General features: G+C 43.9%; 92 protein-coding genes, 3 tRNA genes and 4 pseudogenes (2 of these 99 only partly in view). 63 read left to right on the top strand and 36 right to left on the bottom strand.

Features of this window, described 5'->3' with window-relative positions:
* Positions 1-799 carry the 3' portion of an HlyD family secretion protein gene (locus C9I89_RS04605; RefSeq protein WP_107282319.1) on the top strand. The gene continues 83 nt to the left of window position 1, outside the view, so the window shows 799 of its 882 coding nt (coding positions 84-882); its start codon lies off the left edge, out of view; it ends in the stop codon at positions 797-799.
* A gap of 13 nt (positions 800-812) precedes the next feature.
* Positions 813-2,969: an FUSC family protein gene (locus C9I89_RS04600; protein WP_107282170.1), complete on the top strand. Its 2,157-nt coding sequence runs from the start codon at positions 813-815 to the stop codon at positions 2,967-2,969.
* A 536-nt stretch (positions 2,970-3,505) separates the two neighbouring features.
* Here C9I89_RS04600 and yidA read toward each other — a convergent pair.
* The 3 genes from yidA to C9I89_RS04585 form a co-directional block, all read right to left on the bottom strand.
* Positions 3,506-4,315 carry a sugar-phosphatase gene (yidA, locus tag C9I89_RS04595; RefSeq protein ID WP_107282169.1) on the bottom strand — a complete coding sequence of 270 codons (810 nt, stop codon included), beginning with the start codon at positions 4,313-4,315 and terminating at the stop codon, positions 3,506-3,508.
* A gap of 236 nt (positions 4,316-4,551) precedes the next feature.
* On the bottom strand, positions 4,552-6,699 hold the full coding sequence (locus C9I89_RS04590; RefSeq protein WP_170107614.1) for a glycoside hydrolase family 3 protein: 2,148 nt from the start codon (positions 6,697-6,699) through the stop codon (positions 4,552-4,554).
* A gap of 389 nt (positions 6,700-7,088) precedes the next feature.
* The gene (locus tag C9I89_RS04585) at positions 7,089-7,985 is read right to left on the bottom strand and encodes a LysR family transcriptional regulator (RefSeq protein ID WP_107282167.1); all 897 of its coding nucleotides are present in this window, start codon (positions 7,983-7,985) and stop codon (positions 7,089-7,091) included.
* Between the two features lie 165 nt (positions 7,986-8,150).
* On the opposite strand from C9I89_RS04585, the gene C9I89_RS04580 reads away from it, so the two are divergent.
* Both C9I89_RS04580 and C9I89_RS04575 read left to right on the top strand, forming a co-directional pair.
* Positions 8,151-9,407 (top strand): adenylosuccinate synthetase, encoded by a 1,257-nt coding sequence (locus tag C9I89_RS04580; protein ID WP_107282166.1) that lies wholly within the window; start codon positions 8,151-8,153, stop codon positions 9,405-9,407.
* A 587-nt stretch (positions 9,408-9,994) separates the two neighbouring features.
* Positions 9,995-10,924, top strand: coding sequence for a carbamate kinase (locus C9I89_RS04575; RefSeq protein ID WP_107282165.1), 930 nt, complete (start codon positions 9,995-9,997; stop codon positions 10,922-10,924).
* Between the two features lie 128 nt (positions 10,925-11,052).
* On the opposite strand, the gene C9I89_RS04570 is transcribed toward C9I89_RS04575, so the two are convergent.
* The 3 genes from C9I89_RS04570 to C9I89_RS04560 form a co-directional block, all read right to left on the bottom strand.
* Entirely contained in the window at positions 11,053-11,904 is an 852-nt protein-coding gene (locus tag C9I89_RS04570; RefSeq protein WP_107282164.1) for a hypothetical protein, read from the bottom strand.
* Between the two features lie 132 nt (positions 11,905-12,036).
* Positions 12,037-12,477, bottom strand: coding sequence for a thioredoxin TrxC (gene trxC / locus C9I89_RS04565; protein WP_107282163.1), 441 nt, complete (start codon positions 12,475-12,477; stop codon positions 12,037-12,039).
* A 198-nt stretch (positions 12,478-12,675) separates the two neighbouring features.
* Entirely contained in the window at positions 12,676-12,873 is a 198-nt protein-coding gene (locus C9I89_RS04560; RefSeq protein WP_107282162.1) for a PA3496 family putative envelope integrity protein, read from the bottom strand.
* Positions 12,874-13,290: 417 nt separating this feature from the next.
* On the opposite strand from C9I89_RS04560, the gene C9I89_RS04555 reads away from it, so the two are divergent.
* The 5 genes from C9I89_RS04555 to C9I89_RS04535 all read left to right on the top strand — a co-directional run bounded on the left by C9I89_RS04555 (position 13,291) and on the right by C9I89_RS04535 (position 18,301).
* Positions 13,291-13,381: transfer RNA gene (locus C9I89_RS04555), tRNA-Ser, on the top strand.
* A 481-nt stretch (positions 13,382-13,862) separates the two neighbouring features.
* Positions 13,863-14,939, top strand: coding sequence for a tetratricopeptide repeat protein (locus C9I89_RS04550; protein ID WP_170107613.1), 1,077 nt, complete (start codon positions 13,863-13,865; stop codon positions 14,937-14,939).
* Positions 14,936-16,630 (top strand): lipoprotein N-acyltransferase Lnb domain-containing protein, encoded by a 1,695-nt coding sequence (locus tag C9I89_RS04545; RefSeq protein ID WP_107282160.1) that lies wholly within the window; start codon positions 14,936-14,938, stop codon positions 16,628-16,630. The genes C9I89_RS04550 and C9I89_RS04545 overlap by 4 nt, the downstream gene beginning before the upstream one ends.
* 15 nt (positions 16,631-16,645) lie before the next feature.
* Positions 16,646-17,758, top strand: a complete 1,113-nt coding sequence (locus C9I89_RS04540; protein WP_107282159.1) for a hypothetical protein — start codon at positions 16,646-16,648, stop codon at positions 17,756-17,758.
* Between the two features lie 285 nt (positions 17,759-18,043).
* Positions 18,044-18,301 carry an HP1242/YdcH family protein gene (locus C9I89_RS04535; protein WP_107282158.1) on the top strand — a complete coding sequence of 86 codons (258 nt, stop codon included), beginning with the start codon at positions 18,044-18,046 and terminating at the stop codon, positions 18,299-18,301.
* Positions 18,302-18,470: 169 nt separating this feature from the next.
* Here C9I89_RS04535 and C9I89_RS04530 read toward each other — a convergent pair whose 3' ends face one another.
* The 5 genes from C9I89_RS04530 to xdhA form a co-directional block, all read right to left on the bottom strand.
* On the bottom strand, positions 18,471-19,784 hold the full coding sequence (locus C9I89_RS04530) for a sensor domain-containing diguanylate cyclase (RefSeq protein WP_170107612.1): 1,314 nt from the start codon (positions 19,782-19,784) through the stop codon (positions 18,471-18,473).
* A 276-nt stretch (positions 19,785-20,060) separates the two neighbouring features.
* Positions 20,061-21,362 (bottom strand): nucleobase:cation symporter-2 family protein, encoded by a 1,302-nt coding sequence (locus C9I89_RS04525; RefSeq protein ID WP_107282156.1) that lies wholly within the window; start codon positions 21,360-21,362, stop codon positions 20,061-20,063.
* Positions 21,359-22,168, bottom strand: coding sequence for a xanthine dehydrogenase accessory protein XdhC (gene xdhC / locus C9I89_RS04520; RefSeq protein ID WP_107282155.1), 810 nt, complete (start codon positions 22,166-22,168; stop codon positions 21,359-21,361). Before xdhC ends, C9I89_RS04525 begins: the two co-directional genes overlap by 4 nt.
* 17 nt (positions 22,169-22,185) lie before the next feature.
* Entirely contained in the window at positions 22,186-24,600 is a 2,415-nt protein-coding gene (gene xdhB, locus C9I89_RS04515; protein WP_107282154.1) for a xanthine dehydrogenase molybdopterin binding subunit, read from the bottom strand.
* Entirely contained in the window at positions 24,593-26,035 is a 1,443-nt protein-coding gene (gene xdhA / locus C9I89_RS04510) for a xanthine dehydrogenase small subunit (RefSeq protein ID WP_107282318.1), read from the bottom strand. Before xdhA ends, xdhB begins: the two co-directional genes overlap by 8 nt.
* 205 nt (positions 26,036-26,240) lie before the next feature.
* Between xdhA and C9I89_RS04505 the strand changes: the two genes are divergently transcribed.
* Positions 26,241-27,125, top strand: coding sequence for a LysR family transcriptional regulator (locus C9I89_RS04505; protein ID WP_107282153.1), 885 nt, complete (start codon positions 26,241-26,243; stop codon positions 27,123-27,125).
* A 7-nt stretch (positions 27,126-27,132) separates the two neighbouring features.
* Here C9I89_RS04505 and C9I89_RS04500 read toward each other — a convergent pair whose 3' ends face one another.
* Complete coding sequence (locus C9I89_RS04500; protein WP_107282152.1) at positions 27,133-28,020, bottom strand: LysR family transcriptional regulator; 888 nt, start codon at positions 28,018-28,020, stop codon at positions 27,133-27,135.
* Positions 28,021-28,327: 307 nt separating this feature from the next.
* Here C9I89_RS04500 and C9I89_RS04495 point away from each other — a divergent pair, with 307 nt between their 5' ends.
* The gene (locus C9I89_RS04495) at positions 28,328-28,819 is read left to right on the top strand and encodes a phenolic acid decarboxylase (protein WP_107282151.1); all 492 of its coding nucleotides are present in this window, start codon (positions 28,328-28,330) and stop codon (positions 28,817-28,819) included.
* Between the two features lie 409 nt (positions 28,820-29,228).
* On the top strand, positions 29,229-30,095 hold the full coding sequence (locus C9I89_RS04490; RefSeq protein ID WP_107282150.1) for an MBL fold metallo-hydrolase: 867 nt from the start codon (positions 29,229-29,231) through the stop codon (positions 30,093-30,095).
* A gap of 150 nt (positions 30,096-30,245) precedes the next feature.
* On the opposite strand, the gene C9I89_RS04485 is transcribed toward C9I89_RS04490, so the two are convergent.
* Together C9I89_RS04485 and C9I89_RS04480 are read right to left on the bottom strand one after the other, a co-directional pair.
* Entirely contained in the window at positions 30,246-30,923 is a 678-nt protein-coding gene (locus C9I89_RS04485) for a ChrR family anti-sigma-E factor (protein ID WP_107282149.1), read from the bottom strand.
* Positions 30,916-31,533, bottom strand: coding sequence for a sigma-70 family RNA polymerase sigma factor (locus C9I89_RS04480; protein ID WP_245905399.1), 618 nt, complete (start codon positions 31,531-31,533; stop codon positions 30,916-30,918). Before C9I89_RS04480 ends, C9I89_RS04485 begins: the two co-directional genes overlap by 8 nt.
* Positions 31,534-31,760: 227 nt before the next feature.
* On the opposite strand from C9I89_RS04480, the gene C9I89_RS04475 reads away from it, so the two are divergent.
* The 16 genes and pseudogenes from C9I89_RS04475 to C9I89_RS04400 form a co-directional block, all read left to right on the top strand.
* Positions 31,761-33,116 carry a DUF4397 domain-containing protein gene (locus C9I89_RS04475; RefSeq protein ID WP_107282148.1) on the top strand — a complete coding sequence of 452 codons (1,356 nt, stop codon included), beginning with the start codon at positions 31,761-31,763 and terminating at the stop codon, positions 33,114-33,116.
* Positions 33,117-33,297: 181 nt separating this feature from the next.
* Positions 33,298-34,248: a YbgA family protein gene (locus C9I89_RS04470; protein ID WP_107282147.1), complete on the top strand. Its 951-nt coding sequence runs from the start codon at positions 33,298-33,300 to the stop codon at positions 34,246-34,248.
* A 112-nt stretch (positions 34,249-34,360) separates the two neighbouring features.
* Positions 34,361-35,815: a deoxyribodipyrimidine photo-lyase gene (gene phrB / locus C9I89_RS04465; protein WP_107282146.1), complete on the top strand. Its 1,455-nt coding sequence runs from the start codon at positions 34,361-34,363 to the stop codon at positions 35,813-35,815.
* A gap of 34 nt (positions 35,816-35,849) precedes the next feature.
* Positions 35,850-36,287 carry a nuclear transport factor 2 family protein gene (locus C9I89_RS04460; protein ID WP_107282145.1) on the top strand — a complete coding sequence of 146 codons (438 nt, stop codon included), beginning with the start codon at positions 35,850-35,852 and terminating at the stop codon, positions 36,285-36,287.
* Positions 36,284-37,009 (top strand): SDR family NAD(P)-dependent oxidoreductase, encoded by a 726-nt coding sequence (locus tag C9I89_RS04455; protein WP_107282144.1) that lies wholly within the window; start codon positions 36,284-36,286, stop codon positions 37,007-37,009. The genes C9I89_RS04460 and C9I89_RS04455 overlap by 4 nt, the downstream gene beginning before the upstream one ends.
* Before the next feature lie 2 nt (positions 37,010-37,011).
* Complete coding sequence (locus C9I89_RS04450) at positions 37,012-38,376, top strand: NAD(P)/FAD-dependent oxidoreductase (protein WP_107282143.1); 1,365 nt, start codon at positions 37,012-37,014, stop codon at positions 38,374-38,376.
* On the top strand, positions 38,373-39,263 hold the full coding sequence (locus tag C9I89_RS04445; RefSeq protein ID WP_107282142.1) for a DUF1365 domain-containing protein: 891 nt from the start codon (positions 38,373-38,375) through the stop codon (positions 39,261-39,263). Before C9I89_RS04450 ends, C9I89_RS04445 begins: the two co-directional genes overlap by 4 nt.
* Entirely contained in the window at positions 39,250-40,479 is a 1,230-nt protein-coding gene (locus C9I89_RS04440) for an SAM-dependent methyltransferase (RefSeq protein WP_107282316.1), read from the top strand. The genes C9I89_RS04445 and C9I89_RS04440 overlap by 14 nt, the downstream gene beginning before the upstream one ends.
* A 14-nt stretch (positions 40,480-40,493) precedes the next feature.
* Positions 40,494-41,033: a DUF2878 domain-containing protein gene (locus tag C9I89_RS04435; protein ID WP_146155043.1), complete on the top strand. Its 540-nt coding sequence runs from the start codon at positions 40,494-40,496 to the stop codon at positions 41,031-41,033.
* 3 nt (positions 41,034-41,036) lie between these two features.
* Positions 41,037-41,570: a chalcone isomerase family protein gene (locus C9I89_RS04430; protein ID WP_107282140.1), complete on the top strand. Its 534-nt coding sequence runs from the start codon at positions 41,037-41,039 to the stop codon at positions 41,568-41,570.
* Positions 41,571-41,613: 43 nt separating this feature from the next.
* A complete protein-coding gene (locus C9I89_RS04425) occupies positions 41,614-42,141 on the top strand; it encodes a DUF3833 domain-containing protein (protein ID WP_107282315.1) in 528 nt (175 codons plus the stop codon).
* A gap of 90 nt (positions 42,142-42,231) precedes the next feature.
* Positions 42,232-42,723: a SixA phosphatase family protein gene (locus C9I89_RS04420; RefSeq protein ID WP_107282139.1), complete on the top strand. Its 492-nt coding sequence runs from the start codon at positions 42,232-42,234 to the stop codon at positions 42,721-42,723.
* A 140-nt stretch (positions 42,724-42,863) separates the two neighbouring features.
* A tRNA-Ser gene (locus tag C9I89_RS04415) sits at positions 42,864-42,954 on the top strand.
* Between the two features lie 87 nt (positions 42,955-43,041).
* A complete protein-coding gene (locus C9I89_RS04410; RefSeq protein ID WP_107282138.1) occupies positions 43,042-44,319 on the top strand; it encodes a site-specific integrase in 1,278 nt (425 codons plus the stop codon).
* Positions 44,320-44,467: 148 nt separating this feature from the next.
* A complete protein-coding gene (locus C9I89_RS04405) occupies positions 44,468-45,622 on the top strand; it encodes a tyrosine-type recombinase/integrase (RefSeq protein ID WP_107282137.1) in 1,155 nt (384 codons plus the stop codon).
* 222 nt (positions 45,623-45,844) lie between these two features.
* Positions 45,845-46,345 (top strand): annotated as a pseudogene (locus C9I89_RS04400) (transposase); the annotation flags it as partial.
* A 195-nt stretch (positions 46,346-46,540) separates the two neighbouring features.
* Here C9I89_RS04400 and C9I89_RS04395 read toward each other — a convergent pair.
* Positions 46,541-47,956 carry a relaxase/mobilization nuclease domain-containing protein gene (locus C9I89_RS04395; protein WP_170107611.1) on the bottom strand — a complete coding sequence of 472 codons (1,416 nt, stop codon included), beginning with the start codon at positions 47,954-47,956 and terminating at the stop codon, positions 46,541-46,543.
* Complete coding sequence (locus C9I89_RS22405; protein WP_170107610.1) at positions 47,943-48,374, bottom strand: hypothetical protein; 432 nt, start codon at positions 48,372-48,374, stop codon at positions 47,943-47,945. The genes C9I89_RS04395 and C9I89_RS22405 overlap by 14 nt, the downstream gene beginning before the upstream one ends.
* Before the next feature lie 1,026 nt (positions 48,375-49,400).
* Here C9I89_RS22405 and C9I89_RS04390 point away from each other — a divergent pair.
* Complete coding sequence (locus tag C9I89_RS04390) at positions 49,401-50,177, top strand: SDR family NAD(P)-dependent oxidoreductase (RefSeq protein WP_107282135.1); 777 nt, start codon at positions 49,401-49,403, stop codon at positions 50,175-50,177.
* 19 nt (positions 50,178-50,196) lie between these two features.
* Positions 50,197-51,189, top strand: a complete 993-nt coding sequence (locus tag C9I89_RS04385; RefSeq protein ID WP_107282134.1) for an AraC family transcriptional regulator — start codon at positions 50,197-50,199, stop codon at positions 51,187-51,189.
* Between the two features lie 377 nt (positions 51,190-51,566).
* On the opposite strand, the pseudogene C9I89_RS22745 reads toward C9I89_RS04385, so the two are convergent.
* The 3 genes and pseudogenes from C9I89_RS22745 to C9I89_RS04375 all read right to left on the bottom strand — a co-directional run.
* Positions 51,567-51,929 (bottom strand): annotated as a pseudogene (locus tag C9I89_RS22745) (group II intron maturase-specific domain-containing protein); the annotation flags it as partial.
* Positions 51,839-52,072: a reverse transcriptase N-terminal domain-containing protein gene (locus C9I89_RS22740; protein ID WP_245905407.1), complete on the bottom strand. Its 234-nt coding sequence runs from the start codon at positions 52,070-52,072 to the stop codon at positions 51,839-51,841. The gene C9I89_RS22740 and the pseudogene C9I89_RS22745, both read right to left, overlap by 91 nt.
* Positions 52,073-53,092: 1,020 nt before the next feature.
* Complete coding sequence (locus C9I89_RS04375; protein ID WP_107282133.1) at positions 53,093-53,944, bottom strand: nuclear transport factor 2 family protein; 852 nt, start codon at positions 53,942-53,944, stop codon at positions 53,093-53,095.
* A 491-nt stretch (positions 53,945-54,435) separates the two neighbouring features.
* Between C9I89_RS04375 and C9I89_RS04370 the strand changes: the two genes are divergently transcribed.
* The 6 genes from C9I89_RS04370 (at position 54,436) to C9I89_RS04345 (ending at position 60,700) form a co-directional block, all read left to right on the top strand.
* On the top strand, positions 54,436-55,362 hold the full coding sequence (locus C9I89_RS04370) for an aromatic alcohol reductase (protein ID WP_107282132.1): 927 nt from the start codon (positions 54,436-54,438) through the stop codon (positions 55,360-55,362).
* A 255-nt stretch (positions 55,363-55,617) separates the two neighbouring features.
* A complete protein-coding gene (locus C9I89_RS04365) occupies positions 55,618-56,916 on the top strand; it encodes a Na+/H+ antiporter NhaC family protein (protein WP_245905397.1) in 1,299 nt (432 codons plus the stop codon).
* A gap of 121 nt (positions 56,917-57,037) precedes the next feature.
* Positions 57,038-57,913 carry an AraC family transcriptional regulator gene (locus C9I89_RS04360; RefSeq protein ID WP_107282314.1) on the top strand — a complete coding sequence of 292 codons (876 nt, stop codon included), beginning with the start codon at positions 57,038-57,040 and terminating at the stop codon, positions 57,911-57,913.
* An 84-nt stretch (positions 57,914-57,997) separates the two neighbouring features.
* Complete coding sequence (locus tag C9I89_RS04355) at positions 57,998-58,861, top strand: nuclear transport factor 2 family protein (protein WP_107282130.1); 864 nt, start codon at positions 57,998-58,000, stop codon at positions 58,859-58,861.
* A gap of 106 nt (positions 58,862-58,967) precedes the next feature.
* Positions 58,968-59,855: a protein-ADP-ribose hydrolase gene (locus C9I89_RS04350; RefSeq protein ID WP_211315203.1), complete on the top strand. Its 888-nt coding sequence runs from the start codon at positions 58,968-58,970 to the stop codon at positions 59,853-59,855.
* Positions 59,843-60,700, top strand: a complete 858-nt coding sequence (locus C9I89_RS04345; protein WP_107282129.1) for an SIR2 family NAD-dependent protein deacylase — start codon at positions 59,843-59,845, stop codon at positions 60,698-60,700. Before C9I89_RS04350 ends, C9I89_RS04345 begins: the two co-directional genes overlap by 13 nt.
* Before the next feature lie 73 nt (positions 60,701-60,773).
* On the opposite strand, the gene C9I89_RS04340 is transcribed toward C9I89_RS04345, so the two are convergent.
* On the bottom strand, positions 60,774-61,676 hold the full coding sequence (locus C9I89_RS04340) for a LysR family transcriptional regulator (RefSeq protein ID WP_107282128.1): 903 nt from the start codon (positions 61,674-61,676) through the stop codon (positions 60,774-60,776).
* 177 nt (positions 61,677-61,853) lie between these two features.
* Here C9I89_RS04340 and C9I89_RS04335 point away from each other — a divergent pair, with 177 nt between their 5' ends.
* From C9I89_RS04335 to C9I89_RS04320, 4 genes are all read left to right on the top strand, one after another.
* The gene (locus C9I89_RS04335; protein WP_107282127.1) at positions 61,854-62,225 is read left to right on the top strand and encodes an antibiotic biosynthesis monooxygenase family protein; all 372 of its coding nucleotides are present in this window, start codon (positions 61,854-61,856) and stop codon (positions 62,223-62,225) included.
* A 360-nt stretch (positions 62,226-62,585) separates the two neighbouring features.
* Entirely contained in the window at positions 62,586-63,062 is a 477-nt protein-coding gene (locus C9I89_RS04330; RefSeq protein WP_107282126.1) for a DoxX family protein, read from the top strand.
* A gap of 107 nt (positions 63,063-63,169) precedes the next feature.
* A complete protein-coding gene (locus C9I89_RS04325; protein WP_107282125.1) occupies positions 63,170-64,114 on the top strand; it encodes a glutathione S-transferase family protein in 945 nt (314 codons plus the stop codon).
* A gap of 5 nt (positions 64,115-64,119) precedes the next feature.
* Positions 64,120-64,923, top strand: a complete 804-nt coding sequence (locus C9I89_RS04320) for a DODA-type extradiol aromatic ring-opening family dioxygenase (RefSeq protein WP_107282124.1) — start codon at positions 64,120-64,122, stop codon at positions 64,921-64,923.
* A gap of 198 nt (positions 64,924-65,121) precedes the next feature.
* On the opposite strand, the pseudogene C9I89_RS04315 reads toward C9I89_RS04320, so the two are convergent.
* Together C9I89_RS04315 and C9I89_RS04310 are read right to left on the bottom strand one after the other, a co-directional pair.
* Positions 65,122-65,595, bottom strand: a pseudogene (locus C9I89_RS04315) (IS91 family transposase); the annotation flags it as partial.
* Positions 65,592-66,482: a site-specific integrase gene (locus tag C9I89_RS04310; RefSeq protein WP_107282123.1), complete on the bottom strand. Its 891-nt coding sequence runs from the start codon at positions 66,480-66,482 to the stop codon at positions 65,592-65,594. The gene C9I89_RS04310 and the pseudogene C9I89_RS04315, both read right to left, overlap by 4 nt.
* 721 nt (positions 66,483-67,203) lie before the next feature.
* Here C9I89_RS04310 and C9I89_RS04305 point away from each other — a divergent pair.
* A complete protein-coding gene (locus C9I89_RS04305; protein WP_107282122.1) occupies positions 67,204-67,800 on the top strand; it encodes an AAA family ATPase in 597 nt (198 codons plus the stop codon).
* A gap of 101 nt (positions 67,801-67,901) precedes the next feature.
* Here the strand turns inward: C9I89_RS04305 and C9I89_RS04300 are convergent, their stop codons facing one another.
* Positions 67,902-69,791, bottom strand: coding sequence for a methyl-accepting chemotaxis protein (locus C9I89_RS04300; RefSeq protein ID WP_211315202.1), 1,890 nt, complete (start codon positions 69,789-69,791; stop codon positions 67,902-67,904).
* Positions 69,792-70,813: 1,022 nt separating this feature from the next.
* On the opposite strand from C9I89_RS04300, the gene C9I89_RS04295 reads away from it, so the two are divergent.
* From C9I89_RS04295 to C9I89_RS04275, 5 genes are all read left to right on the top strand, one after another.
* On the top strand, positions 70,814-71,116 hold the full coding sequence (locus C9I89_RS04295) for an isoamylase early set domain-containing protein (RefSeq protein ID WP_107282312.1): 303 nt from the start codon (positions 70,814-70,816) through the stop codon (positions 71,114-71,116).
* A 504-nt stretch (positions 71,117-71,620) separates the two neighbouring features.
* A complete protein-coding gene (locus tag C9I89_RS04290) occupies positions 71,621-72,478 on the top strand; it encodes a D-amino-acid transaminase (protein ID WP_107282120.1) in 858 nt (285 codons plus the stop codon).
* Between the two features lie 91 nt (positions 72,479-72,569).
* On the top strand, positions 72,570-73,682 hold the full coding sequence (gene ald, locus C9I89_RS04285; protein WP_107282119.1) for an alanine dehydrogenase: 1,113 nt from the start codon (positions 72,570-72,572) through the stop codon (positions 73,680-73,682).
* 226 nt (positions 73,683-73,908) lie between these two features.
* On the top strand, positions 73,909-75,690 hold the full coding sequence (locus tag C9I89_RS04280; RefSeq protein WP_107282118.1) for an oxygen-binding di-iron domain-containing protein: 1,782 nt from the start codon (positions 73,909-73,911) through the stop codon (positions 75,688-75,690).
* Positions 75,691-75,822: 132 nt separating this feature from the next.
* Positions 75,823-75,913, top strand: a tRNA-Ser gene (locus tag C9I89_RS04275).
* An 89-nt stretch (positions 75,914-76,002) separates the two neighbouring features.
* Here C9I89_RS04275 and C9I89_RS04270 read toward each other — a convergent pair.
* Positions 76,003-77,484, bottom strand: a complete 1,482-nt coding sequence (locus C9I89_RS04270) for a recombinase family protein (RefSeq protein WP_107282117.1) — start codon at positions 77,482-77,484, stop codon at positions 76,003-76,005.
* A gap of 856 nt (positions 77,485-78,340) precedes the next feature.
* Between C9I89_RS04270 and tnpA the strand changes: the two genes are divergently transcribed.
* Complete coding sequence (gene tnpA, locus C9I89_RS04265; RefSeq protein WP_342750160.1) at positions 78,341-78,703, top strand: IS200/IS605 family transposase; 363 nt, start codon at positions 78,341-78,343, stop codon at positions 78,701-78,703.
* Between the two features lie 270 nt (positions 78,704-78,973).
* Here tnpA and C9I89_RS22400 read toward each other — a convergent pair whose 3' ends face one another.
* Positions 78,974-79,324 carry an antitoxin Xre/MbcA/ParS toxin-binding domain-containing protein gene (locus C9I89_RS22400; protein ID WP_170107609.1) on the bottom strand — a complete coding sequence of 117 codons (351 nt, stop codon included), beginning with the start codon at positions 79,322-79,324 and terminating at the stop codon, positions 78,974-78,976.
* A 74-nt stretch (positions 79,325-79,398) separates the two neighbouring features.
* On the opposite strand from C9I89_RS22400, the gene C9I89_RS04255 reads away from it, so the two are divergent.
* The 11 genes from C9I89_RS04255 to qatD all read left to right on the top strand — a co-directional run bounded on the left by C9I89_RS04255 (position 79,399) and on the right by qatD (position 91,435).
* Positions 79,399-79,707 (top strand): AAA domain-containing protein, encoded by a 309-nt coding sequence (locus C9I89_RS04255; RefSeq protein ID WP_211315201.1) that lies wholly within the window; start codon positions 79,399-79,401, stop codon positions 79,705-79,707.
* A gap of 2,066 nt (positions 79,708-81,773) precedes the next feature.
* The gene (locus C9I89_RS23025; RefSeq protein WP_107282114.1) at positions 81,774-82,025 is read left to right on the top strand and encodes a J domain-containing protein; all 252 of its coding nucleotides are present in this window, start codon (positions 81,774-81,776) and stop codon (positions 82,023-82,025) included.
* Entirely contained in the window at positions 82,015-83,136 is a 1,122-nt protein-coding gene (locus C9I89_RS04240; protein WP_107282113.1) for a HesA/MoeB/ThiF family protein, read from the top strand. Before C9I89_RS23025 ends, C9I89_RS04240 begins: the two co-directional genes overlap by 11 nt.
* A gap of 2 nt (positions 83,137-83,138) precedes the next feature.
* Positions 83,139-83,390, top strand: coding sequence for a ubiquitin family protein (locus C9I89_RS04235; RefSeq protein ID WP_107282112.1), 252 nt, complete (start codon positions 83,139-83,141; stop codon positions 83,388-83,390).
* A 6-nt stretch (positions 83,391-83,396) separates the two neighbouring features.
* Entirely contained in the window at positions 83,397-84,023 is a 627-nt protein-coding gene (locus C9I89_RS04230; protein WP_107282111.1) for a ubiquitin-conjugating enzyme E2, read from the top strand.
* Positions 84,020-84,577, top strand: coding sequence for a Mov34/MPN/PAD-1 family protein (locus C9I89_RS04225; RefSeq protein ID WP_107282110.1), 558 nt, complete (start codon positions 84,020-84,022; stop codon positions 84,575-84,577). The genes C9I89_RS04230 and C9I89_RS04225 overlap by 4 nt, the downstream gene beginning before the upstream one ends.
* A gap of 705 nt (positions 84,578-85,282) precedes the next feature.
* Positions 85,283-86,452 carry a phospholipase D family protein gene (locus C9I89_RS04220; protein WP_107282109.1) on the top strand — a complete coding sequence of 390 codons (1,170 nt, stop codon included), beginning with the start codon at positions 85,283-85,285 and terminating at the stop codon, positions 86,450-86,452.
* Positions 86,453-86,711: 259 nt separating this feature from the next.
* The gene (locus C9I89_RS04215) at positions 86,712-88,505 is read left to right on the top strand and encodes a KAP family P-loop NTPase fold protein (protein WP_107282108.1); all 1,794 of its coding nucleotides are present in this window, start codon (positions 86,712-86,714) and stop codon (positions 88,503-88,505) included.
* Positions 88,505-89,386: a hypothetical protein gene (locus tag C9I89_RS04210; protein ID WP_107282107.1), complete on the top strand. Its 882-nt coding sequence runs from the start codon at positions 88,505-88,507 to the stop codon at positions 89,384-89,386. Before C9I89_RS04215 ends, C9I89_RS04210 begins: the two co-directional genes overlap by 1 nt.
* A complete protein-coding gene (gene qatC, locus C9I89_RS04205; RefSeq protein WP_107282106.1) occupies positions 89,379-90,710 on the top strand; it encodes a Qat anti-phage system QueC-like protein QatC in 1,332 nt (443 codons plus the stop codon). The genes C9I89_RS04210 and qatC overlap by 8 nt, the downstream gene beginning before the upstream one ends.
* Positions 90,710-91,435 carry a Qat anti-phage system TatD family nuclease QatD gene (qatD, locus tag C9I89_RS04200; RefSeq protein WP_107282105.1) on the top strand — a complete coding sequence of 242 codons (726 nt, stop codon included), beginning with the start codon at positions 90,710-90,712 and terminating at the stop codon, positions 91,433-91,435. The genes qatC and qatD overlap by 1 nt, the downstream gene beginning before the upstream one ends.
* Positions 91,436-91,652: 217 nt before the next feature.
* On the opposite strand, the gene ltrA is transcribed toward qatD, so the two are convergent.
* Positions 91,653-93,125, bottom strand: a complete 1,473-nt coding sequence (gene ltrA, locus C9I89_RS04190) for a group II intron reverse transcriptase/maturase (protein WP_107282104.1) — start codon at positions 93,123-93,125, stop codon at positions 91,653-91,655.
* Positions 93,126-93,963: 838 nt separating this feature from the next.
* Here ltrA and C9I89_RS04185 point away from each other — a divergent pair.
* On the top strand, positions 93,964-97,455 hold the full coding sequence (locus C9I89_RS04185; RefSeq protein ID WP_107282103.1) for an AAA family ATPase: 3,492 nt from the start codon (positions 93,964-93,966) through the stop codon (positions 97,453-97,455).
* Between the two features lie 42 nt (positions 97,456-97,497).
* On the opposite strand, the gene istB is transcribed toward C9I89_RS04185, so the two are convergent.
* Both istB and istA read right to left on the bottom strand, forming a co-directional pair.
* The gene (istB, locus tag C9I89_RS04180; protein WP_107282102.1) at positions 97,498-98,253 is read right to left on the bottom strand and encodes an IS21-like element helper ATPase IstB; all 756 of its coding nucleotides are present in this window, start codon (positions 98,251-98,253) and stop codon (positions 97,498-97,500) included.
* 9 nt (positions 98,254-98,262) lie between these two features.
* A complete protein-coding gene (gene istA, locus C9I89_RS04175) occupies positions 98,263-99,804 on the bottom strand; it encodes an IS21 family transposase (RefSeq protein WP_107282101.1) in 1,542 nt (513 codons plus the stop codon).
* Between the two features lie 185 nt (positions 99,805-99,989).
* Here istA and C9I89_RS04170 point away from each other — a divergent pair, with 185 nt between their 5' ends.
* A complete protein-coding gene (locus C9I89_RS04170) occupies positions 99,990-100,478 on the top strand; it encodes a hypothetical protein (RefSeq protein ID WP_107282100.1) in 489 nt (162 codons plus the stop codon).
* A gap of 454 nt (positions 100,479-100,932) precedes the next feature.
* Here C9I89_RS04170 and C9I89_RS04165 read toward each other — a convergent pair whose 3' ends face one another.
* Complete coding sequence (locus C9I89_RS04165) at positions 100,933-101,919, bottom strand: DUF6035 family protein (RefSeq protein ID WP_107282099.1); 987 nt, start codon at positions 101,917-101,919, stop codon at positions 100,933-100,935.
* Positions 101,920-103,215: a hypothetical protein gene (locus C9I89_RS04160; protein WP_107282098.1), complete on the bottom strand. Its 1,296-nt coding sequence runs from the start codon at positions 103,213-103,215 to the stop codon at positions 101,920-101,922.
* A gap of 365 nt (positions 103,216-103,580) precedes the next feature.
* Between C9I89_RS04160 and C9I89_RS04155 the strand changes: the two are divergent.
* Both C9I89_RS04155 and C9I89_RS04150 read left to right on the top strand, forming a co-directional pair.
* Positions 103,581-104,817, top strand: a pseudogene (locus C9I89_RS04155) (ISL3 family transposase).
* 189 nt (positions 104,818-105,006) lie between these two features.
* Positions 105,007-105,474, top strand: a complete 468-nt coding sequence (locus C9I89_RS04150) for a hypothetical protein (RefSeq protein WP_107282097.1) — start codon at positions 105,007-105,009, stop codon at positions 105,472-105,474.
* A gap of 24 nt (positions 105,475-105,498) precedes the next feature.
* Here the strand turns inward: C9I89_RS04150 and C9I89_RS04145 are convergent, their stop codons facing one another.
* The 6 genes from C9I89_RS04145 to C9I89_RS04110 all read right to left on the bottom strand — a co-directional run bounded on the left by C9I89_RS04145 (position 105,499) and on the right by C9I89_RS04110 (position 114,427).
* Positions 105,499-106,755 carry a hypothetical protein gene (locus tag C9I89_RS04145; protein ID WP_107282096.1) on the bottom strand — a complete coding sequence of 419 codons (1,257 nt, stop codon included), beginning with the start codon at positions 106,753-106,755 and terminating at the stop codon, positions 105,499-105,501.
* 779 nt (positions 106,756-107,534) lie between these two features.
* Complete coding sequence (locus C9I89_RS04135) at positions 107,535-107,918, bottom strand: hypothetical protein (RefSeq protein ID WP_107282094.1); 384 nt, start codon at positions 107,916-107,918, stop codon at positions 107,535-107,537.
* Between the two features lie 79 nt (positions 107,919-107,997).
* Complete coding sequence (locus C9I89_RS04130; protein ID WP_107282093.1) at positions 107,998-108,243, bottom strand: hypothetical protein; 246 nt, start codon at positions 108,241-108,243, stop codon at positions 107,998-108,000.
* 892 nt (positions 108,244-109,135) lie between these two features.
* The gene (locus C9I89_RS04120) at positions 109,136-110,248 is read right to left on the bottom strand and encodes an HNH endonuclease (RefSeq protein ID WP_107282091.1); all 1,113 of its coding nucleotides are present in this window, start codon (positions 110,246-110,248) and stop codon (positions 109,136-109,138) included.
* Between the two features lie 2 nt (positions 110,249-110,250).
* Positions 110,251-111,783, bottom strand: a complete 1,533-nt coding sequence (locus C9I89_RS04115; RefSeq protein ID WP_245905396.1) for an AAA family ATPase — start codon at positions 111,781-111,783, stop codon at positions 110,251-110,253.
* 430 nt (positions 111,784-112,213) lie between these two features.
* On the bottom strand, positions 112,214-114,427 hold the full coding sequence (locus C9I89_RS04110) for an AAA family ATPase (protein ID WP_107282089.1): 2,214 nt from the start codon (positions 114,425-114,427) through the stop codon (positions 112,214-112,216).
* 271 nt (positions 114,428-114,698) lie between these two features.
* On the opposite strand from C9I89_RS04110, the gene C9I89_RS04105 reads away from it, so the two are divergent.
* A protein-coding gene (locus tag C9I89_RS04105) for a hypothetical protein (protein WP_107282088.1) crosses the window boundary here: on the top strand, positions 114,699-115,343 show its 5' portion. The gene runs 207 nt beyond the window's last position; only the first 645 of its 852 coding nucleotides appear in the window; the start codon lies at positions 114,699-114,701; its stop codon lies beyond the right edge, outside the window.

Genomic DNA, 115,343 nt, shown 5'->3' with positions numbered 1-115,343 from the left:
AAACCCCTGGACCCGTGACGGACAGGTCCGGGCGCAGGTTATCCAAGTCACGCCTCGGGTGACAGGTCCGATTGTTTCGCTGCAAGTAAACGACAACTCGGCGGTTTCAGCAGGTGAGACGTTGTTCGAAATAGATCCGCGGACCTATCAGGTTGCCCTTAACCAGGCTAAAGCCAGTTTGGTACAGGCCCAGGTTGAGTTGACCAAAGTACAGGATGAAGCCCAACGCCAGCAGGAGCTGCATAAACGCGGTTCTGGAGCGGTATCGATATCGACCTTGATCAATGTTAACAAGGCGGTGGAAGCCGCAGAAGCGGGAGTGATGGTTGCCCGTGCCACCGTCGAGCAGCTTGCTCTTAATCTGGCGTTTACCGAAGTGAAGGCACCGACGGATGGGTTTGTGACAAACCTAACACTGCGTAACGGCAGTCAGGTTGTAGCCAATCAGCCATCTTTGGCGTTGGTCGACCGAGATAGCTTTTGGATCGAAGGCTTTTTTAAAGAGACCGATATCCATGATGTCAGCCCGGGCGAGCTGGCGGTGGTGACTTTGATGGCATATCCGGACCAACCGCTAAAGGGCCGGGTGGAGAGCATTGGGTATGGCATTGCGCATAAAGACGGTAGCACCGGCGTCGATCTGTTGCCAAATGTCAGTCCGACCTTTCAATGGATCCGCCTGGCACAACGGATCCCGGTACGGATCAAGCTTGATGCGATACCAGAGAATGTGCAGCTTAGGGTCGGCACTTCAGCTTCGGTGATGATCATCAAGCATCCTCGTACCGAGCAACCGTAAACAAGGAGGAACAATGATTAGCAACCGCAGTAAACTACCGCTGAAAGTTGCTCTGGCATTAACCTTAGCGATGGTGAGTGCCTTGTGGCTGGGTTGGGATAAGTCATACTGGGCCGGAATCGCGGTTATTGTGATGTCGGTGACGGAAACAACCGGCCACTCGCTGCGCAAAGGGCGCCATCGATTGGTTGGGACGCTGATCGGGGTTATATCTGCTTTTCTGTTTGTCGGTTTCTTTGCCCAGCAGCAACTGCCGTTTCTGCTTAGCTTTACCTTCTTCGCCGCATTGTGTGTCTATCTGCAGGCTAACCCCCGTACGGGGTATATCTGGTCGATGGCTCTGACTGTGTGCACCTTGATCGTGGTCATGGGAAAACTGTCGGGGGAGCTGACATTTACGGTAGCAGTGCTGCGTTTGCAGGAGACGGTTCTGGGGATCGTCTGTTTTACCTTGGTCTTCAGTCTGGTTTGGCCGACATCCAGCCGACAGGGATTACATGCAACATTGTTGAATTTCTTCACTGATCAGCAGAATAAGATAGATAAAACGGCTGAAGCTTTAGCTGGAAAAGATATGCTTTTACAGGGGCTTGGATTTGGTGACGGGTTGAAGTTTTTGACCCGGCTTGAGGATCTGCTTCCGGCAGCGATGGTCGACAGTTATCACATCGCGAGCGAGGCCAAGGCCTGGAACGGTTTCTTGGCACAGACCCGTGAGTGGGCACTTCTTTGCGGGCACCTGTCCGAGGCCTGTGAGTTGCTGGATCCGTTGGTGGTCACCCCTAGCCAGCAGGATATTCAGGCCCTGCTGGCTAGAATTAAACAACGCTTTATGAGTGCAGAAGCGGCGCTCCGGGGAGCTGGACAGAATGATAATCCGGATCCAGTGCTCGTCACTTTGCAAAAGGATATGGTGGAGGATCCCCAACAGCATGGCGCAGTGTTGCAACTGGAGCAGGTACTGAATGATTTAGAGCTGTTGAGCCGCGATATGTTGCTCACCTTGTCTGCGGCTTTGGCGCTTAACTCTTTGGATGTCGCCGTTCTGCCGAAGGCGTCCTCGTGGCGTGGTTCGCTGGACTTTGAACGTCTGTGTCAGGCTTTCAAAGCATGGGTTATGATCTGGGTTTTTATTGGCTTGTGGTTATTGATCCCGATGACGGGTGGTTCGATGATTGTCATGCTGGGCGTTATCTTGGCGAGTGTGGTGGTATCAATGCCCTTTTGTGATATTAAAGCGATCTCATTTACCATCATCGGGTGGTCCTGCGTTATCTTGCTACAGTTTGTCTTCGTGATGCCCCACTTTACCGAGGTGTGGCAGCTGGGCGCTTTTTATTTTCTGAATTGTTTTGCGATTTGGTATTGGTTTTCTCAGCCTCAGCAGGTGTTGTCCCGGATGCTTGGGTCACAGCTCTTGATCGTTATGACAATGGGAGCGCTCAAATTACAGCCTGTATATGATATTCAAGGCACTCTGCTGCTCTTGTTTTTGATCGGCGTGGCCATGTTGGTGATTTATTTCTTCAACCACGGATTATTTTCCAGCTTGCCGGAGCGAGTATTTCTCCGCCATATAAAGCTGTTACACCATCTGTTCACCTGGCAACTACGCCGGCTGAGCCTGCGTGCAAAAAAAGGGAACCTATTAACCCGCGTTTGTGGTCAACTCTTGTTTGGTCAGAGCCCGCTCCGCTCAGTGATGCTGGCAGATCAAGCGATAACGCGGATTGATTGGTCAAGGTATCCAGCGCTTGATAAAGATCAGGTTGATGGGATCATACCCAAACTCTATACCATTACTTTACGACTGATTTCTCTTCAGGATGGTTATGCGAAGTGGTTATCGCTGAGCGCTGCCCCTCAAGTGAACCGGCTACTTGCTGACACGATTATGGGCTTGTCAGAGATACTGGAACGTAGCGGTGATATTGACCATCTTCAACCGCTGGAGAAAAAACTTGATCAGCTGCAGTCTCATTTGCAGCAATGTGCGCAGAATATTAATGCAGACTCTGTGCTGTTGGTATCCTTGACCGCAGAGCAGGCGTTACATCTTTATCGGGTTTTAGCCGCGCTTAAATTGATCATTGCAGATTTCAAGCAATTAACCTCGCAAGCATCATCAGCTAATCTCGGTGAGCTTAAGTACAATTATTTTACGCTTTAATGGTAAAAACGGAAATAAGCTTGTTGCATATCTAGGGGGGGTAAATCTCTATCTCTCCGCCAGTTTAATTGCGTGAATCTACATTGAGACTAATTATGCCTGATGGAAGTGGGGTGGGGCTTACAGTGTTATCTCTTCATTTCACCAGCCAGCTTGAAAGATTATCCAAAGCGAACCAACCTTAACGAATAATATCTTGTTTTGCCAAAATCCGAAGGCAACGATCATGTCAGCGTCTAATGATTATCCCCCACCTGAAAACCCTTCAGGGCAAGCAGTACGATCTTCTGCCAATATTGAAGGGAGTATATCCACCGGAAACAATCAAATTGACGCCGGAAAAACAATGAAAAAAAGGGACGGTTGCAAATAATCAGATAAGGCAGATCTAGCCAGTCATTGACTTAAAATTACGAGTAAATCACTTCAACATTGAATAGGCGTGTTGAAACAACCAGCTTATGGTTGTTTCAACAAGACTGTAGAAACAACCAACGTATGGTTGTTTTTACAAAGACGATGCATACCGACTGTTTTTAAGCGTTGAGAATGAACTTCTCGATAACCTTGGCAACACCGTCGTTGTCATTGCTATCAGTGATGTAGTTTGCCAGTGCTTTGGTTTCATCGGTAGCGTTACCCATTGCAACGCTCAAACCCGCATATTCAAGCATGTGGTGATCATTACCGGCATCGCCCATGCAAATAACGTTACTGGCATCAATGTTCAAGTGTTCTGCCAGTGCGCTTACCCCCATACCTTTATTGCTGTTCTTGTTCATGAACTCAAGGAAGAATGGTGCGCTTTGTACTATGGTGTATTGCTCGTACAGTGATGCTGGCAGGCGGGAAATAGCTGCTGACAAACGCTCTGGTTCATCAATCATCATGACCTTTAAGATCTCTTCATCGCTCTCCAGTTCGGCAAAGTCAACCTCAGTAATTTCCAAGCCATTTATTTTTGCTTCATGGTTGGTGTAGTGGTTGTTTTCTGGTGTGATCAACCCCTGCCGGCGAGAAAAAGCATGGACGTGAACACCAAAATCATAGCTGAGGCTGGCAATGTTTTTAGCATCAGTCCCTTTTAACAACTGGCTGCGAATAACCGTCTGACTTTCAACTCTTTGAACCAGCGAGCCGTTGTAGCACAGCACATAGTCATCATTGCTGGTAAGGTTCAGTTCGTGCAGAGACTTTGTCATCCCTTCAAGCGGGCGGCCAGAAGCCAAGACAACTGTTACCCCCATAGCTCGCGCTTTTGCAATGGCCTGCTTGGTTCTTGTTGAAATCAAGCCTTGTGAATTTAGCAAGGTGCCATCCATGTCTAATGCAACCAGTTTGTACATTATAATCATCCAAAGTAAGAAATTTTGATGGCGGCAGTTTAATCAATTTATGTGACGAACTCGACAAAAATTGGTGGTAAAACGATGAAGGCTTCGCTTGCGTTGATTTTCATCAAATCGAAGAACGTTGGTTATATATACCCAAGTAACTTCAAGGTGCTCGTTTCGTTTGTATACGTAATTAAAAAGGAGTCCGAAGACTCCTTTTTAATTAGTGGTGTGAGCGAGTGTGACCCTTACTCGTAAGAAAGACCGTGGCCAAAAGGAAACTGCGTAATCTTTTCTTTTTCTGGTTCATCAAAAGAAGGTACATCCTCTAAGCCAAATTCTTCAACTAAATCAGTTGTGAATGGCAAGCCGAATGGTAATTTCCCTTCAGGCTTTGCAACACCGGTGATCACATCCAAGAACGCCTCATCTGAAGTACCGTAGTTAGCTAAGATGATATCCAGCTGAGGCTCAATATTGCCCAGCGCGGCAGGGCGGATCATAAACACATCAAGAATAACGCGCTTACCCGTTGCAATAGCCGCTTTTATTAAATCGTAGCTTGCGCCGCCGGTATAGACACATTGACCTAGCGGGGCTAATTCCGGGTAACAAAGCTGTGCTGCTCCGGCATCATCTGCATCGGGAGCTATCTCATAGTCACGAAGGGCAAACGCGTCAGGTGAAGCAGGGTTATTAGACTTAAAGGCGAGCTCACCCGGTGGCATCATCACAGCAAATGGGAACCATGCCATTGCCAGAGTCGCTGGCGTTTCGGTACGGATAATAATCGTATCTGCAGCAGACATATCATCTGTTAAATCCAAACCATAGTCTGAGGCTACAGTTGCATCCAAACCACTCGCATACACTTTGCCTAAGCCAGCAACCGAAAGCGGTAATTGGTTACCTTCGTTTTTCAATAGGGTTACTGAACGGCGCTGAGAATCGTCAGCAGCTGTTTGGAACTCAGCTTTACCAACAATTTCGATCGCTTTTTCCGGATCAACAAAGGCTGACTCAAATAAGCCTTGTTTAAACTTATTCACCAGTATGCGCTTCACTGACAAGTTAATTCGCTGTTGGGTTAATCGGCCTGATGTAATATTCGCAAGTAACTCAGCTGGCTCATCAATGCCACCAAACTGATCAATCCCCGCATCGACAAGAAGAGCCGCTCTCTCAACTTTGTCTATATCTTCCACACCCCATGGCATACCAAGGTAAGCAAATGGATTCTTTGCTGCATCTTCTTCTGTCTTTATGCCCGTTCGGCATGGTCCTTCACAATCATTCGCTACCAGCCAATCGGAGACTATAACCCCTTCAAATTTCTCTTCACCACGTAAGACATCGGTCAAGAGGTACTTACTGTAGCCAAAACCAACATTTTCCTCACCGACCACCTGGTCGATTGGCATACCATAATAAGGCATAACACCCGCAACGCCAGCTTCAAAAGCCCCTTTAAATGGGATACGGTGGTACGCGAGGTTGTTACCAGGATAGACCTGTTTTCTTCCAACAAAAGTATGGGCATCAAGACCATTTTCCTGAGGGCCACCACCTGCGAAATGTTTTACCACGCCCCAAACACCGCCTTTAACCAAATCTGTATCAGAATTTTGCAATCCCTGGACATAAGCTTTGGTCATGCTTCTTGATAAATTCGCGTCTTCACCAAAGGTACTATTGTTTCGCCCCCATCTCGGTTCAGTTGCTATATCCGCCGTTGGGTGTAACGCCTGGTTAATACCTACGGCCAGGTATTCCTGCCTGATGATGTCTGCAAACTTTTTAGTCAGAACCGGATCACCAATTGCCGCCAGGCCAAGTGTTTCAGTCCATTTCGAAAACTCGCCTGCTCCAACTGATGCGCCCATTGCTTCATTAAAGTGGTTACGCGGATCTGAAGATATTGAGACGGGTATAGCAAGGCGAGTTTGTTCTGCTATTGCTTGAGCCCTATTATTATCGATTGCAATATCTTCTACTGGGCCCGCTTGTCGGGTTATCAATGTATTGATCAAGCGGCCTTTAAGCAATGTAGTACTGTTAACGCCTCCACCATTAAAGACCAGCCTTGTTGCGTCCTGAGTTGTAACAAATGTACCGTGCATCATGGCGCCTGCTTTTTCTGCATTCGTCATTCTGGCAACAAGGTCATCCGCACGCTCAGAGGCACTTAAACGCCAATCCTCAAAGGGGTTAACTTTACCGTCACGGTTATGATCTTTAAATTGGTAACCTTCGTGGTCAAGAATATCTAGAACACGGGTTTCAAGCTCAGGTTGCTTATAGCTAACTTTACTATCTTTGTTATCATCATCGCTACAACCAGATAGAGCCAGAGAGCTAGTTATCGCTACTGCTAATAGTGAAACAGGAAATTTCATATCCATTCTCCAATACCTTTGGAAACATCAATTGACTTTAAAAAGTCATACAACGCTTATTAAAAAGTTCGAATTGCTTTAACAAAGCAGCTCGATTTCACCTTTAATAATCTCAGAGTGGGTGCCAAATACATTCATAGGTATTTCCCCGATTTTTTCCTTAGTTTTATGTTCGGGGTTCAAGGTACAGAATGCTGAAATTACCGTTTATCGTTTCGGTGCATATTTTTAGTGTTGAGGTGCAACGGTAATACTTGTGACAGTGATCAACTAATATAAAACTCAATAGCTTCTGATGTGAAAGGGAAGGTGGAGGGAGGTTAGTTCGCTGGTCAATATTATCAGCGAACTGGATCAGGTTTTTATGTTTGATATTAAACTGTAATTTATTATCCCTTTCTTTTAGAACTCGTTATTTCATCATTTACCCAGAGCAGCAATTGCTTAATGGCGCGGGAAAGGATTTGGTTTTGCCGCACAATATAACCCAGGCTGGTAGTAGGGAATTGGGGTAACGGCGTGATGCTGGTTTGTAAATTCAGCTTAGGGTGGAGGGAGAACTCAGGCACAATCGCCACTCCAAATCCGGCTTCAGCCCAATCTATCTGGGCATCGACGCTACCGACTTCCATGACACGATATTTCGGCAGGTTAAGCTGAGGAAGGGCTGAATCAATCAGATCACGGGTGCGGGTATCGTGGCCCAGCAAAATTAGCGTTGGTTCATCCTGTAATCGTTCTTGAGGTTGTATCTTTCCTTGTTGCCATTCGGCAAGGCCGTTACCTAACGCACACCATTTTACTTGCTGAAGCTCAGTAAAATGGAGCGGCTGGCTTTCCTTCTGCGCCATCACAAAACCGAGATCGGCTTTAGCACTTTTCACCAGTTCAGCGGCCTGTGCCGACGTGGTATTGAGCAAAGAAAGATCAATACCCGGGAATTCAGTTTTAAATGACTGGAACGGCGAAATCAGCAACAGGCGCGAAATAATATCACTGGCTGCAATGGTTAATGTACCCTGGCAAAGATCGTTTATTGCATTCAGATCAGCCTGACAGGTTTGCAGTTCCATCAGGGTATGTTCGGCACTTTGCAGCAGGCGGTAGCCCGCCTGAGTTAACCTGAACGGACTGCGTTCTATCAATTTAACCCGTGTGGATTGTTCTAATTGCTTGATATGTAAACTCACATTGGGCTGTGTCATGTGTAGTTCTGTGGCTGTTTTACCAAAGTGCTTCAGCTTGGCTAAGGTTGCGAAGGTATTGAGCCAATGGATATCTAACATCGGTGATCCTGTATTTGGGGGCGAGTAGATTCTCGAAACTCTTCCCTCAGTTCTGATTAACATTAATCCCATATGAAATCCTTATCAAGCTAATAACAATAATTAATTTTTCTTATTGCTTGTGAGGGCCTAGGATAGTGGCTTCGCTTTTGAGGAGATTAAAACATGTCGTCTATCGTTGTTGTTGGTGCTAACTGGGGTGATGAAGGTAAAGGCCGTATTGTTGATTATTTAGCAGGAGAAGCTTCTGCGAGTATTCGTTTCCAGGGGGGTAACAATGCAGGCCACACCGTTGTTAACGACTTCGGTACCTTCAAACTACACCAACTACCGAGCGGCGTATTTAATCCCGACTGTATTGCGGTGCTAGGCCCGGGAATGGTGATCAGTCCTGCTCCGTTGTCTGAAGAACTGGCTGAAATTAAAGCTGCAGGCGTTAACGTCAAAATGTGTATTTCAGACCGCGCGACTCTTTGTCTTCCACTCCACGCTATCGAAGATACTTTAGAAGAAGAGCGTTTAGGCGACGGTGCATACGGTTCAACACGCCAGGGCATAGCACCCGCTTATGGCGACCGAGTGATGAAAAAAGGCATTCTGGTCGGATGGCTGAAACAGCCAGAAGTACTGCTTGAACGTATCCAGTTTATGCTGGACTGGAAATTACCGCAGTTAAAAGCGCTGTATCCAACGTTTGAATTCTCTCAAACAGCAGAAGAGATGACCGAGTGGTTACTGGAAGTGTCTGCGCCATGGCGTGATGCGATTTGTAATGTGACAGAGCCATTAAAGGCGTTGCAAACAAAAGGCGAGAACCTGCTTTTTGAAGCGCAGTTAGGTGCCGGCCGTGATTTAGTGTTTGGCGAATACCCGTGGACAACCTCTTCTAATGTTACAGCAGCGTATGCGGGTATCGGCAGTGGTTTGCCAGCACTTCGCCCCGAGCGTGTTATTGCGGTTGCAAAGTCTTTTAGCTCATCGGTGGGTACAGGTACGCTGATCACTGCAATGGCTGAACAAGACAACTTCCGTGAAGCTGCTAATGAATATGGTGCAGTGACTGGCCGTCCTCGTGATATGGGGTATTTCGATGCGGTAGCAACCCGAAACGGCGTTGAGCTTCAGGCCGCAACGGAAGTTGCACTGACGAAGATCGACTGTTTAAGCGGTATGCAAGATCTGAAAATCTGTGTTGCTTATGATGGCGAACATAGCGAGAACCCTATCTGGCCACAAACGTCGACTCTGGCACCTATCTATGAGCAGCTTACAGGCTGGGATGAAGACATTACAGGTTGCCGCACTTTTGATAGCTTGCCCGTGGCGGCACAAAATTACGTGTTGCGTATTGAAGAACTGATGGGCGTGCCGGTAAAAATGATTTCTGTTGGCCCAGAGCGCGATCAGATGATCAATCGTTAATCGGTTTTGTTAAATGTTGAAGTAGCAAAGGCAGCGATTATTCGCTGCCTTCTTTATTTTCATTTATAAGTGATTTTTTCTTGGTTGAAAGCGTTGCCAGGCGAAGAAGAGGCCCCCCGTGAAAGGCCTCAGGGAATTTATGCATTTATAACGACATAAATGATGCTTAAATGAGCCTTTTCCGGAATTTGGCTGAATGTATTGTGATCAAGTCTGCAGAATTGGATTAAAATTAATGGTTATAGGATTTAAATCACTGAGATTATATTCACTATTGACGAATCATTCGAAAAAAAAACGACATTACAGCCAGATTACTAGCATAATCTCGGATAATTAATCGTATAATGACTATTAATTCTACTTGTCCCCTATCCCTAGTGAAATGATATTTTGATGTTTATCACATTCCCCCTATTTTTTTTCACTTACCATAGCGCCACTTTAATTATTCTTTAAAGCAAGATGTACTAAAGATAAATAATTACATCTGTCATCTTCTATTAAAAGACTTCCGTTAATTTAATAGGGATAACCTATAAAAATAAAATAATAACTCCATTAATAAATATAGGAGATACGATCATATGCGTATAGTATTAGCATTAGGTGGTAATGCACTTTTAGCTCGAGGTCAGGCTTTAACTGCTGAAAACCAACGCGAAAACATTAAAAAATCAGCAGCAAGCATTGCGGCAATCGCGAAAGAGCATGAGATTGTAGTTGTACATGGAAATGGACCGCAAGTTGGTTTATTAATGGAACAAAATGCAGCCTATCAAGAATATTCGCCAGAGACGACACCTTATCCAATGGATGTTTTAGGGTCTCAAACTTGCGGTATGGTGGGTTACATGCTGCAGCAGGAATTGCGCAATATCGATCAGTCTCTTGCTATTGCAACATTAGTTACCCAAACCGAAGTCAGCAGAGAAGATCCCGCTTTTGCTAATCCAACGAAGTTTGTTGGCCCAGTGTATACAGCGGAACGTGCCAAAGAGATCATGGCCGAATCATCAATGAAGTTTAAAGCTGATGGTGATTACTATCGCCGTGTTGTGCCATCTCCAATGCCGAAGAATATTGTAGAGCTACCACAAATCGAAACATTGCTGAAAGCCGGTAACTTGGTTATTGCATGTGGTGGCGGCGGTGTGCCGGTTTGCTTTGAAGGCACCCAAAGTACTGGTGTTGAATGTGTCATTGATAAAGATCTGACGGCTGAGCTACTAGCAGAGAAAATTGATGCTGATTTATTTATTATCCTGACCGACGGCTCTATCTATCGTAATTACGGCAAAGAAGATCAGGCTGAAATGAAACAAGCGACACCATCAGGTTTAGCTGAATTTAATTTCCCTGCAGGTTCAATGGGACCGAAAATTGATGCTGTTTGTAAGTTTGTCGAAACAGGTCGAGGTAATTCGGCAATTGGCTCATTGTTCGATTTAGATAAGATCATTACAAATGAAGCTGGCACCTTGGTTACTCAAGGTGAAGGCATTGTTTACTATTGATCACTATCAGCTTGTTACCGCATGATGATTAATCATTACTGTTTGCTTTTCATTGAAGGGCAAACAGTGATTGCATTGTTTTAAGTGCAAAGATGTTGTCGTTATTAATAATGCATTTTGTTGCTGGTTTATCCGCACACGAACCAAGCGTTAGCCGCCGCGTTAATATAGGCTTCCCGATGCCACTCAAGCCGCTCTAATGCAGGGGCAGTTCGAATATCTCCTTTCAATTTTGTCGTAGCCAGTACTTTTACTCTGCCATTGCTGACACTCTGGACTGTTCCTCGATAAGTATAGCCAAGGCCAGATCCTTCCGGTTGATTGTACAGGCATACAATCTGCCCAATATTGGTATAAATATACCGACTTTCGTCATTCCATAACTCAGCAGAAGCGGGCTCTTTTGTCACTAGATATAATGCACCCTGGTTGGTATCCACCAAAATCAATTTCCGGTATCGAGTATAAGGTTGATAGCCCAAGACTTGTGCTGCGTCGTACCATTTACCTAATGGGGCATTAGTGTTTTCTATCACCTTTAGCGTCACAAATGGGCCGTCAAGGCATAGATCGGCCCAAAGTTCAGTACTGGAAATACGGGCAGAAAAAAGTGGGTATTCAGCGACGGTATTTGCGTTAGAAACGCACCATGTCCCTGACTCCTGATGAATGAGTTGGCCGTTATTGGCATCACAAACACGCTTGGCCAGTGCCTGGTATTCCACTATATCCTGGTTGGCATGGGAAGGGCTTTTAGCACAGTAACGGTAACTGAAAGAGAAGGCACTTTTAGGATAGAAGTAGCCTTTATCCACGACCGCGCCATTACGGCGGCTATCGTTCAGCGTTATAAAACTTCTTGTTGAGTCCAAAAAGCGGTATTCGGTCGTTTTAGCGTTATCAGGTGTTGAACTGCAGCCTGCAAGAAGAAGTATGGAAAATACCATTGATGAATAGCGAAAAGAGATGTGATTATGCATGCAAGCCCACCCTACCAAATCTCTGCAGAATAAAGGCGCTGCAGAATATTTTTAAGTATATAAGGCCGGTGAAATTTCGTAGTAAAGAAGTGAAAGCCACCAAAGTAGATGGCTTCAATCGTAACAATGAAATTAATTAGTTTTAGTCAGCGCTTCATTTAACCACTGATCAAAATGCGATTTTGGTAGGGCACCGTTCAGGTTATCGATCACTTGACCTTTTTGGAAAACCATAACTGTCGGGATACTACGGATTCGGTATTGAGCCGCTAGCGCTTGCTGTGCTTCAGTATCAATTTTCACAAAACGAACCTGACCTGTGCGTTCGGCAGCAACATCTTCAAAAACAGGTGCAAAACCTACGCATGGGTTACACCACGGAGCCCAGAAATCGACCACAACAGGTGTGTCACCTTGGATGAGCGACAGAAAGTTTTCTGTTGTGCCTTCAACGGGCTTACCATCAAGCAACTTCTCTTTGCATGAACCACAAGTTGCTGTGTCTTCTAAACGTTCTGTAGGAATACGGTTCAGTGCCTTGCAGTGTGGGCAACGGGTTGTCATTGTTGTCATAGGTGCTTTCCGCTCTCTCAATATTATACCAATCGGAACTAATCTACCGATTTATGACTGTGAGTAAAAGAAGGTATTACTTATTGGTTTGATAGGTTTTACCAATGAAGCCGTCTTTTGAGGAGGGGGAGAGTGACATAACTAAAGCGTCATATTGACGCTTTAGTTGTTTACCTGAGAGGTAATAGACATAAAGTGTTAGTGGATCAATCCCAGCTCTTTTGCTTCATCAATGGTTAATCCGCTTTCACGGATATCCCGTAGCATTTCAATACGCCTTCTTGCTTCTGCCTGCTGTTTTTTGTTGCTAGCAATGCTTGAAGCGGCGTCGTCTTTGTAATCCCACTTAGAAGAAACATCAGCAATTTCTGTGTGGTCCATAGAGTTGATAGACACAATTTCCTCCTATAGAAACCCTGCGTCGAAATCCACTTATCTTTACCAAATGAAAAACTAAGAGTTAAGCGGATAAGTGTCAGTTTGTGAGCCAATCCTAAATTATGAAACTATCACTAAATTAAGCTGTGACAGAGGCCTTTTAAGGCGTAACGTGGTTCATTCCAGCCCGGTAAAAAAAGCGTGTTGAGATCAATTTTTCATAGGTCTTGCCATTGATGCACACACCCACACCAATGCCTCGTTTGTTTATTCATTTATCTTTCTTCCAAAGGTCGTGCGCAATGAGATTAAGGGGGACTGATTGCTTTATTTTTAAACGGTTAGTGCTGAGCGTGTGCTGTTTGTTTAAATTATGAACGGTTGGGTTTTCAGGGCTTTACAGCCACCTCATTGCTATGTATTATTTGCGCCATTGGAGAGATGGCTGAGTGGTTGAAAGCACCGGTCTTGAAAACCGGCATACGTTTATAGCGTATCTAGGGTTCAAATCCCTATCTCTCCGCCATATTCAAAAAAGCTAGCTTAATTGCTGGCTTTTTTACATCTGTCGCTTGTGAGAACCAAGGGTTCAAATCCACCATACTCAAAGCACTCCGCCCATTTACGTTATTGATACTTGATGAAGTAACAATAAATCACTTCCCGTTGCTTTCATAAGCTTTGCGTAAATTTCTACCTCCCCAACACCATATAGGCATGTCCCCTGAGATTGTATTGTCTAATAATCCGTCATTAATATATGTATTTATAGTGTCGAACATTATTTAGCGTTGCTCTTGTATTTATTTGCGCCACTGGTTTGATATTACTGATTAATGCTTTAGTAAGGAATAATGATGCTAGTCAATTAATGCTTCTAGATATCCCCGTATTATTCCGTGCTTTGGATGGAACCATTAATTCTAGGAGCAATAATAAAAATGCAGAAACTTCCATATTATAAAAATATCTCCCGTTATTTATGTTTAATATTAAGTTCGCTGCTTATGAGTGGTACTGCTTATGCTGGTTATTCTGCTGTTCGCGTAAAGTGTGACGAGAATGATATAGAAACAAAGATATTTATAAATAACAAATACAAAGGAAAATGCCCAAAAGTCGACACCATAGTTCCCGCAGGGAAAATAACACTGCGAGCACAGAAACAAGTTGATGATGAGCATGAACAAGTTTTTGTAAGACAGCTAGATATTGTAGAAGGTGAGCCTCAGCGGATTAATGTTGAGCTGGGGCCGACACAATTGACGGCCAGCGCTAAAAGAGCGCATCAGCAGGCCGCTGAAAAGCGTGAAAAATTGGCTGTTAACGCAGAGCTAATGGCTGCGCGGGCTGGCGATGTCGTCGCAATGGAGAAAATGGCTCAGCGCTACCTAAACGGAGAAGGTGTAGCCAAGAGTAAAGCCAAAGCGAACTACTGGCAGCAGAAGCGCGAATCTGTGATGGCACAAGCTGATTTAGCTTCAGCCAAAGCGGGCGACATCGCTGCAATGACCGCGATGGTTCAGCGTTATCAAAAGGGTAAAGGCGTCGCTAAGAGTGCAAAGCAGGCCCAACTTTGGATCGACAACATTGAAGCCGCCCGCGCGCAAGCCGATCTGGCTTCGGCAAAAGCCGGCAATACCAAAGCCATGAAGGCGGTAAGCCAGCGCTACCAGACCGGGAAGGGGCTGAAGCAAAGTACAGACCAGGCCCAATACTGGCTACAGAAAGCGGATGAGACTGCAAACTTAAAATTGGCTGAAGCAAAGCGAAGAGAAGTACAGAAAGAAATCGATGACATCTCCTACATTGATTCTACGGGGATAGGGAGTTGGGCACTGGATACAGTAGATGGGCAGAATGTTACTGAAGTGTTCCTCACCGGATTACCAGCATTAACTATTATGACGGCTTTCGATGTTATCTCTACACCGATCAATTTAAGTCGACAGGCTTATTTATCTCAGCAATTGGCGGCTCGCCCATCAACGTGGGCCAAGCCTGATTCGATGATGGCCAAAGCTTACCAACAGCAGCAGATACGTATCGAAAAATCGGAAGAACCACTACTGGCTGCGCGATGATAAGGTATCTGCTCCTCATTTCGCTGCTGCTGGCAGGGTGTGCCCAGCAACCGACTCAGGAAGTAACAAAACCGATCTCGATTCAAGATTGGCAACAACTGGAGGCGCGGCTACAGCCAGCGCCTCCAGAGCTGCGCAAGGCTATTGAGCGGGAGGCGAAAGATCGCTTGGTTCTCCCCGGCAATCTAACCGATCTAACTCCTCAGGGCGACCAGCCTATGTCAAGCGGGGCGTTACTGCATGAGTTGCTCAAATCGACTGAGAACCCTCTGTTATTAACGGATCAGGCGTTTTATCAGGCACGGATCACCGTTAGTGGCAATCAAGTGTCATCCGCCCCTTCTTATGCCCGAATACTATCGGACTATTTGATGGCACCGGATTTTGCCTGCGAACAGCCTATCTATGCCCGGTATTTTCAGGAGCGTTACCACGGCAGGCCATCTGGCTCACAGTGTAATGATAAGGTCCCTTTTGTTGTCATCGACCGCTATAAAGGGGGAGAAACGCTTTGGCTGTCGCCTAAGCGAGTCAGTGCGATTCACTTGCTCTTTGCTGGCGAGGGGCACAGCATGAGCTCTCGTTTTGGCCATATTGCGCTGCGCCTGGTGGTTTGCCCCGAAGGACAGTCTGATCAGGAGAGTTGCGACAGCAACCTGTTCGAACACCTTGTGCTTGGCTATATGGCCCATATCGATGAGTTCGAGCTCAATACCTTCAAGGCGCTGAGCGGGCGCTATAACGCCTACCTGTTTGCTTTTCCCTTTATCGATATATATCGGGACTATGCGATAAGCGAATTTCGTGAAGTCTACTCCTTGCCATTAGTGCTCAACCAACAGCAAAGAGAGCAAATGGTCAAAGAGCTGGCTGAGATCCACTGGCGCTTTTCCGGGGACTATCGTTTCTTTAGTCAAAACTGTGCATCCTTTCTACAGCAGACATTGCACACGCTACTCCCTGAGATGGCTGATGATGAGCAATTGGCTGAAGACTTTGTCCGCCCGGACCATTTGTTCTCCGCAGCCAGACAATCCCGACATGCAGAAGGTGACAAGCTAAGCGTGTTGGAGACGGCTGAGCAGCAAGGCTACTATTTTTCGAGCACTATGCCTTTTTACAGTCAAGCTGTCTCGCTTATCCACGCATCAATGAGTCACCCGGAGTTTACGGACTTAACCAGCTATCTTCAGCTTAGCCCCATCAAACGCCTGGATAATATTTATCAGGATGCCCGTTATCTCGAGCGACTGAAAGCCGAACAGCATCTGTTTAACGCTCAGTTGCTGCTTGAAGAACTGGCTTATGTCCGCAGTGAGCGCAGGATGATGGCAGAAGGTACCCGATATTTTCAACATCTCGACGATCAGGCCAAGGTGGAAAATATCCATGCCCAGTTGAGCTCTGAGCAATCTCGGCTATTTGACGCATGTTTGTTAAGACCTGTAAAGCAAATTACCGAACCGGTCATGCGTATGTCGGGCATTCCCAGCCAGGCTGAAATACCTGCGCTGCAATCGGCTCCGACATGTGAAAGCCAGCAGGCACGGGAAGAGCTGGCGCACATATTATCGATTGTGAATATGGATGACCAAGATAAAGCGCAATGGAAGCGAGTCATCAGTGCATCACACTTAATGAAGCTCAATATAGATAATATTGCCGCACTTAATCAGTCCCATCATGAATAAATTAATAATATTAAAATGAAACTAAAACGAACATTACGTACTTTATTAATAAGCATCTTATCGATAATAGCCTTTGCGGCGCCATCATTAGGCAATGAACAGCTTAGCCAACAAGAAATGCTGGATATGCTTGATCAGCTCGATCAACTGGATCGCATGGACTTTCTCGATGCCCTGGATCGAGCCAATGATTGTATATCATCCCGAAATTACCGTTGTGCTGAAAGGCACCTTGCCGAGGCAGCCAAGTATGCCAACGGTAAGACCGACAAAGCGGAGATATTGATCGCCAAGCGGGATCTTGGCAATGAAAGAGATCTTGAGGCTAAAGAAATCGCCATGGCTAAACAGCGTAAGCGTGAAGCCGAACGGCGAGAAAGAGAACGACGACGTGAGGAAGAGCGGCTAAGACGGCTGGCGTGGGAAGAAGAGGATGCCGCCGATGATACCCTTATCATGAGTACTTTCATGCAGGGCTTAAACCAAGGATTAGCTGATATGGCTGAAAGGAATGCGCAGCGTAATCTTGAGATCAATACAGCAATACGCCAAGCCAACACGTTAAGGGAACAGCAAGAGCGAGACTATATCGAGGCACAGCGTAAGGCCCAGGAGAAGGAGGCTGAGTGGCAGAGAAAGCAGCAACAGCAACTCGCCCAGCAGCGGGATCAGGCCGAGCAGCAGAGAAGAGCCGAAGCGGATCGCAGGCGTCAATTGGAACTGGCACGCCAGCGTGAGGCTGAAAAGCTGGCCAGACAGAGAGAAAAAGAGCGCCAGAAGCAAGAAAAGGATCGTCAGCGTCAAGCCGAAAAACTGGCCAAAGAGCAGGCCGAGCGTGCATACCTTAGCAAGCTGCTTTCCGGGACTCGTCTGGGTGCCATGAAGTGTTATGGTGAGATCCATGTCGGCGGTCAACTACCTAAAATTAAGCCAAAGGCGGTTGAGTGTGTTGATGTGCATTATCGGGTGAGTTGTCCAACAACGGCGCGCTCTACTACTGGAGTTCTAGATTACTTCACCAGTTTTGATATGGGCTGTTTTGGCGATACCGATAAACTCTCTTCTGACTTGGGTTGTAAAGCCGAAGAGTTGCGGGTGACAGCGCAAAAGGTGACGAAGTGTAATTAAGCCACTCGTGGTTTTTAAAAACAAATAGTTGTGAAAACAAACCGGGTCAATTACTTAAGTTAGTAATTGACCCGTTTTTTCTGGTTTTGACTGATCATTTGTTACTTTTTCAGAATTGCTTACACTCAAACCGTCATTAGACTATTAACTATAATTTGATAATGCCCTCAAAAGTGTTTGAAAGCTTCGCTTACTGCACACTTGGTTGCTTTGCGTTTTAAGCCACATTTCTTTCAACAAATTACTTCTATACTAATGGGTAATCCGACTGAAGAGGGAATGCCGATGCTAAATGAAAACCATGCCTTTATCTTAGATTTTCCTGATCTTAAATTAGACATTGTTCAGCTCAACCACGATGATCCAACATTCAAAGCCGATCTTCAGCAGTATCATGAACTGGATTACAATATCCGTCAGCTGGAGATATCGGGTAGCCCGATTGATGATGACAATATGCATGATCTAAAGCTTCAGCGCGTGGCGTTAAAAGACATGTTATTTAAGCAACTAACCAAGCATCATGAGCAGGCAAGCAATTAACCCACTTGAACATACAAAGTGTTTGTATCGTCAAGGTTTGGTCTTGAGATACTTCATAATGCGAAATAGAAGGGTTATTGGTCGCAATCCTAACTCTGCCGGGATAGTTGCTACACTCGGGGGGGATAGATATGATGTTCACGGATTCTTAAAGCCATGTCCTATCACTTCACCCCTCTGCCAGCTCGACACGATTCTTGCCATTGTGCTTGGCTGCATAGAGGGCTCTGTCGGCCCTTGACAGCAGCGGCTCAGCGCTTTTTTCCCCGTCCCGGAGATCCGCGATTCCCATACAGACTGTTATCCCGATCTCGCCGCTGCTGGTGGCTACCGCGATGCTGGCTATCTCTTGGCGCAGGCGCTCGGTGAGAATTCTGGCCTGCTCGGCAATCGTATTAGGTAGCACCAGGATGAATTCTTCGCCGCCCCAGCGGCCAACAAAATCCGTTTGTCTCAGGTGGTGGCGGCAGGTGACGGCAAACTGCCTCAGTACTTCGTCGCCGACACAGTGGCCGAAGCGGTCGTTGACGGCCTTGAAGTCGTCAAGGTCGATAAGGACGCAACACAGGGGGAGGGCTTGCAACCTGTGGCTGACGAGCTGGGCCTCAAGGATTTCGGACGTGGCACGTCGGTTGAGCAGTTCGGTCAGCCCGTCATAGTTGGCCCGGTATTCCAGCTGTTTGCGCAGTTGGTGCTGCCGGGAGATATCCATGGCGGTAACCTGGATAGCCTGCCCGCCGTTCCAGGTTATGGGGCGCGACAGCAGATTCAGCCAGCCGGTCTTACCGTCGATACGCTGGCATTCAATCTCGCTGATGAGGTTGTTTTTACGGCCGCTGACTAGGCTGTGGTAGTTTTTCCGAGCCTGCTGATGAAAGTCGGCAGAAAATAATGGCAGAATGGATTCGGTCGCCAGCAGCGCCTGCGGGCTGTCAAAGCCGAACATGCCGGCGAAAGCCTGGTTGCAGAACAGCGGCCTGAAGTCGCGATGGACCAGTATTCCCTGTATCGAACCATCTACCAGCTCGCGGTAGCGCCGCTCGCTGTCATGGAGCTGCTGGAGCGTATCGAACTGGGCACTCAGATCCATGACGGTGATCTGCATTGCCGGCTCACCCTGCCAGTCGATCACATGGTCGACGGTGAGGACGATAAATTCAGTGCCGTCATTGCCGATATTGCGGTAGGTATGGATCCCCGGGTTATCACGGCCGGCCATGATGGCCTCGTAGTCCCGGACCGCCGTTTCGTGCTCATGTGGGGCGATCAGCTCCAGTAGGCTGTCAACGGCAAGTATTGCTGCACCGCTGTCGAAACCGAAGGTGCGGGCATAGTTGTCATCGGCATATAGGGGCTTGAAGTTCCGGTGGACGACCACACCGTAGTGGGAGTCAATCTGGAATCGCTTGTCTAATACAGGGAGAGGCTGGTTCATGTTATCAGTACTTCTGAGCGCTATTGGTTGCCGTTGTTTTGTTGTCATCTTTCCACTCATCCGAGCTGGGTTCAAGCTGCTTGTGCGGGTAATTTGCCGTCCTGACTGTTGTAGGAGAGAGCCTTATATGGGCTACTGCCCATAAATATTGACACTGTCGAGTAGGGCGTTATCCATTAACGAATTGGTTTATTTTTGTTTTTTCATGCTGATTATATTCTGAAACCTGCTGCTAAATGTTGTAATCGTCTATTTTTGCTAACATGCATAATTTTGGTAATGCAATGGGACTGCGCGGTGAATACCGGTCACTCAGGCATAAGGTTAGTCTGCGTCTTCACCTGAAGGCGGTTTTGGTAAGACCAGATTAAGAAGCACTGTCGTGATCGTGCCTGTCGCGATACCAGAATGAAAGAAGGTCGCCATTTCATCCGGCAGGTGCTGGACTAAACGAGGCTCGAATGTGACGGCTAAACCGGCTGCCAGCCCCACACAAACCACTAACGCGTTGCGTTTGGTGTCACTGGCTTTAACCAGCATCCGGATCCCGGTATAGGCAATCATCCCGAACATCACCAGACCTACCCCGCCAATCACAGGTTTAGGGATCGTGACGGTAAGGGCAGCAAATTTTGGCAGCAGACTCGCCATGATCAGCAGGCCTCCGGTGGTAGCAACAACATAACGGCTGGCGACTCCCGTAAGCCCGACAATTCCGACATTCTGGCTGAAAGAGGCCAGTGGCATCGCTGTCAGAATGGCGGCTAGGGTACTCCCCAACCCGTCAGCTAATACCCCCCGCTTTAAATCATGACCGGAGACGTTGATATGGCAATTATTGCCCAGAGCGATGAAATCCCCAGTGGCCTCGGCGATCACCACCAAATACACCAGACTCATACTGACAATGGCTCCCAGGGAGAGGCTAAAACCATATTTGAAAGGTTCAGGGCGAGCAAACCAATGGGCTTCAGAGATTTGCTGCCAGTCGACCATCTCCAAAGCCAGCGCGATGAGATAGCCGCCGGCAAGGCCGATAACAATCGCCGCCGCGGCCAGCGTGTTTCGGCCATAAGCTGAAACTGCAACGACGATCGCAAGCGAGATCAGAGCCAGAAACAGTTTTGGCAAGGAGGCAAACTCTGGACTGGCAACTGGGGCATCGCCGATCCAATCCATGGCTACCGGTAAAATGGTCAAGCCGATCAGAGTGACTGCCACACCGCTGACAACGGTGGGGAAGAGTGCGCGCACCTTATGCATATAAAAGCTTGCCGCGATGACCACCAGCGAGCCGACTAAAGCCGCGCCCATTATGCTGCTGACTCCCCCTTCTTTGCCGATAACAATCGCAATGCCCAAAAATGCGAAACTGGATCCCATTACCACAGGTAAGCGGATTCCGATCGGCCCGAGGCCAAGACACTGGATGATTGTCGCGATACCGGAGGCCAACAGAGAGGCATTGATCAGAGTGACAACGTCACTGTTTGGCAGGCCGATGGATGTGCCGACAATCAGCGGCATGGCAACGATACCTCCAATAGAAGCCAGCATGTGCTGGAGGGCTAACAACAGGGTTAAGCCAAGTGGCGGACGGGTATTGAGGGGATAGAGCAGCTTCATACTGACTGCGGGTGATTGTTGGTTTGTTGATGCTCCTGCTCCTGATAATGAATAATCAGCTGTGCGGCGACAGAAACGGCGATCTCTGCCGGATGTTTTCCTTTCACCGCCCGGATGCCGATAGGGCAGGTCATTCGTTCGATGTCCGTCTGGCTGTAACCGCGTTGGAGTAGCCTGTAGCTAAACTGCTTACATTTTGTTGTTGAACCGATCAGGCCGAAATAGGCGATATCATTGCGTTTGAGGATGGCGCGGGCAAGCTCGAAATCAAGCTGGTGGCTGTGCGTCATCACCAGATAATAACTGCGAGGCGGTATCTGATTAACCTCGGCAACCGGGTTATCGCTGATGACTTTTGTTGTGGCTGACGGAAGCGGATCAGGGAAGGCGCTGCCGCGCTCGTCGATCCACGTCACCTTGAACGGGAGGGTCGAGACAATATGGATCAGAGCGTTGGCAACATGTCCGGCACCGAATAGCGCGAGGTGGTTTGCCTGCCGGCAGAGCGGTTCGAAGCTGAGAGAGGCAACACCGCCGCAGCATTGGCCAAGTCGGGCGCTCAGGTTGAAGCGTTCTATTTTCAACTGGTGTTCTCCTGCCAGCAGCATCTCCCTCGAGATTTGTGTGGCCTGATATTCGAGGTGGCCTCCTCCGATGGTGGCAATCACGGAGTCACGGGTCACCACCATTTTGGTACCGGCGTCACGAGGCACCGATCCCTTTTCTTCCAATACGGTAACCAGCACGCAGGCTTCGCCTTGCTCTTTCAGACGGGCAAGTTCGTGGATCCAGTCATCGCCGAACATACGCAGATCCTTCCGGGTCAGTTTGGTGTGCGCTTAATTTTAGTTTTGATTCTGGCACTTTGTTTAGTCGTTGAATCATCCGGTTGCTGTACGCTTTTAATTGCCCACAGTACCCGTTCCGGAGTGGCAGGGGTATCAAGTGATGGCATCCTGCCGTTCTCCGAAGTATAGGTAATGGCATTTTTCAGCGCGCTCAGTACCGAGATTGCCAGCATGAACGGAGGCTCGCCAACGGCTTTCGAGTGAAAAATAGTCTGTTCCGGGTTTGCATTGTGCTCTAGCAGCTGGGTACGGAAATCAATCGGAACATCAGCAATGGTCGGGATTTTATAGCTGGTCGGACTGCTGGTGGCTAAGCGGCCATGCTTGTCCCAGACCAGCTCTTCTGTGGTCAGCCATCCCACCCCCTGGATAAAGCCGCCTTCGATCTGACCTTTGTCTATCGCCGGGTTTAATGACGACCCCACATCATGACAAATATCGGTCCGGAGAATTTTGTATTCACCGGTCAGGATATCGACAATAACTTCGGAACAGGCGGCACCGAACACGTAGTAATAGAAGGGGCGACCACGTGCTTGCTTTTCGTCATAGTGAACCTTTGGTGTGCGGTAGTAACCGGTACTCGATAGCGATACTTGATTGAAGTAAGCCAGCTGAACCAGCTTTGCAAACGGCAATTTATTATTACCGATGTGAACGAAACCTTGGGTGAAAACCACTTGATCTTCGCTGATCTTAAAGTGTGAGCTGGCAAACGTGATCAGCCTATGTTTGATAGTTTTAGCGGCATTTTGTGCCGCCTTGCCGTTCAGATCGGCTCCGGATGAGGCGGCGGTGGCCGATGTGTTCGGCACCTTATCAGTGGTGGTAGCGGTGATTTGGATCTGATTGATATCGACCTGAAATTCCTCCGCCACAATCTGGGCTATTTTGGTGTTCAGGCCTTGCCCCATTTCTGTACCGCCGTGGTTGAGATGGATGCTGCCATCGGTGTAGATATGGATGAGGGCCCCCGCTTGGTTAAGAAACGACGCGGTAAATGAAATACCGAACTTCACCGGGGTGAGCGCCAGCCCTTTTTTGAGGATCGGGCTGTGTTGATTAAATGCATTGATAGCCAGACGGCGGGCATGGTAGTCACTGCTGGTTTCAAGCTGCTCGGTAATGTTATGCAGCAGGTTATGCTCTACCGTCTGGTAGTAGTGGGTGATATTGCGCCCTTCGCCGCCATAGTAATTGGTCTTGCGTACCTCCAGCGGATCTTTTTTGAGGTAGCAGGCGATCTCATCCATGATGTGCTCGATGGTCACCATTGCTTGCGGTCCGCCAAAGCCGCGGCAGGCGGTATTGGAGGCGATATTGGTTTTGCAGCAATACGCGGTAATGCTGACATTGCTCAGATAATACGCATTGTCGCAGTGGAACATGGCGCGATCGATAATGGCGGCAGACAGATCCGGCGAGTAGCCGCAGTTACTGGCCAGCGTGATTTCAATGCCCTGAATGGCGCCGTTGTCATCAAAGCCGACACGGTAGCGGTTATAGAACGGATGCCGCTTGCCTGTCATCAACATATCTTCATCCCGGTACAGGCGGATCTTAGCCGGACGTCCGGTCAGGTTGGCGACCACCGCAGCCATGCAGGCCGGGCCAGCCGCTTGTGTTTCTTTGCCGCCGAATCCACCGCCGATCCGGCGGGTATCGACAGTCACATTGCGCATTGGTGTTCCCAGTACCTTGGCGACCAGCCTTTGGACATCGGTCGGGTTCTGGGTCGAGGCATAGACGACCATCCCGCCGTCTTCGGTAGGTATGGCACTGCTGGCCTGCGTTTCCAGATAGAAGTGCTCCTGCCCGCCGATATGGATCTCACCGCTCAAGACATGGGCGGCAGTGCTGAGGGCGGTGTGTGGATCCCCGCGTTTTTGCCAGTGGCGATCATTGACAAAATGCTTTTTCGTCAATGCCTCTTTCATATCAAGAATGGCAGGCAGCGGTTCGTATTCGATAATAGCCGCCTGTGCCGCCTGATAGGCCGTGTCGGGATCACTGGCGGCAACGACAAGTATTGGCTGGCCGACGTATTCCACCTTGCCATCTGCCAGCAGAGGATCGCCGGGGAAAATCGTTCCGATATCGATCTCGCCGGGAATGTCCTTGCTGGTGATAACAAGCGCCACCCCGTCATAGTCATAACAAGGGCTGATATCTAACCTGGTAATGTTGGCGTGTGCCTGGGGGCTTAACCGGGCATACAGGTGGAGCTGGTTCGGAAACTCAAGGCGGTCATCGACATATACGGCTTCGCCCGTGACATGTTTGCCAGCACTGTCGTGCTGTACGCTGTGACCAACGCCAGTTCTTAAGTCTTGGTTAACATCCGCGATAATGTCAGCGTGCTCTAGTGCAGTTTTTTTTGGTTTAGACATAAGAGGTCACCCTGGTTTCGATTTGGCTGTTTTGCTGCTCGATAAAAAAGCGGTAGAGCATGTTGGCAACCGTTTGGTTGCGGTACGCTTTGCTGGCACGGAAATCTGACAGGGGTTCAAAATCAGACGCCAGTGCTGCCATCGCCGTGTTTATCGTGGCAATGTTCCACTTTTTTCCAATCAATTCCTGTTCACAGTGAACGGCCCGTTTGGGTATTTCCGCCATGCCGCCAAAGGCGATCCGCGCAAACGTGACGGTATCGTCTTCGAGTTCGATATTGAATCCGCCACAGACGGCAGAAATATCATCTCCGAGCCGTTTCGATACCTTATAGGCGCGGAACATTTTGCTGGCCTCCGGTTTGGGAATGATGATTTTTTTGATAAATTCGGATGGCCGCAGGGCGGTTTCCTTATAGCCGAGATAATAATCTTCGACAGGAATGGTGCGAGATTCTCCACTTCGGCTCAGGGTGATGCCTGCATCCAGTGCGATCAGCAGCGGCGGGGTGTCCCCGATGGGAGAGGCATTGCCGATGTTGCCCCCCAGCGTTGCTTGATTGCGGACCTGCTTTGAACCAAAGCGACGGAGGATCTCGCCAAAGTCCGGGTAGTGCTTGTTGAGTACGCCGAAGCAATCGCTGAGCGACACGTTCGCCCCGATGACAAGGTGGTGATTGGTCTCATTCACTACCTTCATATCCATTACCCGACTGACATCAATCAGCGACTCGATCTCACGGTGGCGCTGGGTGACGTCAACGGCCAGATCGGTGCCGCCTGCGACGATGTGTGCATGCGGATAAGCCTGCAGCAATTCTGCCAGCTCATTTATCGTTGCGGGTGAAAAGCTGGAAAGATTGTTGAACTGCAGGGTTGCCGGCTCGTTGCTGATGCTGTTGAGCTTATCAATGGTGGATTGCACCTGTTCGGCAAACTGATCCTGATAGGGCGCTTTTTTACATAACGACAATGCCGCGTCGATGATCGGGCGGTAGCCGGTACATCGGCACAAGTTGCCTGACAGGAATTCGAGAACATCCTGTTTATCGGCCTGAGGACGGTTTTTGCTAAGCGCAAACATCGACATAATAATCCCGGGGGTACAATAGCCGCATTGCGAACCATGAAAGTCAACCAGCGCCTGCTGAACCGGGTGGAGAGAGCCGTCTTTGCTTTGCAGATCTTCAACCGTGATGAGTTGCTTGCCGTGAAGGGCCGATACAAAGGTAAGACAGGCGTTCACAGAACGATACTGCAGTTGTCCGTTGTTCAGTTCACCAAGTATCACAGTGCATGTACCGCAATCACCTGAACCACAACCTTCTTTGGTGCCGGTTTTCTTCGCTTTGGTGCGCAGGTAATTGAGTACCGTCATGTTCGGTGAGAGCTGTGCTTCTTCTCGGACTTCCTGGTTGAGTAAGAACTTAATCAAGAGACCTCCTTGGCTTGCCGCAGAGAGGGGGCGAGGTATTTGGTCTTTACCAATTATGGCAGCGCTATCGTCTTCTGCCATTTCGGTGGGTTGTCATTATTAATGTCCTTCTTCAAGGAAAGCAGATCCTGCGTATATTTCGAATATCAAAAGACTAAATTATCATTTATTCTTGTTTTGATGATTTTTTGTTATGTGGTGATTTATGATAAATCAAAAATGGCTGACAACATTTATGATGCTGGTGAAGACAGGACACTTCACGCATGCGGCAGAAAAGATGCACATGACCCAACCCGGGGTGAGCCAGCATATTAAAAAATTGGAAGAGCAGCTAAAAACAACGTTAATCAATCGCTACGGCAAACAATTTGAATTGAGTTTGGCGGGTGAAAAATTATATCAATACGGCCAACAAATGCTGGCATTAGAAGAGCAATTACACCAAGCGATCGAACAAGATGATCCCCTGCAAGGTGAATGTCGTTTTTCGTGCTCGGGTGCTTTAGCGATGCATTTATATCCCCACTTTCTTGCTTATCAATGCAAACATAGCGGGTTAAATGTATCTGTAGAGGCAGCGCCAAACCAGAACATTATCGATGATATTTTAGATAACAAGATAGATATCGGCATCGTAACACAACAGGAAGATTCAGATGAATTAGTGCAATATCAGGTTGGCCATGAAACGTTGCAGTTAGTGCTTCCTATCCAATATAAAAATGAAGCAATAGACTTTGCCTTCCTCAATACGCTCGGTTTTATTAACCATCCTGATGGTTTTCATTACGTAGAAAAAGTATTAAAAGCCAATAATTTCAATTCATACAGAGGCAGTGAAAGCCTCAGCATTAAAAGCTATATCAATCAGTTAAGCCAAATATTGCTTCCCGTATCGCAAGGGTTGGGTTTTACTGTCTTACCAGCCCGAGCCATTGCTCAATTTGAACCACAGCAATCACTGTATGTTGCCCCGCTGACTCACAATGTGACAGAAAAACTCTACTTAACAAAAAAACGATACCGCCAACTTCCTGCACGATATGAGTGGTTCGAGCAAACAATTTGCCGGTTGCTTGAGTTGTAGGTGCGATCTAGCCGATGGCTTCGGCCTTAATGATATCTGCCAGGGCAAGAATAGTATTATCGTAACACTGCCCCTCAATACCAAAGACCAGATAGAATACTGTCTTACGTGTGGGCTCAATAGAAACAGGCAGAGCTTTCAGTTCTCCAGAATCAAGCAAGTGTTGTATGTGGTACCTTGGTAGCCATCCGTAACCAATTCCATGGCACACTGCTTCAATAACCGCATCTACAGTCGTAAATGACCAGTTAGACATTGAAGAGATTTTTTTCATTCCCTGTTGCTGACTTACCTTGTCCGTCAGTGTAATTAGCGGGTATTTCATCAATTGAGGAGCCGATATCGGTCCGATCATACTGTGCAGAGGGTGCCTTGCTGCTGCGACAGCAATAAAATCTATCTCAATGAGTGGACTTCCTGATACTGCACTATCCGAATTCAGGGTAGTAATATACAAATCTGCTTGTTGAGCGCTTAATTCACTTTCCCTTTCCGTGCGCAATATCTCACTCAAATGTATTTGAGTCTGGGGATGACTCTCTTGAAACTTTTTCAATGAACACAGCAAAATAGACTTAGGAAATACACTGTCCACAACCAAGTTAAGCGATGGACGAACCCCGGACCTCAACCCTGCGGCACTGAGTTCCAGCTGTTTAAAAGCCGTGAGTAAAGGCCTAGCCTGAGCCAGCATCATTCTTCCTGCATCGGTTAATTCAGCCTTTCGGCCTACAATATGCAGTAATTGTAAATTTAGTCTTTCTTGTAATGTGTTCAATGAATAACTTACTGATGATTGACTTTTATTTAATATTTTTGCTGCTTGAACATATCCGCCTGTCTCAACAACAGTTTGCAGTACAATCCATTGCTCTAGGGTTGTTTTTGTTAGCATTTGGCATCCTCTATTTTATTAAATACCCAAACATTTAGCTCGCCGCAAACGCTATCATAGGCCATTAAATAACAACTTCTATATCCCAACCTGATGACGTATGCAGCTATGATACTGAGCATGCCATTTGGATAAAATATCAAAAAAACTGATACATTTAAACGGATAATTGCGCTTTTTACATTCAATTATTGATTGTAATATATATCACGTGATTTGAGGATATTATCCCTCAAGGATCGAGGTAAAGTGCATTGTGACTACGGTGTAATGTGATATTAACTATGAATAAACAAGAGGTTATCTTATGAAAGACTTTATTGGAACACACATGATATATACATATGCCAATGGTTGGGAGTATGAAATTTATATCAAAAATGAAACTACGGTAGATTATCGGATTCACAGTGGCATGGTTGCTGGCAGATGGGTAAAAGACCAAAAAGTACACTTAGTGGAATTGACAAAAGATGTTTATAAAATTTCATGGACAGAACCAACCGGTACTGACGTCTGCCTGAACTTCATGCTGAATGACAACAAAATGCACGGCGTAATCTTCTTCCCTAATTGGGTTCATGAACATCCAGAAATTACCGTCTGTTTCCAAAATGACCATATTTCTTTGATGGAAGAATCAAGAGAAAAATATAATACATACCCTAAAGATGTTGTGGATGAGTTCGCTTGTATTACATATGCAAAAAATGTTGGCGCGAATAATGAGAAAGTAATCTCCAAAGCTCCTTACCCTGGTCTGTCAGATGAAATAAAATCCGGCAACCTCGATATCTAAGTGGTAGAGCTCTGGCTACCGCCTTTCCTGCCCTTTCACCGCCTTAGGTAGCGTACATAAATATCAAGCTTTGAGAGATATTAAGGGGGCGCGGTAGTATAAATAAATCAAGCATCAGAGCGGTTTAGTCGACAATCATAGAAGATCACCGTTCATAACCTAATGTTTATATGAGCACTTATGTATTAGTTCATGGAGCATTGCATGGGGGATGGAGCTAGGACACTGTTGAGTAACGTTCCTCAACTTTAAATCTTATTAACTATCAGCAAGTAAACCGCCTGATATAACAATAATTATAGCCATTATTATTCGATCGATTGATATAGAAAGCTCATATGGTGAGCGGCCGGTCCCACTGAGTGTTCTGTATAAAATCCATTAAGCAAACAAATACTGGAGACATATTATGAGCGATAATAAGCTTATACTTGAAGTTTATTACGGAACCAAAGCCCCATGGCCTAATACGACTTTGCTCTTTTCAGAAGAAAAGGCACTATTTATCGATGCCCAATTTACAAAGACCGATGCCCAAGCATTGGTAAAACGACTAAGGGATGCGGGCAAGACACTCAGCAGTATCATACTGACCCACAGTCATCCTGATCACGTTTGGGGTGGGGTTGAATTACTTAAGGCTTTTCCCGCGGCAAAAGCTTACGCAAGACCTGCGGTTATCACTGAAATCAATCTTGAGTTCAGAGCACGTCTTCTCCGCTGGACCGGCACCTTTGACGATGAAATCCCAACGGAACTTTTCACAATTGAACCTTTGGAAGGGGATGTGTTCGATTATGACGGACACAAGATAGAGCTGATTGACAGCAAACCTTCTGAAACCATTAACCTGACCACCTGTTATATACCTGAGCTGAAAACCTATGTTGCCAGCGATCAGTGTTATAACCGCTGCCACTATTACGTTGGCGCGGGTCTGAATCGTCCGGATTTATGGATTGAATCTATCAAGGATATCGCGGAACGGTACGATATTGAACGAGTGGTGCCGGGTCATGGTGCCGTGGGTGGCCTTGAAATCTTCGAAGAGGCTATCGAATATCTGAGCTTGTACCAAGAGGTAGCCAAGCCTTTGGTACCACAGAAAGATATTGTACAGGCAATGTTAGAGAAATATTCGGACTGGAAGCTTGAAGGTATGCTTTACATGACTATTGGTCCTGCAGTGACTGCGCCGGAGCTAATAGATGAAACAGGAGGAAGCATCGGCTTTGGAACTGACTGTATCGTCGATGGATATTATTGCGCCTCGTAAAGTGCGCTAATAAAACCTTTGGTTGATTTTAATCAACCTGGGGTTGGTTTAAGCCACTGCCATAATCCCGGTCTTTTTAGCGTTTCATTCTTGAGGTCGCAGTATTGCGACCTCTCTATGACTATGTTATCAGTCCAATTTCTCTACCGCCTAACAGCGGAAAAACAACTGACTAAATGGATTCAGCAACGTTGCGAGCCCGGAGGTAAAGTGTAACGGAGCATCCAGCAGGGTCAAACAGAGGCAATCCTGTCCCGGCCGGGTTTTTGGCGAGTGCTGATGTTCAGTGGTCTGAACAATAAAATCACCGGGGCCATAGCTGGCATGTTCATCGGTAAACCGACCTGATAAAACCAAGGTGATTTCCAGGCCCTGATGAGTATGCTCAGGCAGGGCGCTGTCAGGTTCCATATAAATGAAGTTCATCTTGCTCTTGCCTCCCGTTGATACATAGGCTCGCTGTATTTTACCCGGCAGACGACTCCATGGCCCTATCTCATCCTTGTGACGTTGTAACGCTCTTGGAAGGTGGAATTCTTTGTTATCCAGTTTAAGTACTCCTGAAATCGGAACCGGCTCTACCCCCAGCGGCTCTGCTGGCTGGCTGAGGATTTGGCTTAACATCTCTGTCAGCCCACAGGTCATCGGTTCCGCTGGTGTCGATTCAAGTACCTGTGTATAGCTGGCTTCAAGTTCATCGATACGCAGTCGGCAGTTGATGCAGTATTCCAGATGGGCACTCATCATAATGCTGGAGGCAGGATCGAGATCGCCAGCGGCATAGCGGGCCAGAGTATCATCGCTAGGATGAAAGTGAACGTTAGTCATCCAGTGCCTCCTTCATTTTTTGTAATGCTAATCGTAAACGGCTTTTCACTGTTCCTAATGGCACACCCAGCGCATCTGCAGCCTCAAGGTGTGACATTCCTTGTAAGCAAATCATCCTGACGACCTCGGCCTGCGCCGGCGGTAACTGGTTTACCAACTCCTGTAATTCCTGCTTGACGATCGGTTCAAACTCTTTTGGCAGCCTGTCCGACTCCCGCTCTTCACTGAGTACCGGCCATAAGTCATCGCCTTGTACCCAGTCTTGCTGATGTTTGGTTCGTCGCAGTAAATCGAATTTGACGTTACGAGCGACAGAGTAAATCCATGTCATTGCCGCTCCTTTAGTTTCGTCGTAAAGATGAGCCTTTAACCATACCTTTAACATGGTTTCCTGGACCACTTCTAATGCCATTGACTCGTCCCTGAGTTGTTTTCGGGAGAAATTGAGCAGACGTGGAGCGACCTGTACGAACAGCCGTTCGTAACTTTGTTTACACCGTGTATGAGCAATATTGAACAATAAGTCGCCCATATCACCCACTGCGGAAGCTTCGCTGACCATAAGCTCCTTAATGTTGCCGGAATGAGATAATTGAATCGAGTTTTCCATCGTATCACTTAGAAGCATGGTATCCATACCTGTATAACGCAATTTTACCGTATAAGGATCACTGCGATATATGATTATTAAATGAGTAATGGCGACAGAGATAAATAGATAAAGTAATTAATGACATACAGACGGAAGAGAAAATAAGTTGTTATTTGGCTGATCCAAACTGAGTCTGCAGGCGTAATCACTTCCGACTAACAAAAAACAGGAAGAGGGTAAATCGAATGAATGCTTACTCGTTAGGACTAATGTTTGGAGCCACAACACTGCTATTTGGCTGTAATGACTCAAACTCTGATAATGCTCAATCCAAGATCCGAGTAACACATGCCAGCGCTGATGCGCCGCTGGTTGATATTAAACTGAATGGCACCACTGTAGATGGCCTCAGCCTAGTCGATTATCAGGTTGGCAGCGGCCTCATCAGCCTTGATTCCGGCGCCTACGATGTGAGTGTTGAGGCATTGCTGGCTGGCGACGCATCGGCTGAAGTGATTGGGGCCAACCTTAATTTCGCGCCGGATATGCAATATGACATCGTGGCGCTGAACTATACCGCCGACATTGAACCTGTGGTGTTATCCCGAGACGACATCTCACCGGAAAACGATCAAGTGCGCATCGATGTGCTGCACGCCCATCCCAATGTGCCGGGGGTCGATATCTATCTGACCACCACGGACGATATCGCTGACCAGTCACCCGCTATCAGTGGCCTTGAATTTAAAGTCGACAGTGCTGATCTGCCGGTGACCATTCCTGCAGGAACCTACCGAATCCGACTTACCCTCAGCGGTGATAAAGGTATCGCCTTTGACAGCGGGGAACTGGATCTGGCTGGCGGCAGCGATCTGATGATCACTGCAGTGCCCAATGTTAACGGGGGGGCTGTTTCACCGGTAAACCTGTTGGTTGCTGATGGCAGTGCGGTGAATGTACTGCGTAGCACTGAAGAAAAAGCGACGGTACGCGTCGTTCATACCGTCGATGATGCGCCGGCTGTCGATGTGCTGGCTTCCGGCTCTGCCGTAGGCGGTCTGACCAATATTGTCTTTAAGGAATTTCGCAGTCTCGATCTTGCCCCAGACAGTTACGACCTGAGTGTAGCGGCTTCCGCTGATAACAGCCTGGTCGTTATCGATGCCCCGGGAACCAGTTTCGAAGCAGGAACAACTACCAGTATCTATGCTGTAGGTAAGTTAAATTCAGTCACCGATTCCACCATTGAACCCTTAGCGATTAGCGAAGATCTGCGCTCGGTTGCGACTTATGCGAAATTGCGTGTTGTGCATGCGAGCCCAACAGCAGAGACCCTGGGGCTGGTGGATATTCACGCCTCTGCCGATGGCGTATTTGATGAGACGACGGCTGTTCTGCAAGGGGTTGCGTTCAAAGGTACGTCTACCTTGAATGTGCCTGCCGGAACCTACTTTCTGGCGGTGATCCTGGCGAGTGATGCCAGCTTTACTCCGGCTGTGTCAGCTACAGCAACAGTTGATGACGGCGGGGTTTACTCTGTCGTGGCGACCGATGATTTTGGCGGTGGCCTGGTGCTCAATGTCGATAATATGGCACCATAAAAATTTAATATAAGATATTGATTTTAAAATAATAAGTTGATTGAATTGATGCCAGTCAGAAGGTTTGACTGGCATCGTCTGTTGTCAAAGTTTGTAAATAAATGTGATGAGAATGATCTTTTTTCAGTTCTGCCCTGTATACATACATATATAAGTTAGTTCTGAGTGTGAGGAAAAGACAATGCGTATTCCAGTGGGTATAAGTGCATGTGTACTTGGACAAAACGTTCGTTTTGATGGCGGACATAAAAGAAACCGTTTTGTTGCCGAAGATCTTGCACAATATTTTCAGTTTCAGCCCGTCTGTCCTGAAGTAGGTATCGGTTTGCCAACGCCTCGGCCAGCTATTCGACTGTTAGATACGGACGGGGAGCAACGCCTGGTCGGCACGAAAGATGCGAATCAGGATCACACCCAAAAGATGCTGATATTTAGCGATAAGAAGATCACGCAGCTGCAGGAACAGGAACTATGTGGCTATATTGTCTGTGCCAAATCACCGACCTGCGGCATGGAGCGCGTAAAGCTATACATCGCCAATGGCAATACCATCCCGGGGGGAACAATCGGCATATTTACCCGTCAGTTGATGGAAAAAATGCCTTGGTTGCCCGTCGAAGAAGATGGCCGTCTGCAAGATCCGGTATTAAGAGAAAACTTTGTTTTTCGCGTATTTGCGCTTCATGACTTATACCAGTCACTCAACGGCAACCTGACCCGGGAGGCCATTGTTAAGTTCCATTCCCGTTATAAGTTGGTGCTGATGGCACATAACCTGACTTCATACCAATCGCTGGGCCGGTTGGTGGCGACAATTAAAGAGTGGGATATTGAAGACTTTTTCATTGCGTACCGTCTTCAATTTATGACAGCGATTAAGCATAAAGCGAACAACCGTACTAATACTAATGTGTTAATGCACATGCAGGGTTATTTCAAACGGTTGCTGGATAAAGAGCAAAAGGCCGAACTGACGGCGTTAATTATCAATTATCGCAAAGGTCACCTGCCATTATTGGCGCCTGTGACCTTGTTTAAGCATTATTTGCAGCAGCACCCTAATGAGTATTTGCAGTCGCAACGGTTCTTAAACCCCTATCCGGAAGAGCTTAAGTTGCGTTATTCGTTGTGAATTTAGTAATAATCAATTTGTTGCCTATATTTACGGGTGAAGGATACAGATGAACAGGCAATAACGACAGCGTTCTGGAAGAGTATTGTAAAGGTTTTTACAAGGAGAGTTAATGAACAATAAAGGGACGAGTTTGCTGTGGTTTCGGGCTGATCTGCGGACTGTCGATAATACCGCGTTACGTCATGCTTGCCTCTCAGGTCGTCCCGTAATTGCGTTGTATGTCGCGACGCCGATGCAGTGGCATCAACACGATGTCGCTCCGATCCAGGTCGACTTCATTCAGCGCAGATTGCTGGTATTACAACAACAGCTCCGTGAATTGAACATCCCGCTGCTGATCTTCGAAGTTGGTGATTACCGCTCTATTCCTGAGTTAATTACCAAACTGGTCCAGCAATACCAGATATCCCATGTGTTCTGCAATAAGCAGGATGAATGGAATGAGCAACAACGGGATCATGATGTTGGTCTGGCTCTGGCTAACATGCAGGTCGAATTCAGTATTGTTGATGACAGCTGCGCCATTGCGCCGGGCAGGGTAAAAACCAAGCAGGGTGAGCCTTTTAAGGTGTTTACTCCCTTTCGCCGTGAGTGGTTGAACGTCTACCACTCGTTACTGCCTGAAGCGCAGCCCGCGCCTCAAGCGGTCGTTGTTCATCCGGTAACAGCATCATTGCTGGATCAGGATGACAGATCAACTCCATTTACTTATCCGAAAAAAGACAGTGTGTTATGGCCTGTCGAAGAAGATGCCATACGTCAGCGCTTAGAGGCCTTCTGTTCAGAAAAAGTGCAGCTATACCATCAGCACAGAGATTTCCCCGCTATAGATGGCACGAGCTGTTTATCGCCTTACTTAGCAATTGGTGCTTTGTCGGCCAGGCAATGTATCAGCATGTTACGAAGTTCATTTCCTCTGTGTCTTGAGCCCTCTGATCAAGGTGCGTTTTGCTGGTTGAATGAATTGATCTGGCGAGAATTCTACCGCCACCTGACAGAAGCTTACGGTAAGTTAAGCCGGAACCAGCCTTTTCATGCCTGGACATCGAAAATCAGATGGCGGGATGCGGATGAAGATCTGAAATGCTGGCAGCAGGGGCAAACGGGTTTTCCGATTGTTGATGCCGCGATGCGCCAGCTGCTGGCGACAGGATGGATGCATAACCGGCTTCGGATGATCGTTGCCAGCTTTCTGACTAAAGACCTGTTAATTGACTGGCGGGCGGGAGAGCAATGGTTTATGTCTCACCTGATCGATGGTGATTTTGCCTCTAATAATGGTGGCTGGCAATGGGCCGCATCGACAGGCACCGATGCGCAGCCCTATTTTCGGGTGTTTAATCCGACCCTACAAGGCCAGCGATTTGATCCAACTGGTGATTTTATTCGTATATGGATAAAGGAGCTGAAAGATGTTCCGAACAAATATATCCATACCCCCCACCTTTGGGATGGGGCAAATACATTAGATTACCCGCGACCTATTGTGGATCATAAACTGGCCCGCTTGCTGGCCATAGAGAGCTTTAAGCAGGCAAAGGCATTAGCTCAGGAAAATATATAGGCGATTCAAAAGCGGGTAATAAAAGGAGAGCGAGATGTCAGCGCCATCAAATAAGACCATTGCACATTTTATTGAGACTTATAGCCAGCTGACGAAAAACAATCTAGCCGAGCTTGAAGATATTTATCACCAGGATGTGGTATTTCAAGATCCGGCCCATCGTATTGACGGGTGGAATGACCTTCATCATTACTTTGAAAATCTATATAGCACGATTAATAGCTGTGAATTTGTCGTTCATTCCTGGCTGGCCGACGAGGCGCAGGCGTTTGTGCAATGGACTATGACTTTCTCGCATCCTGATTTGGAAAAAGGCCGGTCGCGCCATGTTGAGGGTTGCTCCCTGCTTCAGTTTAAAGATGACCGAGTTATTTATCATCGTGATTATTTCGATCTGGGGGAAATGATTTACGAGGGGGTGCCGCTGCTTGGCAAAGTTATTCGTCATATTAAAACGAGGTTGGGGCAATGAAACAGGTCTTAATTACCGGTGCCAGCTCGGGAATAGGTCGGCAGCTTGCGATTGACTATGCCGCGGAAGGGTGGCGAGTCATCGCTTGCGGTCAAAATCAGGATCGCCTCGCCGATCTGGCAGAAAATAATGATCTCATTACGCCTTTGTCATTTACTGTGTCTAATATTGATCAGGTGAAGCAAGCAATTGAAAGTCTTGAAGACTTACCGGAACTGATCATTCTTAATGCCGGTACGTGTGAATATATCGAACATGGGGTTATTGATTCTGCGCTATTTAAGCGAGTTTTTGATGTCAATGTCTTCGGTTTGCTGCATTGCATTGAAGCCATGCAGTCACGATTTACGTCTTCGACCCATTTAGTGATCGTCGGCTCGTCGGCGTCTTATGTGCCGCTGCCGCGGGCCGAAGCGTATGGCGCGTCGAAAGCGGCGGTGGCCTATCTGACCCATACATTGGCAATTGATCTGGCGCCTCTTGGCGTTACGGTGACCTTAGTCAATCCTGGTTTTGTAAAAACGCCATTGACCGATAAAAACGATTTTCAGATGCCGATGCTGGTAACGGCAGACTATGCCTCGGAAAAAATCCGTCAGGGTATCTCTGCGGGAAAAATAGAAATCAATTTTCCACTAAAGTTTACCTTGCTCCTTAAATTCATCGCGCTATTGCCGCTGCGTCTGCAGTTGATGGCGATTAAGCAGTTCACAGGGAAGTGATCATGAAAATAGCAATTATAGGTTCAGGTATTTCAGGGTTAAGTTGCGCTTGGTATTTACATCAACAGCATGACATCAAGGTGTTTGAAGCGAATGATTACATCGGCGGACATACGGCCACGGTTGATGTCAGCGTAACGAGTGGGCGTTATGCGATAGATACCGGTTTTATCGTGTTCAACAATCGCACCTATCCGAATTTTGAACGCCTGCTGGCTGAAATTGGTATCGAGGGACAGCCAACCGAGATGAGCTTCAGCATTTGCAATCAAGTAAACGGACTAGAATATAACGGCCACAGCTTTTCATCCCTGTTTGCCCAGAAGCGAAATCTGCTCAATCCCCGTTTCTACTACTTCCTGTATGAGGTATTGCGGTTTAACCGGCTGGCGAAAAGCGCCGCCAACAGCGATACGCTCCGAACGGGAACCTTAGGAGACTTTTTATCCCGTCATGGCTTTGGTGAGTATTTCAGTGAAAACTATATTCTGCCGATGGGAGCCGCGATCTGGTCTTCGTCCCTGTTTGATATGCGCGGATTCCCGCTCGAATTTTTCCTGCGTTTTTTCCTCAACCACGGTTTACTTGATATAGCCGACAGGCCGCAGTGGGCCGTGATCCCGGGCGGTTCCAGGGAATATGTTCGCAAAATCACGCCGGCATTTGCCGATAGCATTGCGTTGAATACCCCGGTTGTGGGCGTGACCCGCAGGGACGATATCGTAGAGATTGAAACCGAGCACGGCGTTGAATGTTTTGATCAGGTGATCTTTGCCTGCCACAGTGATCAGGCGCTGGCGATGCTGAAAGATGCCACCACGGATGAGAAACGGGTACTGGGTGCTATTGAGTATCAGGATAATGAAGTCGTGCTTCATACCGATCACCGGGTACTGCCTGAAGCCCGCGCTGCCTGGGCATCCTGGAACTATCGCCTGGAACCGGACAAGCTGATCGGGCGATCACAGGAGCATATGCTCGCAACCCTGACGTACAACATGAACATTCTGCAGGGGCTCGATGCGCCGGAAACCTTCTGCGTCACCCTTAATCAGAGCGAAAAGATTGATCCCGATAAAATACTGCGCCGTTTTGTGTATGCCCATCCGGTATTTTCTACCCAAAGTATCATTGCCCAGCAATCGCGTTCTGATATCAATGGTAAACAGGGCTGCTGGTTCTGTGGTGCCTACTGGTATAACGGTTTTCATGAAGATGGAGTAAGAAGTGCCTTAGATGTGGTGGCAGGGATCAATGCCAGCGAAGAGTCTGTGTTCACCATTAACAAGACAAATATTAAAGACAGCAATAAAAATACCAATCGCGATCTGGTTGGTGCCAGCCTGAACGGCGGGGCCGGTCAATGAACAGCGGGATCTATGTGGGCAGTATCAGGCACCGGCGTTTCACGCCGGTCAGTCATCAATTTGTTTACCCTATATTCATGCCTTTGATCGACCTGGACGAGCTTGAGGAGTTAACTCAAACTATCCGCGGTTTTGGCTCGTCGCGGTTAAGTTTCGCCCGTTTTAAGCGTGCCGATTATATGCAGGGTGGGTGTTCATTACGCCAGGCGGTCAGAGATAAAGTTGAACAACTGACCGGGGAGCGGGTGAGCGGAAAAATTCTGATGCTGTGCCAGCTTCGTTACTGCGGGTTGTATTTCAGCCCGCTTAATCTTTATTACCTCTATGGCAAGGATAACAAATGGCGGTATATGCTGGCGGAAGTCAGCAACACACCGTGGAATGAGCGCCATTATTACGTTATTCCAGCCGTTTCGCAGTGGCAAGACAAGGTCTGGAGTGAACAGAAAGCTTTTCATGTTTCGCCATTCAACCCAATGGATCAACGATATGCATGGCGGATAAACGAGCCGGGCGACAGGGTGTTTATTCATATGGAAAATCACGCCCGTCATAACCGTTCACTCAATAACCACTCACTTAATAATAACAACAACGACGGCAAAATTTTCGATGCCACCATGGCATTAAGTCGTCAGCCGTTTACATCAGGGGTGCTGTTGAAGCTGTTGCTCAAAACGCCGGTAATGGCCGCCAAAGTGGTGTTTGGCATTTATTGGCAAGCACTCAGACTTTGGCTGAAAGGAGCGCCATTTTACCCGCATCCCGATAGCGAGAAAGATAAACCCGACGGAACAGTTTCTGATACTGAATATGCCAAGGATGCCACCGTGCACAAGGCGGCAACTCGTAAAGAAAAATTGGGGGTTCATGATGTTAAGAAGTGACATTAACTATCCGGCGGTATCTGCTTCAAGGCCTGATAACGTTGCAAGAAAAGTCGTATTTAACGTGTTGGCTAAATTACAGGGAGTAGGGCTGACACTGGTTGAAAAAGAGGGGGATACCTATCATATCGGTGATCAGAACGCCGAGCTGCAGGCGCAATTGATCGTTAATCATCCAGCTTTTTATAAACGCATTCTGACCGGAGGCAGCATTGCAGCGGGTGAAGCCTATGTTGATGGCTGGTGGGATTCTCCGGATATAACGCAAGTGGTTCGGGTCATGGCTCGCAACCTGCCGATTCTGGATAAGTTGGAAGCCAAAGTAGGTTGGCTGACCAAACTTGCGTATAAAATTACCCACAAGTTACGTCGTAATAATAAAGATAATGCCAGACAAAATATTTCCGCGCACTATGACTTAGGCAATACGCTGTATTCATCGTTTCTCGATCCGAATATGCTCTATTCCTGTGCAATTTATCGAACAGAGGATGATGATCTGGTTTCGGCGCAAATCAATAAAATGGAACGCTTGTGTTGCCAGCTAAACCTTAAGCCGACCGATCATTTGTTAGAGATTGGCACCGGATGGGGCGCATTGGCGATTTATGCCGCTAAACATTATGGTTGTCGTGTCACTACCACCACGATATCGAAAGAGCAGCACGACTGGGCAAAAGAGCGTATTGAACAGGAAGGGCTCAGTGATCAAATTACCCTGTTGCTTGATGATTACCGGGACTTGACCGGTCAATACGACAAGGTTGTGTCTGTCGAGATGGTCGAGGCGGTCGGAAAAGAGTACTTAACAACGTATATTCAGAAGTGCCAGTCGTTATTAAAACCAGGTGGCTTACTGGCGCTTCAGACGATAACCATTACTGATCAGCGTTATGATAGTTACAGCCGCGGTGTCGATTTTATCCAGAAGCATATCTTCCCGGGCGGTTTCCTGCCATCAATTACCGTATTGGTCAATCACATGACCAAACACAGTGATTTTGTGGTCAGAGATATAAAAGATATTGGCTTCGACTATGCCAGAACCCTGTCTGACTGGCATCAGGCGTTTAATCACAATGCAGATAAACTGGCTCAGTACGGTTATGACCAACGTTTTGTACGCATGTGGCGTTACTACTTCTGTTATTGCGAAGGCGGATTTTTAGAACGCAGTATCAGCACTGTTCAGCTTGTTGTCAGTCGTCCGCACTGACGGGAACTCAGACAGTGAACTTTCATCGCGACTTACCGACAGCGAAAGGCTCAGACATGCCAAGACTTCATTTTATCGCCATTACCCTTGGCTTCAATCTATATTGGCTGCTCGCTGTCTGGGGGCAGTTTGATTACATCTGGCTGTTAACTGTGATGCTTATCGGCTGCTGGTGGACATTTCGGGGGAGCTGGCGATTTGCCATTATTGCCGGCATCACCGGCATATCTATGGACGTGTTGCTGAGTTATTTCGGGGTGTACCAGTTTGCCGGGAATGTGTTCCCGCTGTGGTTAATATTGCTCTGGCTCGGCTTTAGCTCCTTTGTCTGGCTGGTAAGAAAAGTGATCCGGAATTACCCCCCATACGTATTGGTTATTATGGGAAGTATTGGTGGAATGATCAGTTATTGGGCGGGATTTCGCTTAGAAGCTGTCAGCTGGCCATTGGGCATACCGGCTACCGTGATAATCCTTCTGGTGGCCTGGCTGGTTTATTCCATGATTCTTTTAGTACTCCTGAAAAAATGTATCCACCGTTGGGGGGAGGGATAGAACATGATAAGTTATCAGCGTATGAAAAAATCCCGGGCCAGTACATTGTTGACTGCACTGGTGAGCATGATCTTATTACTGGCAGTGACTTCAGCGAATGCCGGATCTTACTGGCAGATCTGGAAAACAGTCGGACGCGCAGAGCTGAGCTGGGGATTTTGGGTGATTTACGATTCGGAATTACGTACGCCGGATGGGACTTATAACCTAGATCAGCAAGAGATGGCATTGGTGATTCGTTATCGTAGAGATATCGATAAAGAGGATTTGCTGGAAGCGACGGATAAGCAGTGGGCGCATCTGGGGGTTGACCGGTCGATGCGTCAGCAATGGTTAGGTCAGTTGTCGCTAATCTGGCCTGATGTGAAAAAAGGTGATCGACTGATTTTTGTATTAAATGAGCAAGGTGCGGCATTTTATCAGGATCAGCGCTTGCTAGGTGCCGTGGAGAGCGAGGAGATGGCAAAGGCTTTTCTCGGGATATGGCTGGATCCGAAAACTGCTTATCCTGAAATAAGAAGTCAGTTGATCGGATAATCCGAGATTCATAATAAAGGAATAAAAGGAAGCAATCATGATGATGCAACTATTCCGGCGCTGGTTATTTCTGCTATTGATTCTACTCTTGCCTGCCTGTTCAACCCCAATCAGCGAATATGCCCAGTCTCAACCAAAATTTGACCTGTTTCAGTATTTTGACGGTGAAGTACAGGCGTGGGGAATGCTCCAAAACTACAGCGGAAAACAGATACGCCGGTTTGATGTCAGTATCCAGGGAACCGTTGACGGAGATGCGCTGACCTTGAAAGAAGATTTCATTTTCGATGATGGCGAGCAACAACAAAGAATATGGAAAATCACCCGCGGAAATAACGGCACTTACGTTGGTAAAGCGGATGACGTCGTGGGTGAGGCTAAAGGTGTGGCCGTTGGTAATGCTCTGAACTGGCAATATACATTGCGTGTGCCAATGGACGATACCAGCTACGACATTCGCTTTGACGACTGGATGTTCCGCCAGGATGATACACGGGTTTTTAATGTTGCAGAAATGACAAAATGGGGTTTTACGGTTGGAAAAGTAACCCTGTTTTTTGAGAAGCAATAACAGACTATATTCAAACTACTTCAAGATGCAGTGTTCAGCTAAAATTCAGCGGCTTTTAGGCAAGGCCGCTGAGTAATGTAGGTGAAAGTGATGAAGCAACTTTTTCTTCTTCGCCATGCAAAATCCTCTTGGGATGATCCGACGCTGGATGATCATGATCGGCCGTTGAATAAAAGGGGAATGAGGGATGCCTCTGCAATGGTCGAAAGGTTAAATGCCTTGCTGGCAACACCGCAAAGGGTCGTTACAAGCAGTGCAATCAGGGCACATCAGACGGCGCATATTTTCGCTCAGGGACTGGCCAATACACCGGAGCTTGAAATCAGTACTGAACTGTATACTGGATCAGCGTTTGAATTGCTTGCTCAGATTAAAGCAACCGAGGATCGGCTGAAACGAGTGATGATGGTTTGCCATAATCCTGCGATTAATGATTTGGTGAATATGCTTGGCTTTGAGATCGAAAATGTACCGACATGTGGCATTATCGTGTTCGGGTTTAATGTCTCATCGTGGCAGGAACTGGAGAATGGAAAAGTGGTTCCGATTTATTATGATTTTCCTAAACGGATTAAATCATAACAGATAGTTTCGCCGGGTGTAGTTGCTTATATATTTGAGGGATATTTATTCGTGTTGATGATAGTTTTAGCAGTTAACAATAAATTTGCCGTAAGCTACTTTACAGCTTGAACCGACCTCTGTATTATCCGCCGCACAACGGAGAGATGGCTGAGTGGTTGAAAGCACCGGTCTTGAAAACCGGCATACGTTTATAGCGTATCTAGGGTTCAAATCCCTATCTCTCCGCCATATTAAAAACGAAAAAAGCCGTTGATTATCAACGGCTTTTTTTGTGTCTGGGCATTGCAAGCATCCATCATAGGATTGACTGAGACAATGTACCTATTCCGCGCTGCAAATTGCACCTACTACACCCGCATCTGCCTGCCAAAATCCTTAAAAGACAGAGGCTTCCCATTTGACATCAAGGTTTCGCTCCTAACTAAGTGTCGTACCGAGGCTGTAGAACGCAACCTTGACGTCGCCCGAACCCTACGCCCACTGGTTTCGAGTGTTCGGCCTGATGAAACCGTGGCTGGCTTTAAGCGCTTGGTTGACCAAACTATCAACCAAATTCGCATCGGCTTTACCTCCCCTGACAAGGCAACAGTTCATATTCGGATAGGCAGCAAAGCAAGCGATGTTGAAGCATCGAAGCCGCCACCGGGTATCACATTAAGTGAAGCTTTGTCGCAATTTATCGCTTCAAAGGAAAAAGAGTCGGTGCGACCACTGACGGTAAAGCAGCTTAAACAGCGCACAGGGCACTTTATCATCTCCACCGAAGCGACAACGGTGTCTCAGGTTACCAGCGCAGATGCACTCGTGTATCGGGATGTATTGCTCGGCGAGGGGCGTAGCTATAAGACGAACAAGGAGTACCTAGCGGCTGTCTCCCAGTTTTTTAAGTGGTGCAAGTTGATGCGCTACACCACTGTTAATCCGTTCACTGATATCCCACTGGCTAAATCGTCGTGCGCTGGGACGGGTTCAGCGCGTCAGCGCTGGCAAAAACACGAATTAAAGCGCCTGTTTCAGTCCGCTGAGTTTAAAGCAAAGGATGCCGGGTTTAAGTGGGCGACGCTCTTAATGCTGTTCCACGGCCTCAGGCCTTCGGAGGCTTGTCAGTTAAGGGTTGAAGATATCTGTGAGCAAGATGGCATGACCTGTATCCGTGTCAGCTCAGAAGGGGTTGGACAGCGTGTCAAAACCGACAGTTCATACCGTCTTGTCCCGGTGCATGCCAAGATTTTGTCATGGGGATTTCAAGATTATGTGTCTGAACTGAAGCAAGCAGGCCAGACACAGATATTTTCTTACATCCCGTTAGGGGAGAACAAAGACTGGTCTCGCCAATATTGCCAACAGCTTGCGAGATTGCAGAATAAAATCGGTATGAAAGCGGGACAGCGACCGACTGCTTATTCGTTTCGGCATACCTTTGTTGATGAATTGAAACAACAAGAGGTAGATGAAAACATCGTTGCCCAGATTGTTGGCCATAAAAACCAAAAGATAACCTTAGGTCGCTATGGAAAAAAATACAAACTTAGTGTTTTAAAGAAGTATCTGGCGGTTATCAACTATGGCCCTGATTGTACTGTGTTTTTTTGACGCGCCCATATAAGAGTTTGTATAAGTGATTGTTTTTATTTGTTAAAATCTTTAAATATTAGCAGCTTAGTATGTATTTTGCCCTTTGGGGCGTGTTAGCTTGTAGCCAAATAACGATGAAAAGCGGCTTGAACCGCGGAGGTCAATCATGGCTCAATACACTTTTACAGATTATTCTGCGCAATATCTCGCAGAGCGTCAATTTGAGGTCGCCCCCTCTACTCTGAAGTCAGTGAAGTCCAAAGTGAAGAACCTGGTTAGGCATTTTGGCAAAAGGCCGATTGAGACAATAAGACAATCAGATATTAAATCTTGGAAAATCAAGGCGCACAAGAAGTTTGCCAACAAAACTATCAATGAACATTTTACTGTGCTCCGGGCTATTTTTTGCAGTGCTCAATGCGACGGTGTGATTGTTCGCAATCCGATGGACGGCCTGAGTAACTTAACGATTGAAACCGCTGAGCCTCTGCCGTTCACCAAGTCAGAGCTTACCCTTTTGGTTGCAGCGCAAACCGAATACCAAAGTGAGCAGAACTTGTGCCTGGCCAGCTGTGCAACCGGCTGGCGGATTAGCGAGGCGATTGCGCAAGATTGGGACTGCGTTGATTTTGAACGTCGCCAGATTGTTATCAATAAATGCAAAGTGCTTGGTGGTTATAAAGTACCTAAGACGGAATCGTCTCAAAGAACAATTGAGATGAATCCACATGTTATGGCCATTTTGCAGCGGCAATATCAGCTAACAGGCCATCTCAAGCCCAAACGTATAAAAGTGTTGCGGGCTGGTAATAAAACTTATAAGAGCTCGTACGTTCGTCATGTGTTTTTGAACACCAAAACGGGTAAACCGTTTATTGATTCGCGTCAGTACGCCAAAAGTTTCTTTACCCCATTTTTGAAGGCGCCGGGCATTCAGCACCGAGGGCCGAATCAGCCCCGGCACACTTTCGCCAGCCATTGCCTGACAGCGGGGATAAGTAAAGAGTGGGTCGCGCGGCAACTTGGTCACGAAGATACCACGATGGTAGATAAACATTATTCTCGTTGGCTGAAGGAGGATGCCCCTAACTATGCAGGCCAGTTTTATGAATGCATGAATGATGTCTTCGGTGCTATCGATAACCCTATGAGGGAAACCCAAAGTCAGCCCGTTGACAGGTCGTCATCCTCATTGCCAGGCTGTTCATCTGAAACTTCGCTGGGCCTGGTTGGACAGTTGTTGATAGCCCTGGAGCAAAATCCAGCCTTGGCAAGCACGCTTCAGCAGGCGCTGAACTTGTCTGGAGGTGCGCATGACTAGCCTTTTGATTTGGGCCGGAGACAGTCTCGATATGGGCCGCGCCAAAAAAGGGCGACGGATGCTTAATTAGCTTAGCTATCGTCTCACTTTCATCATGTTGCCAATTATTGGTGAAATCGTCAAATATCCAAATGTCGAACCGCCCGTGTTGCTTGAGAGCTTGATTGAACATTAGTTATTTAATGCGTACAAGTATGCGTCTTAAACTGATGGTGTTTGCCGTCGGTGTATACCGCACTTGATGGACATACTGATATTCCATCTAGCTTGATTAACACTTTATCAATGCTACGGGATCAATATGTGCGTTTGAAGGGTGAACTTAAAGCTCTGGAAAAATCGAAGAATTCAATAACGAGGCAAGTAGAACCCTGTCGCCGCTTAATGGATATAGAAGGTGTCGCAGAAACTACAGCTTCTATGCTGTATGCAACCTTGGGTGATGGTCAACAATTCAAAAATGGGCGACAAGCCTCAGCATTCGTCGGGTTAACACCCAAACAGCATAGTTCAGGTGGAAAAACCGTCATGTTGGGAATTGACAAATGTAGTGGGGTTAAAGATTTGCGCTCACCACTTTATCTTGGAGCTATGTCATATATTTGTCGGCTTCCAGACGTACCCACAACTCAAAAACAAGCGTGGCTAATCGATTTAGTTAAGCGACTTGGATTCAAAAAAGCTTGTATTGCATTGGCAAATAAAACAGTCAGAACGGCCTGAGTGATGCTACGCTACGAAACAAAATATCAACCTGTACCAGTAACATACTGAAGACGACTAGATTTTATAATTTTACGAAATGATGATGCATAAAAGATAAGACCAACCTACTGAAAACCTGACCATTCCTGAATGCTATTAAAAGCTTCACTGTTGCCCCGCAGGTTTTTACGGAACTCTTCTTTTGTCTGCAATCTAGAAGATTGGCGTCATTATAAGATCACCAAAGTCGCCGCCACCTTTTGGGTCACGCCATGTCGCAGTATCACGCTCAATCTTAATCATCGCCTGGCTCGTTTCGAATGTGTCGTAATCGACCAGATGGGTTGGTTCGTAGTAGCACTGCTGAGCCTCCTGATCGGCATCCAGCCTTTCCATGTAGTTGCGCATCAGGGCTTCGTCATGCAGGCGTTTAAGCTCCAGGCTTGTCTCATCAACGCCGAACAATGCCTTGAGGATTGCCAAGATGTTCATCATCAATTTAAGAAGATCCCGTTCTTGCCGGCTACGGCAAAACGTGAAATCAACCCATGCTTCGTTGTCGATACTGCGAACCCTGTATGGCGCGTGCTTTGTCTTCAATCGCTTGAATTGAGTTTTTGTAATCTTAACTGACATCGTGAACGAGGCTGGTCCATTGGACAGTCCAAGGATCGGGTTGTCTCGCGCTGGGTTGTAGTCAATTTTTTCCTTTGAAATTAGTTTACCCCAGGTGAATCTGGTGCTTTTCACCCTGCATCCACTGATGTAGGTGCCGCTCTCACCGACCTTATATGCAATGCCTATTGGCTTGTTATCTTTGTCAACTGACACGGAAATATGGACATCACGCTTTGCTAGTCCAACAACTAGGTCAGTGATTGTGCGGGGCTTGCCGTCCTGCTCATAGAGATTTTTAAATCGAGCCCTGATAATCGCTGCTTCATCGTTCCGGGCCGCTTTCTCACGGCTACCGTAAGCCTTGAGCTGGGCTTTGGTGTAGTTAAAGCCGAAGTTCTCATCGGGATTTTCGAGTTGGCGCAATCCGAATTTATGTTCGAAATGCCTCATAGTATCCCAGCCCTTGGCGTAGTCGTTACTGGTGCTTACCAGGGGGCCGCCGAATTCGTTTTTGACCAGACAAGCCATTATGTGCAGGTGTTCAGATCCAGTGACCTCGACAATATTTCCATCTGGATCGTGGCCGAAATACTTGCCCAATTCCTCGTCATAATGGACATGCCCGACATGTTGCCAATTGCGCATAGTGTCGCGGTGAATAGCAGCGGTCCATTTTGTGGTGTTGTTAAACCCTAAATTTTTCATATAGTTGGTCGCAAACTCGATCCACTGCGATTCGTTCAAAATTTCGCCAGGGGCGAGGCTGAGTACGTAATGTTTAAAGAGCTTGCTGCCTTTGCCTTTGTGCAGCGCCGCCTGCGCATTGAATTCAGCAACCATCTGATCCAGGTTGACATCATCACCTTGGAAAGGGGAGGGGGTGAACAGGTTTCCTCCTATATGAACCACATCACCGGGCTGGACACTGTGTTCGTGCCCGTCGCCTCTATATATATAGTGAAGAGTTTTCTCAGCGCTTGACCTTGCTTCTTTGGGGTTATGCGTCGCCATGCTGCACCTCCGCTTTGTCTTCAATGTGGCACTCGCGGCGCACACCCAGTTGAGCGATCTGGCCCATGTTGTAAATAACTTGCTGTGCTTCCTGGAGGCTGTGATAGAAGTTCGGCAGGTTATCGACGCCCTGGGCATGAACAACGTGCATGGCTTGGTTGACGTTGTTTGCAAGCCCAATGAGGGCGGCGAGCAGCTCGGAGTTTACTTTTGTTTGCTCACTGTATGAAAACTGGCCGTCGTCGATCATGGCGATATTGACGTCATGAAGAAATCTAGCGACTTGTTTGTAGCCAGCGCGTTCAGCATGTTCCTGAAAAAATTCGTACTCAACCTGAGTGCAGCTAAATTTGATCACTTTGTCGCGCTTCTGGTCGGCTGATAGGCGTGGACGGCCACCTTTATTAATGGATGTCATGATGTACTCCTTGGCGCTTTTGTGCGCTCTTCTTATTTATTGTTGTTATATTTATTTTTAATCTTATTATTGGCGCAGAACCCGGAGGGTTTGAGCACCAGGCCCGTTTTATAGTTAAAAGGAGTGAGGTACGATACGACCTTTTAAGTGTTATAAAACATTGCTGGCCTATGACTACTCCTAAAAAAGAGGTTTCCTTATTAGAAGCTGTCTATATTGATATTATCTCGCTAGAGTAAAGATTGAACAATTATTAAATGCGACTATATTAAAAAGTAATTTGCAGTCAAATTATACAGTTTGGTTTTTGGGTACTACAAAACCTAAACAAGTTCCACACACGGTATTTCTTGGGCCTCAGGCGGTACTTTCGAGGCCACGGATGACACTTTAGCGTCCATAGCTTCGCACTACTCGAGTGTGAAAGGGTGGTGAGTTCGCAGCAGGGGAGTGTGAAGGCATTTGAGCACAACCGGGCTCGCACTCAGGGTTTGTGAATTGGGTTTTGTTTGCAGTCCTGGTGTGTGATTTTGTGTTGGGCCACTGCGCGAAGGAGTAGCCAGATGGCGCGTTCGTAGCGGCTGGGGATGGGATTAATCAGTTTAGGCGAAATCTTGCATGTTACATAACTGATCTGCCCCAACAAGATTGGACAATTGCTCTAAATTGAAATTGCCCCATAGCAATTTAACATAATTACTCAGTGGCAGAGCGTGCCACTGAAATCACAGTACATTTCCTCATGACAGGTGGCTAAGGGACGGTGCTTAAAAACTCCCAGTTTCTTTCAAAATCAGCGAATCTAACCAGAGACTTTCTGATGCATGATTATGCTTCCTCGGTAAATCAGAACACAGAAAATGTATCATTGATGAACGACAGCTATTCAAGTGCTATGTCATATTGGCACAATTTGAATAAGTGATGTCGTCTTTTGATGTCTCATGGCGTAAATCGATTACCTATACTACCGTCATCAGCTAACGCAACTGGACAATAAAGCAGTTTTCCAAAGGGGTAATCATTATGTCAAACACAGCATTAATCACAGGCGCTTCTAGTGGTATCGGTCTTGAGCTAGCAAAAATTCACGCTCGTAAAAATGGTGATCTGATTCTGGTCGCACGCTCTGAAGCGAAACTTATCGCACTGAAAAATGAGCTTGAAGAAGAGTACGGTGTAAAAGTTGATGTGATAACCTCAGATTTATCACAGTCCGATGCAGCACAATCATTGTTTGAACAGACTGAAGCACTTGGCCTACAGATCGACACGCTAATCAACAATGCGGGTTTTGGTGGCCACGGTAAATTCCACGAACGTTCTCTTGTTGATGAGCAATCAATGATGCAAGTAAATATGGTGACACTGACTAACCTGACTCACCTATACCTAAAAGGCATGGTTGAGCGTAACAAGGGGAGGATCCTGAACGTATCTTCAACGGCATCATTTATGCCAGGCCCTTTACAGGCGGTATACTACGCAACCAAGTCTTACGTTACCTCATTTAGCCAAGCAGTTGCTGAAGAAGTAAAAGATAACAACGTGACAGTTACAGCGCTTTGCCCTGGCACGGTTGCTACTGGTTTTGTTGCAGCGGGTAACTTGGAAGGCGTTGACGCGTGGAAGAATGCAAAATCACCTCAGTCTGTAGCAGAGTGCGGCTATAAAGCTATGGAAACTGGAGAGTTGGTAGTATTCAACGAATCATCCCTGAAGTTTATGTTTAACTGGATTTTCCCTCTATTGCCTCGTAAATCAGTGCTTAAAATGTCACGCCAGTTTATGGAAAAGAAATAGCTTAAGTGTAAGTATTGATATGAAAAGAGCAGATAAATTTGTCATTCCACCAAATTGGAAGGTTCTATTCAAAGACCTTGGTATCAACCTGCAAGTAGTGCTCGGTTACGCTGAGTTGCCATTGGGCTTATTTGAACAGAAAAAGGTACAACTGTCGCCATCTCAATACTTTCAACTGTGGCAAGGCATAGATAAGGCTGCTCAGGTACAAGGTATCGAGCTGGCCTTGAAGCTAGCAGAAGTGATGAGTTTTGAGTCCTTTGATGTACCGATCTTTGCTGCTATTTGCAGCCCTAACCTGAATTCAGCAATTAAAAGATTACAGGAGTATAAGCCTTTAATCGGCCCTATGGAGCTTAGGTTAGATCAAACTGATGCAACGACTGAGATTGAAATTAGCTGTTACGGGTTTACCAGTGCGATACCAAGCTCATTAAGCCTGACTGAATTGGTGTTTTTTACTCAGCTTACTCGTTTAGCGACACGTCAAAGCATTAATCCAATTAAGGTGGTTTTGCCCGAGCTACCACGGAATTTGAGTGCTTATATCGATTATTTTGGTTGTGAAATTGCACAAGGTTCTGCGACGAAGGTTGTGTTCTCAAGTAAAGACGCGCGAGTACCATTTCTGACTAACAACCAAACCATGTTGAGCATATTTGACCGTGAACTACGCAAGAAGCTTGAAGCAATGGAAAGCAACCATACTACATCGAGAACAGTTTATACTCATCTAATGGACTTACTTCCGCAGGGAGAAAGCTCCATTGAGGTAGTGGCATCACAAATGGCAATGAGTAAGAGAACTCTACAACGTAAGCTATCAGCGGAAGGTAACAGCTATCAGTCGATTCTTCATAAAGTTAGAGAAGAGCTGGCTCATTACTATTTGAAAGAAACAGATCTACCTATTACTGAAGTATCGTTTTTGTTGGGCTTTCAAGAGACTAACTCGTTTATTCGTGCATACAGCTCTTGGACTGGTGTTTCACCAGGGCATGTTAGATGTTGATGTACGGTATGAGCTATTTTCATAGCTTAAATTATGAGAATAAATCGTTTTGAGGCATAAGAGCTGCAGGGGGGAGCTGGATACTGCATACTTTCTAGTAAATCCTGCATAAAGTAAATCTGATCAAGATTGAAAGCTAATTTGTCCATTCCCGTGCAACTTGGCCACCGCTAGAAAGCTGTGGTCGTTGTGTTTTGAGATACCATAAGTTATTCGAAGAGTAGATTCCGTATGAGGTGGCCAAGGCGCTTTTGTCCAATGACGTGTCAGCTCTGTATCGACTGACACGAATCTGTCGTCTCCCTAAGAACCCAGCGTGCAACTTTCACTGCACTAGGCTCAAGCCTCCACAAAGGCATCTTTTGATACCCAGCAACTTACAAAGCAGTCGGAGCAGGATCGTTCCAAGAGTTACGAGCTTGCCTTTTCGACTTTCTCCTAGCCAAGTATTCTTGGTATTGAGGGTCGAATGGGACAGCCGCACTTCGAATTTTCACATGTCTTTCAATAGGCACTTTGGCTATTTGGAATAGATTGAACTGGCAATCCATATCCATGATCTTCTGCCAACCGTGAAATTGCCATTGGCCTTTGCGGTTAATGAAGTATTTAAGGGCTACCCATGTCTTAGACTTTGTCGGATGACGCCTTACTGCCCAGTGCCATAACGCATAGAATAGTTTGTGCCCAACGTATCCGAATACTTGTTTAGCAACGCAATGACGATAATAGTTCGCCCAGCTTTCGCTTTGCCGTGTTTACCTTCTCGTGTTGCCTTTGCAATACGCACCTGAAGCTTTAATACGTGCGATTCAACGGATTTCCAGTCGATTGACTGCCATTGAGCGCTGTCAGGAGAGGCACTAATCTCTTTTGAAATCATCATTTGCGTTTCTCCTTGAATAAAGTTCTCCAAATTCTCTCGCAACGGGAGACCAGTCGGAAGTGGGTTCACTTTCGTGACCAGACACAAGCCTGTATCTGCATCGTTACAATGCAGCCTTCGCTTTTTCCAACCTCCTATACCTGCATCACTATCGGCCACAAAGGCTTTCCCTGAGGGAGTGATACAGGCTTACCGTGTTCCGTATGTCGCGCAATGTCAGTGTAGATGCCCGCTATGGTGCGGAGAGTTCAATGATCACGAAAGAGCATGGGGTAATCTCTTTCCGACTCTCGTGCCTTTTGGCCACAGCGTATTAACCACTTCCGCTGTTTCATAACATAACGCACCTTAAACGGATTCACATATGTTCATCATGCTGACTACCTAGCACTCACCCGATTGTGGTTATCAGGAGGATCGTTCTCTCACGATTCAGATCCCGATTGGCTAACAACCAATCTTCGTTACATTGTAAGGCTCGCTACTTTATTCAGAGCCCTAGGTTCATCTGGTGATACAGATGGTTCACACGTTAAGCAGTGAACAGCGCTTCATACGACTTCACGTCGCACGCCCCAAAGTCATTTAGAACTTTTGCTCATTCATATCGTGTTAACAGTGATTTGGGTTAGATTTGGTAATGTTGGTGAGGTATGCCAAATCACTCCAATCTGAGATTTGACTGCTGTTCTTATCGGTTGATTACACTCATTTGTGAGCGTTGCGAAAAAAATTTCGGTTCAGGTGCATGTGTCTTTTTTTTTGCTCGTTTTCAGAAAAAGAGTGTAAGAGAATCTAGCTTGATATTTGCGCCAAAACGCCTCAGATCAAAAGCACTATTGGCCAAATTCACCGTACCACTTCAGATTCCATTGTTGGGTAATTGAGATCAACGAGACATACCCACAAAATGTGGGCGTATAAAAATGTTTTATCTATAAAAATAAATTGCAGCATGTTTACACGAGACAACTGAATTAATTTTGCAGCTGTCTCGCTCGTGTAAACTTTATCGAGTTACAAGTTTCCAAATTTACCGTTACTATTTTTCCATTGGTCTACAGGTATGATGGTTTCTATAACATCCCAGTGCTCAGCGATTTTTCCATTTTCGACGCGAAATAGGTCATAAAATGAAGTTGGTTCTCCTGCGAACGTACCTTCGCTGATACTCAGTACAAAGTTACCTTCACCCAATACAATATGGTTTTCATCATATATCATTTCTATACCTTGTTGAGCCATCGTTTCGAGCGCTTGCCCAAGACCAGAAAGACCGTCAGCAATAGCTGTGTTGTGTTGAATGTAGTTGTCACCATCAAAGTAGTTACCAAGCTTGTCTAATTGACCATTGACTAAAATAGTGTCAACAAAGTCGGAAATGAGAGCTTTGTTTTCTTCGGTTTTGTCTAAATCTTTAAGTTCAGCTGTACCATCTAACTGCGTGTGACCGCTTGGATTCGGTAAATCTGATTTAACCGCGAGGTTATCCCAATGTTCTACAATGAGATCATTTTCAAAACGGAATAGATCGAACCCGACTTTTGGGCCGAAGAAATTGTAATCGGTGTGAGTAAATACATAGTCACCATCTTGGAAGGCACGTCTTACATCAACCTTTGCGCTGCCCTCAGGCAGTGCTTGAAGTACCGCACCAAACCCAGCAAGGCCATCACCCACAGCTAGGTTATGTTGAATGTATTGGTCTGGATTTACATAGCTAGTCGCTTCCTTGTTGCCTGTTTCTATGCTGTTCAGGAGGGCCACAGCTTTTTCCTTATAACTGTTTTCAATTGGTATGAGACTAGAGTTGCAAGCTGTTATTGAAAACAATGTTACGGCTAGTGTGATAGCGATATTTTTCTTCATGGGGTTTTCTCTAGTTATTCTGTCTGGCTTTAGAATAACCACGCATATCTTGCCCAGATAGGTCATTACCTGCTAAAAAATGGTAAATATCTAACCGCTGAAACACTCTTTGAACTGAAGGGTGTAAGAAGGGGCTGTTATTTGAAGTTTTTGAAGAAATTGGTTATTTCCTCGAAGCCAAGTTCATAAGCTAATTGCTGCACCTATCAGTTTTCGCCCCCATGCATGTTACAGCGGTATCCCATGAGAAATAACCGCAAATGAACTTCCAGAACTTATTCTAATTTGAGTACGTACTGCAATACCTCTAAGCCCCCTTCGGTTCGCTATTGACCATTTTTGGTCTCGCTCTGACCATGAAATGAATCTTTTTGCCTATTAATATTACAGTCAGAGAAACAAGGCAGGGAATGACTCAAACGAATCACATCGCTTCGATCTTCCTCCCCCGTTTATTAAAGATCATCTAGCAAAGCTGAAAGGAGCTTTTTATGGACAAAAAACACATTGCTGTTATTGGTGCGACAGGTCAAATAGGTACACCTCTAAGTAAAGGGTTACTCTTGTTAGGGCATGATGTCACCATTATCACTCGTGCGCGTAGCGCGAAAAATGACACTAAATTGGCGGAGTTTGAAAAGCAGGGCGCGAAGATCGTTGAGTGTGCAGATATGCATGATGTGGATTCAATGGCAAACATTCTTCAAGGGATTGATACCCTGGTAGCAAGTGTTCCTGGCTCTAAAGAAATCATCCAGAAATCCGAACCTATTTGGCTAGAAGCGGCTGTAAAAGCAGGTGTTGAGCGATTTGTACCTACCGAGTTTGGTTCTCACACTCAAGCGATTGAAATGGGGGATGGTGAAATCTTTGACCAAAAAAAACGCTTCCATGATTTGCTCATGAACTCGGGTATTGGTTGGACGCTTTATTATAATGGTGGCATTTTTGACTATTTCCTGCCTAACTTAAGGTTTTTCCGCAAGATCACCACATTTGGTAATCTTGAGTTGCCTATTCATACTCACGATATTGAAGATATTGGTTACATCGCAGCAATGGTAGTGACCGATGAACGCACTTTAAATAAATGTGTTCAGGTTGATTACAACGTCTTGACTCAAAACGAGATGTTGGCGCAGATCAAGCAAAATTGGCCCGATTATCCCTTTGAGTATGAGCACTTCTCTTCAGAATACATCACAGAAATGAAAGAGAACGCGGGTGATGAGATCACATCTAAGAAAGGGGCTGAAACCGACAAAGAGCGTTGGGGCATCAACTATGTTAATTATGTAATTGGTAAGCTTGCTGCATTTACCGACCTAACCCTACGAGCCAGTGAGCTATACCCCGCCTATGTGTGTAAACGCCCAGAAGAAGCATTGAGCGATGCAAAATTTGTCTTCGAGGATTAATCGGCCAACGTGGTAAAGCGCAAAAGAGATAACCTTCTGGATATCTCTTTTTATTTGTGATGAAAGAGGTGTAGCTTTCAAGGTTCGGTATTGACCATTTTATGCTAGAGATTGACCGTGTATGTCATGCGCTCGATGATTAAGATGCCAAGCATAACTGACTCAATATACACAGATCATATTATGGATTCTTGGTTAACCCTATTACCTCCATGTTTATCAATATTGCTCGCCATGGCCACAAGGCAAGTCTATGTGGCAATTTTTGCTGGCATCATGACAGGCTCTATCCTGCTATCCCAGAATGTCTTACTTGGTATGGCAAAAAGTTTCAATGCGGTAGCAGATACTTTTCAATCATCAAGCTCAGTGAAAAGCCTGATATTTATCTTGATGATTGGAGCAATTATCAATGTGATGAAGCAATCTGGCGGTATTGATGCGCTTATTTATCACCTAGCGTACAAACGAAATATTGTGAAATCGAAAGTGAGTGCGCAGCTTATCACCTTTGCCTTTGGCTTTTTGATGTGCTTAGAAGGGATTGGCTCAATGATGCTTGTCGGCCTTGTTGGTCGTCCGTTGTTTAATCAGTATGATATTTCACGCGAGAAGCTAGCATTTGTGGCCAATTGTACGGGTGCGCCTTTAGCGTGGTTGATGCCTTTCAGTGGGGCTGGTATTTTTCTTGCCAGCTTAATCGCGGCTCAGGTGGAAAATGGCACTTTAGCCGAACAACCAATGAACTATGTATTTGCCGCTTTGCCATATCAAATTTACACGATTGCCATATTGGCTTTAGTACCGCTGTTGGCGTTGAAGATGCATGATTTTGTAACTGAAAATACGTCCGAGGCTAATCATGTTAATGTTGTGCACTCATTTGATAGCCAGCCACAAACCGGCGTATTTGCTATTTTACTGCCTATTGTCATCTTGTTGGCTTCTATCCTTGCTATCACTTACACAACGGGCGACGGTGACATCCTCGCCGGAGACATCAGTTCGGCAATCTATTGGAGTGGCTTTATCTCGCTGATCGGCTCGGGGATCTACTTTCGTGTCTGCCAAATTAAAATTAACCAATATGTGGAATGGTGCGTACAAGGGATGAAAAACATGCTGCCAGCAGTCATTATTCTGACTTTGGCCTTTTCATTAAGCGGTATCACTGGACAGCTTGGAACAGGGAAGTACCTGGCGAGTTTTGTATCAAGCGAGGTTCCTGTATGGCTTGTACCTGCATCTATTTTTATAATTTGTGTGCTGATTTCATTTTCTACAGGTAGCTCTGGCGCAACAGTCAGTATTATGACTCCAATTATTATTCCTCTCGCTGTTGGTGTCGGTGTATCTGTGCCGCTTGCTATTGCCACTGTGATTTCTGGAGCGGTATTCGGTGATCAAAGCTCGCCAATATCCGACTCGGTTATTGTGGCGTCAACAGCGGCAGATTGCCCACCAGAAAAGCACTTTGCTACTCAATTGCCTTATACTTTGGCTGTGGCTTTACTGTCACTCGCGTTTTATCTTGTGATTGGCTTTAACGCTTAAAATATTAAATGAGATAATCATAGTACGATTTCTTATGAAGGCTTTTACAGGGGTAGAGCATTTAAAGGATATACTCTAGGCTCCGGTCTAATCAGGTAGTTATTGAATGAGTGCTTACGATATGAATATTCCTGAAGTTGGCTTTAACCATGCTAAAACAGCCAATCATGAAATTGAGATTATTGATTTAGAAAAACTATATCAACGCAAAGATACTCTCCCCCATAATCCCAGCCTGCCACATCGGGTCAACTTCAATCACATTATTCACGTTGAGGAAGGAGAAGGCTCTCATTTAATTGACTTTGTGAACTACCCTTACGAATCGGGGGCATTTATCTTTATTCAAAAAAACCAAGTGCATGCGTTTGATTTTAGCCATAAACCGAAAGGGAAAGTACTGATCTTTACTCAAGCATTTATCAATCAAGCGCTTGCGAACATGAGACTGCCAGAGTTTACCCCTACTCACCTAGAGTACGCCTATCAGCCCGTTTTTACTCCAGATCCAGATACCATGAGCAGTAGCGAAAAACTACTGGCTGAAATCAGCAAAGAGCTTCTGCATCAGGAATCCAACCCTTTAATTGTCATGTTTCTGTTTTCTTCACTGTCGCTGATGTTGCGTCGAGTGATGCCAGATAATCACCATGATAAATTAAACAAAGATCAGCTAAACAAGTTCAATGACTTTGTTGAACTGCTTGACACAAACTTCCACCGTACCCGAGATGCGACCTATTACGCGGATCAGCTGCACACTACCTATAAAACCTTAAATCAGGTCTGCAAATTAGCGACCAACCAAACCGCCAAACAAATCATAGATGCCTACACTATTTTAGAAGCTAAAAGACGGCTTGTTTTGGATGGTATGCCAACTCAACAGCTTGCTTATGAATTTGGCTTTGAGGATGCCAGTAATTTTGTAAAGTATTTTAAAAAGCACACCTTGATCACCCCATCACGTTTTCAGAAACAGTTTGAAGGTTCGTAATTGACCATTATTCCGCCTGTACTGACCATGTGAGCTTTGCCTTTTTTCATTACTATTTCTTTATTCCAACAAGAGGTAAGAATCATGAAAAAAGGTATATCAGCCGTTTTAGCCACGACAGTTTTAGTGTGCGCGGCATGCACAAGTCAGATTTCAGCTGAGGAAAATACAATGAGCCTATCTAACAAAGACAAAGCGGTTGCCCTTCTTAACAGTATTGAAACTGGCGATAAGGAAGCGATTAGCTATGTAAATCCAGACCAATACATTCAACATAATCTAGCTGTGGGTGATGGCCTTGCTGGGTTTGGTGCGGTACTTCAAGCACTTCCTGAGGGTAGCGCAAAGGTTGATGTAAAACGTGCCTTTCAAGATGGTGACTACGTATTTACACACACCGATTACAATTTTTTCGGCCCTAAAGTTGGTTTTGATGTATTCCGTTTTGAGAACGGTCTAATCGTAGAGCACTGGGATAACCTTGCTGAAAAAGTTGGCCCCAACCCAAGTAGTCGTACTCAGTTAGATGGCCCAACAAAGGTGAGCGATTTAGACAAGACAGAGGAAAACAAAGTACTCGTTGCTGACTTTGTCGATACTATTCTTGTTAAAGGTGACTTCGAGCAACTTGGTCGTTTTATTGATGACGGTGACGCTAACTATCTTCAACACAATACAAACATTGCTGATGGCCTCTCGGGTTTAGGCAAAGCGCTGGAAGAGATGGCGAAACAAGGCATTAAAATGGTTTATACCCAAAACCATATCGTATTGGGCGAAGGTAACTTTGTACTGAGTATCAGTGAAGGTAGCTTTGCTGGCGAACATGTTTCTTTCTATGACCTATTCCGCATTGAAAACAGCAAGATTGTAGAGCACTGGGACACTATCGAGCCAATTCCAGCGAAAGATGCATGGAAAAACAACAACGGTAAATTTGGTTTCTAAGCTAAATCAATCTTCCGGTAAACCGTGGCAGCCATATCGCCACGGTTTTCTTTTCTGTTAAATCATACTCTCTTCTCTCTCATTGCTTCTATTACTAGGAGATCTTATGAATATTCATCAATATCAAAATGAAATTGCGTTGCTTGAGCCTTATACATGTCAGGCAATTGTACTAAGTTCAGTCGAAAAAGAAGATATTATCGATCTACTTTTGGCTGAACTTGAATCTGTTATTCGTCAGTTTGGTGCGGTTCAGACAAATGGATATCCGCAGAAAAGGGAACTTTTGCGTGCGGCACTTAATACATTAGCGCCGTACTCTTTATCTGAAAAAGGAACTCATAACTTAAACCTGCTACTGCAAGCAGAACTGAGCGAAAGTGAGCTTGTTGCTGTTGAACAGCTAGCTCAGCAGCCTTTTTTTACCATTAACAATACTAAAGTGGTGCTTTGGCTGGGGGATATTACAAGCTTAAAAATAGATGCAATAGTGAATGCTGCCAACAGCCAATTGTTAGGCTGCTTTCAGCCGCTGCATGAATGTATAGATAATGCTATTCATTCTAAAGCAGGTGTTCAGGTTAGAGATGATTGCCATACCATTATGCAAAAACAAAATATGCTGGAAGGAACAGGTTGCGCAAAGGTCACGCGAGCTTACAACTTGCCTTCTAAGTTTGTTATCCACACGGTTGGGCCTATTGTGCAAGGAGAACTCACCAAGGCTCATCGTAAGGGGTTGGCTACTAGTTATCAAAGTTGTTTGGAAGTATGCGCACAGATTGAGCCGATTCGAAGTATCGCCTTTTGTTCAATTTCAACTGGGGTATTTGGTTATCCGATAGAAGAGGCTGCGGATACTGCTGTTACTACCGTTTGTGAGTGGCTGAAAAACAATCAGAATCAGCTCGATTATGTCGTGTTTAATGTTTTTTCTGACAGAGACCACCATTGCTACCAACTTTTTATTGAAGAGATGCTATGTCGAATTTAATGCAATCATCCGTAGTCAAACCGTGTGCTGAACTCATTCAATCTGCTGACGCAGTACTGATAGGTGCAGGTGCAGGTTTAACCGCTGCGGCAGGCATCAATTATACCGATACTAAGAAGTTTGCTGACATTTTCCCCGGCTGGGTGAAAAAAGGGTTCACCATGCAGTATCAGCTTATGGGCTACCCCTACTGGACTCAGGTTGAGCAGTGGGGGTATTACGCTGTCCACTTGGACTACGTGTACTTCCAACAAAAGAACAATGCTTTGTACCAGCAGTTAAGGCAGCTGATTGGAGATAAAGACTATTTTGTTATGACCTCTAATGTAGACCAGATGTTTCATAAAAATGGGTTTGATAGATCGCGGATCTACAGCCCGCAGGGCAGCTATGGCAAGATCCAATGTACGAAACCGTGCACTCATGAGGTGTGGGACATAGAACCATATTTTCAGAAAATGCAGCAGGCACTTGATCCCGCAGACCAAGTTTTAACGAAAGAAGATGCCGTTCCATGTTGTCCTAATTGTGGTGGTACTATGTTTATCAATGCTCGTATCGATGGCTCTTTTATTGAGGCACCGTATAAAGATGAGTATCAGCGACTGATGAAATGGTTGGAAAAAAACAGCAAGAATAAGATCGTATTACTTGAAACAGGCGCAGGTTATAACACACCGACAGTCATCCGTATGCCGATGGAGAATTTAGCCTCAGTGTTACCTAGTTCGACATTAATCCGAGTCAATATGGAACATGCGGAAGTATCTAAAGAGATTGAACATAAAAGTATCTCTATACAGGGTGATATTAAGTCGTTTATTGAAGGGGTAAGCGTACTATAAGCATTAGCAAGTTCATCTCCGTAACGATTTTCAACTAACCGTTAATGCAGCAGAAATAAGTCTGTTGCAGAGTTCAATACTGATCCCAATAAGGAGGGGAGCCAAAGTAGTCACTGATGAAATCAATAAAGCAACGCACTTTGCTTGCTAAATGATGCCGGTGAGCATAAACAACATAAAGCCCTAAAGGGGCGGGTTCATACTCTTCTAGAATAGTCGTTAACTTTCCTTTAGATATAGGTTTGCCTGTGATAAACGTTGGTTGAATGGTGATACCTCCACCTTGAACTGCGGCATTAACTAAAACATCACCATTATTTGCGACAAAGTGACTTTTAAACTTAATTTCAGATGCTTTTAGATTGAACTGGGAAAAGCTAGTACTGCTATCAGTATAGCTATAGCGCAAGAAACAATGATCAGTTAAATCTCTTGGGTTATTTGGTGTTCCATTGGATTTTAGATAATCAGGAGAGGCGCAGATGACTAAGCGGATTGGTGCGATTTTTTTCGCAATCAAAGATGAACTTTTCAATTCTCCGATACGTAGCGCGATGTCAATGCCATCTTCAACAATATCTACTTTTCTATCCGTTAACTGTAAGTCCACTTCGACTAGAGGGCATTGCTTTTGAAAATCAACTAATGCTTTTGACAAATGATGCATCCCAAATGACATGGGAGCGCTGATCCTTAGTGTCCCTGAAGCCTGTTGGTGCAGAGCCCCAAGCGAGTTTTCCATCTCTTCTATATCAATAAGCACTTGTTGGCATCGTTCAAAATAAGCGAGGCCTGCTTCTGTCGTACTGACTCGACGTGTAGTGCGATTAAGTAGTCGCGTTTGTAAGTGGCTCTCTAACTGCGAGACGTACTTACTCACTAGTTGTGGTGAAAGTTTAAGTCTTTCTGCCGCCTTAGAAAAAGAACCTTCTTGCACCACCGCCGCGAAGGCTTGCATAGCATCGATCTTATCCATGATTAACAATGTACTGTTGATAGTGATTCAATAAATATAGCATTTATTATGTTTTTAATGATAGTTAAATTATACCTGTACAACGAGCTGGGTTAGCCTAATCACCTTTAGGTAACTAGTATAAAGCTAACTTGGTTGAGCTTATTTACTATCACTTAAATAGAAGAAGTATTAATTATGCGTTATTTCAAAAGATTATCTTTAGTATTGCTAACTATGATGGCTACACTTTCTACCGCTTTTGCATCAGACACAGCAGTCATTGAAATTGTCACACTAACACTGAAAGAGGGTGTCTCATATACTGAGTTTGCTCCAATTGATAAAGCGGTTGAAGACCAACATGTTGCTAAACAGCCAGGATTTATATCACGCGAATCAGCCGCTGGGGAGAATGGAGAGTGGCTTGTAATTGTACACTGGGAATCTGCGAAGGATGCTGATGCTTCTATGGCTTCATTTATGAGTGCCTCAGCAGCTCAAAAATTTGTCGATAATATTGACGGTTCCACTATGGTTATGAAGCGTTATTCTAAGGCGTTTAAATAACCTCCAAATAAGCATCCCTGCCTTTCTTGCCCTACACGCTTTGATAGCTGTAGGGCTTTTTGCTTTGTTAAAGCTTATTCAGCTAAAAAATTAGTGTTTATCGAAACAGGACAACCGCAAATACGCCCATGTATGCTTGAACCGCAGCATCCCTATGCGACCAGCTCACTGAATTCCACCCAGATCGAAGCGTAACTTTTACTGATTTGTATTTCGCACTCTACAATTAACAACAATTTGTTGATAGTTATTCAATGATTCTACCATTTATCTTCTTATGGTTGTTAATTATATTATGAATATGCAAAGCAAACGGGTAATGCATAACTTCAACAAATTAACTGAAATAGGAGAATGATGATGAATTCTAAAATTATTAAATCTGTATTAAACACAACAACGAGTATTGCACCACTAACAATTCGCATTCCTTTAGGGATTGTTTTAGCCGCTCATGGTGCTCAAAAGCTGTTCGGATGGTTTGGTGGCTACGGTCTAGAGGGAACAGGTCAATGGATGGCAAGTATTGGTTTTGAGCCGGGTATGCTAATGGCCTTCTTGGCAGGCAGTGGAGAGTTTTTTGGCGGTATTGCGCTAATGTTCGGATTGTTAACACGTCCAGCAGCAATCGTGACTGGCTTTACCATGCTTATAGCAATGACAGTACATTGGGGGAATGGTCTTTTTCTTGCCAACAATGGTTATGAATTTGCACTAATACTACTTTTCGCATCTGTTTCTTTGGCAATTCAAGGCGGAGGTCGTTATTCACTGGATAATCTAGTTAACTCTTGGTTACAAAGCCGTTCTTACAATGGTACTGATACAGCCGCTTAATTATTTTCTTGAACTTACTTTAAATCAGCGAAATCTGGAACGGGATGAGTATCTGATCCCACCCAGATCGAACCGTTACTTTTACAGATGATATAAGGATGATGAACATGTTAGTAAATGGTGTGTGGACTGAAAACTGGCAACCTGTCCAAGCAAAAGATAAAGATGGTAGATTTATTCGACAAACTTCTAGCTTCAGAAACTGGATCACTAAAGATGGTCAACCGGGCCCAACAGGTACTGGTGGTTTTAAAGCGGAAAAAGATCGCTATCATTTGTATGTCGCTTATATCTGCCCATGGGCATCACGTACGCTAATGGTAAGAGAGCTTAAACGGCTAACCAACTATATCACCATCAGTGTTGTTAACCCTGTTCTAACTGATCAAAGTTGGCAGTTTGGCGGTCACCCCGGCTCAGATCTTGATACTCTTAATGGGCATCAATATCTACATGAACTATATACAGCGGCAGACTCAACCTTTACAGGACGCGCAACAGTCCCTGTTCTTTGGGATAAAGTGAATAAGGTTGTGGTTAACAATGAATCGGCAGACATCATTCGCATGTTAAATACTGCCTTCGATGATTTAACTGGATCAACGTTGGATCTGTACCCCGATGAGTTTGCAACAGATATCGATGCTTTAAATAAGCGAGTTTATGAAAATCTCAATAACGGTGTGTATCAAGCGGGTTTTGCAAGTTCACAGTTAGCCTATGAAGAGGCTTACCATAAAGTATTTAACATGCTGGATGAACTTGAAAATCGTTTAGAAGGTGATCACAAATTTTTATTGGGTGACACAATTTCTGAAAGTGATATCAGACTGTTCGTTACCTTGGTTCGTTTTGATGTGGCCTATCATGGCTTATTTAAGTGTAACCGTAATACGTTAGCCAGTATGCCGAACCTTACTCGCTACGTTAAGCGTATTCTGTCGATTAAGGGTATAGAGAGAACCGTTAACCTTGATCACATCAAACACGGTTATTACTCAATCAAAGCTTTAAACCCAACGGGTATCGTACCAGTAGGGCCAGAGGTATAAGTTTTATGACGATTCAATCGAATTCAACACTGTTTCCGGCACTCTTCATTTCACACGGTTCTCCGATGATGGCAATAGAGGAGAGTGCCACAAAGACATTTTTAAATAATCTTGGGAATACTCTTCCCACACCAAAAGCAATTGTTGTGTTTTCAGCGCATTTTGATGTAAACGATAATGTTGTAGTCACTAGCGGAGAGAATCCAGCGACAATCCATGACTACTATGGTTTTCCTGAAGCGCTATACGCTCTTAATTACTCGGCACCAGGTGCGCCTAAGCTGGCGCAAAAGGTTGTTGGCTTGTTGAGTGAAGGCGGAATCAAATCGCGGTTAGATGCTAATCGAGGTTGGGATCATGGCGTCTGGATACCGATGAAATTGATTTTCTCGAAAGCTAATATTCCCATCGTGCAAATTTCTATCAATAGTCAGCTCGGGCCTGAAGCGCACTATCGTTTAGGTCAATGTCTGAGAGTTTTACGCGAGCAGGATGTATTGATCGTAGGCTCTGGGGGGATAAGTCATAACTTGCGAGAGCTGTTTACGAATAGACCAGATCCTGATAGAGCTAAGAAAGTAGAATTATTTACTCGATGGGTTTGCAAAACTCTACATATTGGCGATATCAAAAGCCTTTTTAACTATTTAGATGACGCGCCATATGCCCTGTTTAATCACCCGACACCGGAGCACCTTTTGCCTCTTTTTTGCATCTTGGGAAGCTGTACTGATAGTGAATCTATTAAGCGCATCCATCAAAGCGTTGAATCTGAGGTATTGGCATTAGATGCATACTTGTCAGACTAAGTACGCATATTAATGGCCTAATAATTTCTCGCCTTGTTAGTGCTGTAGCTCAATTTATCAAAGCACACAGTATATGAAGTATTGAACCTAAAGCGCCCAAGAACCCACAATAAAAAACTGTGCTAATCACCTTCGATGAGTCCGTCACTCTAACAAACAAGAATAGGTGTCGCGAAGCCGACACCTTTATTCGGAGTTGACATGCAAGTGAGGGTGCAGGTTCCTTTGTCGGCTGTGGGTATGCAGCACGATGGTAAAACCCAGCTCTCCTTTATGTTGCCTTTGGGCGAAGTCTTTCAGTACCCCGGAGGCCACAGAGAACATCGCCTGATAAAGTGCTTTGGGATGAGAGCGAGCCAGTACTCTTAACTCATAGGGTAAAGTGAAGGTGACCATATAGTAGTGTACAGGCAGCAGCTTCTGTTTCTGGCGCTCCAGCCAGTCGGAGGTGGTGCGGTGCAGGCACTGGGGGCAGTGCCGATGACCGCAAGACAACGGTAGTCGGTCATGATGCTGGCAGTGAGAGCAGAACCATTGGGAGCGACCTTGTTGCTCAGTTTTGCATCGTAACATTGCCGCGATGGCTCGGCGAACATCGCTGCTGATTTGAGCGTCGTAATGACGCTCAAGCTCATCACTATACTGGCGAAGTAATTCGATAAACACGCTCATAGTGTTCCCTCCCAGTTTAACAACAAGCGGTCAGCTAAGTGGTTCAGTGCGTTGGCAGCATCATGCTGTTTTAATTGAGTAAGCTGGGTGTAACGAGCGGTGGTATTAAGGCTGGCATGCCCAAGCAGGATCTGTAATGAACGGAGGTCGAGACCTTGTTCAAGTAAGTGGGTAGCAAAGCAGTGCCGTAAGGAGTGTGGTGTGATTCGCTTATAGATCCCGCATTCTCTAAGGATCTGCTTCAGAGCTTTTTGTGCGCCCTGATCATCCATCGGTGAGTCACAACACTTTCCCTTGCTGGGGAAAATGAGTTCAGGATGGCGATGAGTACACCAGTATAAACGAAGTGCATTAAGCGTTCGCTGAGGCAAGGGTACCAGGCGGTCTTTGCCACCTTTGGCATGACGGATATGAACTTGCATCGTCTGACTGTCGATGTCATGGATAGTCAGTTGAAGCCCTTCATTAATCCGAAGTCCCATAGTGTAAAGGATGAGGAACAATACGCGATAACGCGGCTCGCGGGTTTGATTAATCACTTTAGCCACTTGCTCTGGCGAGATGATATTGGGTAGGCGCTTCACTTTCGGTGGTTTGATAATGCCTATCCATTCCCATTGTTTATGCAGGGTATGTTTATAGAAAAACTGAAGACCGCAGCGGTCAAGTTTAATGGTGCTCCAGGAAACTGTGCCGATAAGTTGGCTGAAGTAATGTCGTAAATCATCGATGGTCAGGGTATCTGGGCAACGGTCAAAGAACTTGGTGATTCGTCGCACGGCTAACGAGTATGCGGATATGGTTTTGGGACGTTTACCTTGCAGCTTAAGGTGGGTGAGATGTTGCTGATATAACTCGTCAAATCGTTGTTGTTCTGAGGCTTTCATGATCTACTCTCCGGTAAATCACCATCGGAATGATGGTGTTACTAAAGAGTATGGTTATTCTGACATGCTCAGTGCTCTGCCGCGCAGCGGCTTCGTTCAGCAAGCTTCTGTCCAGAAATGAGGTAGCTTACATTGACTTGGTATTGACTTGGTATGTAATTTTAACTAGAGTCAATTGCATATCACAATTGTTTAAATCTGCTTGCGCCATGTTTGGTTACGCATTGATTTAAAACGGTTTATTTTGATTTTATATCGCGAGGGCAGGGTTCAAATCCCTATCTCTCCGCCAAATTCAAAAAAGCCAGCTTAATTGCTGGCTTTTTTACATTTGTCGCTTGGGAAAACCACGGTTCAGCCGAGCAAAGCGAGACAACGTTGCTAGCCGAAGGCGTTTTATAGCAACGACCCGAAGGGCGAAGTAAATCCTCTCATACCCAAAGCGCTCCGTCACATTCTAAAGCTTCAGCAGAAATGGTGGGGCTTTTTTGTGTCTGATATTTGGTGAAAGTAACCACTTACAGACATCATCACTAATTTATTTATTCATTCGTACAAAAATTCCGTGGTAACCAACATGTGTCCCTGGAATTAACCCGATATACTTGAAATACTTTTTTGCTAAATCGATGACCAGAGCACTATTGTTATTCATATACGGATCCCTTTAGTTGAAATTAACCGTAGCCACCGGTTGTTCAACAATCTGCTAGAGGTAACTATGAAGAAACAGCTAAAAGTAGTCGTAACGGGTGGCCCCGGTGGCGGAAAGACCACGGCACTCGATCTTTTCCGGCGAGAGCTTTGCGATCAACTAGCGATTGTTCCAGAGGCTGCAACTGTTCTCTTCTCTGGTGGTATAACTCGCTCGAGCAATGAACCAGTACTTAAAAATGTTCAAAAAGCCATTTTTTCTCTTCAGCAAAATTTAGAGGACATCCAAAAAAACAAGTATCCCAATAGGCTTCTTGTCTGTGATCGAGGAACATTAGACGGTCTGGCTTACTGGCCGGGAACGGAAGAGAATTTTTTTCAGGAGGTAAACTCTAACTTTGAAAATGAAATCGTTCGCTACGATGCGGTCATTTTTTTTGAATCTGCTGCCGCAAGCGGGCATGATATCTCCAGTAACAATCCAGTCAGAAATGAAACGTCAAAACAAGCTGCTGAACTGGATCAAAAGTTACAGGACATTTGGTCGAGGCATCCCCATTATTACTTTGTTGGTAGCTCGGAATCATTTGTAAGGAAAATCATGTTCGGAATCATGACCATCGAGAATGTTATCAACAGACACAATAAAGAGAACGGAAATTAAAACGAGTGGCTCCTGTCCCTTCATGTTAATGCCCATAATGTTTTAAACATTATGGGCAATTTGGTATCAGGTTCGAATTAATTAATCAGTTAATTGCTAAATTAAACAACGAAAGTTGATACTTTAGCATTGAGCTGTGCGGCTTGATTACTTAGCGCCTGTGCCTGTTGGCGAGCAACCTGTGCATCATCGGCAAGCTGATCCGTCACATCTTTAATCGATGTTGTATTCTGAGTGATTTCATCCGTCACTTGGGTTTGTTCTTCTGCTGCAGTCGCAATCTGGGTTGCCATATCACTGATTAATGCGACGGAATTATTGATCTGTTCAAGCGCTGCCGTTGCCTGATCTGCATCTTCAACCGAACACTGGGCCAATTTAGAACTGGTTCCCATCAAGCCAACCGCCTTAGATGTTGTCTGCTGCAAGGTTGCAATCATGCCCTGAATTTCTTCCGTTGAAGTGTGGGTGCGTTGTGACAATACACGCACTTCATCAGCAACGACCGCAAAACCTCGACCTTGTTCACCCGCTCGAGCCGCTTCAATTGCTGCATTTAAGGCCAATAAATTTGTCTGCTCAGCAATACCCTGAATCGTCGACAATATACTATTGATCCCCTGTGCATGTTCGTTCAACTCGCTGATAACGTCCGTCGCCTGATTCACTTCTTCAGCAAGGTTATTAATCGAGGCCCGGCTCTGTATGACCAGCTCACGACCGCTATTGGTGTGAGCCGTTGAATCTTGTGCGACACGGGCCGTTTGCTCTGCGTGAGAGGCAATCTCTTGCGTTGCTGAAGCCATTTCAGTTACGGCAGTCGCAACCATGCTAATTTCATCCTGCTGACGGTTTAACTCTTCAGCAGACTTGTTTGCAAGGCTCTCGCTGGCTTCGGATGCCTGACTTAGCTCTGCACCTTGGGTACGAACATGGCCGATTAAGACCTGTAAGCTTGCAACAAACTGATTGAAGTTACGCGCTAGATCACCGACTTCATCATTTGAATCAAGCGTGATACGTTGGGTTAAATCACCGCCGCCCTTAGCAATAACCGACAGCGCATTGGACACTTGCTGTAATGGCTTAAACAGATAAGCACATAGCATGTTGAACAGAAACACGCAGATAACGACAACCAATAGCGTTATCAACATCTGCTCATACAAGGTAGTGTATAGCGGAGCAACAACAGAGTTGTAATTAACAACGATCACTGTATTTAGGTCAGTGCCATGAATGGGAGAAACAAAGACATACCTGTCTTGACCGGTAATACGTATTTTTTCAACATAACCCTCACGGGCAATGCGTTTGAGCAGAGAATCTGTTAATTCTTGGTCTTTAACCGTTACGGGCTTGTTTAATAATGAGGTATCGGCGTCAGCGAAAATATTACCTTCGTCATTTGCAATGAACATATAGCCTTCACCAGGCAGCAGTACGTCATCAAGCTGTTTAATGATACTAGACATTTCGACATCGGCACCTAAAACGGCTTGCTGACCAAAAATAGTGATAGCCTTGGCCATAGAAACCACGCTGGCCCCTGTGGCAGCCGCGACAGTTGGGTTCTCGACGGTTACTGTACCGTTTAGCGTGATTGCATGTTGATACCAGCCCCACTCTCGGGGATCATCATTACCCGCGGGTAAAATAACTTTATTAGCATTCTCCTGAGTACCATCAGGAAAAGCTAAGAAAACATTATCAAAACCTGCTGAATCACGAACTTGGTGAAGGTGTTGAGGAAGCGTTTTTCTTGCAATAGTGGCTGGCATTGCTGACAGGGCAGCGCCCTTTGCATCCATCCAGTCAGCCACATAGTAATTATAAGCGGAAGCGGCGCTCTTAAGCCGTTCGTTAATATCGTCGTCTAAGCGACCGAGGGAGGAAAAGAAGGAAAGCACGGTGACGACAAGGGCACCGATAATTATGGCAGCACTAGCCGACAGCGCCAACTTTTGCCTGAGAGTCATGTTAAACATCATTATCCCTATGTTATATAAAGTAAAAATAGCATTTAGCCGCTATTATTTTGGAGCATGAATAAAATCGGGGTAATTATACATATTTAAGATTCAAAAACCTCTCGAATTCGCACCATGAATCCGCTGTGGGGATATGATCAGCTGGCTTTATTCGGTTGGCACTTTTTTATGTCAGTGATGAATGGTAGAAGTATTGAATATGCCATCACGGAATTGATCGGTGTATGTCCGGAATCCAGTTTTGACCTGTGCTTTTTAGAGTCCGCATAAGTTTGTTTCTCTCCTTGCGGGGGATGATGTTTGGTGATGGAATTTAACAATGTGCAATATACGGTAAAGGCGGTAGATATCGGTAAATCGACCACAAAATACACCTTATTGTACATGCCAGTGGGGCAGTCCAGCACTTACGCTACATTTTAATATACTTACTGAATAAGTTTTGGCCAATATTGCCGAATCACTTGGAGTATCAGCATAAGGTGTAGAGATGATCCCTGCCATTAATAATGATGATGCAATCATAGATGCATAAAATAATTTTACTGTTTTCTTATGGTGACCCCCCGTCTTTTTTGAGCGATGTTATATTTTGGCTTCAAACGTTTTTGTTTTATGATTTGTATTTGGCAACCGTCATGCCATGAAATGCCGGAAACCGAAATAATTTGTCATTCAGAGTATTAAACTAATAAATCAATAAATTCATGAAAGGTTACTCTGGAATGAGTGGTTCAGAGGGATATTAAAAATATCTTTATTATATTGTGGTTAACCGTCATACCATGACAGTGCATATCTGCACCATTTTAGATATTAATAGTTAATATCTGATGCACCAACCTACAGCAATGAAAGTTCAAAACAGTGAGTAATATTCAAATAGCGCGAAAGCTCGTCACCCCTAACGTTACAGAAACCTAAAATAGTATTTCATATACGTGATCTAAAGAACGGTTGATGTATTAATTCCACTTGGTTATTATTTTATGGTTTTAAGCAATTTTAAGAAGGAATTTAAAGTGATCAAGAAACGATTTTTCAAAACTAAAGATGAAGTAGAAGTGACATTTGAATGGCCTAAGGGCGATATCAAGAATATAGCTCTTGCTGCTGATTTTAATCAGTGGGAAGCAACACCAATGAAGCTAAATAAAAAAACAAAAACCTATAACGTTAAAGTTAGGCTACCCAAAAATCAGAGTTATCAATTTCGTTATCTTATAAATGAAAGTCTGTGGGAGAATGATCCAAAAGCAGATGGCTATATCAAAAATAACTACGGTGACGATAATAGTATATTATCAACATCAGTAACGGTATAGAATGCCCCAAAGATCCGCCAGAAGCCTGCCTCTTGATCACAAGGTGTGATCAAGAGGCTTCATTAATTGGTGATCTTCAAAGATGGTTTGCCGTTTTACATGACCACCTAACGCGACAGATTCATCTCTCTTCCCCTTGCATTACTGTCATCTCCGTCGTTTCAGCCATACATTATGGGGCTAAGTTTTCGCCAAATGCAGATAATTGTGCTAGAAAAAATATAATATACCCAAGTGACCTCAATATGCTTGTTCAGCGAGAATTTATTGGCTTCTAGGCAAGACGCTGATTTGAAGACATAGTTGTTCTACGTTAATAATCAGCAACGCAGCATAGGAGCCAATAAAACTCGCCCTTCGGGAGTGAGTCAGCGTGCTCACTTCTGTGTCAAATGTGTTTGAAAGGGATGGCCATTCCTACGCACATTTTCCTTGAATTGAACACGCTGAGCTCACTCTGAATCCTGCATCTTGAGGTCACTTGGGTATAAGAGGGAAAAAATTATGGAACGGATTGTTTATTTAAATGGTAAATATATCAGCGAATCGGATGCGAAGATCTCTATTTTTGACCGGGGCTTCTTATTTGCCGATGCGGTATATGAAGTTACTGCTGTGCTGGATGGGAAATTAGTCGATAACGCCGGCCACTTGGCGCGCTTGAAGCGTTCCTGTGGCGAGCTGGATTTGGAGCTGCCGGTGACGACAGAAAAGTTGACGTCTATCCAAAAAGAGCTGGTCAAATTAAATAATCTTAAAGAGGGGGGAATTTACCTTCAGCTTAGCCGTGGTAATGCTGGTGACCGTGATTTTGCCTATCCCGTTGATACCAAACCAACTCTGGTTTTATTTACTCAGGTTCGCTCTTTGCTGGAGTGCCCGAAAGCGAAAAATGGCATCAAAGTTATTTCATTGCCAGATATCCGTTGGAAACGGCGAGATATTAAAACCGTGGGTCTGCTCGCATCATGTATGGCGAAACAAGCCGCCTTGTCGGCTGGTGCTGATGATGCGTGGCTGGTGGAAGATAGCTATGTCACCGAGGGCAGTGCTAACAATGCCTATATTGTTACAGCAGAAGGCACGTTAGTGACTCACCACCTTAGCAACGATATCCTTCATGGGATCACCAGAAAAAGCCTGCTGCAACTCGCTGAGGAAGCTGGTATTCAAATTGAAGAACGCAGGTTTACCATTGAAGAGGCCTGTGAGGCCAGAGAAGCATTTGTTAGTTCTGCAACCACTTTTGTCTGGCCGGTTATCAGCATTGACGATTACCAAATTGGTGATGGTAAGCCAGGACCGGTAGCGGGCATGTTGCGTAAAATCTATATTGATATCGCGCTATCCACGGCGGATTGAGTTCTGCCATCGGTCGCTTACAATACCCGTCGCCCTCATCGAAATTCGTTCTACACTCAAAATATAATTAAAATTTTGAGGAGTCTTCGGCATGGACATTGGCGTTATCAAAGAGATAAAAAACAGAGAGAACCGTGTCGCCTTGACCCCGAACGGGGCAAAGGCACTGGTGGCAGCCGGGCATACCGTGAAAGTCGAGGCAGGGGCCGGCGATGGTTCTGGCTTTACCAATGAGGACTATCGTACTGCAGGGGGACAGATCGTAACGGTTGATGCCGCCTGGGATACCGGGCTGGTGCTAAAGATCAAGGAGCCACAGACAAGTGAATTTCCCTACCTGAAAAGACAGATCCTCTTTACCTATTTTCACCTTGCCGGAGTAGATCCTGCCCTTACCGAAGCGCTGTTAGAAGGCGGAACGACGGCGATCGCCTATGAAACTGTTGAGAACGACCGAGGAAAGCTTCCCTTGCTGGCACCAATGAGTGCCGTCGCCGGTAATATGGCAGTCACTGTAGGTAGCTACTATCTGGCTAAATTTGCTGGAGGCAAAGGGATGCAGCTCGGTAGTGTCATGGGCAAACGTAACGGAAAGGTCGTTGTACTTGGCGATGGTGTTGTCGGCCGTCATGCCGCGAAAGTCGCCGACGGAATGGGTACCAATGTGGTGATATTTACCCGGCACACCGATCGCGGATCTGAACTGAAGCATGATACCTCAGGAAACCTTCGCGTGGCTCTGTCGTCGCCAGAGGTAATCGCAAAAGAATTATTGGACGCCGATTTGTTGATAGGAGCCGCGTTGCGTCCGGGTAGCCGTGCTCCCCATCTGGTATCAAAAGCGATGGTGGCTACAATGCAACCAGGTAGTGTGATTGTTGATGTCAGTATTGATCAGGGCGGATGTATTGAGACCTCTCGGCCAACGTCGCACTCTGACCCGGTTTTTCAGGAACAGGGGGTCACTCACTACTGCGTGACTAATATGCCGGGTGCCTATCCGAGAACCTCCACAATTGCATTGACCAGCGCCACGTTCGATTACGTATTGCGCCTGGCTTCGGGAGGAATATCTGCGTTAAGGGAGGACAACGGCTTCGGTAAGGGGGTGAACACTTACCATGGTCACATCACCTGCCGGCCAGTAGCGGAGAGCCTCCAGATGCTATCAAGATTCAGAGCATTCTCGGAAATCACCGACTAGGAATTCGTTCTACACTTAGCCCTCTGCCTTGCAGCCGCAGAACTGAATGACCGACAAACAACCAGCCCTCGAAAAGTAATACTAATCGGGGTAATTATTCTGATTAGTATTATTTTCATGACATTTATCATGGTTACCCATGATGCGACTGAAAAAAATATTTGGCTAGCGTATGTTGAATATCGGTATTGATGGAGAAAGCGTTTGTGGCTGAGGAATTTTCTCGATGACGGGACTGGAACAAAAATTAGAAAATATGGACTCGAACCATGCTATCGAAATTGCACCTCGAATATGGTGGGTTGGCCATGAACAAAAGGATGATCCGTTTCAGTGTCATGTCTATCTCATTGAGCAGGGTGATCAATCTGTACTTATCGATCCGGGTTCCAAGCTCACAATTGCCAATACCTTAAGAAAAATCAATGAGGTCATTTCCTTCACGTCAATTAAGTATTTTGTTTGCCAGCACCAAGACCCGGATATTACTGGGTCGTTAGAATTGATTGAGAAGTTGATCTGCAGAGATGATGCAGTGATTGTCACCCATTGGCGAACCCAGATGCTGCTTAAGCACTATGCCGTTGATATTCCTTTCTGGTTGATAGAAGACAACGATTGGCAGTTAGAATTACAAGATCGTACCCTGAGTTTTTGCTTCACGCCTTATGCGCACTTCCCCGGCGCATTTACCACATTTGATCCCAAATCAGGGATTATGTTTTCCAGTGATCTTTTTGGCGGACTCACCGACGAGTTTTCTCTTTTTGCCAAAGATGAAACCTACTTGGAGTGCATGAAGCCATTTCATCAGCATTACATCCCGAGTAACGACATTTTACAGTATGCGTTAAGCGTGATTGAGAAGTACCCCATGGAGATGATTGCACCTCAGCATGGATCTATCATTCCCAAAAAATTGATCCCTTACATGATTGACGGTTTGAAGTCGCTTGACTGCGGCTTGTACTTATTACTTCGTGGTACCACAGATTTAAAAAAGCTATCAAAATTTAATGAAACCCTGAAAAACATCACTAAAACAATGACAATATTTCGTGATTTTAAAGAAATTTCAGAAGCATTATTCAAGCTTATTCAAAGTGAAATTCCGATAAAAGCCTTAGATTTTTATGTCCGGGATATTGACGAAGATATAATCTATTTTGGTAAAAATAATCATTATCGCGGTCATGTTATAACCGAGGTGCCTGAAATGGTTTCCCGAGTCTTCGAGACAAAAAAAGTAAGTTCGAAGGAGGGGAGTTCTTGTGAGCTATATGAACTTAGGCATGATAAGGTCGGAAAAAATCTTTACGAATGTCTATTAATTCCATTGATCTTTCCGGATAAAGAGTCAACAGAAGCTGTCATTTTGATTCGGTTAAACAGCAATGAAAATGATCAGGAAAAAATGCAACGTGTCGTCGAGCAGATGATCGTACCGCTTCAGGTTTCGATTGAAAGAGAGATGATTTATCGGGATATGGAAAAAGAACGTGAGAAGATCTATCAGCGTTCAATACGAGATCCATTGACCAATTTATATACCCGTATCTACATGAAAGATGTAGTCCAAAAATTGCTTGATCAACAGAATAGAGACAAAAGCTCAAAAACCGTCGCGATTATGATGGATATCGATCATTTTAAAAAAGTGAATGATACCTATGGCCACAGTCAGGGGGATGTTGTTTTACAAGGTGTCGCATCATGTATTCTTGAACAGTGTCGAAGTGCTGATATTCCGATCCGCATAGGTGGTGAGGAATTTGTCATTTTTTCTCAGGTCGGCCTCGATGGAGCCTTTCAGTTCGCGGAAAGAATTCGAAATCATATTGAGAATATAAAATGGGACGGTCCGGTAGAAGGAATAAAGATTACAGCCAGCTTCGGAGTCGCTGCCAGACAATTAGATGAAACGCTGGAAATGCTGATATCAAGAGCAGATGTTGCGCTGTATAAAGCTAAACATCAAGGTCGAAATCGTACTTGCGTGGTTGAATAACATCACCTGAATGTGAACTGCCTGATTTTTATTCGGTTGAGGAAAAAAACAGGGAAACCGTTGCTTTATTGAGCGGTTGAGTGTTTTGGGTATTTACAGCCTGCTTTGAGGTACGTATTATTTGCCGCATCTGGAGAGATGGCTGAGTGGTTGAAAGCACCGGTCTTGAAAACCGGCATACGTTTATAGCGTATCTAGGGTTCAAATCCCTATCTCTCCGCCAAACAGTAACGAATCTGGGCACCTCGTCAGAGGTGCCCATTTTTGCGCTTGATATAAGGTGAATAAGAGCAACACGGCTGCCTTTCACCTTCAGTTCTTTGGGTAAACTTTTACCTCCATTCCAAGTGAAATTAGAAATGACTTGGTTAATTCAGAGTTATTAGAAATAATTAAGCTTCTAATAGATTTTATGAAACTTCTAATTTGGTTGATACCAAATTTTTTATATGTAATTTTCTTCGAGCAAGTAATTCTATCAATATCATTTTTTAGATTATTTAACTTGTTTTGTTCAGAGCTAATAAACATTTTTACTGTTTCATCAAATTCAATATTATTTGAAAGTAATTTTTTATAAAAATCACTTAAGATACCTTGTTTGCTTTTTAACTGTAAATTAAGCTTTCTTAACTCTTTTTCATCTGTATCATTTGCACGTAAAATGATTTTTAGATCGTTAAGTATTTTGATGATAACACTTTCTATAAGGATGTTATCTAATAGTGTTTTTTTTACAATTTCTTCTAACTTATCTTTAGGGTGGTTTTTACAATTGCAAGAGTTAACACTACTTCGTACTTTGTTACCACAGGTATAGTATTTATAATTTCCACTTTTACCTGTAGTAATGACAAGATTTGCGTTACATAACCCGCACTTTATTATTCCTGTTAAAAGAGAGTTAGACCTAATAGATCTATCTTTGTTATTTTTAAGGTCTCTAGATTTTAATTTACGCTTAACATTGTCAAATGTTTCCTTTGATATAATTTCAGGGGACTTTACTATCGTAGGTGGTGGGTTTATCTTTCCACTTCGCTCAACTCTTTTCCTGCCATAAATCCTTTCTCCGTAATAAATAGTATTGTGGAGAATTCTATGAAGAGTGCTCGTTTTCCAATAATCACCTCGATTGAGGATGGCATTATCATTTAAGTATGATGTTATTTTTTTTAGCCCCCAGCCTTTCCCTGTATTACCTTTTGTAGCTAATTCATAGATTTTCCTTACGACTTTTGCTTCTTCTTCATTGATTACGAGTTTTTTTCTAAACACCGACTCATCTGTAACGTGTACTGATTCATAGCCATAAGGAATAGTACCTCCAGTAAAATACCCTTTATCAGCCGTACCTTGTAGACGATCGCAAACAGTGGCGGAATTTTGTTTGCTTTGCATTTCATTGATTACACCAAATATAGTAAGCAATAACTTATATGTCATATAATCTTCAGGAAGTGGCTCAACGACAGATAAAATTCTAATTTTGTTTTTCTCTAATATTGATAGAGCTGCTGCTTGCGAAATGATACTTCTTGAAAAGCGAGATAGGCTATATACTATTACCCCATCGCAATCAAAATCCTGTTTATCAATTTCTCGCAGCATAATATTAAATTGTGGTCGCTGGTTATCATTGTAAGCAGAAGAGCCGGCATCAATATACTTTCTAATAATGGTATGCCCATTGTTTGTTGCCCATTTGTTTATGCTTTCTTCTTGACCTGCTAAAGAATCACCATGATCAACTTGGTTCTGTGATGATACTCTGATATAAGCAATTAACTTCATATTCCCACCTTTTTTACTTGCTGTTTATATTTTAGTTACTCTAAATAGATTTTTAATTGTCGTCGTTAATGTTTGCTATGAAAATATTTTGGAATTCCTCTATATTATTTTTGACCGTATCAATAATTGCTTTGTTATAACTACTAGTTAAAACAAACTTGATCCTGATTTCTTTAGTTTCAATTTCAAATCCATTTTTCATTTTCAATCTCATGTAGCGTTCGGGATATATCTAATAACTATAGAGGTGGTATGTATATATCTTCAACCATTAAGTTACTGTGGAATAATATAATAAATTAGACTATGATTTATGTAGCATTAATTATATCAATACTAATATAATTGTATTGTGTGTTCTTTTTAAATATTTAATATGTTTGCACTTTTTATTGCCGCACTGATTATTGCCAGTAGTTATAACTTTGTGCTCTTTTAGTTGAAATAGGTCTATAACCATAGTGATTTATATGAAGAAAAAGGGATTTCTTCGTTTAATGCTTGGCTTTGGTGCTTTGTATCGGCGTTGTTGATTAAATCAGTGAACTCTTTTGCTATTCAGTGATCAGATCATTTATCACAGATGATTTAGGTGTCAGCAATGGGTAAGTCGAAGAACTAAATCACAAACTGGAAGCAGTACAACAAAGCGTTGGAACAACGTGGTCAATTACATTCTGGGTTGATGAAGAAGCAATATCTTCTTGAAAACACCGGGTTAGATAGGATCGGTAACGATGTTTACATTTTAAGTGGTTTGCAGGCTCTCTGATATATCGTCGTTCACACCTTATAAAGACGTTAGCCTAAATTCAGTTTATCTGAAGAATACAACTTTGAGTCAAAGCTCTAAGCTATTTCTGTCCAAGGCCGTCATTCAAATGGTGTTTATTCCATGGTGTTTATTCCAAAGGAAAGGCAAAAGCTGATATACGGAGCCATCAGAAAGCACTTAGGTATTACTTTTCATGAGTTAGTACAACGAAAGGATGTGAGGATTGAGGAAGGACATTTGATGAAAGATCATGTTCATATGTGCATCAATGTTCCACCGAAGTATTCAGTTTTAAATATTGTTGGTTACCTGAAGGGTAAAAGCGCAATATCGATAGCTAAGAACTTTCGAGGTAGACAGAGAAATTTCAATGGTGAACATTTTTGGATAAGGGGATACTTTGCTTCGACGGTTGACCTTGATGAAGAGGTTGTTCTTGAATAAATCAGAAATCAAGAGCAAGAAGATGAGCATCGAGATCAACTGAAATTTGGTATATAACGCCTTGAGCCCTTTGAGGGCGTAATCAAATAAGCCTCCGGCTTTACCGGAGGTCATTTAACTTTCGTTTTTGCATTACCCAATAACGCACCCTCCGAGTGCTTGCGTTGTTGGGCAGTGCCGCGACCCAAGGTGTCCGCGTTACTAGATAACGTAAACGAGCAAGCTAGGATGCAGGCCGGTGGCCTTATTCAACGAAGTTGGCCATACGCCTTAGGAACACATGCCAGATTTAAGCTTATTAATTTCATCCTGAACGCGCTGTGTCCCTTTTGGCGTCACACATATCGAGGCTGGCGTTGCCAGGCCCATCGCTACGTGTTTTGTAAAAAACCACTCCGTTGTTGCCTCGTGACTGCCAAAATACTCCAGCGCAAGTTGGAATAGGTCGTCTGGAATTTGTACTTCGTCTAGGTTTTCGATCGGGCAGTGCTCTTCCTCATAGGCCTCAACCAGGTCAACTAACGCATCCAGTTCCTCCCTCTCCGGGGTACCCGGCAAGGTATCCCAGAGTTCTTCGATCCGCACCAACGCCGCCCGGTGCTCCGCTTTAGTCTTTATCACCGCTTCCCCCTTAATACTGCTCGCTGCCTTTGGCTAATGTAATCTTAGCGCATACTCTATTCCAAAGGCCCGCGATGGATAAATGTCCTAGTGAATATGGTGCAGAGTTGGTTAATTCTCATGAAGTAGCTGTTATTGATGAGGCCTTGCAGAAATTAGCCGCCAATGTAACTTGTAAAGAGCCTATATCAGTTGCTGTTATTACTCCTTATAGGACGCAGTGCAGACTTCTTAGAAGAGCACTCATGCACCATAGCGAACAGGGTCTGAATTTAGAAATTGACACTGTTGATGCTTTTCATGGGCGTCAGACGGATGCTGTATTCTTCAGTTTCGTCAGAAATACCGGTTCAGCTAAATTTTACGGGGATCCACGACGTTAAAATGTAGCACTATCACGAGCAAAAAATCGTCTGTATCTAGTGGGTTGTACTAAGTACATTAAACAGCAGCGTCGTCACGAAGTGTTGACGAAACTTGCTCGTTTGCCGGTACTTACGTGTTAAGAAAAGCAAAAAGCGAGCTAACTTCACTGGCAGTAAGCAATAGTGTTTGCACGTTTGTTTGCTGCCATACATTTTTCTTAACCAAAGCATCTAAGCTCTCAAGCTGTTCAATTATCGGTGAAGTCTGGATTATTCATAAGTGAATGAAGCAAGACTGAAGTCATATACAGTGGTTTACACAGTTGTTTCTCGCACTTGTCTTTTCTGTGTCAGTTCCAGTCTCTGTCAGTTCCAGTCTCATTTGGGATTCTGATTTTCTTCATATCCTTATGTTTTTAAAAGTTTTGCTATTTAGTGATCATTTTGATGAAAATCAGCCTGTCCAGTTTAGGTGGTGAGACTCTGGAATTGGACGCCTATATAGATGAGTTTCTCAACGCTCGTTGATTGCGGTCGGCCTAATGAATTGTCAGTTTTATATAGGGGTTGTCGCAATTGCTCACTACAACATAGTGTATTTAGAAGCTGTAAAGAAACAAAACAAAAGGCCTAACTTTCCTTCCTGCCTTCTATCTCATATCTCATAGAGTTTAATGTCGTTAACACTTTCGTCGACAGAGTGTTCAAAAATTAAACGCATAGCACATCTAGACTGAAAATAAAGTCAGGTATGTATAAAAAGTTGGATATTCGTCAAATTACATATCAAATCAGTTGGTATTATGCTGTATTCATTTTGTCAGTGCGAATGCGGGGACGTACCCGAGGGCGGTAGCGTACTTATGCTCTCCACATTGCTGAACTTGCTTTGTTTTCTGGTGACTTCTTAGTGATATACGACCATTGGGCGAATATCGTGTACTTACGGTTTACATAGATTGTGTAAATGATTGTCATTGGTATTTATGGGAGAAGTGAAAATAGTACGTGGCAAACGTATTCACACATGACCAATTTGGTGTTCATGATTTTGCGTTAGCGCATTTTACTAGGTGCCAAACGAGTTTGTTGTATATATAAGCGTTTGAAATATATGATGATACTTGTCTGTGTAGACCAGTTGGATCTTGCTAGAAAGCTGACTTTGGCATAATTCACACGGTTAAATTTTGTAAGATAGTTGTGCTGTTTTCAGGACGTTGCATTTAGTAATTATTTTGAAAAGTGAGTGTTGGTTTGGAACTGTTGATTTTTATCGGAGTGTGTTGGTTTATTTCTACTTTTTTCGGAGATAAAGACTCATCTTCGTCAAATAGGGGGGGGAACCGTACAAACACACGCAATAGTACTGGAACACAAAGTGGGTCTTATTCAAATCCAGCTCCCTCAAAAAAGCCTCGGACAAATCCTCATGCATACCGACCGACTACACGAAATTCCACGTCTGCTAATAGAACGACGATAAAGTTTACTGATAGCTCTAGTGGTTTTAGTACAGCGCAAACAAGTGCTAGTGGCAGTTCTAGTAACAGTGTAGGCCCCCTTGATTTATCAGGACTACATGACGCGTTTACAGGGGCTCCTTTAAACGAAAGTTTCGGTCTACATCAATGTCAAAATTGTAAAGTATTCTATCACTCTGAAAGTATTACGGTTCTCCGAGAAGCTAACTCAGGGCGATGTGTTGCATGTCAATCGACTCAAATTCGAGCTGTTAGTAATAGCAAAGGTAAAAATGCAGGTCGAGACTATACTCCGGATGTTATCACCCTGAATAACTATATGAGTCATATAGGCTCAGTCGTAACTTTTGAAGCGAGAGTAGTGGAAGTTAAAGAGAGTCGACGAGGCAATGACTTTGCGGTCATGTTCGAGAATAAATCGTGGACGAAAGGGTTTAAATTGGTTTTTTTCCGCGATGCTGTTCGTAAAGTTGGTGGTAAGCCTTACATAAGTAGCTTGAGTGGTAAAACTGTTCGAGTTAGGGGGTTAGTAGTTAAACATCCTAGATTTGGATACGAAATTATAGTGTCTGAAAAATCTATGATATTGAGTGCTCGATAATGAAGTGGACAGAGATAGACGCAGATAAAGGTTATACAAGTAAGATTGAAGAGCTCAGATCTCAGAGCCCTCATCAGAGGTTAGGTATAAAGCCTGATGCTACTTTGAGCGAGGCCAAGAAGGCTTATAAAACAAAAGTACGACTGTATCACCCAGATAGGACTGATGGGTTCATGTCTCAGTATAGCTCTGAAGTGGTCAAGCTATTAAATAATGCGATACAAAGGATAAAAGAGCTTCATGGAAATTAATACTGATAGGTATCAAAGACACGCATTAATTGATTGGTTCCCGCAAGATGCTGTTCATCGAGCAAAGATTGCTGTTGTCGGGTGCGGTGCTGTTGGAAATGAAGTCGCGAAAAATTTAGCCCTTTTGGGAGTTGGCTATATTGATCTGTATGACTTTGATACGATTGAACTTCACAATTTGACGAAAAGTGTACTTTTCAGAGAGCAAGATGTTGGTCTTAACAAGGTTGAAGTTGCAAAAAAACGACTTCTAGAGCTCGAACCCAACATTATAGTAAATGCTATGCACGGAGATATCTGGGAGCTGTTAGAATTCAACGCACTAGAGCAATATAAGTGCGTAATATGCTGTGTTGATAACTTTGAGGCAAGAATCAAGTTAAACAAGCTATGCTTATTGGCCGGTATTCCCCTTATAAATACTGGCATAGATAGCAAGTATTGCCAGATTGAAGTGTATCCTTTTGGCCAATTGAATGATCAAGCATGCTATGAATGTTCTTTACCTCTTACAGTTTATGAAAAAGTTCAAGAAAGATATTCCTGCGGTTGGTTAAAGAAAGTAGCTTTTCAAGAAAAGAAAATACCAACAACGATACTAACGTCGAGTATTACTGGAAGTTTTGCAGCTTCTAGTGCGATGAGTTTTATTAAAGGGGACTTCGGAGATCATGCATCTCGAATTTTGGTCAATTCCCTAACCGGTCAATCATCAATCACTAGTTTAACTACGAGCGACCAATGCCCATGTTGCTCTGAAGTACAAAAGCAACCACAGATAATCTCATGTGAGCGAAATTTAATATCACTTCATGATGATGTTGAGTTTAGCTTTGATGCTTTAATAACAAGCAGCGATCCTATCATAATGTCTGCTACATGTTCACAGTGTGGAAAAGAAGATGAATCTGTTAAATTCACTCGAGCCTCCGATTCAGACTCTAGCCTAATGTGGTGCTCTGATTGTGCCACGGAATCAGTTTCAATTGATATAAAAGACTGTTTTACGCTTAGAGAGTTGAGAGAAAATAATTTAAATAAACCATTTCCCGGAAAGTATATTCAACTACAGCTTAATGGGGAAACTATAGTAATCGAATTGAGGAATTAATAATGTCCGAAATTAAAGTAATCATTCGCACAGCCGATCAGACTCGAAAAGCTGAAGTAGTATTAGACTCCTCTAACACAGGTGCAGACGTTATTCAGGCTTCTGTTGATAATTGGTCACTTCCTGTAGACACTGACTATAGTTTGGTCAGTACTAACAGTGGGAAAACATTAGCCCCTACATCTACGCTGAGTAGCGCAGAAATAAAAGATGGTGACATTTTAGAAGTTCAACCTGTTTTAGTTGCTGGGTAAGTCGACATGAGTGCATATACAACCCGAGTACAAGAAGACCTTCGAAAGATTGAGTTGCTGAATCGAGAAACTGGAGGGCGAGTAAATATCATCTCTAAAGTTGGTAATCCAGTTCGAGAAATAGTAATTGAACTTGCATATCCAACAGCCGGTTCAGATAATTATCCAAATATTGTGCAACAAAACACCACTGTAAAAATAGAGCTGTTGAGTCGATATCCGTTTCAGGAACCTGGAGCTAAGATAACAACGCCAATCTTCCATCCAAACGTCTATTCATCAGGTCAAATATGTTTTGGAACTAAGTGGTTACCTTCTCAAGGCCTTGACCTATTGGTAAGACGAATTATCAAAATCATAACGTTTGATGAGAGTATTTTGAATGAAGGTTCTCCTGCTAATTCAAATGCCCTAAGGTGGTATCGTCAAGCTGTTGCTCAATATCCGGGAAGCTTCCCAACCCTCAAGGTTGAACAAAGCCAAGCAGCGAAAAAAACGATGTCTTGGAGTAATGTTGACTCTAAAGCAGTAGTTAAGTGCCCAAATTGCCAGATCTCATTGAGGCTTCTAAGTGGTAAAAAAGGCAATGTGACCTGTCCAAGTTGCAAGAAAGGATTTTATGTAGAAACATGAAATGGGTAGATAAAGAGCCTGACATCAAAGCTACTCCTTTATCTCGCGGTTTAGATGGAGTGTCAGCGTTAGCTGCTATTGAAGTTTTATGTAGCAGTATCCACCGTCCTTACGTCTTCATGCCGGATAAAGTTAAGCAATCGGTGATGAGTCATATCTTGAAGAATAACACTGAATCGGGTGGCTTGTTGCTTGGAGAAGTAATAAGTACAGATAGCCTGAAAAACGGTATTGTTGGCATAAAGGTTACGGAAGCGATTCCCAGTAATGATTTTGATGCTACAAGTGTTTCACTATCAATGGGGCCCGAGGTTTGGAGTAGTGCACGCCTTCACTCGAGTGAAAGTAACTTTGTTATAGGGTGGTATCATAGCCACCCTAATCTTGGTGCTTTTTTCAGTGGGACTGACCGGAAAACTCAGGCTGAGTTCTTTAATCAAGAATACCACGTTGGTCTTGTAATTGATCCAATTCGGAATGAAGAGTGTTGGTTCTTAGGAAAAGATTCAAAACCGATCCCAGAAATCTACATTTTGGGGCTGCCAGTGGGTTAGCGTTGGTTTAAATCATTTAAATTACCCGGAGAAATGAAAGCGAACGTATCCCAAAACGATATTGGTTATTCTTTTGGGTTTGGCCTAATTAATGTAGGCACCTCTCCTTCTGGGCGAAAATGGATTTCTTGCAGAGTGTCTGGAATTGGGGCATTTTTTAGGTATATCAATTCAGCTAGAAAAAGCAATCAACAGTCAACAGAAAGGAGTAGGTCGACATCTAATTCAAGTTAAGGAGACTCTCAGTTCATTAGTTGGAAGAACATCTAGTAAGATTTCAAGCCTCTCGCCTTTCTGTCTATTTATTACGTAAATTTTGACGCTATTAATCAAAACCCCATGTAGATTATTTTGTTCATCTCAACTGCATTAATACACTTTAATTCGTGCTCAGTGATGAATTTATCTACTTTCATCAACCGGTCTTTAATGAGCCATATAGCCAACTAGAAGCGCGGCATCGATGAGTACACCTAGCTAACCCGTTGTTTGTCGGGGCAGTGCAAGCGCTCAATGGCTCGGGACTGGCAGAAAAAAGTTGCCAACAGACCTAGATTGGCCCAAAGGTAATATCGCCAAGTTCCTTAGGTAGCTACATTCGAAGAAATGAACTCAAAGACTTACAAAAGCAGTGAACCTTCAGCGTTAGCCGTGCCATCAATATAAGATTTATAATAAATAACCTACCAATTTATAAGGATTAAAATGAAAGTCATTACCAATGTAAGCGGAGAGGAAACGTTTGCAAGAGAGCTCTCCCCGCTGGTCAGTTGGTGCGATGAAGCCTGCATTGTCACGGCATTTTTCACGGATGATGAATGGATAGGCCGACTGGTGCAGGAAGGCAAATCGGTAAAGCTGGTTGTCTCCCTCAGGCCGCCAACACGCCCTGAAGCTTTGCGACGGGTGTTGTCCTTAAGAAACACGCAAGTCCGATTTCTGGGCAAAGAGTTGCACTCCAAAATCTATGCCTTTGCTCGAGGAGATGAATACTCATGGCATGAGGATGACTTTCAGTGCAGGACAGCGATTGGCTCATCAAATATGACGCAGGGCGGCTTTGACAAGAATATTGAGACGAATGTGCTGTTGGAGGGTAATCCAGCTAAAGACGCGCTAGAGCAAGCGCGGCAGATTTTCGAAGTGGCTCATGAGCTGACTTCAGATGTACTGGATCGCTATATCGAAGAGTACAGCCAGTATGATGAAGGGTTCTTCCCTGAAATCCATGTTTCGCCGATACAGCTTAGCGCAGACTACGAGCGTATCGCTAATGCTGTAAAGCATGTTGCTAGTCTGTGCCGTGATTTGATTGCCTTCCATTTTCCGGATACTCCAGAGTTTTTGGTTGTCGATCATTTCTGGGATTATTTGGTGGTTAGCCGTCGAGGTGATAGAGATGAAATCAAAGAGCGAGCCAAAGCAGGTAATAATAGTGATGTTCTGATCAGGGAGCTGTTTTACGACTACATCAGGGAGGAAAGTCAAGAGGAACGCCGTTATCCCGACGAGATGTATGCCAGATCAAAGCAGCTGGCGCAGTATCTTAAGCAAAAAACACTCAGCAAGGATGAGATGGGAGCTGTGTTCCTGACGTTTCATGCCTCGCGCTATGTTGAGCATCGCTATACCAATAAAGCGAAAGCTTTTGTTGAGAAAAATTCGTTTCGACAGGTGCTTACCTCCTTAAATCATTTGGCGGACGAGAGCATTGATATCACTGTTCGGGTCAGTGATCTGCAAAAGAAACCATTGAAGCTTCATAGTCTGGGAGAGTCGGCCATCAAGGAGTTCAATGGTTGGCTCAATCCCACCAAATATCCGATCTGGAACACTAAATCGGATCGGGCGCTCGAGACGCTGGGTTTGGGTTGAGTAGTGCAGAGAACTTTTTGGATTGGGTGGATGTCAGCTGTCAGCCCCTTACGCCCTGATGTGAATCGTTCTGACAGATTGATCTAAGGCGACTCTGCCCCAAAACGTATATGGAACAATTACCCACCGGATACCTGTTTAGAATTGTCGGTGGTAACTGTTCTACTCTTTCTTGTTTGATATATGCATCGCTGTCCTTATATCATCCAACTACCTACTTAAATGAGCAGAATATAATTTTATAAGGCAGGAACAGCCGATGTGGTCAGACAAAGAATCTTCAATCGATTTTCTAAATTTCAATGAAACGGCTGAATCTATCAAAGATCTAATTACTGAAAGGGAACTAATGCCCATTAGCGTTGGGATTTTTGGTAATTGGGGGGCAGGTAAATCAACAATACTAGAACTAACTAAAACCTCCCTTGAAAACGATAGTAAAGAAGGAAAAGAGTACATTCAAATACACTTCGATGCATGGATGTTTGAAGGGTTTGATGATGCTAAGGCAGCGTTGTTAGAGACGATAGCCTCTGAGCTTATTAAAGAAGCTGAAGGAGATAAAGGGCTACTTGAAAAAGCAGAAGAGTTTTCAAAACGGGTCGATAAAATCAGGTTACTTGGAATGTTGGCAGAAGGAGGTGCGGCATTATCTGGATTTCCAACATTTGGGCTTAGTCAAAAACTAATAAGTTGGTTTGGCGAGGATGATGAAGAGCCTGAAACTCAAATAGAAGAAGATGAATTTGACATCGGTGATGTTAAAGCTGCTGCTGGTAGAGTAAGCAAGGTCGCCAAAAGTGGAAAAGGAGTTCTAAAACCTAAGAAAAAATTGTCACCACCTACAGAAATAAGAAAGTTTAGAAGTGCGTACTCTTCACTATTGGAAAGCTTCAATAGGCCACTTATCGTTTATGTTGATAACTTAGATCGATGCTCTCCAATCAATGCTATTTCTACACTAGAAGCGATTCGACTGTTTTTATTCCTGCCAAATACAGCTTTTGTTATCGCAGCAGATGAAGACATGATCCGCTTAGCTGTACCACACTTCCATAAAGGTGCTTCTCAACGACATCAGACTGACTATTTAGATAAATTGATTCAAATTCCTGTTCATGTACCAAAGCCTGGTGTTGCTGAGGTTAGAGCCTATCTGATGATGTTGATCGCTTCAGATAAAAAAGTTGAAAAACCGGAATTTGAGAAGATCAGGTCAAAACTTGAGGAGTCGCTAAGGCTTTCTTGGCAACAGGATCGAATAGCGGTAGATGACCTGTTGGCGGATTGCGATATAGATAATAAAGATGAATTAAGAGGTGAGTTTAAAGTTGCCGAACAGCTGGCTCCTATTTTAGCTGAATCATCAAACATCAATGGTAATCCAAGGATTGTAAAACGCTTGCTTAACCAAGTTCGAATGAGGTTGAAAACAGCTAAACGAAGAGGAATGCAATTAGATGAAAAAACGATAACTAAGCTGGTTATTTTTGAACGATGTATGGGTACTCAAGCAACGAATAAGCTGTATGAGTTTATCGATAAAGAAAAGGGCTTACCTGCTGTTATCGCTGACATGGAAAACATTGATGTAGAATTTGATCTTACAAAGCTCCCTGATGAATGGAAACATGATTTAGAGTTCCTAGATAAATGGTCAAAACTTCAACCATCCTTTGCTGGGCAAAATCTTACAGCGGCAGCTTATCTAAGTAGACAAAGCATCCCAATGGGGGTGATTAATTCAGTCATGTCAGGAGCAGCTCAAAAGCTCTTAGATGGCCTATCGAAACAAAAAAATAGACTAAGTCAAACAAATTCCAAGCTTATAGAATTGACCTCGCAAGAGGAGTATTTATCGGTGATGGATGCTTTGATCGAGAAATTTAAGTTAGTGGAAGATTGGAACAAAATGCCACTAGGTTTCTATGGCGCAAGATTACTTGCTCTTAAAGATGGTAAATGTAAGTCAGTCTTTTTGGCGTATGTAAATACAGTGCCAAATAAAGCTTGGAAAAAACCAATTGTTAAAGAATTAGAGGGAGTTAAGTAGTGGGAACGTCAGCATCTTCAACTGGGCCAAATAATCAAAGCCCATTAGTACCGCCGTGGGCAGAACAGAGTGATCCAGTTCAATTCGGTACAAATGAAGGAGCAGACGATGGTCAAGATTCCGCAGATGGTGATGGGCAGGATTCAAGTAACGATCCCAATCAAGAAATAGATAACGGAAAGGTTCAAGAGCAAATACCGGGGCCAGCATCGATTCCAGCACCACCAAATCGTTTAGCAAGCGCAAGAAGATCGTTTGGTGAATACGCCAACGGTGGAGGCGGCTCGTCTAACTTAAGAAGCTCACTTAGGAAATATGCCAAGGGTTCAGGTGGTGGCTCAGGTACAAGTAGGCGATTAGCGAGTGGTATCAGCGCTGGTACTGGCCTCTTAAGAATGATGAGCGGCGACAGCGTAACGGTAAATAACAACACGCTGTCATTATCTGAATTAAATGGCTTAACAACAGATCAGGCTATTGACAGGATCACAGAGCATTTAACACCAGAAAATGGTGATGCAGATGCTGTTAGGATAGCGTTGGATTATGCACTTGCTGAAGCATTACCAGATGAGGATGATTTTAATGTAGATGTAATTACTGAAGATGTAATGCATGAAGCACTCTCCTGCTATTTAACCGATCTAATTTTCCAAGATATTGTAACTGGAATGGGAAGAGCATGGTTTCATACTGAGCATGCAAGCAAACATCATCGCATGGAAGAAGAACTAAGGGAGTTAGTGAAGGTGGTTACCCAAGAACAAGTAGAAAAAGTGACTCATGGCAATGCGGGGAATATAACAAAAGACAACATTACTCAGTTGCAGATTGCCACTATTACGCAAACAGTTGAAGTTTGGGAGAGTTACAATGACTAATTTTTACTTTCATAATGATCCGTCTGAACTTCCTGCATATTCAGAAAATTGCCATCCAGTGCAGATCTATAATACTCATCAGTATGATAAAACAAAGTACAGCATAGCATCTCGCGCTTTGCTAGACACGGTAAGGGATTTAGGCGTTCACATTGATGCTGATGCGATAGATCTTATTACTATTGCTACTGCTGTTACTGCTGCTGATACTTTCGAGCAAAGAGAAACCGCGGCAGATGCTTGGTCAAGGGAAATGCACCTGTATATCCCTGTCAAAGACAAGCATAAATGGAGTCTCTTAGCAGATCGACTTAGATATATTTTGAACTTCCTTACAGGAGACCAATGGCAGTTTACTTTTTTTGAAACATCAATGGCAATTCCAAAACCAAAGTCGAGTTCAAAAGCTGAAGCAAAACGTGACACTCTTAAAGAACTAAACTCTGTTTGTTTATTCTCAGGAGGATTGGATAGTGCTGTAGGTGCTATCGACATTTTGAATGGACATTCTGATTACAAACCTCTTCTTGTGAGCCACGCCTATAGAGGAGATGGAGTTAAGCAAGAAAATATCAAATCTCTTTTAAAGTCGCGATTCGGAGAGCTTTCTTACAGTATTTCTCCTGGCTTAAAGGAAGATTTAAAAGGGAAAACAGACACATCCATGAGAGGAAGGAGCTTTAACTTCTTAGCTATGGCCGTACTGGGGATTGCTGCATTAAGGAATGCCAATGATGATTCTAAAATATCAACAATAATAGTGCCTGAAAATGGATATATTTCAATTAACCCTCCATTGACAAGACGTAGGATAGGCAGCCATAGCACCCGAACAACACATCCATTCTTTTTGAATAGGCTTGAATCTTTCTTGAATGATGCTGGATTTCATGTGAAGTTCATGAACCCCTATCAATTCAAAACTAAAGGTGAAATGCTTGCCGAGTGTAAAGACCAAGTAGCTATAGCTAAAGCTGTTCCATTGAGTGTGTCTTGCAGTCACTGGCACAGAGAGCATATCCAATGTGGTCGCTGTGTTCCTTGTCTAATCAGGCGTTCTTCTGTTCATCATGCAAAGCTAACTGAAGATGCAGATTACGAAAGCAGAAACTTAAAGGTTGTTCATAAGGAAAGAGAAAAGCGAGATGACCTTCAAGCAGTGCAAACAGCTATAATTAGACTCAAGAAAACTGGCGATTATCGTTCATGGCTTCGACAAAGCGGGTCATTACCTTCTGATATTGATATTAGGAGAAAACTAGAGTCGACAATTCGACGTGGTTTAAAAGAGGTTGAAGCCTTCCTTAAAGCGGAAAATGTATAATGATGGATTTACACTGTCATGTGGATCTCTATCCCGATCATGACAAAGTCCTAAAAGACATAGATAGCTCCGGCATTTATGTGTTATCTGTAACAACAGTGCCTTCTGCTTTCAGAGGTACTGTTGCTCTTACTAACAAGTTAAATAATTGCAGAACAGCTTTAGGGTTACACCCTCAGTTGGCTCATCAAAGATATAATGAGCTGTCTTTATTTGACTCATTATGTGATGGAACAAGGTATATCGGCGAAATTGGATTGGATGGTTCAAAAGGCTATGCTGAACATATGGAAGTTCAACAAGTAGTGTTTGAGCACATTCTAAATAAGTGCTGTGAGTTTAACGATAAGATCCTAACAGTTCACAGCCTCAACGCTGTTGATAAAGTGTTAGAGCTATTAAGTGTCTACCCAAAAGCAGGAAGACCAATTCTTCATTGGTTCTTAGCAACAAAAAAACAAGTTGATAGGGCCGTTGAGCTGAGATGCTACTTCTCAATCGGGCCAGCGATGCTCCATTCTGCAAGAGCTAAGAAAATAATTTCATGGCTACCAAAAGATAGAGTTTTATTGGAGACAGATGGCCCATTTGCCAAGGTTAAAGGAAAAATCTTGTTTCCTTCTGATGTTATTGAAGTTGTAAATTACCTCTCTATGCAGTGGAACACATCAGCAGATGCTGTTCAATATCAACTTAAAATCAATCTTAAAACTTTGCTCACTTAAAGCGTGAATTGGTCTAGTTGATTTGATACTTACATATAGAGCTGAGTTTTAGCTCTAACGCGTTTCTGTCCCACTTCGTGCCAGCCTCTTTATCTGGCACCATTATGTCGGGTGGACGACACTTGTTACCAAGTGCCGTCTCCCTAAGAACCCAGCGTGCAACTTTCACTGCACTAGGCTCAAGCCTCCACTAAGGCATCGTTTGATACCCAGCAACTTATAAAGCAGTCAGAGCAGGATCGTTCCAAGAGTTGCGAGCTAACCTTTTGGACTTTCTCTTCGCCAAGTATTCTTGGTATTGAGGGTCGAATGGTGTTGCCACACTTCGGATTTTCACATGCCTTTCTATTGGTACTTTGGCGATTTGGAAGAGATTGAACTGGCAATCCATATCCATGATCTTCTGCCAACCGTGAAATTGCCATTGGCCTTTTCGATTGATGAAGTATTTAAGGGCGATCCAAGTTTTAGATTTTGTTGGATGACACCTTTTAGCCCAGTGCCATAACGCATGAAATAGTTTGTGGCCTACATATCCGAATACCTGTTTCGCGACGCAGTGTCGATAGTAATTCGACCATCCCCTGAGTTTTGGATTTATCAGTTTGATAAGATCATTTACAGGAAGAGTTACGTGCTTTTTGATGAGTTCACGCAGATTACTTAAGAACATCAACGTATTGGATTTGCTCGGCTTAATGAGTAATTTTCCTTTGTACTTCCTATGGTTAAAACCCAAGAAGTCAAAGCCATCGTTGATGTGAGTGATGTGCGTTTTCTCTTCGGATAGTGTTAAGCCTCGTTCCGCTAAGAAGTCAGCAATCAACGGTTTGATATCGTTCTCCAGCACTTCCTTTGAAGCGCAAGTGACGACGAAATCGTCAGCGTACCCAATAAAGTTGGCTCTAGCACCCAGTTTGAACGCAGTGGACTTTATGTGCTGCTCAAGACCTGCAAGAGTCATTAGCATCAAGGTGGGAGATATGATCCCGCCTTGTGGTGTACCCTCGTCGGTGCGATAAAACAGCCCTTTGTCCATAAAGCCAGACTTTAACCATTGTTCCAACATACGCTTGTCTACAGCGATGTTATCAAGAAGCCACTGATGACCGATCTTGTCGAAACAGGCTTTGATATCTCCCTCGAGTACCCATTGGGCTGATTTCTTTAGAGCCAAACATTTGAAGCACTGATCGACTGCGTCTGCAGTGCTGCGGTTTGATCTAAACCCATAGCTGTTAGGGTCGGCAAGTGTTTCTGACACTGGCTCTAGTGCAAGAAGGTGGAGCGCTTGCTGCGCCCTGTCAATCAGGCACGGGATACCCAGCGGTCGAAGCTTGCCATTCTTTTTGGGGATGTAAATACGCTTGAGCGGTTTGGCTCTGTATGCCTTTCTGCTCAATTGATTGACTGCTTTCATGCGGCGTGCATCTGTGTTCCAGATGACACCGTCTATTCCTGGCGTTTTACTGCCTTTGTTTTGCGACACTCGTTTAACAGCAAGAAGTTTTGCTGAACGAGAGTGCGTTAGTAACCATTGCAAGGCTTTCGCCTTGCCGTGTTTACCTTCTCTAGTTGCCTTTGCGATACGCATCTGAAGCTTTAATACATGCGACTCAACGGATTTCCAGTCGATTGACTGCCATTGAGCGCTGTCAGGAGAGGCACTAATCTCTTTTGAAATCATCATTTGCGTTTCTCCTTGAATGAAGTTCTTCAAATTCTCTCGCAACGGGAAACCAGTCGGAAGTGGGCGCACTTTCGTGCTCAGACATGAGTCTGTATCTGCATCGTTACAATGCAACCTTTGCTTTCTCCGACCTCCTATACCTGCATCACTATCGGCTATGTAGGCTTTCCCAGAGGGAGTAATACAGGCTTACCGTGTTCCGTATGTCGCGCAATGTCAGGGTAGATGCCAGCTATGGAGCGGAGAGCTTAGCGATCACGAAAGAGCATGGGGCAATCTCTTTCCAACTCTCGTGCCTTTTGGCTACAGCGTGTTAACCACTTCCGCTGTTTGCAAGGATAACGCGCCTTACGCAGGTTCACATATGTTCATCATACTGACTACCTAGCACTCACCCGATTTGTGGTTATCAGGAGGGTCGTCGTCTCGCGATTTAGACCCCGATTGGCCTGTGGCCTATCTTCGTTACATTGTCAGAGCCGCTACTTTATTCAGGCTCCTAGGTTCATCTGGTGATACAGATGGTTCACTCGTTAAGCGGTGAACAGCGCTTCATACGACTTCACGTCGCACGCCCCATTCCTTCTTAGAGTAGTCACTCTTAACATTTCATTCTATCCAAATTTGACTCAATATATCTAATGTATCATTATGTAATTGTCTGACTATAAAGGCTTTTATGTCAGATTTTATGCGAGGTTTTGGTCGTGTCAATAGCGTCATAACCATCACATTACCCCCACTCAGGATTTTGTCTTAATAGTGGTGACCTATGAAATCATAGCGATAGTTTTTAGCTTTAAGTATTTTATTTGAAAATAAATTAAGGGTAGCAACAATGACTTCTCACATTACAGTACGTTTAGCTTGGCATGACGATGGTTGGAATGGCCGAGTATGTAAAGAGCCACAAAAGAATATTCATTGTGTTGGCTGCCATTCTTACCCTGGTGAAATGATTCGAGAGCAGCGTGACATTGAGTGGGAAAAGAATGTTGCGGGGCAGAAGTTTTCTAGTCTAGATAGAATTCCAGCTTGTATGTATAGCGGCAGCGCTTTTTCAGATGATGTATCAAAGGCTTCTGCTGCACCACCATCATTTTTTAATGATGACTCTCAACCTGTCGAATGGGATATGCCTGAAGCTACTGCTTGCACATGGCCCTATGATGTGATGTTTAATGGAGAGGGCATTAAAAAGAACGGTAAATATGATAATACGCAACGTTTTATACATGCCCAAGCGCACTTTGATAAAGTTGAATGTGCTAAAAGTTTAGTTTTTTATTATGCGAACTATTCTAATCCATTTACTACGGAAGAAAAAAGTCAGTATGTTTTAGTAGGCATATCGAGAGTTAAATCTATCGGAGAGCCTCGTTATTATCTCAATTGTTCCGAAGAAACGAAACAAAGATATCACAATGGTTATGTGTGGCAACGAGAAGTCACAAACTGCTATCCAGAGCAAGGCATAAGGCTGCCTTATCACCTTTATAAAGATGATTTTGAAACTGCGAATAAGTTTGTTGTTGTGCCTGAACAATCGCAAGTGTGTAAGTATGGCTCAAGGTTAGTTTCTGACGATGAAGCGCTTGGTTTATTAGAGCAGTTTTTAAATTCATTACGCGTATTAAAAGATGAAATTCAAGATACCAGTGAAAACTGGCAAGCAAGGATCATCTGGCTAGAAACACTGATATCAGAACTATGGGTAAGTCGTGGTTGTTATCCTGGAATGACAAGTGTTTTAGAGTATTTGAGTTTGCACGATGTTATTGACCGATATAAAAATCTAGTACATCAAGATAAAGAGCAGGAGGCTTATCAATCTGTTTGTGACTTCTTAAATGAAAAGACCAATAGTTTGTGCGGCCAAGCTTATGATAATTTGGATGCCAGAGCATCAAGGCGAAATGCTTTGTTAACAGCAGAAGGTGAGTCATTAGATTTCCTACTTACTGTTGTAGCACGACTTGCTGTCACTAAAGAGCAGATCACAAATGTGTTAAATGAGGAACGCCAGAAGTGGGGAATAACCGCCTCATTACCAGAGTTAACTGCTAACCCTTATATATTAGCCGAGCAATATCAAGGTATAGATGAGAGCGACACCATCGGCTGGAGTTTAGTTGATAGGGGCATGGTGCCATCACCAGATTTGTCTGTAAAACCATTCTTTGATCTGCAAGCAGAACAAAGAATGAGAGCGTTATTGCTGGAAACAATCCGTAGAAGTAAGCCTCATGTGTTTGTTAAAGCGGAGCAAGTGCTTGAGCAAATCAATATTAGGTTAGATTATTTACCCGAGTGGAAACGCGTTGAGGTTAAGAGTAGCTATTTGAGCATTGATAAAACATTTTATCAACAGGCTATTACCTATCGTGAAGAGGGCAAGATCAGGTATCTATATGATCGTTTATTAGCTGAAGATGAATCCTTGCTGAGAGACACTTTTACGAGTCTTTTAACACGCAATGAAATCAAGCTGAAAACACCAATAACTAAACGTAATTGGATTGACCAGCTTAAAGATGAATCGAGTGCGCTGTTTAAAGAAGATCAATCTCGTGACAATTATATCCAAGCAATTAACTCTCAAGCAGACGTTTGTATTGATGTTTTTACAAAACCGATTGCCATACTAGCAGGGGGAGCGGGGACTGGTAAAAGTACCGTTGCAACTGCTTATATTAATGGTGTAAAGCAAGCTGATGGTCAAGGTGCTGCTATTTGTGTATTAGCACCAACAGGCAAAGCTGCAGACAGGTTAAGAACAGAGCTTCAAGATAAAAAGATCACCAGTGGTGTAAATGTCTGCACAATTCACTCTCTTTTAGCGACTAATTATTGGTTAAATCCTAACATGACCACTAAGCGTGCTGGTGGTCGAAGCATTGAAAGTTACAGCACTATTGTTATTGATGAATGTTCGATGATAGATACCATGTTATTCGCATCATTTGTGAGGGCTGTGAATTGGCATTGTGTAACAAGAATACTATTAGTAGGCGACCCTGCTCAGTTGCCACCTATTGGTTACGGCAAGGTTTATGCTGATTTTGTTAGTTACTTAACAGAAAACTATCCTAACAATATTGCTCACTTAACAGTTAACTTGCGACAAATGAATAATCGAGTGATGGATTTAGGCACAGGCATTTTGGATGTTGCTTCACTGTTTATTAATCAATCAGCTAAAACTAAAAGCACCTCCTCATGTAATGTTAAAGAAGCTAAATTAGACCGCGATGAGTTATTAATAAAACTTCAAGATGGTGGTCGGATTGATAAAGACTTACGTGTTGAATACTGGAATGAAAACCAACCTATATCAGAAAAATTGATTGAATTAGTTTCACAAGATTTTGGTAAAGAGAGTGAAGCAGGCCAAGCGACTTGGCAACGAGTCTTAAAGGATGACGTGGTCGCTTTTCAAATATTATCACCTGTACGTGGTGAGGAATTTGGTACAGAGGCAATCAACTTAGCTTGTCAGAGCTTTAAGTCTGGTAATTGGGCTCAACGTGGTACGGTTGATGGCTTTCACGTGTTTGATAAGGTTATTCAGGTTAGAAATAGAACTAAATCTGATCCTGTTAAAGCATATGATTTTAAGCAACGTAAACAAGTTGACTTACAAATATTCAACGGTGAAATTGGGACATTACAGCCAAGGGCGAACCAGTATAGATATTTGAACTGGAAAGAGTATACGTTCAGAGATTTATGCGGAAAGTTGGTAGGTAAAGAAGACCTGAGCATTAATTACTTTGGGCGCACTAAGGATTCCCCAGAAAGTAACTTAGAACTTGCTTATGCTATCTCTGTGCACAAATCTCAGGGCAGTGAGTTTAAACACGTTTATTTTGTGATACCTAAAGCCGCAACTAATCGAAGATTGATGGAGCTTCTATATACGGGAATTACACGCGCAAACCGCCATTGTACCTTACTTATTGAAGGTGATGTTTCTTCATTGATAGATCATGCTCGTCCTGAAAAGTCAGCTTTAGAGGTGATAAACAGCTCGTTATTTGATTTTAATGTGGTGCCAGATGAATTGCTTGAAGTGACTGGTTGGTACGAGTCAGGGAAAGTGCACAAGTCTTTAATCGGTGAGATGCTCAGAAGTAAATCTGAAGTGATTGTTGCAGATCTTCTGTTTAAGCACGATTTACAGCCTTATTATGAGAAACCATTAAAGGGCAAAGACGATAGTCAATACTTGCCAGACTTTACCATTCAATATCAAGGTGAAACCTATTATTGGGAGCATCTAGGTATGCTTGTGCGTATTCCGGCGAAGTTGAACACCTCTTCTGGCTGAACGTGAACACTTGATTTTTCAACGTATCACCAAGAGTAATTTTTAGCTTATGTGTTCATCTTCCGTCAACGTTCCCAGCTTTTTTCTCATAGATTCTCCTTTCAGTTGTAGCCTGTGAGCATTGTGCATAAGACGATCTAAGATGGCGTCAGCCAATGTATTATCGCCTATCTGCGTGTACCATTGATCAGTCGGTAACTGACTGATTAGCATCGTTGACGTCTGCCCATAACGATCATCCATGATTTCCATTAGATCGTTTCGGTGAGCCGCTTTTAATGGCTCTAGCCCCCAGTCATCCAAGACTAACAAGCGTATCTTTGCCAGTTGAACCAGTAGCTTGTGATACGTGCCATCGGCTTTCGACTGGGTCAGTGCTAGCAGTAATCTTGACGTTCGGTAATAACGGACGCTGTATCCCTGTAGGCAAGCGTTGTGCCCAAGTGCACATCCGAGATAAGTCTTTCCGCTACCACAGGGCCCTGTGATTAGAAGATTCTGCGCTTGGTCAAGCCAGTCGCGTTGCGCTAACCTGGCGATCCGGAAGCGCTCAATGTTGCGCGGATGCTGGTAGTCGACTTCCTGCACCGTGGCATTTAATTTGAAGTTTGCTTGTCGGATCAGCCTGTCATGCTTACGTTGCTCACGGACTGACTGCTCTTGTTCAACCAACAGGCTGAGCCGCTCGATGAACGACAGTTCTCCATACGTACCAGGCTGATCTTGCTGTCGTTCCAGTGCCGTAGCCATCCCACTGAGTTTCAGTTCTCTTAGTCGGGTCAGAGTTTGTTGTGTCATGTCATTCTCCTAGTGGAAGGTATGCGGCCCGCGGATATTTTCGTGGTCTTGAGATAAGCGAGTGGTTCCTTCCTCCGGCTCGGGTAACTGATCACGGTTGCTGGTTAGGATTGACTTAATTTGCTTGAGCTTCGTCAGTCCTTCTTGATTGGCTATCTTGCAACTGCCATTAAGCCTTTGTGCAGGGTATTGACGGCTCAGGCTGAGCAGCCCCAGACACAAGCGATAAGCCTGTTCTGGGTGTGCTTTTTCTTCCATACGCTGGCTCACCCATTTCAGCGTATCGGGCCCGATAGAACTGGCCCATTGTTTCAGGCGCCCAGGTGTCCATTGCTGATGTTTCTGATGGCGTTTAGGCATATGAGCTTCATCTGTCGTCATACCGGGATAGCGCTTGCGGGGATGGGAAGCAATGAGCTGTTGCCGATAATAGAGCTGGACTAACTGATCACCAGCATGCAGTTCCAGTTTCTCACCGACATACTGATGCGGGACTGAGTAGTAATGCTGTTCATACTGGATGTGATAGTCGATGTTAACTTTTACCTTTTTGATGGCAACATAACGATAAGGATGGAGAGGTAAGGACTTGAGTGCTGGGCGATCTAACTTATCGAAGGCTTCTTTACGATTTCCCGGCAACTGCTTAAAAGGTTTTTGGTTCAGTTCTTCAAGTAACGCACAGATACATTGGTTCACTTCAGCCAACGAGAAGAAGCTGTGATGACGCAGTCGTGCCAGGATCCAGCGTTCGACGATTTGCACGCCCACCTCCGCTTTTGCTTTGTCTTTGGGCTTATAAGGACGTGCTGGCATGACTGCCAGTTGGTAATGCTCTGCAAGCTGCTGGTAACTGGGATTGAGTTCCGGATCGTAACGGCAGGCTTTACTGACGCCACTGCGCAGGTTATCAGGGATAAGCATCTCCGGCGTACCGCCGAAGAACTCGAACATCCGCACATGGCTTTGCAGCCAGTCGGGCAATGACTGTGATTCTGTCGCTTCAGCATAGGTATAGTTCGATGCCCCCAGAACAGCGACGAATACCTGGGCATGACGGATTTCACCAGTACTGTGGCTGACGATGGGAACAGTTTGGCCGCAGTAGTCGATAAAACATTTTTCCCCAGCCTTGTGCAGCTGTCTCATTGAACGTTTCTGCTGCTTATTCCAGTGAAGGTAGCGGTCACAGTACTGAGAGTAGCTGTAGCACCGATTGGGGTATTGCTGGGTATATTCCTCCCACAGCAGTTGTTTTGTCATCCCTTTGCGTTTCAGCTCCTGGTGTACATCAGCCCAGTCAGGTATTTGATACCGAGCAGATGCCTTTGTGTCGGCGGTCGGGTAAAACAACTTTGCCAGTTGCTCATCAGTTAATGAATCAGGGAGTGGCCAACTCAGATTCAGGGCCTCTGTTTTATGGAGCAGCTTCTGGATGGCGCCGACGCTGACTTTCGTACTAGCGCTGATTTGTCGGATAGACAATTTTGCGTCCAGTTTAAGCCTGAGTACGTCTCGAATTTTACGCATTGCAATCCTCTTTGCTGGCATAGTCCTGCTCCAAAAAAGGAAACAGGTTACCAAATAAGTTGAAGATCAATACGTTGAAAGAGATTCCGGAGAAACGTGAACAGTGATTCCGGAAATGTGGGTGAAAGTGTTCACATTAAACCCGGAGTGGGTGTTCACGTTAAACAAGAATAGGTGTTCACATTGAACCGGAATGAGTGTTCAGCATGGGCCGGAATACGCAGCTTGAAAAGCCAGATTACCTAGCCAAGTGGGAAAGTAAGCAGCAGTGGTATGTTGATAATGGTTTTGCTGAGCAACTCATTATTTCTCGTGACAGAAAAGGTGCCATTGACTCATCCGAAATAGATATGTTAATCAAAGAGAAAATCCTAGGATTAGATTTATCAGAAATGAAAAAATCATGGGATGAAATCATAGAATTATCGGATGACGCTGTCATTATTGAATTTGCGAAAAAAGCGATTGAAAAAGATTTAGCATTACCAGTTTGGGGTTATGAAATAACTTTAGATGATGAAGTCGTAGGTGAGTTGGAGTTTGCTTGGTTAGATACAAAAGTTGCTATTTATACTGAGAATGGACTAAGCGAGGAAAATGCAGAGCAGCTTGAGAGTGAAGGTTGGCATACACTTGATTTTAGTACGTTTAAAGTCAAAAAGTTAGTTAACGTGATTTCTGCGATGATAGGTTAAATTACTCTGTAACGAATGAAATAAAAATGCTTCTTATAGCCACATGAGGTTTTATACTTTTACGCTGTGTAACAGCATAGTGCATTTGACCAAAGGTGTTGAATGCACTATGCCAGCTTGGTAGTGCACCACAATACTTGGGATTATCGGTGAAATGCTAAACTAGCAAACTCACTGACACGTTTCTGTCCAAAATAGAGTTAGCTATGGCTGGTGCGATGTTTTTCTAATTGTTGATTGAATACTGGCCAGTATGGAGCCTGATTAATATCGACTCAGCATTACCAACGCACGGCATAAGTAAATACTAATGAGGAGAGCTTGCCTATTACCGAAATGGATGGAGTCGATTTTTAGCAATGAAACGGTTTAGGTGTCTTTGGTATAGCGTTCTGTTGGCATATAAGTGGTAATATGAATAAGCATAGACTAGCCCTTTCTCTGTGGGTTGCACCTATTTGGGTGACATACAGTTCGAGCATAGTTTTGAGTTTGCAACATGTTTGCTTGGAGTTGATTCTCGACAGAAAGAGCAATACTCCTCATAGTGATCGCGTTTTTTATCTTGTAGCTTGGCTTTGAGTTCACCTTCTTTTGTCTCGACATCATTGAAGTAAGCTTTCATATAGTAATCGTGGAAAATTAGCTTAGAGAAGGGAATTAACTCGCTCTTCCAATCGTACTGAATTTCATTACCAACAAGTTCGGGTTCTCGCCAGTGTACCTCAAACCAAAGTTCGCCTGTTTCGTGTGTTAAGTTTTTTGCATCATCACTCAAAACAAAAACGTTAACCCTGTTCCCATATGCGATATCGAGGTCTGTGTACCTTTGACCATCAAACTCAAGAAGAACCCAAACAACAAAAGTGTTATTACGCTGGAAAAACTCTTCACGGGCGACAATAACACTGATGAAAGTCGAACTCATTTGAAGCTCAAAAACCACGTTTCGCGTTTTACCATCGACAGTATACAGAGTTGATACGTCGGGCCTCCGCCATGCTTTAGTCATTACATTATTAGGGGCCTTATCTCGAAAAGTCGGCTCCATTCTGGCTTCAGAAAAACGCTTATGGCTATCAGCAACAATTGCATCATAGATGAATCCTTTTGCGTTTCTGTGGGGAGCGCCTTCCTTCTGCCCGTTAAACTTCATGGCGAGAACTTCTTCGGCCTTTAGCTTGTATTTTTCTTGCAATGGGCAGTCTTCACTTGATAAGCGATGACTGTAGTGATAAATCACACGAGAGGGAGTTCCTCGAAGTACGAGAGGCTGGTAACAGACTGAGCATAGATAGGTGCGAGTGCCTTCTTCTATCTGCCTGCGACGCCGGAAGAATTCACCTCCATCAATACCATCTAATTGCTTCGCGACATTAATAAAATCGCGCACCATAGGATCGTAGACTTTGGTAATGAGTCTATCGTGATGAGCCTTCATTTAATCACCACCTTTAACTTCAGCGAGTTGTTCTCTAAGCTGATTAACTTCACGAAAGAGTGCAAACTTCTGTTTCGAGTAGAAATCAACCGTGCTCTTCGCTTCACTTAACACTTTACTCTTACTGCTCAGCTGTTCATCTAAATCGACTAAGTTAGAATTTTTACTCTTTATCCGCTTTTCAAGAGTCTCGAGTTGATTAAAGGCATGATCAACTTTTGCGGCAACGGACTGAAAATCTTCAAATGTCATATTGATATGGCTCAGAAAACCTGTCATCCAATTCACTTCAGATAGCTTTTTATCAAGTGACTCGAGTTCTTGGCGCTTCTTAATTGCTTGGTTTTCTACACTGCTTAGGTTTTTTCTCGCAAAGTCGATCTCGCTTTCTATTTCGCGGACATGCCTACGACCAGAGCGAAATTGTTCTCTTAACGTTTCGACTTGGCTCGCTAATTGATTAGCCTCGTGACTATAAGCGCCATTTTTAATTTGTGACTCGAGTTGACTTTTTTTTTCAGTCAGGTTGTTTACTTGCTGGATTAAGTGAGTACGTTCATTTTTTAAAGCCTCTGCAGATTTATAAAGAGCAACCTTATCTAAAATTTCCGCTGAAAATCTGAGTTCTGTTTGGGCTTCTTGCAAGTGCTTTTGTACAGATGATAGCTCCTTTTCCGCTTGCTTTTTTTGCTTAGAAAGCGTGTTAGCTTCTAACGTTGCGATAGTACGTGTTAGGGGAGCAAGTGGTGACAATGCCAACCATGTGCATCGATTGATGAATGATTCACTTACAACTTGAGTACGAAGATAGGCAGTAAGACCTGAGGATGGAAGAGTCAGTGTTGATATATCCATTTCAATGACACTTTGAAACGATTCCCGAAGAGCCTTAAGTTGATGGTGACTAAGGACATAATCTTCGGTTCGTAGACTGAGATAGATGAGCTGCCCGCCTGTCAGTGTTAACGCCAGAATAGGTATCACGCTGTGTTCATAGTTTACTTCTGCAGCTATCACATCTTGTGCCGTGCTCTCACTGTTATCGAATGTTATGGGCAATGAAATATGTCCAATCTCAATAAAGGTTGAAGAGAGCCTTTCAAGTAATTCAGAAAAGAGTGAGCCTTCACATTGCTTGTCTGCATGTTGAAAAAACTGGTTAGGAGAATGCCTCATAACAGGTGTACCACAAGTGCGGCACATCGCATTTAATTCTTCGGACGTCCGCGAATCTATAAGACGACCATCACTGTCTATACAGAACCTGAGTCCAATCCTTTGAGAACTAGAAAGCATCCAGCCTCCCCAAAACGAATGTATACATAAGGGATTGATTATATGTGAAATGTTTCTTATGTACAGGCACGTAATCTAAAGTTTGAACCTCGCTGTAAATAAGAGAGGCTATCTTGAAATACAGCGTAGGATATTCTGTTTTGTGTGTTTACACGCTAATTAGTCTAATAGTGTGAACTGACAGATTGCTCTAACAAGCTAATGCCCCTTTAAAGTTAACGCAATAACTTAGTACGGATCACGATACAGAGATTTGAGATACATTTCCGGCTCTTCTCCGCTTACATGAGTCGGCCTAAGCAAGATAACCAATGATAAAGTATTGATTTATAATGTTTGTTTTACTTGTAAGTCAGTGCTGTACCTTGTCATCATTATCATCTGCTCTATTTAGCTTTAAAGGCCAATGTGTTCAATCCGTTTCTATAGAAAAAGATACCCAATCTGTTCTTGTGAGATGTCGTCGTGACAGACGGTATAAGGTCGTAGAGCCAGAAACAGGAACGCCATGCACCGTCGACCACTATGTACGTCGACGCCTGTATGATCTCCCCGTCAGTGGTCGCGCCTGTACTATTGAAATTGAACTAGCTCAGACTCGAGATAAGTTTGGTCGGAGACTGATCGAATCTACGGATTATGTTGCTAAAGGTGGCCGTTACACTGCTTGGTTTTGCCAGTTCATAAGTGGCTTGTGCCGATATATGAGCATTCACGCTGTCTCTAAGCATCTGGGTATTCGTTGGGAGACAGTGAAAAACATTGGTAAGACGTTTCTACTTTCGACGTTACCAGCACTAGAGCCAGAAAAGCTCACCGACCTCATCCATATAGGCGTTGATGAGGTAGCCCGAGCTAAAGGACATGACTATATGACCGTGGTTTATGACCTGATATCAGGCCATTTAATTTGGGTTGGCCATGGAAGAAGGGCTGAGGTTCTTATCGCTTTCTTTTCGCAGTTATCCTTGCCGACCAGAGAAGGGATCAAGGCCGTCTCAATGGATATGGGACAACCTTACCAGTCTGCAGTAAGGAAAATGCTTCCCAACGCTGATATCGTTTTCGACCGATTTCACGTAATGCAAAACTACCACCTGTTAATGAGAAAAGAGCGAAATAAAGCCTTCCGAAATGGCTCTCATCAGGAGAAAAAAATGCTCAAAGGGACGCTCTTTCTATTGCTCAATAACGCCCACAAATTAGATGACAGGCAGTCCGATAGACTCGATGATCTTCTCGAAAGCAACAAGACACTTTGCATCATTTATATGTTGAAAGAGCAGCTTCAAGCTATTTGGGATGAGAGCTGCTACGAGTCTATGGTTCATGCTGTTGAAGCTTGGTGCCGTCTCGCCAAATCAACTCGAATACTGTCTTTGTGCAGCTTCGCCGACGCTCTGTTGGAAAGAAAAGTCGGCATCTGTAATTACGCGAAATACAAGCTAACAAACGCTCGTGTAGAAGCAGGCAATGTCTCGATTGGTACTGAGACGAAGAGCCAGAGGAATACGAGATACTGACTACTTCAAATTAAAGATCAGACAAACATCACTCCTCGAAACCCATTCAACTTTTTATCCAAATATCAAGCTCATGTAAGCGGAGAAGAGCCCATTTCCTAATGCCAGGCCATTAAGTTAACTCTGCCATTGAGAAAAATAATACTTACCTCAAACCAAAAAATGGCCAGTCATCGTTTCCTCAAGCATATTCAATATACTATCATTTGTATTTGTTGAGCTATACTAATTTAATGCTCATAAGTCTAAGTGGAGAAAGGGGTAAGTTGTGAATAAACTGATTAGAATTTTGCCGATATTTTTTTCTTTGCATTTATTTATTGTTGTACCATTAGCTCATGCTGCATGGACAAATGTTTTGTCAATGATACTACAAGAGTCACTTACTGAATTTTCCAGGGATTCATCGAAAGAATTAGCGAAAGTATTCGTTTCCAAGGTAAATGAATGGTTGTCAGATGAGAAGGGTGAAAGTACGGAAATAATAAATGGCGGAGACATTAAGGATATTGATGGAGAATCAAGTAGGGTGTGGGAGATTAAGTCTGGCATCCTTACTAATGAAGAAATTAAAGAATTAGAAAAACATATTAAATCTCTAGATGGTAATCGTAGACAGATAATCATTGAAAATAGTAATACAGATACCACCATTCAGGAAATGAAAAACTCTACTGGTGGCGCTCAGGTTAAAGGTAATGATAATAAAATAGATATCAAGGTTAATAAGTATTGATGTTAATGTGTTATATATACAATCCTAATTACTTGAATAATTAACTATTTCAGAAAAATCAGTGGCTCGATAGTGAACCTTAGCTGATATTTTCTCATTGGTCTTGCCTGAAATATTTATTGTTAACACCTCTCCTGATTTTAGTGATTTACATGCTACAGATAAAATCATAGGATTGCTTGATTTAACTCTACATTTCTTGCTATCAAATGAAAGTGAATGAAAACTTGATGATTTCAGAGAGTTAACAGTAATTAGTATATCATTAATAGTTGTTGTTTCAGGGTTTGCAACTGTAAGCTGTAAAATCTCAGAAAAAGGATTGCTAGAATTTTTTTTGATTGTTCCATTGTAGGCTAATACCTTCGAAGTTGAAGTGGATATCAACTTATTCAAGCACTCAACATATTGTGATATATTATTGGCGTTTGCATCTACCCTTATTTTATATGATGATTTTGTCTGTGCTAGTATTTCTGTATTGTTGGTTAGTTGTGGAATGATTTCCAATATTTTTGCACATGCAGAGGAAATTGATTTAATGGCATCTGCTGTTCGTATATTCTCACAGTTAACAGATGCTGAACTGTTGTTTCCTATAATTTGGATATTGCACTGTGATTGTGTTATTGCTTGTTTTGATCCACTATCAATTTCTGCTGGTGTTTTACTTGATATATACTTACCTGAGAGTGATTCTTTCACTAGGTATGATTCTCCTTCGATAGAGTACTCAATATCAGCTCCATCAAATTGAGATATTCTAATAAAAGTTTCATCACCATAAAAATTATGGCTCTCCATGACTCTGTACTGTCCAAAATAAAACTTAACTATCTCATAACCATCATTACTGGCACCTATAAGTGCTTGTTGGAGTATAATGTCTGGATAACCATTGGTCATGCTTTTTCGAAGTGCGTATTCGCAACCAATCTCTTCATTCAACTCTCTAGTTAATAATTTGAGCTGATCTTCCTTCCAATAAAATTCAATAAGATAAACATCAAAATTAGAGCAACCACTTGCTCCTGTGTAAATGGGGTGGTTCACTCGATAGAATACTAAGAATTTATTAGCGTCATTTGTAGGATAAGTGTTAATCTCCATGTGTGATAAAGACTCTTCCTTAGAGATCATATCCAATGTGTCTTTTTCTAATTTATTGTAAAAAAAATTCTTTAGTTCGTACTCAGTAATCGGAATATTAGAGGCATAAGAAATACTACAGGTAATCAGCAATGCAAAAAAAACAGTAGATAATATGGTTTCATTCCACATAAGTAATTACCTTCTTATTGCTCTCTTCAAATCACAATGTAGTACAGTATGCATCCTATAGATGCTCAATTGGAAAAGAACTGCCTACAGATTAAAAGCAACTAATGTGATATACTCAAAACTCATGACCATTCAGCCTTCTTTCAAATTCAATGGAGAAATGAGCCTAATAAAAATCCTCAAAAATTATCTTTTTTGTTACGATAGATCTGAGGTAATGAATGATAGGTTCAAATTATTCTTTCTATCATACGCATCACGTTTAAATATAGCTCAATTTGTGAGCTTCTGGGAAGAACTAGATAAGGGTAATTAGACCTTAAATTCAATGCAAAATTGTTCAAGTATAACTCAGAAGCTTGGCCATCAGAATGGAATTTCTCTGTGCGTACTTGATACTTAGTTTTCACGTACAGAAGATATGTATACTCTTTGGGTTGCTTTAAATGAGTTAGAGTGGATTTAGGCGTACTTTAAATAATTTATGGTTTGCTAAATTAGAGAAAGCTCTCATACGTTCCTGTCCAAGTATGAGTTACGATACCTGTAAATAGGCTGTAAATGGGCATAAATAGACAGACTGAGTACAAAGCACAATTATTCGCTGAGCTCAATATAATGCCTCTGGGAGCATTAAATTGAGTTTTAGCGTGCACACTATATGTTTAAATTGCTGTGCCCTTAACCCGCTGTTTTGGGACAAAACAAAGCCTATTGGGACAACATCTGGGTGTACAAGGATAATTAAACAACGTTGAGTGAACAATCAGGCGTCACGCCTAGCTGTTTTTCTTGCGAAATGCCAATTCAGCTTTGAAAATTTCAATTCTCCAACTAGGTAAGTGGGATTGTGTTTGAATAATAGCCTCAATGTGAGCGGTATCCAGCTCCTTCAAAGGTTTAAACTCGACAGGTTGATTACCATCTTTGCCTCTGGTACCCCAGAAAAATCCTTGCCGAATTTCATTGTGAGGTGCATCAGTGTAGATGGATTGCTCTTCAAATGGTTCGTTATTAACGTTTCGTCGGAGATAGTCAGTTCCTCCATCGACCATGTAGGTTTCGCCGTTTGCATCAATGTGAGTGACATAGTCGTGTCGATGCCTGCTGATCAAAACTGTGCCATCTGGTGTTTTAATTCGGTTTAGAACGATATGTTTCATGCGAGAACCTCGTTTACTTTTGTTAACTTTTTCGATAATTGTGGAATCGATTGACTTTGACCCTCCTTTGACAGGGGGACTAACAGTTTTCCCGGACGCATGTTCTCTTTTTCATACCTTTCGGCTTGGAGGCCTCATCACCAAATGTAAGATTAAGGTGGTTAGGTTTTGAAAAGTTGCCAACGGTGCAGATGCCCCAGGCCCAGCACTCGCTGTAGTCTTTATCTTGATCTTTCATCATTTCGAGTTCAGCTTCCATCAGTTCATGGAGCGCTTCAATGTATCGTGGAGTCAGTTTGATTTTCAGCTTGTGATATCTAGCCATGTCTGTGCAACCTCAGAATTTACTCTACACTGTGTTTTCATACAGTATAGATTCATAGATTGAAGAATCGCAATTGGAGGCAGTCAATATGCATACACCAAATGTGTTAAACCTTGAACATACGCTCTCTGTGCATGGCGGTATTGAGTTAACACTTGTGATGCATGAATATGGCCTTTACGTCAGCCAAAGTCAGCTCGTAACGAATTGGTATGATTTTCGATTGTTAGCTTTGGTAATAGCCTTTTCCCAGCAAGGGCAAACTCGGAGGTTGGTTTACTCCTTGCCCAAGCAATCTGATTTATTTGATCTTCAATTATCATTTCAATTGTGTGTACACCAGACCTGCTGTGGTCGGTTTCAGTCTTCTCGAATCCAGATTTCGTATTCATTTGTTGATGTCGACGATGCACGAGAAACGATTCATGAGTTTTGGAAACAGCTGTTAAAGCACGTTAAATGTCTGGAAAACTTAAAGAAGGTAGAGATATAAAAAGGCTACCAAATGAGTGCTCTTTCTACTACTTATAAAGGATGGGTGCGAGGCGTATGATGACTAATTCTGACGGGCGTGTGTACACACCAGATGGATGGACGATCTTCCATATTAACAACAACGGTGCTCATTTCTATAAAGTGTTGTGTACATGGAGTGGCGGGTATCTTGATGGCGATTCGTGTCGCCTTTCATCTGGTGCTGAAGACTTTAACCTGATATATGATGCAAAAATCGGCTTGTTTGTATCAGAGCAGTTGAGCGGTTCTATGCACCACCTCAGTCGAGCTGGGTATCAGCGCCACAATGTCCGACTACTCATATTTAGTTTGAGAAGAATTAGGATAGACTTAACTATGCAAAATTATTTCTTCTTGGTGAAGTTCATCTTCTACTCTACTCTATTACTATGCTTCTGGCTCGTTCTAAATCTACTTTTCCAGTGCCATGACAAATCCGACAATCCAAAAAGCCATCAGGGCATTCACATATTACGGGGTCATAAACTGAGTCCCCTAGACTTGTGAAATGACTAGCAGTCGCGATACCAACTCCATTGCATGCATCACATGATGAACCAAGTAATCGAATTTTACCAAGGCATCTTGGACAGGATTCTATTTCAGAATCTGTTTCTGGACGAGGTGTATGCTTGGGTGGCTCAAACTTGCTTCGATAGAACTCAAGTAAAGCTTTATATAGGGCGGTTTGCCATGAGTTGATATTTAATCTTTCGTGAGAAAAATAGCGCTCTTCTAAATCACTTAAGAGAGAATCGTACTCTCGACTTTCGATATATTTATTGAATATGTACTCTTGGGATGCTAGTTCGCTAGCAGCCTCTATTGAATAACGCAAATAAAGCTTAAACTCGTTGAAATGAGCCTCAACACGGCTTTTATTTTCTGGACTCCAGCCACTAGGAGATAATATCTCATAGGCCACAGTAATAGGTTGGCTATCAATTATTCTAGCAAATAACCACTGTTCTGTATGAAATGGCTCTCTATCAAAATAAGGATGTAAAGGCTGAGAGCTTCCTGTTAGAGCTACCGTTGAGCTTTTTCCTGTATTGCAATCTTTGCATGATGGAACAAGGTTGGTTGGTATAACTGACAGGCTTGGGTACTTAGTTTTAGGAAGAAAATGGTCGAGAGTAGATACATGGTTTAGTCCACAAAATGGGCATCTACACAAGGGTGCGCGAATCATTAGCGCATCATATATCTCCCGACCTGGCTTGGTCTTACCAACCAAGTAATTAGTATAGAGTGAGGTAAGCTCTTTTTTTGTAACTCTTCCTACAGCTAGTTCATCATCACCAATGTTTACAGGGATTAGTGTATGTAATTCGTTTGACTCGGCTTTTTGTTTATATCGCAGCCCGTCACTAATAATATGCGTAGACACTTCATTAATTCGGTCACGAAACTCCTTAATACCTATGCCAGAAATACACTTATCCAGAACATACGACTCGGTTACATCAGGAATAGCAATGATCTTCATGACTATCTTCCTGAACGATTTCTGTTGAAAAACATAGAGCGCAAAATAGCTTTGCCTTCAAAGCCTAGTTGATGATTGTATGTGGAGATAATTGACTCATATGTCCCCCCTTGTTGTACCGATTCTTCTAGCAAGTTGTGAAAACCTGATTTAGATACCTCTAATTCAAAAACTTCTCTAGTCAGAACACCAACGTTTTCCGCAAATGTTTCGATGTTTGGTCGGTCTACTCTCGAGTTCAAACGAGAGCGGTTGATTATGGACACGCACGATTTTGGAACTTCTTGGAGGACAACAGGCGAGTGGGTTGCAATTATAGCGACCCCATTCCTATTCTTGAGTAAGTTAGACAAAGCTCTGGTAAACGCAGATAAAAGAGGAGGGTGCAGGTGACTCTCTGGTTCATCAATTAACACTAGCGTTTTCTCTTCAACAGTTTCGATCAAACTGGTAACTGTCAGTAGTACGATGCAATGCCCTGAACTCATTCTGCTGAATAAGTGTTTAGCATCCGCTTCGAAATTAGATTTTTGCTCGGAGGTATCGCGATCGAAACGGTCAATCAAATCTTCTAGTGGCATCTCCGAAAAATTCGGGTCTGAGCGTAAGGTGTCAACAGCTTTTAACCAACGAGCACGTTTTGATTTCAATGCTAAACAAAGTTTTAAACTGTTGGCACAGTCTTGCCCAAGATCTTCATTATCCTTCAGCGCCCACTGTCCTTCTAAAGCTTCTTTCTTAAGCCCAACGTATCTATACCTAATGCCACTATGGTGCTCACCCCTATTTCTAGGAGGAATGAATGTATCAAAGGCACTGAATGATACTGACACTACACCAGCAAAATAGTCTTGAGGTATTGGTGGGTTGCCCCAAGCGTTTAGGTCATAAAAGGCACCCTTCGTCCCAAACGCAGAGCGCTCAGGGATTAAAGTGTCAACCATCTGGTTAAGTATGGTTGTTTTACCTACACCATTCCGACCAATTAGAATGTGAATATTTGTAGGAGGTTCCGTTTCAGGAGTTGTTTCAAAATTTAAACTAATCTCTGAAAAATCTGATTCGTGGTTTCTTTGATAGCGGAAAGCGTAGCTCGATAAAGGGGCTTCATCACGTAAAATACGGCTGAACTGGTGAGCGATGGAAGAATGATCGACAGTTCTTAGTATCGAAACTCTAAATACACTATGTTGTTCTGCAACCCTAAGGTTTTCTGCACTGAAACTAACATCTCTTAGCGGTGCTAAAATGTCCTTTATGGAAAAAGTAGTCTCAGAGCTAGCCTTAAAAACAGCTCGGTAAAAATCAGCGTCTTGACCGAGTGAGAAAAAACTAGTTGGAAGTTCAAAGAATGACTCAGGTAAATGCTCTAACGTCCATCCCTCAGATTGCGAAGTGTAACCAATCTTAGTATTTCCAAGTTCATGCCTTTGTCCTTTATTATCAAATAAGTATAATGAAAACAGTGTCTTATGACTATAGTCATCCCAGTTATCAGGTTCCAATAACAATATGCTGTTTGCTGTTGAAGGCACTGAAGTTCCTTGCCGTAAACATCTAAAGGATAGGGACATAGTTACTCTTATTCTGATCAGTTATATAATAAAGGCATGTCTTTCCAAGTCCTCACCTAAAGCTATGTTTAGACACGCTTCATGGGCTTAGACAGCTATAAAGCTTACTGTATACCCAATCGTGAGTATTATCATTGATTCATATTAAATTTCTTGTTCTCTGAGTAGCCATCAAATCATTAGACACTTTCGGTGTGCGACCTGTGATGTGATAAGTTGGGCTTTGCCATACCTCCCAGCTAATTCGAGAAGCAAAAGGTAAGACCTGTCCCCTACTTTTTCTAAACTAATTTATCAGAGCTTGAAGCGGTTCCCTAGCTCAATTTCACCCACCCTCTAGTCAGCGAATTCTTCTCTGACTAGAGGTGAAATCGGTATAGCGGCTAATGAATTAAGCAAAATAAGCGTCGTAATGTGGCTTGTCATTAGTTTCAATTGCAGTGCTAATTATGCCCCAAATAGTCGCTAATTGTGGCTGTACGGCTTCAGGAAGTTGTGTACCAAGCTCCATTGATTTCGCATGGCACTTTTCATTCATGTACTCATACAGGGCGTTTGACTTCACTTCTGCGTCATCAATGCCTTTCAATAAATTAGGGGCGATATGATCTGTCCCTTGCTTTCTGAAATCAGTCAGGTTGAACCTGAACGAAAAGTACACTTCCATTATCTTTCTGACATACGACTGAACCGCAATAGCGTCACAGTTCTGTGGTTGGGAGACAGCTTCTTTGACTTTACTGATCAGATAAGCGTATTCAGACCTATGGTTCTTCAATAAATCAGGCAACTGGTCAATTTGCGAATGATCGCCTTTACGGTTAATCAAGAAGTACTGCGAACGTTTCTGGTTGCCTTCTTTTGCACGATAGTAAGACATCCACATCTTCACTAGATTGAAGAATTCAAAGTTATGCGTAGATATGAAAAGCTGTTCTACATGGTCATGATTCAGCTTACTTTTAATGATCCCAAGAACGTTGTAAATGTGGTTTGAATCAAGGCTACAGATAGGGTCATCCAGATACACAATTGGCTTAACATCTTTCAGTGCTTCATCTTCAAGCTGCGTTATGAAGTACGCAAAGGCAATAGCCGTACGTTCACCATCAGATAAGTGCTTGGCTTCTCGTTCTTCACGCATGAACTTGTATGTGCCATCAATTGGCTTAATTTCAATATCTGTCTTGCCGAAGTACTGTCTTAGGTTGTCATTAAGGCTTTGAGCGCCTTGCTTAGTGTTATTCAGTTCAGCTTTGATGACAGCGATACGTGTATCCTTAGCATTGATGTCATCTTGCAATGTTTTAGCTGCATCTTGAAAGGCTTTGATATCTATTGCTGCTTGTGGGTGGTCATAATCCTGCGTCTCTTGATAGACATAGTGACGCTTGATCGCTTCAATAGCTTGTCGCTGTTCGTTTGAATGATTAGAGGCTCTTTCGTTATGCGCTTCGATTGGCGCATTGAATCTCTCAAGTAACTCTGTTGCATATGGCAATGGATAATCTGAAGCACTGAAGGGGACAACTTCTGCCATGTGCTCTTTTTTATCCGTCAGCAAATCAATTAGTGATAGCTTTACAGCTTCAACAGATTCATTCAGTGGCTTAACTTCATTTCTAAGATCATCAAATCCTGTCTGTAAGTCAGGATACAACTGACTAGTTTTAGGAATGCTGGAAGTTAATGATTTTGCTTCTACCGACGCAATAGCAGAATCAATTTGCTGACTTAAATCTTTATACGCCTTTGAGAAGTATGTATTTAGTTCTTCTAACCGTTCTGGATTGATAGGGCTTTGACAGAACTGACAAATTGTGTGACCTTCGTGACGTTCAATACCGTCTTCAATCCAGTCCCTTAACCTCTTGTCTGCATCTAATTCAGCAATGGTTGTCTGTGTAACTGAAGTGCGCAAGATGTCTTCGATTTCGGTGAAGACAGTAGTCATATCAGGTACAGTAATTATTGCTTTAGGCGAACTAGCAACGGCAGTGGCTTTTGCTGTATCTGTGTACGCACCTAATTGCTCAGGTGTCAGTTTATGTTCAGTAGTTGCACCACTAAGTATTGATTTTACACTTGCTGCATTGAAGGTCGATCTGCCAAGAATGTTTAAGTCAGTGACATTGCGACCAACGGCTGTAAGTCGTTTGTTCTTTTCTTTTTCTTTATCAGTCGCTGATTTTGAATTGTTTTCGCGTTCTTGTTCTTTGGCGGGAATAGCTGCTTCAAGTTCTTGAAGCTCATTTTCTAAGTCGATGTTGCGTTCACCAACAATCAAAACAGGGTTAACGCTTGATTCATCAAAGTTAACGTTCTTTGCTATGTAATCTGAATTGAATACACGCAAGTTCTCAACCTTTTGGATCGCGTTGCTTTTGATTGAAGTACTTTCATGCTGATCAATTTCAAACGAACCAGTTTCAAACCCTTCAGGCATTTCACCTAACTGCATGGCACGGAAGATACGTGATAATGTTGTCTTCCCTGAATAGTTAAAGCCATAGAACAGATTGAATTGATAGAAAGGCTGGCCAGCATTAGTCTTAGCATCCATGAAAATGCCGAAGTTTTTTATTGATTTTACGTTCTTAAACATACGCATATCCCGCACAAATTATCAGGATATTGTACTACGTGTTATTCGTTTACATATGTGATTGCTATCAACTTAGTTGCTTAACTGTTTCGTTCACATCCATTGTTGATAAATAAGACGCTGGTTAAGCCTGTGGTATTGTTGTTGGCAATTTAGAAATCTATACAAAACTGTGATCAATGCAGCTTGATTCGTATGATGTTTTGGTTGATAAATGTCCACTATGTATTATGGATTCATATATATTAAGTCAAACCGACACGGAGGATGAATGGTTGCTACCGTCTTAAAGCATGATGACTCAACCTTTAAAGTTATGCAGAAAAGGCTATTCCCACGTATAAGGTTTAAAGATACAGGCGTGGATTTTTTTGAGCACTTTTTCCACGTTTGTTACAACGAAGCAGCTATCGCTGCCATTAAGTCTGATAGCGTCCATGATAATGGGATTTATGTTAAGCGCCGAATAATAAGGGGTAGTGCGGATATCTATGAAGAAGACATATACCCTCACACAAACTCGTTTTTTGGAGCGAATGAGTTTGAAAAGGTGTCCAGGGTATCGACAGAGTTCTACAATGCACTCTTCGATATTTTCAATAAGCATTATTGGATAGTTAATCTTTGGATTAACGTATATGAGGCCAACAAAAACTCACGCTTGGGTCGTGAGATTACACGGGCATTCATCATTAACTCCATTGATGCGGCAGCTTCATTTATAATCGATAATGCTGATGTGGACTTAAAGGCTAAGAGTGTCCATGGAAATTGCCCTACACGAACTATTTTTTACATGGATATTCTAGATCAAAAAAAGATTAAAAAATGTGTTCGTAAGCCATATTACGATACTTTGATGCGTCATACGGTTTCAGATGACCGTAGCAATGTCGATTTGATTATGTTGTTGCGA

The sequence above is a fragment of the Photobacterium lipolyticum genome, assembly GCF_003026475.1.
GTDB classification, from domain to species: domain Bacteria; phylum Pseudomonadota; class Gammaproteobacteria; order Enterobacterales; family Vibrionaceae; genus Photobacterium; species Photobacterium lipolyticum.
This window is presented reverse-complemented; position numbering and strand designations above follow the sequence as displayed.

Coding starts and splice junctions, on each gene's coding strand:
- C9I89_RS04600 (WP_107282170.1), top strand. CDS start 813: ATGATTAGCAACCGCAGTAAACTACCGCTGAAAGTTGCTCTGGCATTA.
- yidA (WP_107282169.1), bottom strand. CDS start 4,315: ATGTACAAACTGGTTGCATTAGACATGGATGGCACCTTGCTAAATTCA.
- C9I89_RS04590 (WP_170107614.1), bottom strand. CDS start 6,699: ATGAAATTTCCTGTTTCACTATTAGCAGTAGCGATAACTAGCTCTCTG.
- C9I89_RS04585 (WP_107282167.1), bottom strand. CDS start 7,985: ATGTTAGATATCCATTGGCTCAATACCTTCGCAACCTTAGCCAAGCTG.
- C9I89_RS04580 (WP_107282166.1), top strand. CDS start 8,151: ATGTCGTCTATCGTTGTTGTTGGTGCTAACTGGGGTGATGAAGGTAAA.
- C9I89_RS04575 (WP_107282165.1), top strand. CDS start 9,995: ATGCGTATAGTATTAGCATTAGGTGGTAATGCACTTTTAGCTCGAGGT.
- C9I89_RS04570 (WP_107282164.1), bottom strand. CDS start 11,904: ATGCATAATCACATCTCTTTTCGCTATTCATCAATGGTATTTTCCATA.
- trxC (WP_107282163.1), bottom strand. CDS start 12,477: ATGACAACAATGACAACCCGTTGCCCACACTGCAAGGCACTGAACCGT.
- C9I89_RS04550 (WP_170107613.1), top strand. CDS start 13,863: ATGAGTGGTACTGCTTATGCTGGTTATTCTGCTGTTCGCGTAAAGTGT.
- C9I89_RS04545 (WP_107282160.1), top strand. CDS start 14,936: ATGATAAGGTATCTGCTCCTCATTTCGCTGCTGCTGGCAGGGTGTGCC.
- C9I89_RS04540 (WP_107282159.1), top strand. CDS start 16,646: ATGAAACTAAAACGAACATTACGTACTTTATTAATAAGCATCTTATCG.
- C9I89_RS04535 (WP_107282158.1), top strand. CDS start 18,044: ATGCTAAATGAAAACCATGCCTTTATCTTAGATTTTCCTGATCTTAAA.
- C9I89_RS04530 (WP_170107612.1), bottom strand. CDS start 19,784: ATGACAACAAAACAACGGCAACCAATAGCGCTCAGAAGTACTGATAAC.
- C9I89_RS04525 (WP_107282156.1), bottom strand. CDS start 21,362: ATGAAGCTGCTCTATCCCCTCAATACCCGTCCGCCACTTGGCTTAACC.
- xdhC (WP_107282155.1), bottom strand. CDS start 22,168: ATGTTCGGCGATGACTGGATCCACGAACTTGCCCGTCTGAAAGAGCAA.
- xdhB (WP_107282154.1), bottom strand. CDS start 24,600: ATGTCTAAACCAAAAAAAACTGCACTAGAGCACGCTGACATTATCGCG.
- C9I89_RS04505 (WP_107282153.1), top strand. CDS start 26,241: ATGATAAATCAAAAATGGCTGACAACATTTATGATGCTGGTGAAGACA.
- C9I89_RS04500 (WP_107282152.1), bottom strand. CDS start 28,020: ATGCTAACAAAAACAACCCTAGAGCAATGGATTGTACTGCAAACTGTT.
- C9I89_RS04495 (WP_107282151.1), top strand. CDS start 28,328: ATGAAAGACTTTATTGGAACACACATGATATATACATATGCCAATGGT.
- C9I89_RS04490 (WP_107282150.1), top strand. CDS start 29,229: ATGAGCGATAATAAGCTTATACTTGAAGTTTATTACGGAACCAAAGCC.
- C9I89_RS04485 (WP_107282149.1), bottom strand. CDS start 30,923: ATGACTAACGTTCACTTTCATCCTAGCGATGATACTCTGGCCCGCTAT.
- C9I89_RS04480 (WP_245905399.1), bottom strand. CDS start 31,533: ATGGAAAACTCGATTCAATTATCTCATTCCGGCAACATTAAGGAGCTT.
- C9I89_RS04475 (WP_107282148.1), top strand. CDS start 31,761: ATGAATGCTTACTCGTTAGGACTAATGTTTGGAGCCACAACACTGCTA.
- C9I89_RS04470 (WP_107282147.1), top strand. CDS start 33,298: ATGCGTATTCCAGTGGGTATAAGTGCATGTGTACTTGGACAAAACGTT.
- phrB (WP_107282146.1), top strand. CDS start 34,361: ATGAACAATAAAGGGACGAGTTTGCTGTGGTTTCGGGCTGATCTGCGG.
- C9I89_RS04460 (WP_107282145.1), top strand. CDS start 35,850: ATGTCAGCGCCATCAAATAAGACCATTGCACATTTTATTGAGACTTAT.
- C9I89_RS04455 (WP_107282144.1), top strand. CDS start 36,284: ATGAAACAGGTCTTAATTACCGGTGCCAGCTCGGGAATAGGTCGGCAG.
- C9I89_RS04450 (WP_107282143.1), top strand. CDS start 37,012: ATGAAAATAGCAATTATAGGTTCAGGTATTTCAGGGTTAAGTTGCGCT.
- C9I89_RS04445 (WP_107282142.1), top strand. CDS start 38,373: ATGAACAGCGGGATCTATGTGGGCAGTATCAGGCACCGGCGTTTCACG.
- C9I89_RS04440 (WP_107282316.1), top strand. CDS start 39,250: ATGTTAAGAAGTGACATTAACTATCCGGCGGTATCTGCTTCAAGGCCT.
- C9I89_RS04430 (WP_107282140.1), top strand. CDS start 41,037: ATGATAAGTTATCAGCGTATGAAAAAATCCCGGGCCAGTACATTGTTG.
- C9I89_RS04425 (WP_107282315.1), top strand. CDS start 41,614: ATGCAACTATTCCGGCGCTGGTTATTTCTGCTATTGATTCTACTCTTG.
- C9I89_RS04420 (WP_107282139.1), top strand. CDS start 42,232: ATGAAGCAACTTTTTCTTCTTCGCCATGCAAAATCCTCTTGGGATGAT.
- C9I89_RS04410 (WP_107282138.1), top strand. CDS start 43,042: ATGTACCTATTCCGCGCTGCAAATTGCACCTACTACACCCGCATCTGC.
- C9I89_RS04405 (WP_107282137.1), top strand. CDS start 44,468: ATGGCTCAATACACTTTTACAGATTATTCTGCGCAATATCTCGCAGAG.
- C9I89_RS04395 (WP_170107611.1), bottom strand. CDS start 47,956: ATGGCGACGCATAACCCCAAAGAAGCAAGGTCAAGCGCTGAGAAAACT.
- C9I89_RS22405 (WP_170107610.1), bottom strand. CDS start 48,374: ATGACATCCATTAATAAAGGTGGCCGTCCACGCCTATCAGCCGACCAG.
- C9I89_RS04390 (WP_107282135.1), top strand. CDS start 49,401: ATGTCAAACACAGCATTAATCACAGGCGCTTCTAGTGGTATCGGTCTT.
- C9I89_RS04385 (WP_107282134.1), top strand. CDS start 50,197: ATGAAAAGAGCAGATAAATTTGTCATTCCACCAAATTGGAAGGTTCTA.
- C9I89_RS22740 (WP_245905407.1), bottom strand. CDS start 52,072: ATGATTTCAAAAGAGATTAGTGCCTCTCCTGACAGCGCTCAATGGCAG.
- C9I89_RS04375 (WP_107282133.1), bottom strand. CDS start 53,944: ATGAAGAAAAATATCGCTATCACACTAGCCGTAACATTGTTTTCAATA.
- C9I89_RS04370 (WP_107282132.1), top strand. CDS start 54,436: ATGGACAAAAAACACATTGCTGTTATTGGTGCGACAGGTCAAATAGGT.
- C9I89_RS04360 (WP_107282314.1), top strand. CDS start 57,038: ATGAATATTCCTGAAGTTGGCTTTAACCATGCTAAAACAGCCAATCAT.
- C9I89_RS04355 (WP_107282130.1), top strand. CDS start 57,998: ATGAAAAAAGGTATATCAGCCGTTTTAGCCACGACAGTTTTAGTGTGC.
- C9I89_RS04350 (WP_211315203.1), top strand. CDS start 58,968: ATGAATATTCATCAATATCAAAATGAAATTGCGTTGCTTGAGCCTTAT.
- C9I89_RS04345 (WP_107282129.1), top strand. CDS start 59,843: ATGTCGAATTTAATGCAATCATCCGTAGTCAAACCGTGTGCTGAACTC.
- C9I89_RS04340 (WP_107282128.1), bottom strand. CDS start 61,676: ATGGATAAGATCGATGCTATGCAAGCCTTCGCGGCGGTGGTGCAAGAA.
- C9I89_RS04335 (WP_107282127.1), top strand. CDS start 61,854: ATGCGTTATTTCAAAAGATTATCTTTAGTATTGCTAACTATGATGGCT.
- C9I89_RS04330 (WP_107282126.1), top strand. CDS start 62,586: ATGAATTCTAAAATTATTAAATCTGTATTAAACACAACAACGAGTATT.
- C9I89_RS04325 (WP_107282125.1), top strand. CDS start 63,170: ATGTTAGTAAATGGTGTGTGGACTGAAAACTGGCAACCTGTCCAAGCA.
- C9I89_RS04320 (WP_107282124.1), top strand. CDS start 64,120: ATGACGATTCAATCGAATTCAACACTGTTTCCGGCACTCTTCATTTCA.
- C9I89_RS04310 (WP_107282123.1), bottom strand. CDS start 66,482: ATGAAAGCCTCAGAACAACAACGATTTGACGAGTTATATCAGCAACAT.
- C9I89_RS04305 (WP_107282122.1), top strand. CDS start 67,204: ATGAAGAAACAGCTAAAAGTAGTCGTAACGGGTGGCCCCGGTGGCGGA.
- C9I89_RS04300 (WP_211315202.1), bottom strand. CDS start 69,791: ATGATGTTTAACATGACTCTCAGGCAAAAGTTGGCGCTGTCGGCTAGT.
- C9I89_RS04290 (WP_107282120.1), top strand. CDS start 71,621: ATGGAACGGATTGTTTATTTAAATGGTAAATATATCAGCGAATCGGAT.
- ald (WP_107282119.1), top strand. CDS start 72,570: ATGGACATTGGCGTTATCAAAGAGATAAAAAACAGAGAGAACCGTGTC.
- C9I89_RS04280 (WP_107282118.1), top strand. CDS start 73,909: ATGACGGGACTGGAACAAAAATTAGAAAATATGGACTCGAACCATGCT.
- C9I89_RS04270 (WP_107282117.1), bottom strand. CDS start 77,484: ATGAAGTTAATTGCTTATATCAGAGTATCATCACAGAACCAAGTTGAT.
- C9I89_RS04255 (WP_211315201.1), top strand. CDS start 79,399: ATGGATAAATGTCCTAGTGAATATGGTGCAGAGTTGGTTAATTCTCAT.
- C9I89_RS23025 (WP_107282114.1), top strand. CDS start 81,774: ATGAAGTGGACAGAGATAGACGCAGATAAAGGTTATACAAGTAAGATT.
- C9I89_RS04240 (WP_107282113.1), top strand. CDS start 82,015: ATGGAAATTAATACTGATAGGTATCAAAGACACGCATTAATTGATTGG.
- C9I89_RS04235 (WP_107282112.1), top strand. CDS start 83,139: ATGTCCGAAATTAAAGTAATCATTCGCACAGCCGATCAGACTCGAAAA.
- C9I89_RS04230 (WP_107282111.1), top strand. CDS start 83,397: ATGAGTGCATATACAACCCGAGTACAAGAAGACCTTCGAAAGATTGAG.
- C9I89_RS04225 (WP_107282110.1), top strand. CDS start 84,020: ATGAAATGGGTAGATAAAGAGCCTGACATCAAAGCTACTCCTTTATCT.
- C9I89_RS04220 (WP_107282109.1), top strand. CDS start 85,283: ATGAAAGTCATTACCAATGTAAGCGGAGAGGAAACGTTTGCAAGAGAG.
- C9I89_RS04215 (WP_107282108.1), top strand. CDS start 86,712: ATGTGGTCAGACAAAGAATCTTCAATCGATTTTCTAAATTTCAATGAA.
- qatC (WP_107282106.1), top strand. CDS start 89,379: ATGACTAATTTTTACTTTCATAATGATCCGTCTGAACTTCCTGCATAT.
- qatD (WP_107282105.1), top strand. CDS start 90,710: ATGATGGATTTACACTGTCATGTGGATCTCTATCCCGATCATGACAAA.
- ltrA (WP_107282104.1), bottom strand. CDS start 93,125: ATGATGATTTCAAAAGAGATTAGTGCCTCTCCTGACAGCGCTCAATGG.
- C9I89_RS04185 (WP_107282103.1), top strand. CDS start 93,964: ATGACTTCTCACATTACAGTACGTTTAGCTTGGCATGACGATGGTTGG.
- istB (WP_107282102.1), bottom strand. CDS start 98,253: ATGACACAACAAACTCTGACCCGACTAAGAGAACTGAAACTCAGTGGG.
- istA (WP_107282101.1), bottom strand. CDS start 99,804: ATGCCAGCAAAGAGGATTGCAATGCGTAAAATTCGAGACGTACTCAGG.
- C9I89_RS04170 (WP_107282100.1), top strand. CDS start 99,990: ATGGGCCGGAATACGCAGCTTGAAAAGCCAGATTACCTAGCCAAGTGG.
- C9I89_RS04165 (WP_107282099.1), bottom strand. CDS start 101,919: ATGAAGGCTCATCACGATAGACTCATTACCAAAGTCTACGATCCTATG.
- C9I89_RS04160 (WP_107282098.1), bottom strand. CDS start 103,215: ATGCTTTCTAGTTCTCAAAGGATTGGACTCAGGTTCTGTATAGACAGT.
- C9I89_RS04145 (WP_107282096.1), bottom strand. CDS start 106,755: ATGTGGAATGAAACCATATTATCTACTGTTTTTTTTGCATTGCTGATT.
- C9I89_RS04135 (WP_107282094.1), bottom strand. CDS start 107,918: ATGAAACATATCGTTCTAAACCGAATTAAAACACCAGATGGCACAGTT.
- C9I89_RS04130 (WP_107282093.1), bottom strand. CDS start 108,243: ATGGCTAGATATCACAAGCTGAAAATCAAACTGACTCCACGATACATT.
- C9I89_RS04120 (WP_107282091.1), bottom strand. CDS start 110,248: ATGAAGATCATTGCTATTCCTGATGTAACCGAGTCGTATGTTCTGGAT.
- C9I89_RS04110 (WP_107282089.1), bottom strand. CDS start 114,427: ATGTTTAAGAACGTAAAATCAATAAAAAACTTCGGCATTTTCATGGAT.